Source organism: Paraburkholderia terricola (assembly GCF_003330825.1).
In the GTDB taxonomy this organism is placed as follows: Bacteria; Pseudomonadota; Gammaproteobacteria; order Burkholderiales; family Burkholderiaceae; genus Paraburkholderia; species Paraburkholderia terricola.
The window spans coordinates 3,886,343-4,000,393 of record NZ_CP024941.1; the positions used below are offsets into that span (position 1 = coordinate 3,886,343).

Sequence of the window (114,051 nt, forward strand, 5' to 3'; positions counted from 1 at the left end):
CCGAACACGACGAATAATCGGCCCGCGTCCACGAAGGTGGATGCGGACCGATTTCATTTTCAGGCCATCAGGCTATCAATTCGTCGTCGATCGAGAAGAGCTTGCGCAGATGGTGCGCAACGCCCGCTTCGAAGTTGTTGCCGATGCGCGGCACGTTCGGCAGGCGCGTGATGAGGTCGGGATTGGCATTGTTCATCATGAACGGATGACCGGCCGTCTCCAGCAGGTCGATATCGTTCATGTTGTCGCCGAATGCCACGCACAGCGACGCATCGACGCCGAGGCGCTCGAGCACGATCTGCAAGGCGCGGCCCTTCGACACGTTCGACGTCATCACTTCCAGACAGTCCGGCAGCGAGTAGGTGACATAGAGCGCGTCGCCAAACTCGCGCGCGAGATTCGCCGCCACCAGCGCGAGATCGGCAGGCTCGCCGATATAGAGCGCCTTTGCGATGTCGACGCCGTCGTGATTCGGCAGGTCCGTCACCTCGTAGGTGAAACCGGAGTCCTGGTGATATTTCAGCAGATGCGGCGCATGGCGGTCGATCAGCCACGCCTGGTCGGCGAACAGGTTGACGATCACACGGCCATGCGCGCCGGCGATTTCGGGCAGGACAAGCCGTTGCACAATTGCCGGCGGCAGATCGTCCGCGTGGAGGACCGTATTGTCGGGCGCGTGGATGCGCGCGCCATTCGAGGTGATCAGATACGGGCTGATGCCCAGTAAGTCGCGAATGCCCGCGACGTCGCAGTAATGGCGGCCCGTGGCAATCACGAACCGCACGCCGTCGCTTTCCAGCTTGCGCACGGTAGCGACGGTGAACGGGTCGAGCTGGTGGTCGGCGTTGAGTAGCGTGCCGTCGAGATCCGTGGCGATGACTTTATACATGTGCGGGCAGCCGGGCAGCGTCAAAGCATGCATTTTACCGTTGCCCGCCCGGTTCGCCGGCTCGCGCTCGCGATGCACCAACCCCATGCGCTCATTCTCACCCCGTGAGGCGAGCCGCTTCCCGCTGCGCGAGCCGCAAGCCGCCATGCGCGGAATCGGCCAAGGGTTCGCGCAAGCGCGCCTGGTAAATCTGCGGCACGTATTCGCGCAACGGTGCGCCCAGCCCGCCGCACAACGCAATCGGCAAGCTCGCCGACGGGTCGAGCGCCGCGATCATCTTCCCCACTTCAGCGCCCGCCTCGCCGAGCAGCCGCGCCGCGAACGGATGCGTGCGATGCGCGATGACGATCGGCGCGAGCCTCGCATACGCGGTCTGATTGGCCTCGCATAGCCAGACCACGAGGGCGTCGCGGTCGTGCGCGCCGGTATGGGCGAGCAGCGCTTGCGCCAGATCGTCGTTGGGTCCGCGACCGTCGAGCGCGTGCTGCGCGTGCACGATGGCGCGCACTCCGAGCCAGGCGCCGCTCGCCTCATCACCCGATGGGAAACCGTAGCCGCTGACAATCCGGCACTCGCCGTCAGCGCCGAGCGCGGCCGCGACACTGCCGGTGCCAAGCGCGACGATCACGCCTTGCGCGCCGCCGTGCGCACCCAGCAAGGTCGTGTAGGCATCGCTTTCAATGGCGAGCCCGGCTAGCGCGGGCGCCCGCGCCCGAAAGGCGCTCAACCAGTCGCGATTGTTGACTCCTGCCAAGCCGCAGCCGAGCACGCAGCGCGACCAGTCCAGCGTTGCGCCGACGCTTGCGAATGCGTCGGCGCAACCGGCCGTGATTGCCTCCCAAGCCCGTTCCACGCCGAGCCCCAAACCCGATGGTGCGCCCGCCGCCTGCGCCAGTTCACGGCCGCGCGCGTCGCCGAGCACGACTCGCGTACCGCTGCCGCCGCCGTCAATGCCGATCAGAAAAAAGTCGTTGTTCATCGAATCGAATGGGTTCGGGTGGGAATAACGCATAGCGTGGCAGGTCAGTTTCAATCCCGCAATCGGCCAAACGGCCAGCTTGCGGCGCGCCCGGCTTCCGCTATGCTGGCGGTCGCCATCACAACGCAGGAGCGCGACAGTGACTGAACGATGCAACTGGGTGTCGAGCGAAGCGCTCGCACACTACCACGACACCGAATGGGGCGTGCCCTCGCGCGACGACCGGCATCTGTTCGAGATGCTCGTACTGGAGGGCGCGCAGGCGGGTTTGTCCTGGTCCACGATTCTCAATAAGCGGGCCGGCTATCGCCGCGCTTTTGCCGATTTCGACATCGACAAGGTGGCGCGCTTTACGCCGAAACAGGTGGAAGCGCTGGTGCTGGACGAAGGAATCGTCCGCCACCGCGGCAAGATCGAAGCGGCCGTCAACAACGCTCGCGCCGTGCAGCAGATTCAGGCGGAACATGGGTCGCTCGCCAACTTCGTCTGGTCGTTCGTCGACCAGACGCCGATCCAGAACGAGTGGGCGTCGTATAAGCAGGCGCCTGCGTCGACGGAGGTGTCGGACGCGCTCAGCAAGGGGTTGAAGCGTTACGGCTGCAAGTTCGTCGGCTCGACTATCTGTTACGCGTTCATGCAGGCTGTCGGCATGGTGAACGACCATGAGGCGAACTGCATGTGCCGCGCGCGATGCGTGGCGCTCGCCAAGAAGGAACGCAACCGGAAAGCGGGTTGAGACGGTTGCGGTTCATCGCGGCTGGGAGGTCGACGCGCCATCGGGTAAAGCCCTGCTGCGCTTTCTGGCGCGATCGGTCGTTATATGGTTATGAGCGCGGCGCGGTCGAGGACCAGAAGCCGAATCCGTGAATTGAAGGTGTTTCGCGTTGTTAGTCCGAAGTTGGTAAATCGGCGCCAACGGGATACTTCAACTCATGCGCTGAATCAATGACCAACCGCTGTGCAAACGCGTGGGGACGACCATGAAGACGCTTAACTTCCTGACGCATCAGGACATTTTCGACCAGGCCGTGGGGCACCTGTTCGACCAGAAACGCGCTGCGCTGCTGCCCCGCGGCGGCGGCGCCTACCGCGGCTATTGCGGCGGCTGCCCGGTGGGCAACTTCATCAAGCCACGCGACTATATGACCGCGATGGAAGGCGTCCCGGTGCGCTATATCGGCAAAATGCCCGCTGAGGTGCCCGCCTATATGGACGTTGGCGTATCGGCACTGAAAAATGCGCTCTTGCGCGCGCGCATCAACGTGTACGACCAGGCCACCGTCGATCTGCTCAGTTGCCTGCAAAACGTGCACGACGTCTTCGGTACTTGGGAATGGCGTGAGCGTTTGACCTCGATCGCCCGCCAGTTCGGACTGTCCGCTGAGAGACTGAAGAGCGCCGCATAACACTCGGCAATAGCGCAACAAGACGCCCCGGCACGGCAACGGACGAACCAGCGTCAAAAAAAGCCGGCACTCGAAACGCGACACGCCCAAAAAGCAAAACGGCGATGTGGCTTCTTTCGAAGCTCACACCGCCGTTCGGCCGTGCGGAAAAAACGTGCTTAGTGCAGCTTTTTCGGCAGCATCTGGCTACGCAGACGCTTGTGCAGACGCTTCACAGCAGCTGCCTTCTTGCGCTTACGCGCCGTGGTCGGCTTTTCGTACGATTGGCGCTCACGCAGTTCTGCGATCAGGCCATTTTTTTCGATAGCACGACGAAAGCGGCGAATCGCCACTTCGAACGGCTCGTTTTCTTTCAGAAGAATCGTCGTCATGTAATTCCTAACTCAATCACTTGATATGGGTTGATTGCGTGGCGGGAGACCGCTCACGCGCCGGCCCTCCGGTCGCTCCGATTCATGGCCAGTAACAGGCAAACGCGGGAAGAACCCGGCCAAACCATGAATGAAACGAGAGGCAAAGCGGCCACGGAGGCCGGAAAAGAGAGGTGCGGAGCTCACCGCGGAACGCGGACAGACGTATTGCAAAATGCCGCGCCTGCTGCCGTTTCGCCTAGCTTTCACCAACGAAAAACATTGACGAAACCGGCAAAGATCTCAATTCACTCCCGATAATATCAGGAAACCGCCCATCGTACCAGGGGTTTAGGGATTCCGCCAGGTCCATCGAGCGATCATGCGCTCGCCTCGTCCAGTTCGCGGATATCGGCGCCGGTCAGCACCAGGTGGACGGCCGCCGCCAGGCTGTTGAGCTGCTCGACCGAAGTCGCGCTGGCGATCGGCGCGGTCACGCTCGGCCGCGCGATCAGCCACGCCAGCGCGACAGTAGCCGGCGTGCTGCCGTGCCGCTCGGCGACGCGGTCGAGCGCGCCCAGAATCCGCAGACCGCGCTCGTCGAGGTACCTCTCGACCCGGCTGCCGCGCGCCTTATTGACCAGATCCGCCGGCGAGCGGTACTTGCCGGACAGAAAGCCGCTTGCAAGGCTGTAGTACACCACCACGCCGAGTTGGCGGGCGAGCGCCACCGGTTCGATATCGCTTTCGTATTCGGCGCGGTCGTACAGGTTGTACTCCGGCTGCAACAATTGATATTCGGGCAGACCGTGCCGGCGGGACACGGCGAGCGCTTCCTCGATACGCGCGCCGCCGTAGTTCGAGGCGCCGATCACCCGCACCTTGCCCGCCTCGATCAGCTTCTGGTAGGCGCCCAGCGTTTCCGCGAGCGGCGTGTCGGCGTCGTCGTCGTGGGAAAAGTAGATGTCGACGTAATCGGTTTGCAAGCGTCGCAGCGAGTCCTCGAGCGCCGCCTGGATGTTGGCCGCCGACAGCCCCTTGCGCCGCGGATGCTTGGACACCTTGGTGGCGAGCACGATCCGGTCGCGCCGGCCACTCTTGCGCAACCACTTGCCGATGATGCTCTCCGACTCGCCGCCCTGGTTGCCGGGCACCCACGCCGAATAGACATCGGCGGTATCGATGAAGTCGAGACCGGCATCCACGAACGCATCCAGGATCGAAAACGAGGTCGCTTCGTCTGCGGTCCAGCCGAATACATTGCCGCCGAACATGAGCGGCGCCACCTCCAGTTCCGAACGTCCAATCCTGCGCTTTTGCATGATTTCTCCTGGCTTTTTCACGAGAGCAATCGAGAATACGCCGTCTCCCGGATGCCTGCAGCAAAGCGTGCCGGCCGGGCCGCAAGCCTTGCCTGGCGGCGCTCGGGGCGCCAGGCAAGGCAAACGTTTGGGCCCCCATTACAGAAAGTTCCTCAAGTTTTTTTTAGAGGGGCCGTCAACCTTCACTGAGGCGGCCAGCAATGAACGAGTGCTTCCGCCGATGCCAAACCTGGCGTACTGGGCTCAAGGCTTATTTAGGAGATTTTCCATGCTCGGAATCAATAGCAACATCAACTCGCTGGTTGCACAGCAAAACCTTAATGGCTCGCAAAGCGCCCTTTCGCAAGCCATCACCCGCCTGTCGTCGGGCAAGCGCATCAACAGCGCAGCCGACGATGCGGCAGGTCTCGCGATCTCGACGCGTATGCAAACGCAGATCAACGGCCTGAACCAGGGCGTGTCGAATGCGAACGACGGCGTGTCGATGATCCAGACCGCCTCGAGCGCACTGTCCTCGCTGACCTCGAGCCTGCAACGTATCCGCCAACTGGCCGTGCAGGCATCGACCGGTTCGCTGTCGTCGAGCGACCAGGCCGCGCTGCAGAAGGAAGTCGCCGCGCAAGTCTCGGAAGTGAACCGTATTGCGTCGCAAACGACGTACAACGGCACGAACATTCTGGACGGCTCGGCAGGCAGCGTGACGTTCCAGGTCGGCGCGAACGTCGGTCAAACGATCAGCCTGGATCTGAGCCAGTCGATGTCGGCTGCGAAGATCGGCGGCGGTCTGGTGCAAACGGGTCAAACCGTCGGCACGGTGTCGGTCAGCCTGGACGCTGCTGGCGCCTACACGGCTACCGGCGCGACGATCACCGCGGTCAACGTGCTGTCGGACGGCAAGGGCGGCTACACGTTCACGGACCAGAACAACCAGGCGATCAACTCGACCGTCGCCGGCGCGATCTTCAGCACGGGCACGCAGTCGGGCACCGGCACCGCCATCACGACCCTGGCGCTCAGCGCCGGTGCAACGACGACGGCAGGCGCGGGTTCCGCTGCTCAGGTCGCGGCAGTTGCGCAGATCAACGCGATCAACAGCCCGCCGACGGTTTCGGGCCTCGACATCAGCACGGTCACGGGCGCGAACCAGGCACTGGTCTCCATCGACAATGCACTGCAGACGGTGAACAACCTGCAAGCATCGCTCGGTGCCGCGCAAAACCGCTTCACCGCAATCGCAACCTCGCAGCAAGCTGAATCGACGGACCTGTCGTCGGCACAGTCGCAAATCACGGACGCCAACTTCGCACAGGAAACGGCGAATCTGAGCAAGGCGCAAGTGTTGCAGCAAGCGGGTATCTCGGTGTTGGCGCAAGCTAACTCCAACCCGCAGCAAGTTCTGAAGCTCCTGCAGTAAGAGCCGACGCGGCAACGGTGATGCGCCGCGCGAGAAGCGCGGCGCATCACCGGTTTCAAGCAACGGGAGGCATGCCTCCCGCTCTGCATTTGCATGACCCAGTGATGTAGTATCGCGCACCACCTAATACAGATTCCTAGACGCCGGAGCCTCTGCATGTCCACGATCTCAACCTCGTCTGCCACAGCAAGCGCCAACGCCGCGCTGCAGTCGGCCGCTCAGTCGATCATCAGTGGTTCGACGGGTAATTCGTCGATGGACGTGTCGTCGCTCGTCACGGCACTCGTCAACGCCAAGACCGCGGGACAAACCGCGACGCTGGCGGCGCAACAAAGCAAGGACAACACCACGCTGTCCGCTTACGGCGCACTGAGCTCCGCGCTCGCCGCACTGCAGTCGGGCGTCACGAACCTCGCCAACGGCACCACGCTGTCGTCCTTCGCGGCCACCGCGAGCGGCACCGGGCTGACCGCGACAGCCGGCGTCGGCGCCGTGGCCGGCACCTACTCGGTCGCGGTCACGCAGATCGCCAGCTCGCAGGCATTGTCCTCGGCGGCCTTCGGCACCAGCGCGCAACTGGGCACCGGCACGCTGTCGATCGCGCTCGGCGGCAAGTCGATGGACATCAGCATCGACAACACCAACAACACGCTCTCGGGCATCGCGTCGGCAATCAACGCCAGCAGCAACAACCCCGGCGTCACGGCGACCATCGTGACCGGCACGGACGGCGCCCACCTCGTGCTGCGCGCGGCGAACACCGGCGCGTCGAACGTGATCAACGTGTCGACCAGCAACGTCACGAGCGACAACGGACTTTCGAGCCTCGGCGTGACCTCGACCGCGAGCACCACCGGCGGCCAGTCGTCGATCGTCTCGGCGAATGCCGGCAGCGCCTGGACGCAAAGCGGCTACGCGCAGGACGCGCAGTTCACGGTTGGCGGGATCGCGGCCAGCAGCTCGAGCAACGCCGTGACCGGGGCCATTTCGGGTGTCTCGATAAACTTGGCCGCGGCATCCGCGGGGACCACGCAGACGCTGACCATTGCGCAGGACACCGCCTCGCAGAACACCGCGATCACCAATTTCGTGAGCCTCTACAACACTGTCATCGCGACGATGGCCACGCTCACCTCGTACAACGCCGGATCGTCGCAGCAAGGCGCGCTGCTGGGCGACTCCACACTGCAGACGATCAAGAACACGCTGGCGACGATCATTGGCGGCGCGGTCGGCTCGGGCAGCACCGGCGCCACGCTGGCGGCGATCGGCATCACGCTGAAGGACGACCCGGCGGACGGCACGCTGGTGGTCGACAACAACAAGCTGAACACCGCCCTCACGAGCAGCCCGGCTACCGTCGCCACGCTGTTCAACACGACCAACGGTATTGCCGAGCAGTTGAACACGAGCATTACCAACTTCACGAAGACCGGCGGCATTATCGACACGCGCAAGACCGCGCTGAACGCCGACCTCAAGAGCATCACCACGCAGCAAACCGCCCTCGCCGACTACACCACGCAGTTGACGGATCAGTACCAGGCGCAGTTCACCGCCCTGAACACGTTGATGGCGACCATGAACAACAACTCGGCCTACCTGACCGCGCTGTTCGGCGGCAAGGACAGCGCCGGCGCGATGGCCACCAACAAGAGCTAAGCCACATGGACGCGCACGACATGAATCAGACGGAACTGGCCGCACAGGTGCTGTCGATCACACGGGCAATCGGACAGGCCGCGTCGCTCGCCGACTGGCTGGAAGCGGCCCGCCTGACCGAAGCGCGCTCGCCATTGCTGATGCAGCTCACAGCGGACCAGGAACCGGCCGCGCTCGATATGATCCGCGAGGTTCAGGCCATCGACGCAGCGCTGCTCGCGGACGCGGCAACCACCCAGAACGAACTGCACATCGAGTTCGAAGCGGCGATCGGGCGCACCAGGGCCGCCGGCGAATACCAGCGGGTCGCGCAACTCTGACTCCGCTTGCTGCCCGGCAGCCGCTGCGGGCCGAAGCGATTCAACCGGCTCGCGGGATCGCCCCGCTGGACGACACCGCAACACCGAACCGCGGCACCGAACCGCGGCACCCGACAATAAGAACCAGGCGCCGAAGTGAGGCGCGCTCTTCCTCAGCCCGCCTCGTGCGGGCTTTTTTCTGCGTTTCGGGCTCCCGCCCACGTTCGCCATACGCCAAACAGGCGGTCTTTTTACCGTCATCTCCGCGCATCGGAAAGATGCGCCCGGTCGCACAATTTCCTTCATAGACCATTCCGTGCCGAGACCATGACTCTCCTGACCGAGCAGCCGACCGCTGAAACCCTGACGCCCGAGCAACAGCTCGAACATGACATCGCCTTGGTCTTGCAGGCCGCGCTCCAGCATCATCACAAGGGAGAGTTCGACGACGCCGAAGCGCTGTACAAGGCGATCCTCGAAGCCAAGCCCGCCCATGGCGACGTGCTGTACAACCTCGGCGTGCTTTGCGTGCAGTGCAAGCGTCCCGCCGACGGCCTGCCGTATCTCGAAGCCGCGCTCGGCGGCGCGCCGAATAACGGGCAATTCTGGGTGGCATATATCAACGCGTTGATCGACGCGGGACAGACCCAGGCCGCCTGGCTGGCGCTCGAAATGGGACAGCAACGGGGTTTGAAGGGACCGGCGGTCAACGGGCTGATTACGCGCATGGCCCATGACGGCGGCGGGTACGCCACCTCCGCGGTCGCTTCCGTGGCTGCCGCGCCCGCGCCGACCGTGCCTGCGGCCGCTGAAGCGGATCAGGAAACCGCGGCCGCGAAAGTCGGGGCGAGCGATACGCGCCGCCCCACCCCGCAAGAGATGAATCGCTTCAACACGCTCTTCAACAAGGGCCACATTTCCGACGCCATCAAACTCGGACGAAGCCTGGCGGAACGATTTCCGGCACATGGTCCGGCATGGCGTTCGCTCGGCATCGCGCTTCATCGCGGCGGCCAGTATGTCGAAGCCATTGCAGCCCTGAAAACCGGCATATCGCTGGGCAGCGACGACGCCGAGGCGCGCAAGGCCGTCGCCGACCTGCTGCGAGTGACCGGTCAGCATGCCGACGCCGAAGCCGAGTGCAGAAAGCTGCTTGCGCTCAATCCCGACTATTCGGAAGGCCATCGTGTACTCGGGCTCGTACTCTCCGCCCGGGGCGAGCACCGCGAAGCGATCGCCGAGTGCCGCCGCGCAGCCGAGCTGACCCCCGAGTACGGCGAGTCCCACGGCACCCTGGGCGTGGTGCTGCTCGACTACGGCGCCTCGCAAGAGGCGGAATCGAGCTTTCGCCGTGCGCTCGATCTCGAACCCAGGAACGCGATGACGCGCAGCAATTTGCTGTTCAGCATCGCGCACAACCCCGACATCGACACCGAGCAAATTTACGCGGAGCATCGCAAATACGCGCAGGTTCATGAAGCATCGCTGCGCCTGCCCAAGCCGCGCCACACCAACAGCCGCGCGGTGGATCGCACGCTGAAAGTGGGCATCGTCTCCGGCGACCTGTTCCGGCACGCCGTGTCGTCCTATTTGATGCCGGTCATGGAGCCGCTCGCACAAGACGAGGGCCTGGCGCTGCACGTCTACTACAACCATATCGTCGAGGACGACTACACCCAGCGCCTGCGCGGCTATGCGAAGCAATGGCGCAACGTCTCCAGCATGACGGATGAGGCGTTCATCGCCCAGGTTCGCGCCGACAAGATCGACATCCTGATCGACCTGAGCGGGCATACCGGTCGCAACCGGCTGCAGGCGTTCGCCCGCAAGCCCGCGCCGATCCAGGCAAGCTGGATCGGCTACCCGGCGACCACCGGCCTCGACGCCATGGACTACTATCTCAGCGACCGGTTCTTCACGCCGTTCGGCGACATCGAGCGTCAGTTCTCCGAGAAGCTCGTGCATCTCGCGGCGATCGGCCCATTCCAGCCTGAAAAGAACGCGCCGCCGGTCAACATCTTGCCGGCCATGCACAACGGCTACATCACTTTCGGCAGTTTCAACCGCTTGAACAAGCTGCGTCCCGACGTGATCGCCCTATGGGCGAAGCTGCTTCGCGAGCTGCCCACCGCGCGCATGGTCCTTGGTTCGATGTCCGGCGACGACGGCGACGAGAACCTCGTCAACTGGTTCGTCAACGAAGGCATTTCACGCGATCGCCTGAGTTTTCGTCCGCGCTCCACGATTGCGGTCTACCTGCAACAGCACTATCAGGTCGACATTTGTCTCGACACGTTCCCCTACACCGGTTCAACGACCGTTCTGAACTCGTTGTGGATGGGCGTGCCCACGCTGACGATGGCCGGCAAGACGATGGCGAGCCGGGCGGCCGCGGCATGGCTATCGCACTCGGGCCTGCAAGCGTTCGTCGCCGGTAACGCGGATGACTTCGTCGCAAAGGGCGTCGAGCTTGCCGCCGACATCCCGGCGCTCGCCAGCCTGCGCACGTCGTTGCGCGAGCGTTGCATGGCGTCGCCCGCGTTTCAGCCCGAGCGGGTTGCGAACAGCCTTTCGAGCGCGCTTCGCACGATGTGGCGACGCTGGTGCGACGGCCTCGCCCCCGCCGCGTTCAGCGCCGACGGCACTCAACCCGCCAGCAACAACCCGGTCCACGCCACGTCGCGGTAGTCACGCGTGACCCGGACTCAAACCAGCAGTGAGGAAATCATGGGCTCAAGCGCGCCTCTTCGTGCGATCGCGTCACTGGACGACGAACGCATCTATGTCACCCAGCCGCATCTGCCGCCGCTGGCCGAGTTCCTGCCGTACCTCGAAAAGATCTGGGACAGCAAGATCCTCACGAACGGCGGCCCGTTTCATCGGCAACTCGAAAAGGCGCTCTGCGATTACCTCGGCGTCGAGCATCTCGCGCTGTTCGCCAACGGTACGCTGGCCCTCGTGACCGCGCTGCAGGCGCTGCGCATCAACGGCGAAGTCATCACGACGCCCTATTCCTTCGCGGCGACCGCGCATTCGCTTCTGTGGAACGGCATCAAGCCGGTCTTCGTGGATGTCGACCCCGATACGCTCAACCTCGATCCCGTCAAAATCGAGGCTGCCATCACGCCTCAAACGACGGCCATCATGCCGGTGCACTGCTACGGCCATCCTTGCGATGTCGAGGCGATCCAGAAAATCGCCGACAACTACAACCTCAAGGTGATTTACGACGCCGCGCACGCGTTCGGCGTGCGCACCGAGAGCGGCAGCGTGCTCCGTCACGGCGATCTGTCGATCGTCAGTTTCCACGCCACCAAGGTCTTCAACACGTTCGAAGGCGGCGCGATCATTTGTCCGGACGCAAAGACCAAGCAGCGCATCGATCACCTGAAGAACTTCGGTTTCGTGGACGAAGTCACCGTCGTTGCAGCGGGCATCAACGGCAAGATGAGCGAAATCAATGCCGCCTTCGGGCTGCTGCAACTGCAACACGTCGACCAGGCCTTGGCGAAGCGCAAGGCCATCGACGCGCAGTACCGCGAGTTGCTCGCCGGCGTGCCGGGAATCCGCTGCCTGCCGGATACGGGCGAAAAGGTCGCGAACTATGCGTATTTTCCCGTTCAGGTGCTGGACGATTTTCCGATCAGCCGGGACGCGCTGTATGACCGCCTGAAGGAGCACGACATCTATGCGCGCCGCTATTTTTATCCGCTGATTTCCGAGTTTCCGATGTATCGAGGCTTGCCGTCAGCGCACAACGACAATCTGAGCGCGGCAAGCGCGGCTTCGAAACGGATCTTGTGCCTGCCGATCTATCCCGATCTGGATCAGGGGCAGGTCGCGCGAATCGTGAGCATCATTGCCGGCGTGAGATAAACGCGCTCAGTCGATAGCTGGACCTATCCCATGCAAGACATCGTGCTCGTCGGATCTTCAGGCCACGCCAAGGTCGTTATCGACATCGTCGAAAAGGCGGGGCGCTACCGCATCGCCGGCCTGATCGACGGCTTCCGCACGCCGGGTGAGGAGACGCTCGGCTATCCGGTACTCGGCGGCCCGTCCGATCTGCCCGCCCTGAATGCCCGGTTCGATCTCAAGGGCGCTCTCGTGGCGATCGGGGACAACAGCGTTCGCGCGCGCGTCGCCGCCGAAGTGGCCGCCCTATGCCCGCAATTGCCGTTCGTCACCGCGATTCACCCCGCCGCCAGCGTCGGGAACAACGTGGCCATCGGCGCGGGCACGGTCGTCATGGCAGGCGCCGTCGTCAATCCGTGTTGCCAGGTCGGGCGGTTCTGTATCGTGAACACGAATGCGTCGCTCGATCACGATTGCGTCATGGAAGACTACGCGAGCCTCGCGCCCGGCGTCACTACCGGCGGCAATTGCCGCATCGGCAGCCATGCCGCCGTGAGCATCGGCGCGGTCCTGCGCCATGGGATCACCATTGGCGAGCACAGCGTGGTGGGCGCCGGCTCACTCGTGCTCGGACCCGTGGATGCTTTCTCCATTGCGTACGGAACGCCCGCGAGGAAAATCCGCGATCGCCAGCCGGGCGACAAATATCTCTAGCCGCCCCCGTGTGCCCCGGCGGATTTCTCATGGCGAACCTGTTGCCTTGCGCCGCGCAATTGAAGTCAACCAATCAGGTTCGTTTGTCGATTTGAATCGGACGGGTTCCGGCCAGCTCCCGGCCTGAATGTATTTCGCGCGGCGCTCCCGCCTTGCGCTTCTGCCTTATTCCATTGGCATTTTTTCAGCTAAATAAATCTCGCCACCGGCTGCAATAACCGCTTTCCGCGATTAGACTGGCGCTCGCTCAAGATCCGATCACCGCTTTCCATGAGGTTTTCATGATTCGCACGATGCACCGGTATTGCGTGGCTTATTGCGTTGCTTTAACCGTTGTGGTCCTTTCAGGTTGCGCCGTCACGCCGCGTCAGAGTGCGAGCGAGTCGCCCGCCGGCGCATCGACGGCCGCCGCGCTCGCATCCTGGAACGACACCGGGACGAAACGCTCGCTCGTCGATTTCGTCACGCTGGTCACCACGCCCGAGTCCAAGGATTTCATCCCGCGCGCGGATCGCATCGCTGTGTTCGACAACGACGGCACGTTATGGCCGGAGCAGCCCGCGTCGGTGCAACTGGTGTTCGCGCTGCAGCGCGTGAAGACGGCGGCGGCGCGGCATCCCGAATGGAAGCGGCAGGAACCGTTCCGCTCGATCCTCAAAGGCAATCTGAAGAGTGTTGCGGCGAGCGGCGACGCCGGCTCGATGCGCGTACTGGCGGCGGCGCACGCGGGCATGAGCAGCGATCAATTCGCTGCGCTCGTGCATGAATGGCTCGACACCGCGAGCGATCCGCGCTTCGACCGGCCTTACGCCGAGCTCGCATTTCAACCCATGCTCGAGCTGCTCGCCTATCTGCGCGCCAACGGCTTCAAGACCTATCTGGTGACCGGCGGCGACGTCGAGTTTGCCCGCGAGATCGCACAGCGCATGTATGGCATTCCGCCGGAGCAGGTGATCGGCAGCACCGTCAAGTACAAGTACGGTCAGACCAACGGCGCGGTTTCGCTGACCCGGCTCGCGCAGGTCGACACGCTCGTGGACGGCGCGGCCAAGCCGCTTGCAATCGATCGCGTGATCGGCCGGCGTCCGGTGATTGCATTCGGCAACGCGGACGGCGACATACCGATGCTCGAATGGACCTCGACGGGCGACGGCCCGCGCCTCGCCGCGCTCGTCCATCACACGGACCCGGAGCGGGAATATGCCTATGACCGTGCATCGAAGAGCGGCAAGCTCGACAAGGGTCTCGAGGAAGCCGGCGCGAAAGGCTGGGTCGTCGTGGATATGAAGGATGACTGGAAGACGGTGTTCAGGAAGCAGCCCACGGCGGCCACCGCGAGCGCGGGCGCGCCGGTCAGGTAGGACGCAAGCGCAAAGGGCGCCCGCGCTCACCGGCCCGCAGCCATACTGCCGCGGCAAGCGTGATGACATGCCGGTCACCGCTTCGATGCGCGGCGTTCACGGCGTCCAGTGATCGGCGAAGGCTAACGGCGGGGGCCGCTTTCAACAACCTCGTCCTCGCGCTCGTCCAGCAGCTCCGCGATCGTGCCGAGCAGGTCGGCGGCGCCGCGCGAGCCGTCGAGCGGGAAGAAGAGCACGTAGTGCAACCGCTCCGACTCCGGATCGAGGCCTACCGCGCCGTCCCATGCGGTCGCGGCATGCAGGTTCGCTTCCAGGGCGAGGCGGTACACCTCTTCGCGCTCGGCCGCTTGCAACTCGCCTAGCTCCACCTGAACGCGGACATGCAGCGGGTCCGTGCGCTCGTCGTAGCGAAGCGATACGACGTGCCCGCTCACGGCGAGTTGTCCGCTTTCAATGAGGCGGGCCGGGTCGCCGAGCCCGGCGATCTTGCAGATGTCGCCGATCAGCGCTGTGTAGTGGGCGTGACTCATCGATTGTTGACTCGCTGCAAGGTTTCCGCTCGGGTGTCTTCGCCGAGTACCGCGATCTTGCCGGGCGCGGGGTCTTTGCCTTGAAGCTGCCGCACAAGGCCTTTTATCTTGCCGGCAAACGATGGCGGTCTCGTCTCGCGATCCAATGCGTGAAAGACTTTCAGCGCCGCGGGTTCGTCTTCGGACGCAAGCTTGTGATCGTTCTTGATTGTGAAGAGAAGCTTGTTCTGCTTCAGCATTTTCTCGGCCATCTCCTTTTCCGTGGCGCCAGCCCGGGGGCTCTTCAATAGCTGCACCGTGTCCCATGCCGCCCCGTTGATCGAGCGCTGCCTATATAGGCGATGCGACTCAGGGCTCTCGGGCGTGTGGCCCTTCAGCTTCGCCGACGCGCGCTGCGGCGCATGGACCGGCCGTGCGACCGGCGACTTCAAGGCATGGCTCTCGTCGTCGATCTCGCGCGCCTCGGCTTGCGGCACGAATTGCACGCGCCGGGTCCGGCTCGGCCCCGCTTTGTCCGGTGACGCGGCAGGCTGCCCGGGACTCGAATGCACCGACTGGATTTCGGGTTCGCGCTCGGGCGACATGTCGTCGTGCCCGATTTCGGATGCGGACTCCGATCCGGTTTCCGATTCGGTTTCCGACTCGGATTCGGGCTGCCACGGCACGTCGTCGTTCTCGACGGGTCCGTCCTCGCCGTTCGCCCATGCCTGCAATTGCGCTCGCAGCGTTTCGTCGTCGATGTGCGTATGGCCGAAGCGCTGCTCGGCCGACTTCGCTACCGCGGCGCCGACACGAGCCGTATGGGTTCTGAAAGCCTGTTCATAGGCCGCATCGGGCGGCAGCTTCTCCAGCCGCTGGCGTTCCAGCAGACCGAGCGGCCAGCCATAATCGCGCGGCACGTTCAGCGCGACCGGTGGCTTGGCAGCCTGTCTCGCTTGCTGCGAAGCCGGCCGCGCACGCATCGTGAGCCGCCTCGCGAAGCGCCGGACCGCCTTGCCCGCACTGCCGATCGAGTGGGCCAGCGCGGCGCCGTCCACGTTCAGCAACGTGACCGGACGGCGGTTGGATTGTCCGTGTATTGATGTCGCGATAGTGCGGCGTTGAGTGGCATTCGCGCCATTCGCGCTCGTCGGCGCTGACCCTTGGCCGCCTTTCGTCGCCTGGCGCTGGCTGGGATTGGACGCGGCGTGCGAGCCCTGCGTCGATGAGGCGGTCGGCAATTCGCCAGCACGCGGACGATGAGACGCCGCGCCGGACGGCCGCAATGCCGCGCTCAATCGGCTCAACGGCTGCAGGACTCCATTGCGCGAGCGCGTGCCGCTCGCTCCGGGCTGTTTCGTGTGCGTTTCGCTGGGGGATGTTTGAGACCGGTCGTCGACGGATGCGGGCGCGCGCACGTTGCTGCTCAGTCGGATATCCATGGTGTCCCTCGCTCAATGGTGTATTGGGCATAGTAGGGTGGTGGATGGGCGTCGATGGTTCGGAGACGGCGAAGTCGGTGCGCCGGTAGCGAAACGAGCAAGCGTATGCGTTCGGTGGATGTGGCGGTATGTTTTGGTGTGTTGCAGCCAGGATAGAGGCAGGTTTGGGGCGGCGGTCTATGTGTTGCGTGCTTTGCTGGCGAGCGGGGTCGCTCGTTTTCGGACTGGTGTGCGGGGTTCGATACAACGCGAGGCCGAGGGTGGTGATGGGCGGGGGAATGCGGATGCCGTAGGCAATAAAAAAGGGCTTCGCGCGAATCGCGTAAGCCCTTGATAAAACAATACTCGGTGGTGCGCCCGGCTGGGATCGAACCAGCAACCCCTGCCTTCGGAGTTTTACCGGCGCACCAAGTCCCTTTATAAATCAATGCCTTACGCAACTCGCAAGCCGCAAAACCAAGCCTAAACAAGGTCAATTGAGGCCAATCCGGATCGCTCAAGGTGCAATTTAGCTGCACAGCCTCAGACCTGTGTCCGTGGCCGCATGGCGCATCCGTCTAGCCCGGCAATGTGGGTAGGGCGAGGACGAGGGGACAATGGGCTCCATTGACCATCAACATCGCGCAGACAAGCGATCGGCGCACGAGAGCCACGATCAGCGTGACAACTGTATATTTATACAGTATTGTTCTACGTGCGGTGTGGCACCATGTGGCCTAGTGCATTACCGCGAGCAATAGTGTACATTCCGCGTGCACGTAGGTTTTAAGCATGAACATTGACTCATTTTGACGCGGGAGGACTGATATGAGCACAAGTGCGCTGTCTGTCGCTCGCTATATCTTGGAGCGACGCAAAGCGGCCGGCGATGCCCTCACCCCCATGCAGTTGATAAAGCTGGTCTACATTGCGCAGGGCTATATGCTCGGCCGTCATGGGCGGCCACTGTTCAACGAGCAAGTTGAGGCGTGGCAGTACGGGCCCGTGGTGCCGAGCGTGTATCACGCAGTGAAGCAATATAAGAGTGCGCCCGTCGACGCGATTCATTGCTCTGGCGACTATGACTTCACGCCTGCTGAGCGGGAAATTCTCGACTTCGTGGCTGACAGCTACGGGCCGTTTAATGGCGTTGTACTGTCTGCTGCCACGCACAAGCCCGATACTCCGTGGGCTCAAACGTGGCATACGTTCGGTCGGAACGCACCGATATCGAACGACATCATCGAGAATTTTTACACGAAGCTGCTAGCGCAGCGGACCCACTCCTCGCTTTGATGCCTCAAGAGCAACTTAAGCCTGTTGCCACAGATGACGGACCGGATGACCTCCGGTCCGTTTTTGCGCCTTCGTCTCAAGATGACAGCGACGAGATCGCAACAAAGGAAGCCTCATCGCTTGCGGCTGGTGTTGATTTGGAAGAAGACGGTGCTCAACAGGAACACCGTCGCCATCAGACCTTTCGAAATCACATCAACAAGGCCACGATCTGGCTTTTCTGGGTAATCGCGCTGAGCTTATTGATCGGCATCGTCGCCTACTCGTGGCACATGGTGACTCCGGATGCCTGGCATTTTTTGAGTGAGAAGCAGTTGGATAAGCTGCAAACAGTTCTGGGTTCCGCAGTGCTCTCCAGCGCCCTCACAGGCTACGTTAATAAGCGCATGGCCTAGCCAAGGCGTTTTGCGTCTGCTTTGAGCAACAACTAAATCGCTCCCCTCTGCAAACTGTCTCTTTGCGTTTGACTGCGGGTCCGCTGCCGGCGATACTTCCGCAAATGCGGTCACGTCGTGAACAAGCGACCGCGCTGCTCTCATAAAAATCCTTCGGCTTTTACTGTCTGAATCCGTTGGGGGGAAGACATGGCGGCAAAAGAGGCAGGCAGCAGTAGTAGACAGAAGAAACGTGCTGCGGGCGATTCGGCAACGGGCGAGCAAAAGGCGCCTGCCACAGACTCTACGCTTACCCCCCGACCGCAACCCGAACTAGTGTTCGGCCTAGTTGGTCCCGTCGGCGTGAACCTGGAACCAGTCATTTCTATCCTGACTAGGGAGTTAAAAACTTTCAGTTACTCCACTAAGACTGTCCGGCTAAGCAAACAGATCGAAAGCTTTTTTTCTTCCGATCACAGCAAAGAGCAGGAAGATAAACGAATCGTAAGCCTGATGGACGAAGGTACGCGATTGCGGACAGAAAGCGGCAGGGGTGATGCTGTTGCACTTCTCGGAATCGCCGAGATTATGCGCATCCGAGACGAAGAGTTTGATGGCATCTTCGAAAGGCACGCCTATATCCTGCGATCGTTAAAACACCCCCACGAAGTAGAGACTCTGCGCAATGTATATGGCAAAGGTTTTTTCTTGATTTCGGTTTACTCACCGAGAGAAGTACGTGTAAATGCGCTGTCGGAACGAATTAGTAAGTCACAATTCGGAAAGGGAAATAATGCACGCGCGAAAGCCGAGGAAATTGTAGAGCGAGATGAATTAGAGGAAAACACGCACCTAGGACAGGACGTCAAAGATGCATTTCCAATGGCCGACCTCTTCGTCGACAGTAGAAATAAAACCGCGCTCGACGGACAAATAAGCCGATTTCTACAATTGTTGTTTGGAAATATTTTTCTCACTCCGTCGCGAGACGAACACGGAATGTATTACGCTCGATCGGCCGCTTTACGGTCAGCTGATTTAGGCAGACAAGTTGGAGCCGCTATCCTTAGAGCAGAAGGTGATTTAATAGCCGTTGGATGCAATGATGTTCCAAAATTCGGCGGTGACTTATATTGGCCCGGAGATAAAGGTGATGCCCGCGATTTTCAGCAGGGCGTTGACGCGACGGCGGAAGAGCGCACTCAAGTCATAGGCGAGCTACTTGAGCGATTCAGTCGCCACGGGCTACTGTCCAATGACAATACCAAAATTGAGCTTAGCAGGTTGGTTCATGAACTCGTGTCCGGAGAAATGAAACAAGTTCTAAAAGGCACAAGGGTTATGAATTTGCTAGAGTTCGGCCGCAGCGTACACGCCGAAATGGCTGCTCTGATGTCAGCGGCTAGGTTAGGCATCTCGGTGCAAGGAGCAACGTTGTTTAGCACCACTTTTCCCTGCCATATGTGTGCCCGACATATTGTAGCGAGCGGAATCAAAAGAGTTGTCTACATAGAGCCATATCCCAAAAGCAAAGCAAAACAATTACATCAGGATTCAATTAGCGTGGACCCGGCAACGGAGTCGAATGATCACGTTAATTTTGAGCCGTTTGTCGGTGTTTCTCCAAAACAGTATCAAGAAATATTTAATGCAAGAGAATCGAGAAAAAACAACGACGGAAAAATAATTGACTGGAGAACAAAATATAGCAAGCCAAGATTTATGCGCTTTTTGAACACATATCATGATATTGAAGTCGCAATAGTGGCCACGGAAATACCCTTACTTGCAGAGAAGCTAAATATTAGCGTATCCTAATAGCATCAGCACTGGAGATTTGATATGAAAAAACCGAGCAGCTTAGGCCAACAGATTCAACAAGCGCAGCGCCTTCTCGCAAGCTGGCCAGATTCCAGAAAATCAAGCCTCCGTTTAGAAGGGTCGGACATTTTTTTAAACAAACGGTCACAACAGACGACGCTGCGGAACACTGCACAGACTAAAAGCAAGTGAGCGACCGCTGTTCCGAGCCCTTTTTCGATATCGGTTACCGGAAGGCAATACCGGCATAGAAAAAGGGCTTGGCGCAACCCCTTCATTGCCCTTGTACTTGCATCAAAGTGCATCACTTTCCGCTATCGATCTTTCCGCGCCCCGTGCTATCTACAGGCGCCGCTCCGAATTCCTCACGCGCATCTAAAACTTGCCTGCAAGGACGACCCGCAGGCGCGGGGGGGACTGCGTTTTATCGCAGTTCCTCTTGCCCGTCCGTTGTACGGCACCGCGGATACGCCGATGGGTCCGGGCAACTCGAGCGAGATAGCGTTCGGCCGACGGAGATGTGCGCTCGTAGGCACGGTGCGCCGATCGAACGGCGCTTTCGCCGTGGCAACGCGATCATCAAAGCATCGCCTTCTCGTACCCGCCCGATGGGGAGCTAACCGCGCCGCAAGTACTCGTTACCGCCGACCCGACCGTCGCGGTTGAATACCTTCACCTCGACGACGGCTCTGCAACCGGGCTAAAATTGCGCGCGTTAGGACGCTTGAACTCGCTGAGTCCGTGCTCGCGGCCATGCGCCCTGAATAGTTTGATACACCAAAAGGTTGCTTGACAATGAACTGCCACTTCAGAGAAGCCGGCGCGGCAGGTCTATGTGTTAGCGCGCGTGCCGCTGCTCCTAGGACTTGCAAGTGACTCTCGCACGCTCCATCCACCCCGACGACACGCCCGCTCTCCGCAAGGAGCGAGGCGCCTTCTTCACCCCCGACGAGATCACCCGGTTTCTGGCCAACTGGGCCATTCGCACGCCCCGCGACCTGGTGTTGGAACCATCCGCCGGCGATGCTGCCTTTCTCGTTGCCGCTGTTAACCGCCTTCGCGAACTGACACGAGGCAAGGACCCGCGTCCGACCGTCCACGGTGTCGAAATTCATGCCCACAGTGCGCGCGTCGCCAACCAACGCGTGCGGGAAGCTGGGGGTAAAGCCGAAATCCGGCATAGTGACTTTTTTTCGGTCGAACCCGAACCGGTCTACGACACCGTTATTGGAAACCCGCCCTACATCAGGTATCAGGATTTTTCTGGTGAGTCCCGCGCCCGATCCCGCGCGGCCGCCCTCCGAGGTGGTGTATCGCTGACCGGCCTCGCCTCCAGTTGGGCCGCATTTACCATCCACTCTGCGCTGTTCTTGAAGCCGGGTGGGCGGCTCGGGCTTGTTCTCCCAGCTGAGTTGCTTTCGGTGAACTATGCCGCCCCTGTGCGCCGATTTCTCTTCGACCGCTTCCGCGACGTGCAGCTCGTGCTTTTTGAGGAACAGGTGTTCCCCGAGGCCGAGGCCGACGTCGTGCTGTTACTAGCCGACGGATATCTTGAAGGCCCCGCGCAGCACGCGACCATCAGGCAATCGAAGAACGCCGCTGACCTTGCTTCGCTTGGTGCAGGGCTGATTTGGACGCCGACTGACCCGGCGGCGAAGTGGACCAGCAGCCTCATTGACCCGAAAGCGATCGAGCCGCTGCACGAGCAATTGCGGCGAGGACTGTTCACGAGCCTGGAGACGTGGGGCGACACCACCCTCGGCATCGTCACGGGCAACAACAAATACTTCACGCTCTCACCTCAGCGTGCGAAGGAACTTGGCCTGCGCCGCAATGAGCTGCTGCGCCTCTCGCCGCCTGGAAGTTCTCACCTGCGTGGTCTCTCGCTCTCCAACGCCATGCTTACAAAGCTGGGCCGGGACGGTCACGCTACCTACCTCTTTTATCCGAGCGATCCACCCTCGGCTGAAGCGGCGGCATACATCGAAGACGGCCACCGGACTGGTGTCGATACTGCATACAAGTGCCGCGTCCGCAAGACCTGGTACCAAGTGCCGCTCGTTCCCGCTGCGGACCTTTTGTTGACCTGCATGAACGCAGACACTCCCCGACTTACGGCGAATGAAGCAGGAGCCCGCCACCTGAACTCCGTGCACGGCGTCTACCTCGATGAAAAATACCGTGAACTCGGCCGCGAACTTTTGCCGCTTGCGAGCCTGAACTCGGTCACGCTGCTGCACGCAGAGATGGTGGGTCGCGCCTATGGTGGTGGGATTTTGAAGATCGAGCCGAAGGAAGCGGATGTTTGGGCGATGCCATCGCCCGCATTGATCTTAGATAGCGCTGATGCGCTTCGCACTGTCAAGCAGCAAGTTACTGAACTCTTAGGCGACGGCAGACTGCTTGACGCCGTAAATATCGTCGATAAAGTCGTCCTTGCGGGCTGCGGCAACTTGACGGCCAAACAGATCAAGCAAATCCGGCAGGCGCGAGCAGAACTTGCCCACCGCCGCACAATGAGGGCAGCCAGTGGCCGCTAAACCATCCGCGAAAGCAGAAGCTTGGGTCATTTTCGACCGAATCGTCGCCCTCGCCGCCCCCGGCGGTGTACACAGCAATCCTTGGATCAAGAACCCCGACGGCCAGTTGCGCTTCGAGCCGGACTACAACACGCTTGTCAAACTGCTGGGTGTTCCTCTTTACTTGAAGGCCGGAACCCAATCCGGAGTCCCCGCGTTGGCCCTCGATGTATGGCTGAGCTATGAGTTGCGAAGGGCGGGCTTCGACTCAGATGAGGCTTGGCCGCGCCCCGTCCACCCGCGCATCCTTCCTGCGGCTGTAGCGTCCCTCCTGAAGGCACTGCCCCGCAAGATCCGAGATGCTGTGGCGGATCGCGTGAACAACCAATCTTCGATCCCGGACGTTACGTCCTCCAGCGCGTCCATCCTGGGCAAGAATTACCTCAAGCAAGTTGACGTCATCATCACGGACTGGGCCACGGGGCCCGAGTTGCTGATTTCGACAAAGCGCATGGACTCCTCCTATGGCAAAAACGCACCGAATCGAATCGAGGAGTCATACGGCGACGCTAAGAATCTGCGATTGAGGCACCCCCTCGCTGCTCTCGGCTTCGTGTTTGGGCTTCGCTCCGACATCCTTCAAAAGGAGTCTAAAACTGCCGATTGGTTGTTCGATCTGCTCGCCAAGCTCGGACGTGAGGACGACGCATACCACGCCACCTGCCTCGTCTTAATGGAATATTCAGACGAAGCCGCAATACCCGACACTGGAGAAGAAAGACCCGCTGAAGGCGTGCCGGAACCCGGGCCTGAATTGGTCGGAGAAGAGGATGCACCGGCACCCGTTCCCGAGTCGGAAGTTGATCGTGAGATTGCGCAGCTTCCTAAAGTGACGATCGTCGAAGAAAAGATTCCCGAAGATCTCGCACCTGGCCGCTTCCTCGCCGCGATGGTCACGCGTGTCCTTGGCGCTACGCCGGTCAATATGCACGAAGAAGCGCGACGACGTCGTGCTTCGCCTGAGCTGCATTAGAGACTGTCGCTGTAGGGAGCGATCCGCGACGTTCGGCGGCATATCGTCGGGCGCACTTGCGCGCCCGATCCCCAGTCTCCTCTTCTTCTGAAAAATGCTAGGCCGTCTGCGCGGATGATTCCGATTGCTTGATCGTATACGCGTTGAAGCTCACCACCTCGTCGCCGATCCACTCGTTCAGCTGTTCAAAGCGCCGTTGCAAGGGTGCAATTTCATTCACGCCGAACACCTCAGCGGCCTTGTCCGACGCGCCAAATCCGCCGGTATTGCTCGGCACGATTCCCATTAGCTGAGGCGGGATGCGATGCGCCGCGAGCAAGTCGTCGCGCGTGACATTCTTGATGTTGAAAAACTCGTCTTTCGCCGTGACCTCTGAAACGGGAATGAGCTGGATACCGTCTTTCTTGCCGGCCGGCGCGTACATGAAAAGGTTTCGGAAATTGCCCGGCCCCTTGCTGTTCTTCAACGCCTCGCGCATCTTGTCGACATCGCTCTGACTCTGCGCCGCATCCGTCATATACAGGATGAAACCGGCGTGCGAACCATTCTCGTAATACTTGCGACGAAACAGCGTCGCCGACTCATTCAGCCATGCCGAGTGCAGCGCGCCGAGATATTCGGGCAGGCCATACACTTCCTGATTAATGTCCGGTTCCATCAAGTGATGCACCGAACCCGGCTCGAATTCATGTTCGACCTGTTGCCACCCGTTGAGCTGCACGAAGCGTTGCAAGTCGGTTCGGCGGCGCACATATTTCGACGGCGCACGTTTGAGCGCGAGCGTGTTGCCGAGCCGTGCCTTTCTCTGCTCGATGTACCCATTGCCGAACGTGAGGAAATCGAGCGCCCACTTGTCGAATTCCTCACGCGTGAGTAACTTGTGCGGGATGAACGTCGACGAGAGCACATTGCGTTTGAAGTAGATCGCCGAGCCGTGATGCACGCCGGCGCGAAACGTCTTTGCCAGTCCCGACCATGACACCGGTGGCTCATACCAATCGCCGATAGCGTATGCCTGTACATAGTCAAGAATCTCGGCCCGGTCCATCACCGGCACTGGATCGTCGAACGTGAAGGCCTCGGCTCTTGCCGGCGTCGACGTGGCCGCCTGCGTCGTGCTGCTCGATGCGTAAGTGCTGCGCTTGCGCTTGCTCATTAAGAGAACTCCATAAAGCCAGTATTGTTTGCCGTCACACCCTCTAGCGGCTCGTTATCGAGCGCGTGCAGGCACGCCCAGGCTAGATCGGCATGCCCTGTTTCTTCGCTGCGGCTCGCCTCATACGTGACTTTCCGGCCGCTTGCAGTCATGGTTTTGCGAATCGCCATAAACGACTGTGCTAGGTCTGTCCAACCCGCATCGAATTCGAGCCGGCCCTTACTGATGACCGACAAGCCTTTCAGTACGAGACGGCCCTTTACTTCCGGCGAATAGTTGAGTGCGACCGCCCCCGGATAGAACTGCCTCACGAGCTGATAAACGCCCTGGCCGATGCCAGTCGTATCGATCGACATATATTCGACGTTGTATTGCTTCGTGATCGCGTGGATCGCCTCGGCTTGCGCTTCGAAATCCATGCCTCGAAACTGCTGTTTGTGCAGCACGCGAAACTTGCCACCCGGAACCGCCGGCGGGGCGATGACGACAAGGCCGGCCGAGTCGCCGGAAAGCGCCGGGTCGTAGCCGACCCATACGGCACGAAAGCCGAAAGGGCGGGGCGCGAGCGGCTTGAAATCGTCGGCCCATTCTTCCCATGAGTCGACCATGCAGCGTTGCAGCTCGGCGAGCGGAAAGAGCGATGCCGTGTCGTCGATAAACTGACACATCAACAGATTCGCGTATTCCTGCGCGCTGTATTCAAGCCGCAGCTCGTCGATATCGAACAGGTCGCAACCGCCGGCGACAGCATCCTCGACCGTGACGATCTGGCGAAACTGCCGATCCTCACAGAGCCGGCCGCGAGCGAGCGCCGAGTGCGACGTATCGAGATGAATGTGATCGGCCTTTGCGCGCCCCCTGTTGTAGTGCTCGCCGGTCCAGAAGGTGTAAGCCTCGTGCGTGATACTCGACGGCGTTGAGAAATAGGTTTTGCGCCATTTCTTGTGCATCGCCATGCCCGACGCAACCTTGTTGAGCTGGCGAAATCCGCTCACCCAAAAGTATTCGTCGAAATAGAAATTGCCGTGATAGCTCTGCGCCGTGCGCGAATTCGTGCCGAGGAAAATCAGTTCGGCCATGTTCGGCAAGATGATCGGGTCGCCGGTCAACTCCACTTCGGCGGCCTCGGCGGCGAACTGGCGAATGTATGACTTGAAAACGTGCGCCTGCGCCTTGCTCGCCGATAGAAAAATCTGATTTCGTGCAGTCTGCAAGGCATCGTCTAACGCCTCGCGTGCGAAATAGAACGTCGCGCCGATCTGCCGCGACTTGAGAATGTTGCGCGTGCGCTTGTCGCCGTTGCGATACCACACCTTTTGATAGCCGAACTGGCAATCGAGAAACGCCTCGTGAAGCCGCGCGATCTGCTCGTCGCTGAAATCGTTGCGCACCCTCTCTTTGCGTGGCGCTTTGTTGCGTGCCTCGATGTTCGGGTTCAGGTCGCTCTCTTTCCCCGTTTCGCCGTATTTGCGCACGCGCGCAAGCCGCTCGACCTGACGACCGAGCAAGTCGATTTCCTTGAAGTCGCTACCCGTCTTTACCGACTTGGCAATGAGCACCGCGAGGCGTGTTTCAAGCGATGACTCGATGCGCTCGATCGGCTGCGCTTCGTCCCATTTATCCCGCTGTTTCCATGCCTCAACGGTCGCGCGTTTGAGCTGCAAGTGCTCGGCGACGGACGTGATCCGCCACCCCTGCCAGTAAAGCGCGCGCGCAAGCCGGCGAGGGTCCGCATTCGAATCAAGGGTAGGGGCGATATCGGCTGTTTCGATCATGGCCTCAAGTTTCCCGCGTCGCGCGCGCGCAAGCACGCCCGCCTATGTGTACCGAACGCACGAACAAACGCGAAACGTTGAGCGCTCGCGGCCGTGATCGCAAGATGTCAACTCACGCTGAACCTTCCCGAACCTGTTGGAGACCTCACAATGCAACTTCGCAAGCTGTCGCTCATGTCGTTCGCCGTCGCGGCGATCGCGCTCGCTGTCACGATGGACGCAAACGCGGCAACGCTCGCCGCAAACGCTGCTCTCAATCATCCCGATGTGCTCTCGTTTCTGAGCGGTCACGGCATGAGCATCACCGGCGCCGCCGGCCTCGGCGCAATGGCGATCGGCTCGACCGCATCGGCCGACGCGGCGAAGCTCGCTAAATCCAAGCTGTTCCGCATCGCCGTCGAAGGCGCGACGACTGACGGCCGCGTGATCGAGCGCGCATGGCTCGAACAGATTGCCGCGAACTACTCGCCGACGAAATACGGCGCACGCGTGAACCTCGAACACTATCGCGGCATCGTGCCCGATGGCCCGTTCAAGGCATACGGCGACGTGCTCGCGGTCGAAACGCGTGAACTCGACGGCGAATTCGCCGGCAAGCTCGGACTGTTCGCGCAAATCGATCCTACGGCCGAGCTGGTCGCGATGACGAAGGCGAAACAGAAGATTTACACCTCGTGCGAAATCGACCCGTCATTCGCTGACACGAAACAGGCCTATCTGATCGGCCTCGCCGTGACCGATAGCCCCGCGAGCCTCGGCACCGAGATTCTTTCTTTCGCAGCTCAGAACCCGAACGCCTCGCCGTTCGCCGGCCGCAAGGTATCGCCGACGAACCTTTTCACGGTCGCCGACGAAACCGTGATCGAGTTCGAAGAAGCGGCACAACCGGCCGTGCTGCCGGCGCTGCTGTCCCGCGTGAAAGAGCTGCTGTCCAGTTCGAAGAAGAAAGAAGCGACCGACGACAAGCATTTCGCCGAGCTGGCGCAATCGTGCGTCGAACTCGCAACCGTTGCCAAAGCACAAGGCGAGACGATCGAAGCACTCACGAAGCAAGTCGCCGAGCTAGACGATGCACGCAAGGCCGACCGCGAGGCATTCGACACGCTGCAAGTGCAGCTCTCGCAGACCGATAGCGGCACCAAGCGCCCCGCGTCGACCGGCTCGGCCGGCGGCACCGTCACGACCGATTGCTAAACGGCAATCACACCCTTTCACTGCCCCGGAGAAAACACCACATGCGTAAAGAAACCCGCTTCGCGTTCGATGCATTCCTCAACGCGATCGCCAAGCTCAACGGCATTCCGAACGCGACGCAGAAATTCGCCGTCGCGCCGAGCGTTCAGCAAAAGCTCGAAACCCACATTCAGGAATCGAGTGATTTCCTCAAGCGCATCAACATCATCGGCGTGACCGAGCAACAAGGCGCAAAGCTCGGCCTCGGCGTCGGCGGCCCAATCGCGAGCACGACCGACACGACGCAGAAGGATCGCGCAACGGCCGATGTGACTGACCTCGACGAGAACGGTTACAACTGCACGCAAACGAACTTCGATTCGCACCTGACGTATGCGAAGCTCGACGCGTGGGCGAAGTTTCCCGACTTCCAGACGCGTATTCGCGACGTGATCGTGCGCCGCCAAGCGCTCGACCGCATCGCGATCGGTTTCAATGGCAAGACGCGCGCAGCAACGTCCGATCGCGCGGCTAACCCGCTGTTGCAGGACGTCAATAAGGGCTGGTTGCAACGCATGCGCGAGCAAGCCCCGCAACGCGTGATGGATGAAGGCACGAAGGCGGCCGGCAAGATTGCCGTCGGCGCAAATGGTGATTATGCGAACCTCGATGCGCTCGTCGTCAATCTGGTCGCGGAAATGATCGACCCGTGGCACCAAGACGACACGGCGCTCGTGGTGATGTGCGGTCGCGGCCTGTTGATGGACAAGTATTTTCCGCTCATCAACAAGAGCCAGGCACCGAGCGAAATGCTCGCCGCTGACGTGATCCAGAGTCAGAAGCGCATCGGCAATCTGCCGGCCGTGACCGTTCCCTTCTTCCCGTCCAATGCCGTTCTCGTGACGAGTTTCGACAATCTGTCCCTGTACTTCCAAGACAGCGCACGGCGTCGCACGATCGTCGACAACGCAAAGCGCGATCGCGTCGAAAACTATGAATCGTCCAACGATGCATATGTCGTCGAAGACCTCGGCCGCGCTGCTGTCGCCGAAAACATCGAAATCGTGCCGGCGGCGGCGTAAAGGAGACACGACGCGATGACTAACCCCGCACGACGCCATTTTCAGCGCATATCAGCACGCCTCGCGTCGGCCTCGGCCGGCGCGGGCGAAACGATGGTCGGAAGCGCTTACGAGCTGATGCTCGCGAAACTCGCGATCGATCGCCGTCGACTCAAAGATATCAAGTCGATCGCGCGAAAGATCGAAGTGAAGCGCGCCGAGTTGCTGCCCGCTTACGTCGATTACGTTGCCGGCGCGCTGAGTGGCGGGCGGGGCGCACAAGACGATGTGCTTACGACCGTGATGATCTGGCGCGTCGACGTGGGCGACTTCGCTGGCGCGCTCGATATCGCACGCTATGCGATCGCGCACCGGATGACGCTGCCCGACCAATACGACCGCACGCTATCGACGGCGATCGCCGAGGAATTCGCCGAAGCCGCGCTTTCATCGTTCAAGAAAGACGCGAGCGGCGAGGGCGTGAGCGTCGCGCAGCTCGACGAAATTGCGCAGCTCACCGAGTCGCACGACATGCACGATCAGGTGCGCGCCAAGCTGCACAAGGCGATCGGATACACGTTTGAACGCGCCGGCAATCTGCCGCTCGCGCTCTACCACCTACGCGGCGCGCTCAAGCTCGACGAGCGCGCCGGCGTGAAACAGGACATTGCCCGCATTGAGAAAGCGGGCAATGCGGCCGGCACCGACGCCGGCCGCACGTAAAGAGCCCACCCCGGCCTGGGCGGCGCCGGCCGACGATCGCAACGCCTGACGGTAACGCGATCCGACGCCGGCCCACCGCCCACCTTTTCCGAGCTGATGCCATGACGACTTTTAACGCGATCGAAGAACCCACCATCACGCCCGAGCCGGCACCGCCGGCCGAGGCGCTGACGATCGAAAACGTCGCATGGTTTCCCTCTGTCGACCTCGCGCATATGCGCGAAGCCGTGCGCCTTACCGGCACCGTCACAACGGCGCGACTGCGCGATGCCGCGATCGCCGCGATCGACGAAGTAAATCGCGAGCTGGCGAGCTGGCGCGCTGCTCACGAAGCGGCCGGCGTCGCATCGCTCGCCGAGTTGCCGGCCGACAGGATCGGCGGGGAAAGCGTGCAGCTCGCGCGCTATCGCCGCGCCGTCTATTTCCTCGCACGCGCAGACCTCACCGAGAAGTATCGCGATTTCGATAGCACGAAGTCGGGCGCGAACGACGCTGACGAGCTGGTGACGACGATCGACGCCGATCGCCGCAACGCGCGACAAGCAATCAACGACATGCGCGACGTTCCGCGCTCAACGATCGAGCTGATCTGATGAAGAAAAACGCCCTTTACCGCATCCGGCAAATCGCCTTGCCCCGCAAAGCCGGCGACCGCTTCATCGGTCCCGGCTGGTTTCGCGTCGAATGTCGCATCGCTATGTTTTTCTGGCGCGAAGTAGGCGCATGCAGTTCGCTCGACGAGGCGCGATCATTCATCCGCGCCAATGCCATGCACCGACGCATCGCGCGCATTCCGCCCCGTCTGATTGATCGATTCGGACCTGACGGTAAGGAAATCTGATGCGCGTCCATGCACAACAGGGCGATACCGTCGACGCCCTCTGTTTCCGCTACCTCGGCCGCACGCAAGGCGTCGTCGAAACAACGCTCGAAATGAATGCCGGCCTTGCCGATTACGGCCCCGTGCTGCCCCTCGGCCTCGCTATCGATCTGCCCGACCCGCCGAGCGATCAAACAACGATCCAGCTCGTCAACCTTTTCGATTAACCGGAGTCGCCAACATGGCCGAACCTAGCACCACTACCGTCGCCGCTGTCTCGGCCGGCATTGGCTTTGCAAGCCTGTTTCCCGGCATCGACGGCAACGCGCTTATCGGCGCTTTCACGGGCGCGGCGCTCGTCGTCGTCACGTCGAAAGACCTGTCGCTTGCGAAGCGCTTCGCGTACCTCGTGATTTCGCTGATCGCCGGCTATCTGGCCGCGCCCGATGTGGTGAATCACACGCCGATCACGAGCACCGGCGTTGCTGCTTTCTTCGCCGCTGCACTGGCGATTACCGTGACCCTGCAATTGATCGAGCGCATCAAGTCTTTCGACCTGCTGTCGCTGTTTCGAAAGGGCTGACCCATGCACAACCCCCTCGCACTGATCGCATTGATCGCGTACAGCGTCGCGGCGCTGCGCATCCTGTTCTATCGCCGCGACGGCGCGCGGCACCGGCATCACGTTTCATGGTTGGCATGGCTGCTGCTCGTCGCGCTCGGCGGCTCGGCGATCGAGCTGGCCGTGCATGCGAAAGCGGTCGGCCTGTTCGAAGCGGCTCGCGCCGTTCTTTTCACTGTTCTCATTTTCGGCGCACGCGGCAACGTCGCGCGCCTGCTGCGGAGCGAATGACGATGATTCTGAGAAAGGGCGATATCGGCGACGAAGTGGCGTTGCTACAAAAGCGCCTCACGCGCGCCGGCTTTTCGGTCGCTGAATCGCACGTTTTCGACCATGAAACCGAATCCGCGGTTATGGCGTTGCAGAAGGCGCGCGGCCTCGTGATCGACGGCATCGCCGGCCCGAAAACGCTGATTGCCTTGCCCGGCGTCGCGCTGCCCCGGCACCTGTCCGACCCCGACCTCGTGAAAGCGGCCGACACGCTCGGCGTGAGCGTCGCGGCAATCCGCGCAGTCAACGAAGTCGAATCGCGCGGCGAGGGTTTCTTGACGGATGGCCGGCCGGCAATCCTGTTCGAGCGGCACGTTTTCTATGCGCGGCTCAAGGCGAAAGGCCTCGACGCCGATGCGCTCGCCGCGAGATATCCGAACATCGTATCGGCCGACGCCGGCGGTTATGCGGGCAAGGCGGCCGAGTACACGCGCCTCGCGACCGCCGAGCGCATCGACGCCGACACCGCGCACGAGTCGGCGAGCTGGGGCGCGTTTCAAATCATGGGCTATCACTGGAAAGCCCTCGAATATTCGAGCGTCGCCGATTGGGTCGCACGCATGCAGAGAAGCGAAGCCGATCACCTCGACGCGTTCGTGCGGTTTATCGCAGCCGACACGGCCTTGCTTTCCGCGCTGAAGGGTAGGAAGTGGGCGGCGTTCGCCAAGGGCTACAACGGCCCGAATTACGCGCGCAATCTGTACGACGCAAAGCTCGGCCAGGCATACGCGAAATATGCCGAGCGCGAGAAGGCGGCGGCATGAATGCAATCGCCGCACGCCTCGCACCGATCGCCCTGCGCGCTGCTGCGATCGCGCTCGTCGTACTCGCGATCGCGGCCGGCTGGTTTTATGTGAAGGCACTGCGCGCCGAACTGGTCGACGCGCAGAACACCGCGCGCACCGCGCAAGAGACGGTCGGCCGGCGCGATGCGACGATCGCCGACCTACAGAAGAAAGACCGCGAGCACGCGAAGGCGCTCGCGCAGCTCGACGCGAAGCGCGCCGGCATCGCCGCGAGCCTCGCGCAGTCCGAAACCGACTTTGAGGCGTTGAAACATGAAAACGAAGCGTTGCGCGCATGGGCTGATGGCGCTTTGCCTGACGATGTTGTACGCCTGTACGGCCGCCCCGCGCTCACCGGAGCCGACGACTACCTTGCAATGCGCGCCCGTCGCGCGCTGCACGCTGCCGGCGACGGCACCGCGCACTAACGACGAGCTGCGCCGCGCGCTCGATATCACCGAGGCGGCATGGGGCGAATGCGCGGCCCGTGTCGATCTGATTGTCGATTGCCAATCGAAAGCCCTTTCCCTTTCCGGCCCCGACCATGAATAAGGCGAACAGTCTGCGCAAGGCGCTCAATGCGGCCGTGCCGTCGCTCGTGAATGATCCCGACAAGCTGCTCGTATTCATCGACGCCGGCAACATCATCGCGACGGGTGCGGCATTCGGCTCATTCGATTACGCATATACCCTAAACGTGATGCTGCTCGATTTCGTCGGCGACGCCGATATCGTGTTCGCCGCGCTGATCGCATGGGTCAAGCGCAATCAATCCGACTTGCTCACGAATGACGATCTGCGCAAGACGGGCATTTCATTCGAAGCCGACCAACTGACGCAAACAACGGTCGATCTGTCGATCAAGCTCAAACTCACCGAAAGCATTGTCGTCGGCACCGATGACACCGGCGCGCAAACCATCACGCACGTCGACGAACCCGTGCCCGAGTGGGAAGTGAGCGGCCTTTACGATCCCTCTGCGCAATGGACGAACTAAGCGCGCTCGAATCATGGGCAGGCGCGCTGCTGTCGCAGCTCTCGCCGGCCGCTCGACGTGCAGCGCTGCGCGATATTGGTCGCGAGCTGACGCGTAGCCAACGCACGCGCATCGCGCAACAACGCAACCCGGACGGGAGCGCATACGAGAAGCGCAAGCCGCGCCCGAAACACCTGCGCGACAAGGCCGGCCGCATCAAGCGCGCGGCGATGTTCGCGAAGCTGCGGCAAGCGCGCTTTCTGCGCGCCGAGACTGACGCGCAAGGCCTAGCGATCGGGTTCGCCGGTCGCGTCGCACGCGTAGCGCGCATTCACCAGTTTGGCGAAAGCGATCGCATCGCACCGGGCGGCCCGCAATACACCTACCCGGCGCGCGTGCTGCTCGGCTTCACCGACGCCGATCGCGAAATGATCCGCGATCTGTTGCTCAAACACATCGCGCCTTAATCGTTCGGCTCACTGAGTCTGTACCCGACACGCTAACAAACGCAGCGTGTCGACTCGCGCGTGCGTGCTCGGCAACATGGAGCCATGAACGCAAACGAATCCTCACGCCAATTTCTAAACGGCATACGCAAAGGCACCGTTGAGTCGGTTGACGGCGCGTTATGCCGCGTAGAGAGCGGCGATTTACATACCGACTGGATTCAATGGTTCATCCCGTTCGCAGGCGAATCGATCGAGTGGCTTGCGCCCTCGATCGGCGAAGGGGTAATGCTGCTTTGTCCGAGCGGCGACCCTGCGCAAGCTGTCGCGATGCGCGGTTTCTATTCCGAAGATTTCCCCCCACCGAGCACTGACCCGGCGAAACACGTTCGCGTTTATCGCGATGGCGCAACCGTCGAATACGACATGGCCGCCCACTCTCTCAAAGCTACCCTGCCCGCCGGCGGCACCGCTGAAATCACCGTGCCCGGCTCTGTGATTGTGAAAACGCAAGACCTCACGCTAGACGCGACGACAACGACCGTCACGGGCGCAATGACCGTTAAAGGCGCATTCGCTTTCGAATCCGGCATGACCGGCAAGGGAAGCGGAGCCGGTTCGACCATGACGATCAACGGCGCGGCTGACTTCACAGGCGAAGTCAAGTCGCAAGGTATCAGTCTGCCGAAGCACAAGCACCGCGAACAGGGCGACGGCCAACTTGTGAGCGACCCGCAATGATTGGAATGAACGCAACGACCGGCCGCGCAACGGCCGGTATTAACCACCTGTATCAATCGATCGCGAAGATTCTGACGACGCCGATCGGCACGCGCATCGCTCGCCGCGATTTCGGCTCCGAGCTGCCCGAGCTGGTCGACGCGCCGAACAATGGTGCGACACGCGTTCGCCTGTATGCCGCGATCGCGACCGCGCTGATGCAATGGGAGCCGCGCTTGCGTCTGTCGCGCGTGCAGCTCTCGACCGAGCTGAGTGATACCGGCGCGGGCGTGCAAGTCGTCGACATTGAAGGCACCACGACCGAGACGGGCGAACCCGTGTCGACGCGCGTGCAGCTCAGTAACGGGGGTGCGGCATGAGCGCAACGCCGATCAATCTGTCGCGTCTTTCATCGCCCGATATTGTCGAAACGATCGACTATGAAACGCTGCTCGCCGAGCGCAAGGCGGCACTCGTCGCGCTCTATCCGGCCGATCAACAGGCCGAAGTCGCGGCGGCCCTCGCGCTCGAATCGGAGCCGATGAACATTCATTTGCAGGAAAACGCGTATCGCGAAGTCGTGTTGCGCCAACGCGTGAACGACGCCGCGCGCGCCGTGATGCTGGCCTATGCGAAGGGTAAAGACCTCGAACACCTTGCCGCGCTGTTCGAGATCGAACGCCTCGTGATTACGCCGGCCGACCCGGCGAACGATATCGATGCGGTTTATGAAGAGGACACCGACTTGCGCGCGCGCGTGCAGCTCGCGCCGCAAGGCTTTTCCGTTGCCGGCCCCGAAGGCGCGTATATCTCGCACGCTCGCAACGCTGACGGCCTCGTGCTCGATGCGTCTGCCGTAAGCCCCGCGCCGAAAGAAGTCGTGGTGACGGTTCTATCTCGCGCCGGCGACGGCACAGCCGACGCTGCGCTCGTCGAAAAGGTGCGCACCGCCCTTGCGGCCGACAACGTGCGCCCGCTCACCGACTTTGTGACCGTGCAGAGCGCGACGATCAAGCGCTATGCGGTACGGGCCACGCTCATTTTCTTCGCCGGCCCCGATCGCTCTGTCGCACTCGCCGAGGCAAACAGGAACGTCAAGAAATACACCGACGAAATGCACAAGCTCGGCATGGCGATCACGCTCGACGGCGTTTATGCCGCTGCGCGCGCGCCGGGGGTGCAGAAGGTATTGCTCGACGAGCCGGCCGCCGACATTCCGGCAACGAAACAGGAAGCGCCGTATTGCACGGCGATCGAGCTGGTCGACGGGGGCATTTACAACAATGAGTGATCTGCTCCCGCCTAACTCGACCACGCGCGAGCGCAACCTTGCGCGCGTCGGCGCACGCATTAGCGATATTCCGTCGCCGCTGGCCGTGCTGATGGACCCCGATGCGATCCCGCTGCCGCTGCTGCCGTGGCTCGCCTGGCACCTTGGCGTCGACGCATGGAAAGACTACTGGCCCGAACAGACCAAGCGCGCCCGCGTGAAGGCCGCCATTCCGATCGCGCGTAAGAACGGCACGGCCGCTGCGGTTCGCGAAGTCGTCGCCGCGTTCGGCGCAAACATCGCCCTGCGCGAATGGTTCGAGCTGACGCCTCGCGGCGTGCCCGGCACGTTCGACGTGGTGCTCACGGTTAGCGGCCGGGACGGGCAAGCGCCGACCGCTGCACTTGTCGCCGACATCATCGCGGAAATCGATCGCACGAAGCCCGTGAGCGCGCACTACTCATTCACGCAAGGCTTTTCCATGCAGGGCACGCAGCGCGTCGCGGCGGCCGTTCGACCCGCGCTGTATCGCCGTCTTTCTTTCTCGGATATCTGACCTATGGCCGGAACTCTCATCACCATCACCGACGCCGGGCGCGCTGCACTCGTCGCGCCCGGCAACACTGGCACGAACGCGCATCAAGTCGTAAAAATCGGCCTCGCCTCGGCTCCTTTCGTCGCCGACAAGGGCATGGTCGCCATGCCGAACGAGCGCAAGCGAATCACGACATTCGCCGGCGCGAACGTCGCGCCCGACACCGTGCATGTGACGTTGAAAGACGACACCGACGATCAATTCACGCTGTACGGTTTTGGCCTGTATCTCGAAAACGATGTGCTGCTCGCCGTCTATAGCCAACCGACGCCAATCATGGAGAAGTCGCCGGCGGCAATGCTGCTGCTGTCGGCCGACCTTCAATTCACGACGATCGACGCGACGGCCCTGACGTTCGGCGACGCGACGTTTCTGAATCCGCCGGCGACGACCGAGCGGCAAGGCGTGATCGAGCTGGCGACGCAAGACGAAGTAAACGCCGGCACCGACACCGTGCGCGCACTGACGCCCAAGACGGCCGCGAGCCGTTACGCGGCGCTCACCGGCGCGCTTTTCACCGGCCCCGTGCGTGCGCCGTCTGTCACCGTCGACGGCCCGGCGGTCATGGCCTCGGCTTCGCTCAAAGGCACCCGCCAGGCTGTTATGTCCGTTGAGAATTTCGACGGCCTCACGCTCGAAGCGATGGACCTAGGCAACACGACGAAAAAGCCGATCGCGCTCGCGCCGTATGGCGGCAAGGTACTCGTCGGCGGCCTCGTTGATGACGGCGTCGGCCTCGTGCAAGTCGCCGGCCTCATCACCGCGCAAACGCCGGCCGCCGGCGACGTATCGAAGCGCGTCGCGACGACTGAATGGGTAGTCGCGGCGATCGCATCGGATTCGATCGGCCGCATCGTTTTCGAGCCGCGTACAAGCGTTCGAGCCGGCTATCTCAAGCTGAACGGCGCCGTACTGAATCGCGCCGACTATCCCGCCCTTTGGGCCTATGCGCAATCGGTTGGCGCGATCGTTTCCGAGGCGGCATGGACCTCGAACAACTGGGGCTGTTTCTCGTCAGGCAACGGCGCAACGACCTTTCGCCTGCCCGAGCTGCGCGGCGAATTCATTCGCTGTTGGGATGACGCGCGCGGCGCTGATGCGAACCGCGCAATCGGCACCTTTCAAAGTTTCTCGAACGTTTCACACGCCCACGGCGCGAGCGCTGCCGCTGTCGGCGATCACGTTCATTCCGCATGGACCGATTCGCAAGGCTGGCACGGGCACCACGGCAGCACCTACGCGAGCGGCGATCACAGCCACCGCCTGGGCTACCCCGTACCGCAATCCGCCGGCGACACCGACCGGGGCGGCGCAAGTAGCAATTTCTCCATCGATAACCCCGTCAATCCGTACACGGATGGCGCGGGCGCGCACGCACACAGTTTCGACACGGATGGAGCCGGCACGCACGGGCACAACGTAGGCATCGGCGGCGCTGGCAATCACTCGCACACGATCACCGTCAACGCTGACGGCGGCAACGAAGCACGGCCGCGCAACGTCGCCATGCTCGCAATGATTCGCGCTTACTAAGGATCTGAACCATGCTGATTCATCAATACGACGCAGTGACCGGCCAATACATTTCCAGCCGCCTGGCCGACCTCGACCCCCTGAATGCCGACCGCTGGCTCGTGCCCGCATTCAGCACTGTCGACGAGCTGCCGGCCCGCCTGCCGCTGACGTGGCCTTTCTATCGCGACGGCGCGTGGAAGCTGCTGCCCGACTATCGCGGCCGCATGCTCTATCGCCAGTCGACCGGCGAGCCGGCCGAAATCCTCGTCGCTGGCATCACGCCGGCCGAGCAAGGCTTGACCGAAACGCCGCGCCCCTCGGATGACTACACGTTTCGCGATGGCGCATGGGCGATCGACCCGGCAATCGTCGCGCAACGCGTGCGCGCCGCTGCGATGGCCGACTTTGATGTGCGCATGGCGCATGCCCGAGCAATGAACGCGGGCAAGGCCGACGCGTATGCGGCCGGCCTGCTCTCGCGCGAGGAGGCGTATTACTTCCGCGCATGGTCCGCGTATCAGCTCGACCTTGTGCGTGCGATCCAGCGTGAAGGGTTCCCCGACGCCGTGAGCTGGCCAGCCGAGCCGGCATCGTTCGAAGTCGCGAGCGGCCCTGCGATGGCCGAGTTTGACGCCCGCATGGCGAAGGCGAAAGCGTTTACCGATGGGAAGGCCGACGCGGACGCGGCCGGCGAGCTGTCGGCCGAGGATCACTACAACTATCAGGCGTGGTCGCTCTATCAAATCGAGCTGACGGCCGCGATCAATCGCGAAACGTTCCCGGCCGCCGTTACATGGCCCGCCGAACCTGCGCCGTATACGCCCCCGCCGGCAATCCCGCCGATTGCTACGGAACCGGGCAACGAACCCGCGCCGGAAACCCCGGCCGACCCCGCGTAACGCCGAAAGCGTCGCGAGCTGCAACCCGCCCTTTCACTGCCCTTTTTAAACGGGAATTCATATGGCAACTGATTACCACCACGGCGTGCGCGTACTCGAAATTAACGAAGGCACGCGCCCGATTCGCACCGTGTCGACGGCCGTTGTCGGCCTCGTCGCAACCGGCCTCGATGCAGACGCAACAATGTTCCCGCTCGATACGCCCGTGCTGCTGACGAACATTCAATCGGCGATCGGCAAGGCCGGCGACAAGGGCACGCTTGCGCGCACGCTCGAAGCCATGTCGGCACAGGCGAAGCCCGTCACTGTCGTCGTGCGTGTTTCCGAAGGCGTCGACGATGCGGCGACGACGAGTAACGTGATCGGCACAACGGCGGTCGGCGGCGGTTACACCGGCATGCAGGCGCTACTCGCCGCGCAATCGAAACTCGGCATCAAGCCGCGGATTCTCGGCGCACCGGGCCTCGATACGCAACCCGTCGCGACGGCCCTCGGCGCGCTCGCACAGAAGCTGCGCGGCTTTGGCTACATCTCGGCGAATGGCGCGGAAACCAAGGAAGCGGCGACCACGTACCGCAAGCAATTCAGCCAACGCGAGCTGATGGTGTTGTGGCCTGACTTCCTCGGATGGGATACGACCGCGAACGCGTCGACCACGATCGACGCGACGGCGATCGCGCTCGGACTGCGCGCGAAGCTCGACGGAGAAAGGGGCTGGCAAAAGACGCTATCGAATGTCGGCATTAACGGCGTAACGGGCATTAGCCGCGATGTGTTTTGGGATTTGCAAGACCCCGCGACCGATGCCGGCTACCTGAACGAACAGGACGTGACGACGCTGATTAACTCGAACGGTTATCGCTTCTGGGGTTCGCGTACCTGTTCCGTTGATCCGCTGTTCGCATTCGAGAACTACACGCGCACCGCGCAAGTGCTCGCCGACACGATGGCCGAGGCCCACATGCTGTACGTCGACGTGGATTTGCACCCGTCGATCGTGCGCGACATTATCGAAAGCATCAACGCGAAATTCCGGGAGCTGGTTTCGAATGGTTATCTGATCGGCGGCTCGGCTTGGTATGACGATAGCGCGAACGACAAGGACACGCTCAAGGCCGGCAAGCTCGCGATTGATTACGACTACACGCCGGTTCCCCCGCTCGAAAACCTGATGCTGCGCCAACGCATCACCGACCGCTATCTGATGGACTTCGCCGCACGCGTCACGGCCTAACCAAGGAGCAAACAAACATGGCATTGCCGAAGAAACTCAAGAACTTCAACCTGTTCCAGAACGGCGAAAACTTCGCCGGTCAGGTTACGGAAATCACGCCCCCAAAGCTGACGCGAAAGATGGAGGCTTATCGCGGGGGCGGCATGAATGGCCCGATCGATATCGACCAGGGGCAAGAGGGCATCGTGCTCGAATGGACGGCGGGCGGGTTCATGCGATCGGTATGCGCGCAATACGGCATCACCAAGCATGACGGCGTGCAACTGCGCTTTGCCGGCGGATACCGCGCCGAGGACTCGACGAAGCACGACTCTATCGAGATCGTCGTGCGCGGCCGTCACAAGGAACTCGATTTCGGCAACGGAAAGCCGGGCGACGACACCGCTTTCAAAGTTTCGACGACTTGCAGCTATTACAAGCTGACGATCAACGGCGAAACCGTGATCGAAATCGACCTCATCAACATGGTCGAAAACGTCAACGGCGAAGACCTGCTGGCCGATCTGCGCAAGGCAATCAGCCTGTAACGCAAGCATGTCCCCTTCCCCGCCTGGTCACTCACCGGGCGGGCATCAAATACCCAATCTGAACAGAGAAAGAAATGACCGAACAAGCCAAGTCGAACACCATCACCCTCGATGCGCCGATCACGCGCGGCGAACAGGTAATCAACGAAATCACGTTGCGCAAGCCGGCCGCCGGCGAGCTGCGCGGCACGTCGCTCAATGCGCTCGTGAATCTGGACGTCGACGCACTCGGCAAGGTGTTGCCGCGTATCTCGTCGCCGACGCTCACCGAGTTTGATGTGCAGCAGCTCGACCCCGCCGACCTCGTGCAATTGGGGGTGGCGTTCGCATCTTTTTTGCTGCCGAAGCGGGCGAGCTAGAGAACGGCATACCCGACCGCGTTGAAGAAGCGATGGCCGATATCGCGACCGTGTTTCACTGGACACGGCGCGATATGGACGATCTGACATTGGCCGAGCTGGCCGACTGGCGCGAGCGAGCGCGCGTGCGTTCGCCGTATGGAAGCGAATAACGATGGCAAACGGTAACGACCTGAAATTGCGCGTGCTGTTCGATATGGTCGACGGCGCAACGAAGCCCCTGCGAAACATCCTCAACGGTAACAAGGGCCTCGCGAAGTCGCTCAAAGAGTCGCGCGAAGAACTCAACAAGCTGCAACGCACGCAAAAGGACGTGGCCGCGTTTCGCGAAATGCGCGTCGGCCTGAACGGCACCAAGCGCGACATGCAGGGCGCGCAATCGCGCGTCGCCGAGCTGGCCCGCACGATCGGCTCGACCGACTCGCCGACAAAACAGATGGTCGCGGAGTTTGAGCGAGCGAAGCGCACGGCCGCGCAGCTCACCGCCGAGCACGAGAAACAGGCCGACAAGGTGCGGGCGCTGCGCGATCGCCTCGCGGGCGCCGGCATCGACACGCGCAATCTGTCTCAGCATGAGCGCGACTTGCGTTCGAGCATGGCCGCGACAATCGGCGTGATGACGACGCAGCAAAACAAGCTCGCCGACCTCACCACTCGCACGAAGCGGCTCGCCGAGGCGCGCGAGAAAATGAACAAGACGAAGGAGCTGGCCGGCTCGATGGCGGGCACCGGCGCAAAGATGATGGCCGGCGGCGCTGTCGTCGGCGCTGCAACGTTCCTTCCGATCGCGGCCTATGCTCAGGCCGAGGAAGCGGCAACGCAGCTATCTAGCGCCATGATGCGCGCGGGCGGCGTAGTCCCCCCGGAATTCGAAAAGATCAATACGCTCGCGATGAAGCTCGGCGACCGCCTGCCCGGTACGACTGCCGATTTCCAGAACATGATGACGATGCTCGTGCGCCAGGGCATCCAGCCCGAAACGATCCTCGGCGGCATGGGCGAGGCGACCGCCTATCTCGCCGTGCAGCTCAAGAAAACGCCCGAGGCGGCGGCCGAATTCACGGCGAAGCTACAGGACGCCACGCGCACGACCGAGAAAGACATGCTGTCGCTGACTGACGTTATCCAGAAAACGTTCATGCTCGGCGTCGACGATAACAACATGCTCGAAGCGTTCTCCAAGCTCGGCCCGGCGATGGACACCATCAAGCAGAAGGGTCTCGAAGGTGCGAAAGTGCTCGCGCCCTTGCTGGTAATGGCGGACCAATCCAACCTGATCGGCGGCTCGGCCGGCAACGCATTCCGCAAGGTGTTCCAGCTTGGCATGGACGGCAAGAAGGTCGCGAAGGCTAACAAGACACTCGCGCCCGCTCGACGCCTCGACTTCACGAACGGCAAGGGCGAATTCGGCGGGCTTGACAAGATGTTCGCGGAGCTGGCAAAGCTCAAGGGACTCGATACGCAAAAGCTCCTGGCCGTGCAGAAGGAGATTTTCGGGGACGACTCCGAAACGCTCCAGGCTGTTTCGCTGATGATCGAGAAGGGCAAGGCCGGCTATGACGAAGTACGGGCAAAGATGGCCGCACAGGCCTCGATGCAGGAGCGGGTAAACAAGCAGCTCGGCACGCTTAAGAACCTGTGGGACGCGGCGACCGGCACCTTCACGAATGCCCTCGTCGCGTTCGGCGCATCGATCGCGCCTGAAATGAAAGGCGTTGTCAGATGGCTCGGCGACATGGCGCAAGGCCTGGGCGAATGGGCGCGCGACAATCCGAAGCTCGCTAACGGCCTGATGAAAGTCGCGGCCGGCGTCGCGCTGCTGTTGACGGCCGGCGGCGCTCTCGTCGTGATGCTCGCCGGCGTGCTCGGCCCGCTCGCTATCGTCAAATTCAGCATGACGGCGCTCGGCATGCAAGGCGGCATTCTCGCGCGCGTGCTCGGCCTCGGCGCGACGGCATGGCGCGTGTTCGCGTCGGCCGCGATGTTCGCCGGCCGCGCGATGCTGATGAACCCGATCGGCCTTGCGATCACCGCGATCGCGGCGGCGGCGCTCGCAATCTATGTCTACTGGGAACCCATCAAGGCATTCTTCGGCGGCCTGTGGGCGCAGATTCAACAGGCGTTCGCCGACGGCATTTCAGGCATCGGCGCGCTTATCGTGAACTGGTCCCCGCTCGGCCTGTTCTATCAGGCGTTCGCGGGCGTGCTGTCATGGTTCGGCATCGACATGCCGGCGAAGTTTTCCGAATTCGGCTCGAACCTGATCGCCGGCCTCGTGAACGGCATCACTAGCGGCCTCGGCGCGGTACAGGCCGCGATCACAAACGTCGCGAGTAGCACGGTCGGATGGTTCAAGGAAAAGCTCGGCATTCATAGCCCGTCGCGCGTGTTCGGCGAGCTAGGCGGCTTCATCACGCAAGGCGCGGCGCTCGGCATGGAAGGCGAGCAAGGCCGCATCGCGAAAGCCGCGGTCGGCCTCGCGACGCTCGCCGCGACCTCGTTCGCGGCGCACGGCGTACAGGCCGCCGGCACGTCCGCCGGCGGCCCCGGCGTGGCAATCGATACCCGCCCTGCCCTGCAAGCCCCGCCAGCGGCCGGAAAATCGGCCGGCGGCGCATCGGCGGCCGGCGGCGACACCTACATCTTTCAGATTTCCGCCGGCGGCGCTGACGAAATCGAGACGCGGATTCGCAAGGTGCTCGCCGATATCGAACGCAAGAAGGCCTCGCGCGTTAGCTCGCGCCTGTCTGATTAACGGAGAAAGAAACGATGATGATGTCGCTCGGTCAGTTCGTTTTCAGTCTGTCGACACTGGCCTATCAGGAGCTGCAACGGCGCACGAGCTGGAAGCACGCGAGCACGTCGCGCGTCGGCGGCCGAAACGCGCGGCAATTCACCGGCCCCGGCGATGACACGATCACGCTCACGGGCTGGTTTGCCCCCGATCAAGGTATCGGCAAGCTCTCGTCGCTTGACGAGCTGCGCACGATGGCCGACGAAGGCGACGCCTATGCGCTCGTCGACGGTACGGGCACGGTGTACGGCGCATTCGTGATCGAAGGCCTCGACGAAGGGCAATCGCTTCACCAGAAGGACGGCACGCCGAGGCGCGTCGAATTCACGCTGAACCTCACGCGCGTCGACGATGGCCTCGTGAAAACGAAAACCGAGCCGGCGAAGGACAAGGCGCAATGAAGCAGCCGACACCGATCTATCAAATCACGCTCAACGGCAAAGACCTCACGAGCAAGATATCGCCGCGCCTGAATCACCTGTCGCTCGACGAGTCGCGTTCGGACGAAGCCGATACGCTGATGCTCACGCTCGACGATGCCGATGGAAAGCTCGCACTCCCGAAGCGCGGCGAAGTCGTGCGCGTGGCGTTCGGATGGTCCGACACCGGCCTCGTCGACAAGGGCTCATTCACGATCAACGAAATCGAACACGCGGGCTCCCCGGACATGCTCACCATTCAGGCGCGATCGGCCTCGATGACGAAAGGCCTCGGCGAGCGAAAGGAAAGGAGCTGGCACGGCGAGACGATCGGCGCGATCGTGCGCAAGATCGCCGGCTCGCATGGACTCAAGCCGGCGATCGCCGACGCGCTCGCGAAAATCGTGATCGCGCACATCGATCAAACGCACGAGTCGGATATGTCGTTTCTCACGCGCCTCGCGAAGCGTTACGACGCCGTGATGAACGTGAAGGATACGCACCTGCTTTTCGTGCCAATCGGACATGGCACGAGCGTAAGCGGCAAGGCGCTCACGGCGATCGAGCTGACGCGCAAGGAAGGCGACCGGCATCGCTATCACGTATCGGAGCGCGAGAACTATGCGAGCGTGCGGGCGTTCTATCACGCGACCGGTCGCGCGAAACGCAAGTCGGTCGTCGTCGGCGGCGAAGATAATCACAATGCGAAGGTATTGCCGGAAACCTACCCGACCGAAGCCGAGGCACGCGCGGCGGCAACGGCCGAACTGAACCGCACGCAACGCAGCCAGGCGACGATGACCTATAACCTCGCGCTCGGCCGGCCCGACCTCTACCCCGAAGTGCCCGTTTATCTGAATGGATTCAAGCCCGATATCGATGCCGAATCATGGCTTGTGAAAAAGGTGCGGCACGAGATCGACGGCAACGGCGGTTATACGTGCGACCTCGAACTCGAGACGCGCGACGATCCGACGAGCGACCGGCACCGCGCACATTTCCGCAAGGGCGGGCAATGAAAAAGGGTTACGGTTTCGAAGCCCTGGCCCTTTCGCTTTAGAGGTCGCCGGAAGTCACTTCACCCGGCCGGCGGGGGCGGCAAGGATTGCCCGCTACGCATACCCATGTATGCGCCTCGATATATTTCTTCTCTGCGTCCATGTTCGCGCTCTTTCCAAGCTCGCCGCACTCCTTCCGGCCGCCCTGAAACGAATAGCCCTGTGCGCCGATATCGTTGCGCACCTCAATACTTGTGATGGATGCCGAACCCCAGCCCTTTTGCGCGTCGATCCATAGCGGATAGCACACGCCCATCTTTACGACAAACTGATATACGTCCTCGCGCTTCACGACTGGTTTGCGTATATTGATTTTCAGCACCCCATCATCGATCGTCGCTGAGACGATCGCGAACGGCTTCAGGCTCTTTTGTAGACCTGCAGGCAGCTCGGCCGCGTTGGCGTTGAGTACGAAACAGTACAGCGCGGCGGCAATCCACGCCCAGGTGGCCCGTGCTATTTGTGTCATTTGTCAGCTTTCTCTTATGGTTGTCTGTTGATAAATGCATATGGCATAACCTGCTTTTGCGCGCTCTTAGGACCGCCGGTTTATCTGATAATGTTCACTCCCGCGATTCTCCTTTGAATGAGAGAACGGCTTGTACAGTTGAAAAAAGGAACGCTTATGCCATGGTCGTATCAGCAAAGCACTGGGGACCTTTCGTTTAACGGCGAACTCGTCGAACGCGGTTACTCCGGAGCTGCAACAGGTAAAAATAATCCAGCTATGCAGACGGTTCCCAACATAGGGCCGATCCCACGCGGGAATTATCGGATCGGCGAACCCCACGCCTCCCCTCACACGGGAACCTATACTCTCAATCTAACCCCCGCTGCTGGCACCAATACGTTTGGGCGAAGCGCTTTCAGGATCCACGGCGATAGCCTGCGACATCCGGGTACAGCATCCGAAGGTTGCATCATCATGGGCGTTCAAACTCGCCATCGCATATGGGCGAGCGGCGATCGTCGGTTAGAGGTTGTTCAATGAAACACGCATCCGTTTTCATACTTGTGCTCTCCTTGGCGTGCTCGACGGCAAATGCAAGCGCACAAATAAGTCCTTCCGTTCTAGCTAAACAGATCGACGACAAAGGCGCAAAGGCAACAATCAGCACGATGTCGGAATCAGAATGGGACAACGTCCTTACCCATATCGACTCCGGTAGTGCAGCATGGATTGCACTTGTACCAAAGCTGGCCGAAGGAACGGACGGAGGAAATTCAGAGGATCTTGGAATCGGCCTGGCCTACGCGCTCCCTAAAAATGCCAAAGCTGTTCTGTCTGCCATCGACCCTGACAATGGGCCAGTGCTTGGCGTCAGTCGTGTTTGTTCTGTGCCGTTCATCGAAGATACGGTGAAAGACATTCCCGCCTACATCAGACGCGCCAAACTGGCCTTAACCAAGGTCCGCGACCCGTCGTTGCAGGGCGTTAAAAGGGCATGTCTGGCCGAATTGGCAAAGCCGTAAACGAATCGCTCAATCTGAGGGGGTGCATAGCGCCCCCTCTTTCGATTGAATTCGAAGTGTCAACGACAGACGCCCCCATCGAATCGGCCAGATGCTGCGGTTCCCGTTATTTGCCAGCAACGCGACGGCCTGCACCGAGTTTTTCCCAGGTGGCGGCGTTTTCGTCCGTGGTAACGCATTGCTGTCGCAAGCCTGCTTGCAACACGACACTACCGATTGAGTAGTGGTGACCGCCGTATTCGCATTCCGCCACAACCGGCGCAGCAGACGGCCGCGCGGATGCTGCCGATCGCACCACGACAATGTAGGTCACTGCTGCGACCGCCGCGACCGCCCCACACGCTACAACAACCGCTCGCCAGGGGGGCGTCGGTTTTTCCGGCGCCATTGTGCCTGTGAGCATTGGCCCAAGGGATTCCGGTTGGTGCGACAAGCTCGATCGGTCAGGTGCAGCAGCGGCGGTCACGTTTTCCGTAACATCATGCGTCCGCGTTTCAGTTGACTGCGCCGGTCTCTGTGTTTTCGCCTTGACTGACGGCTGATCGGTTGTGCCGTTGCGCAACCACGTGTTGAGGTAGGAGGTAGCACGCTCGTATAAGTCATGCGGCATCTCATCCATGCTCGAAAACTTGAACACGGCCATCAGTCGCCGATACACCATCAGCTTGTCCGTGCCCGTCTTGGCTTCGATTTGATAAACCTTGTGCGCAATCGCGCGGCGCTGACGATCACTGATGTATTTCGTTTTCGGTCCATTGTGAATATGGACGTTCACGCTTGACTGCGCGCTATTCGACTTGACATCGCGGCCAGCAACCTGCCCGATGTCTCCCGTAAATTTCTGTTCCATTGTTTTCTTATTCTCCAACGCGGCTGGCCCCGCCGCCCTACTTCCAACAGCTCAATCTTTCTGTTCGCTCCCGCGCTTCTTCCGCGCGTTACCCATGTTGATCGTGAACGGGGCGCCCACATCGCCGCTCACCTGCTGCCCGATATTTGCGCCCTCGAAGTTCTGCTGGTACTTCGTCGGTGCCGCGCCGGCCGTCAACGCGGCCAATCCGGCTGCGCGGACCGCCTCAGGCGCTTCGCGATATCGACGCACCAGGTCGCCCTCATCCGGCGAAAGCGTCGACGTATTGAGCTGCCCCGTCAGTATGTAAAGGATGTCGACGCCGATCGCCGCAATACGCGCCAAATAGTGTGCGTCAGGCACGCGCTCGCCCTTTTCGTACAGCACCTGTGTCTTTTCCGTCACTCCGCCGCTTTCCGCGAAGGCGCGCTGAGACAGCGCGGTGCGCTTGCGCTCTTCACGTAGTCGATCACCAATACTTTCCGTTTGGTTCATTTTCGTATTGCATACACACCGTTTGGTGTGTATTATCGGTTTTGTGCAAGGTTAATGACAGGGAGTATACCGCCATGCCTCTGAAGAAAGCGCCTACAACACGTTCGCCGCGCGGCGTGTTGTCCAGCAAGCCCGTCTATGTGCGCCTTATGCCCGACGAACGTCAGATGCTCGAGCAGCTCGCCGGGGTCCAGAACCGATCGATCTCCAGCGTCGCGCGTCTGATCTATCTTGAAGGCGTTGATCTGTACAGGGCCAAGGTTATCGGCTCTACTGCTCAACTGCACGCAAATACTGTTGCGGGTCATTGAGCCATGAGAACCCCGGCTCGCATCGAACCCGCCCTGCGCCAGGCGCTGAACGGCCCCAGGCGCCACGACGTACAACAGACGATCGGTTGGGACGACTCGCAGGTCAGCCGCTTCCTGAGCGGCGGGCAAGGTGTCGTGATCGACAAGATCGACACGCTCGTCGCGGCCGTCGGCTTCGTGCTCGTCACACGCAAGTACCTCGACGCCGTCGCCACGCTCGGCGAAGTCGGCGTCCACTGTGAGTGCGCACGCCAGGGCTACGGCGAATGCGGCAAACACTGACGCGGAGCCATTCATGCGCATCCTGAATCGCTGCCCCCACTGCCGGACACGCGCCACGGCGCGCAGTAGCCGGGATATGTCGCTCACATTCCGCGAAGTGACATTCATGTGCAATAACCCCGAGTGCGGTCACACGTATGTCGTGAATATGGAGTTTGCGCGCACGCTGTCGCCGTCGGCGATGCCGAACCTGTCGCTCAACCTGCCGCTATCGCCCCACGTGCGTGACCGGCTGGCCGAGCAGCTAGAACTGCCGGTCTAGCGCTCCTTCCCCGATCCCCGTTTTCCCTCGCATCGTGCCTGTCCGGCGCGAGGGACTTTTTTTGCCCGAAAAAAGGAGAACTGTATGGCAACCCTCGCTGCTGCCCCGCTCGTCCTGCCGTTTGATCCGGCCTCGCTGTCGATGGACAAGCGCCGCGCGTATCTGCGCGTCCTCTGGCACGCCGACATCGATCCGTTCGTGTTCGTCGGCATGGTCCACCGCCTCGGCTATGTGCTCGGCTGCCGTTGGGATTGCGAGGCCGGCATGCCCGTGCTCGCGCCGACACTGACCACGCTGCACTGATTGCGATGCGCGCGCCCATCACCGAAGCCGAACTGCGTGCGGCGTGGCAACGCCTGCGGATGGTCGGCGACTTCGAGTCGTCGATGCGTCACCGGGCTGTGCACCGCGTGGTGGAAAGCGCCGCGCGCGCCATGCAGGCCCGCGAACACGACCGCCGCCGCAATGACGCGAAGCGTCGCGCCGCAAACGATCGCGACGAATAACCCAACTCCCGCGCCGACCGCCGGCGCCCCCCAAGGACACCGCCATGAAAACCTACGTCTTCAGCCTCGGCATCTTGCTAATGCTGTCTTTCTCGCTCGCTGGCATGACCTGGACAGCGGCGCTCACACTGCGCCGCACGTCCGATCGGTTCGGCCCGCTCACAGCCATCGCGATCGGCTTCGCGTCGCTGATCGTCCTCATTGCCGCGCTCGCGTGGTCCGTTCCGGTACGGGAGGCTGCATGAATCGCAAGAATGCCCACCACCATACGACCACGCCTCACGACGCCGCGCTCATGGCGGCAATCGTTCGCGCGGCTGGCGTGCTGCGCTTCGATAGCCGGCCCGGCAGTCTGGAACGTCAATGCACCATCGGCCTTTTTGTCGCTGCATTGAGCGACCGCCTTGCCCTAGCGTTCCCGCACTCGTCGGACGCGCTGAAGGCTGTCGTATTCAGTCCGGCCACGGACAGCAATCCGGTCGAAACGTCTGTTCCCCAGTCACAGCAACGCGTATAACAATGGCCTCGATCGAAGAACTCAAGCAACGCATCGATCTGCACGACCTCGCCGATCGCCTCGGACTTAAGCGCGGGCGCGGCGGCGACAAGGCGCTCTATCACTCGCCCCAGCACGAGGACAAGAGCCCGTCGCTTTCGATCTACCAGAATCACCCGAAGCACGGCACCGGCTGGCGCGACCATAGCGCCGACCAGGGCGGCTCCTGCATCGATCTGGTGATCTTCGTGCGCGGCGGCACCGTCGCCGACGCAATCCGGTTCCTGCATGACGCCTACGGTATCCCGTTCGACCGGCCGGCCGCGCCCGCAGATCGCCGCGAGAAATCGACGGTGGAATTCATCGCTGACCGATGCCTCGCCGAACGCGCACGCGTGCGCGACTACCTGACCGGGCGCGGAATCTCCGACACAGCAATCGACGCCGCGATCGCGGCCAGAACGCTTGGCTTTAACGACTGGACCAGCCCGAAGGCGCAGCCCGGCGAAGTCGGCCACGGCGGGCCGGCCGCCGCATTCATCGTCCGCACACTGAATCCGGGGCACGTCGTGGCCGTCGACATGCGCTATCTCGATCCGACGATCAACGGCGGCGTCAAGACGCAGACGCAAGGCGAGAAGTCCGGCTACGGCTGGACAGCCGATGTGCGACGGCTCGACAAGGCGAAGCGGGTGATCGTCGTCGAAAGCGCGATCAATGCGCTGTCGATCGACTCGTGCAGCATTCCCGGCACGGCCGCGTTCGCGATGCGCGGCCTGGCGAACGTTGACGGCATCGATTTTTCGTTTCTGCGCGGCAAGCAGGTTGTGATCTGCCTAGACAATGATGAGCCATTCGCAGACGGCCATCCGCGCGCAGGACACCGCCCCGGCCCCGAGGCCGCGTGGACGCTGTACGAACGCCTTACGAGCCTGAATATCAGCGCCGTGATGGTCGACCAGTCCGGGTGGCTGGCCGACCTGGCGGACGGCGAAAAGATCCGCAAGCCGATCAACGACGCAAACGACTATCTGCAACTGCGCGGCGCTCGCGAACTGCAACGCGCGCTTGAGCAGTACGAGCCGTGGCTGATTGCCGGCATGGCTGGCGATGAGACCCGCAAGGGTCGCCCGCGCATTTACCTGCCTTCACACGACTTCGCGCAATACTGGCGCTTCCGCACCCGGCCCGACTTCACCAGCTACATTGCGAAGATGGAGCGCAACGAGGAAAGCGGCGTCGAGACACCCGTGACGACCGACCTGTGCGGCTTTCGTATCGCCTCCATGAGCCGTGTTTCAGTGGCGAGCGCGACGTCGACCATGACGGGCGACGCCGACCAGGCGCCGACCGTGTATTTCGCCGTGTCCGTACAGGCGCCGCGCCACGGTCCGACGCTCATTCGTCGCGTGATGATGGATGACCAGCTCCACAATACCGACCAGTGGGCCAAGTTCGGGCCGATCTGGGCACCGGCACCGTTCAAACGCATGGTGAACATCCTGGAGCGCGGCGCGGACCTTGGCGCACGGCACGCGGCGAACTTCGTGGGCCTCGCCTGGCGCGACGGCCAGCTCATTGTCAACGAGGGCCCGGATTGCTATTTCACTGAAGCCGACAAGCAGTGTCCGTATCACAACCTGTCGTTTCCAGCGGGTCCGGTCAGTGACGCGCGGCGTGTGCTCGCGGCATATCAGGAGACGTTCAGGCAGAACGCGGCGACGATCCCGCTCGTGTGGGCACTCGGCGGCCACCTGAAAGCGCTGCTCGGGTTCTGGCCGCACATGACGGTGCAGGCCGACAAGGGCGCCGGTAAGTCGACGCTCATCAAACGGCTCGAACGCACGATCGCCTTCACCATGTTTTCCGGACAAAGCCTACAGACCGAATTCCGGCTCCTGACGAGTATCAGCCACACGAGCCATCCAGTCGGTTGGGAAGAGCTGTCCGCACGTCGGCAGGATGTGATCGACAAGGCCGTTGGTCTGCTACAGGAGAACTACCAGTACACGGTCACGCGTCGCGGCACCGACATGACGGAATACCTGTTGTGCGCGCCCGTGATGCTGGCCGGCGAGGATGTGCCCGTAAAGAGCCTGCTCGGCAAGCTGATCCGCACGTCGCTCACCGGCAAGCGTGGGCCGATGCTGCCCGACGATCTGCCGCGCTTCCCGCTGCGCCAATGGCTCGAATTCCTGACCGGCCTGAACAGGCGCGACGTGCTCGACCAGTATCGGGCCATCCGCGAGCGTTGCCTCGCCGCCTGTCGCGCAAGCGGCGCCGACGACGGCGCGCTTCGCATGGCCGGTAACTATGCGGCCGTGGGTCTCGCATGGCGATACCTGTGCGAGTTCGCCGGCATGGATCCCAGTGAAGGCGACTTCCCGCGCGACCTCACGGCCGAAATGAACAGCCACATCGCCGAAACAAGCGCCGACCGCGAGCCGTGGGTCTGGATTCTCGAAACCGTGCTGTCCGAAATCGACGGCGGCAATTACAAGCACCCGTACACCTTCGATACGGTCGACGGCGAGTTCTGCATTCTGCTGCGCACCGGACACGTGATGGATCACATCGCGCACACGAGCGCGCTGCGCGACAAGTGGAACGGTCTGCCCGTGAAATCCGATCGCGTGTTCAAGCGCCAGCTCCATCACGCCGGCGTCGTGGTCGGCGAGAAGGAAGTCGAGCGGCGCATCTACACCCGCCGCGTGCCGTACCTCACGCCGGTTTCGCTCGATCGCCTCGCGGGCTTTGGTCTGCACGTGTCCGTGCGCGAAGACCTGGCGACTGATGCCGTCGAACACCGAGGCCGCGCATGACGAATTCTCAGCGCTCGCGCGCGCAGTCCCTCTCCTCTCCCGCCGCGCCGGCCGCGAGCCAGAACGGCCGTGCAATGGCGCGAACGGGGAAGGCGGAAGGCCGGGTGGGCGAAATTGGCCGATGGGTACGGGTAGGCAGTGCAGATAACTCGTGGTTTTCGGGGGGGTGCGCGCGTAAGTCATTGATTGTTGAGAGGACTGCCGCCACAAGTCGCCCCAGTTTTGCCACGAGTCACCCGAGTTTTGCCACGAGTCCGTTTTTTTCATTTTGCCGCGCCGCTCCTTCCTCTTCTCTCTCTAATTTATTGAAAGAAAAGAAGAAAGAAGGCTGTGAAGTGCGAGGAATCAGCCACGCACACGCGCCACGAGTTACCGCTGTTTTGCCACGAGTCAGACACGCTGCCTATTTTTTAGGCCACGAGTTAGACAACACGGAACCAGCTAACCCATGGCAATTGATGGCAGGCAATTCATTTGAAATCAAAAGGTTATGGACATGCCCCATGCCATCCACGTGTCCACGAGTTGCGCTGCGTGTACCCCCGTTGCGCGCCCGTCTGGAGACCCACCGATGAGTACCGTCGATCTCGTTCAAGCCGCCGCGATGCTCGGTGCGCATCCGGAGACAGTGAGGCTCAAGGTGAGGGCCGGCGAACTGCCCGGCCGGAAAGTGGGTAAGCGCTGGATGTTCTCGACGGTTGCCCTGGAGCGCTACCTCGCAGGAGAATGGACTCCGCGAGTTGTGCAGGGCGACCACGGTAAGGAAGAAGAAACATGTCGCTCTATAAGCGTAGTACGAGCCCAAACTGGCAATACAAGCTGTACCCCCCTGGCGGCGGTCCGCCAATACAGGGGAGCACTGGCACCAGCAACAAAGAACAAGCGCAGGAGCTTTACGATCGATTGAGAGTGGATCTCTGGAATCAGGCGCGGCTCGGCCACAAGCCGCGCTACACCTGGAATGATGCGGTGATCCGTTACATCAGCGATCGTGAAGGCCTCGCAAGTCTTGAGACTTCAAAGACGCATCTGCGCTGGCTTGATCAACATCTGTCGGGCATGCTGCTGACCGATATCGACCGGAACAAGATTGATGCGATCGCGCATGCGAAGCGGATGGAACCACGTGTGGTGCAAACACGCAAAGGCCCCAAGAAGCTTGGGCGTAATGTCAGCGCCGGCACAGTGAATCGCGTCGTCGGCGTCCTAAAAGCGGTGCTGAATGCGGCGGTCGAATGGGAGTGGCTCGATCGTGCTCCCGTCACGAAGCGCGCGAAGGTCGTATCAAAGCGGATTCGCTGGCTGACACCGGCGGAAGCCGAGAAGCTGCTTGCCGAGCTGCCGACGCACCTGGCCGACATGGCGCAGTTCAGTTTGGAAACCGGCCTTCGCCGTTCCAATGTGACCGGTTTGCAATGGTCACAGGTCGATCTGGTGCGGCGTGTCGCGTGGATTCATCCGGACCAGGCGAAGGCCCGCAAGGCGATCACGGTGCCGCTATCGGATACGGCGGTCGCGGTGCTGCGGCGGCAGCGCGCGAAGAAGCGCAAGCCCGAGCACGTCGAAAGCGTGTTCGTGTACCACGGCAAACCGGTCTATCAGACCGTCACTGCGGCGTGGAAAAAAGCGCTGAAGCGGGCCGGCATCCGTGACTGCCGATGGCACGATCTGCGCCATACCTGGGCAAGCTGGCACGTGCAACGCGGCACCCCCATCCAGGTGCTGAAGGAACTTGGAGGGTGGGAAACGATGGAAATGGTGCAGCGGTATGCGCACCTGTCGGCCGATCACCTGGCGCAGTGGGTGCAGCCGATGACGGCACTGCCGGCAAAACCGCAGCTAGCTGCAATTTAGCTGCAATGACGGTGAACGGTGAGGAAGGGAAACCGCTGAAAGCCTTGTGGCTATTGGCGCGCCCGGCTGGGATCGAACCAGCAACCCCTGCCTTCGGAGGGCAGTACTCTATCCATTGAGCTACGGGCGCTTCAACACTAAAGCGCGACAACCTGAACGGATGCGACGCCAAAGCGAGACCGAAAGAATACCCGGTTTCGGCCAAACCGTCCACCGGACGGCCCGTGAAGCGCTTTCCGGCGCCTTCGCGCCACTTCGTCCGATGCGGGTAAACGCCTGCTGAACACCTCGCCGCGGCCCTCGCCGTCGGCGAAAGCTTGCGTCTATAATCCTCCGTGGCCGATCAAGAAGAAGAAGTTGCCGTCGCGCTGTACCGCTCACATACCCACGGAGACGAGACAAGCATGAGCGAAGCACCACACGGAGCCCCGATCAAAACCCCAGGACAGCTCATCGCCGCGGTCATCGCCGGGTTTGCTGTGCCGATCGTCATCATCGTCCTGCTGGCTTACTACGTCGACAATTCGACCCGCACCGGCGCCGGCACCGACAGTCTCTCCGAAGCCGAAGTCGCCTCCCGCATCAAACCCATCGCCCAGGTCGACATTCGCGACGCCAACGCGCCGCGCGTCTACAAGTCCGGCGAGGAAGTCTACAAGGCCGTGTGCGCCGCGTGTCACGCGGCGGGTACGGCGGGCGCGCCGAAATTCACCAATACCGCCGACTGGGCGCCGCGCATCGCTCAAGGCTTCGACACGCTGTTGCACACGGCGCTCGCCGGCAAGGGCGCGATGCCCGCGCGCGGCGGCACCAGCCCGGACGACTACAGCGACTTCGAAATCGCCCGCGCGGTGGCTTACATGGCGAACAATTCCGGCGCGAGCTTCCCCGAACCGGCGCAACCGGCAGCGGGTGCGGCCGCAGCCTCCGGCGCGGCCGCCACCTCGGACGCCACCGCCGCGGCAGCGGCTCCGGCAGGCGCTTCGGACGCAGCCGCGACCCAGGCCGCCGCCGCAATGGCGGCGCTGGCCAGCGTGTCGCAAACCGCCGCGCCGGCTGCAAGCGGCGCGCAAAGCGCGGACGCCTCGCAAGCGGGCAAGGCGCTCTATCAGCAGGTTTGCCAGGCGTGTCACGCGGCCGGCGTGCTGAACGCGCCGAAGTTCGGCGACAAGGAAGCGTGGGCGCCGCGCTTGAAAGAGCCGATGGACACCGTCTACAACTACGCGCTGCACGGCAAGGGCGCCATGCCGCCCAAGGGCGGTTCGACCGCACCCGACGCCGACGTGAAAGCCGCCGTCGACTACATGGTCAGTGCGGTGAAATAAGCGCGCTTTCAGCGCATATCGCCGATCGAAAAATCCCTGCTCCGTGGCGACACGGGCAGGGATTTTTTTATCCGCGAGGCGTTGGGATTCAAGCGCCGATATGCAACGCAACTGCGGCGGGAACGCTGAACGCCTCGACGAAAGCCAGCGCCGGCGTGGAACGAGCCAGCGCCGTGAAACGCGCATGCAGTTCAGCAGGAGCGAGCCACGGATAGCTCAACCCTTCCTGCAACGCACCGAGCAGGGCGCCATCGGCATCCGGCACCACGTCCATGCGTGCAATGTGAATGTGAAAGCCCGTAGCAACCGGCGTCTGATCGAAGCGCCATCGATACACGCCATGACCGACACGCAACGCGCCGCTCGTCCGCTCGCGCATCACCACGAGCCACGGCAGCGCGTCGATCGCGCCGCCGTCCACCGTAAGCGCATCGCAGACGTAATAGGTGCGGCACCGCGCGTATTGCGCGCCGAAATCGCTGACGAGCGTTTGTGCAATCGCCTCCGCGCCGACGGTGCGCGCCGGAAACGCGATAGCTGAAGTGGCAAGCGAAATGGTGAGCACCGCCTCCGCGGCGAAAGCCTCGGCGATGCGCTGAGCACGCGTGTTGTCTTTCGCGTCGATGTAGGTTTCGAGTGCGCGGCGATAGGCTGCGAGCGGCGGCGTCATGCGAACGGTCTCCAGGTAACGGCCGTCAACGGTTCATTGACGAGCCGCGCCACTGTAGCGCGAGCGCCTGGCAAAACCGCCGAAGCACCTGCCACGCGCGGGGTCTTGCGAACGAAGCGAGCAAATCGAGCAAATCGAGCGCCGCGGCGTGCGCGCTCGCCGCCGCGCTCAAGGCTTCTGCAATAGCGCCTTCAAGCTCGCGAGCCGGTCTTTCGGCGACATCGGCGCTTCTTCCGCGGTGGGCGGCGGAGCATCGTCGAGCAGCATTTCGGGGATGAAGCGCGACGGCTCGCACACCACCGTCTCTCGCGCGCGCTTGCGCTTCTTGCACCAGTTCAGATGCAGGCTGCGCTGCGCCCGCGTGATCGCGACGTACATGAGGCGGCGTTCTTCCTCGATGCGGGCGTCGTCGATCGGTTCGTCCTCGGCGCCGCCACGGTGCGGCATGATGCCTTCCTCGACGCCGACCAGAAACACGTGCGGATACTCCAAACCCTTCGACGCGTGCACCGTCGACAGGCGCACCGCGTCGGGATCTTCCTCGCGGCCTTCGAGCATCGACATCAGCGCGACGGTCTGGATCAGGCCGAGCAGATTCTTGCCGGTGTCGCCGAGACCGTCGGCGGTGTCGTAGCCGGTGGCCTCGGCTTGCGCCGCGCCGTCCGGCTCGGCCTTGGTGCCCTTGCGCTTGAGCCATTCCATGAACTCCAGCACGTTCTGCCACTTGGACTGCGCCTGGCGTTCGTCGAAGGTGTCGTAGAGATACGCTTCGTAATGGATCGCGTCCATCAGTTCGTCGAGCAGCGGGCCGGCCGGATCTTTTTCCGCGCGATCGGTGAGGCGCTGCATGAAATCGCAGAACACGCGCATCGGCTCGATCTGGCGCGGCGACAGGCGCGCTTCGATCCCGCCCATGTAGACCGCTTCGAACAGCGACACCTTGGCCTGGCCCGCGAACGCGCCGAGCGCTTCGAGCGTCGTATTGCCGACGCCGCGCCGCGGCGTGGTGATCGCGCGGATGTACGCCGGGTCGTCGTTCGCGTTGGCGATCAGGCGCAGATACGCGCAGATGTCCTTGATCTCGGCTTTATCGAAGAACGACTGGCCGCCGGACAGCACATACGGAATGCGCTCGCGCCGCAGCACCTGTTCGAAGATGCGCGCCTGAAAATTGCCGCGATACAGGATCGCGTAGTCGCGGAAATTCGCGCGCCGCTCGAACTTGTGCGCCGACAGACGAAACACCACGGACTCGGCTTCGTGCTCTTCGTCGTTGCACGGCGTGACGGTGATCGAGTCGCCCATGCCGTGTTCGGACCACAGCTTCTTCTCGAACAGTTTCGGGTTGTTCGCGATCACGTTATTCGCGGCGGTGAGAATGCGCACCGTCGAGCGGTAATTCTGCTCGAGCTTCACCAGATGCAGCTTCGGGAAATCCTTGCCGAGCTGCGCGAGGTTTTCCAGCGTCGCGCCGCGCCAGCCGTAGATGGCCTGGTCGTCGTCGCCCACCGCCGTGAATGCCGCGCGCGGTCCGGCCAGTTGCTTGAGCAATTCGTACTGGCACGCGTTGGTGTCCTGATACTCGTCGATCAGCAGATAGCGCAGCTTGTTCTGCCAGCGATCGCGCACCGGCTCGTTGTTCGCGAAGAGCTCGGCGGGCAGGCGGATCAGGTCGTCGAAATCCACCGCCTGATACGCGTGCAGCGTCGCCACGTAGTTGCGATAGACGATCGCGGCCTGATGCTCGTCCTCGTTCGCGGCGATCGCGATCGCTTCTTCCGGCATGATCAAGCCGTTTTTCCACAGCGAGATGATCGACTGGATCTTGCGGATGAAGCCCTTGTCCGTGGAGCCGACCTGCTCCTGGATCATGCCGAAGCAGTCGTCCGAATCCATGATCGAGAACTGCGGCTTCAGGCCGACGTGTTCCGCTTCCTGCCGCAGAATCTGCACGCCGAGCGAGTGGAAGGTGCACACCGTCAACTGGTTGACCGGCACTTTGCGGCCTTCCTTGCCGGGCGTGGTGAGCGTCTTGCCTTCGAGCAGCTTGCCCACGCGCTCGCGCATTTCCGCCGCGGCCTTGTTCGTGAACGTGACGGCGGCGATGTGGCGCGGCTCGAAGCCCTTGGCTTCGATCAGGTGCGCGATTTTCTGCGTGATCACGCGCGTCTTGCCGCTGCCTGCGCCGGCGAGCACGAGACACGGACCGTCGAGATAACGGACCGCTTCATTTTGAGCGGGGTTCAGGCCTGCGGACATCGTCTGTGGATGGGTAATGCGGTTGAGCGCGGCGGTTTGGGAGCGCTTGGCTGCGGAGTCGCCAGGACCGAGGCCCGGGGGCATGCCGCAGCGGCTGGAACGGGCGCCTCGTGTGGGACAGAGGGGCATTCCGGCTGGCAGCGATTCGCGCGAGAGGAGCGATGTTAACACGGAAGTCTCCGGCGGCTGAGTGCGATAAAAACAGCGACCAGGCACCCCGACGCCCATGCGCTCAGCCGGTCTTCCACGCCCGCCGCCAACCGTCTCCCGGCAGCCCATGCCACAATTACGTCGTTGCGCGCCGCCGCCGCGGTGGCAAAGCGGCGCGCCGTTTTTTGCAGGAAGACACGCATGTCCGCATCGCTGAAGATTGGATTGATGGGTTACGGTTTTGCCGGCGCGACCTTTCATGCGCCGGTGATCGACCACTGCGGGCGCGCGAGCGTCGCGGCCATCGCCACGGGCCAGCCCGAGCGCGCGCTCGCCGATTATCCGCACGCCAAGGTGGTGGCCGATCTCGACGCGCTGCTGGCGCTCGACGAAATCGAGTGCGTCGTGATCGCGACGCCCAACGACACGCACTTCGACCTCGCTCGCCGCACGCTCGAAGCGGGCAAGCACGTGGTGGTCGACAAGCCGGTCACATTGAGCGCCGCCGACGCCCATACGCTCGCCAACATCGCACTCGCTCACTGCAAGCTGTTCGTGCCGTTTCACAACCGCCGCTGGGACGGTGATTTTCTGACCGTGCGAGACCTGCTCGCCAGCGGAAAGCTGGGCCGCGTCACGCAATACGAATCGCATTTCGACCGCTTCCGTCCGGAGGTGAGGCAGCGCTGGCGCGAGGAGGCTTCGCGCGGCGGCGGCCTGCTGCTCGACCTCGGCCCGCATCTGATCGACCAGGCGCTGGCGCTGTTCGGCCCGCCGCAAACCGTGTCGGCCACGGTGCGCACGCATCGCGACCAGGCGAGCGCGCCGGACTACGTGCACATTCAGTTGGGCTACGGCGGGTTCGAGGTGGTGCTGCATGCGAGCGCGTTGACCGCGCTGATCGCGCCGAGATTCGCGATCCACGGCACGCGCGGCAGCTATGTGAAATACGAGCTTGATACGCAGGAAGACCAGTTGAAGGCAGGCTTGCGGCCAGGCGACGACGGCTTCGGCGCGGGCAACGCGGCAGGCATCATGCGTGTGCTGGAAGGCGATCAGGAAGTCGAGCGCGAAGTGCCGACGCGCAATGGCGATTACGTCGGTTTCTATGTCGCGTTGGCCGACGCGATCCAGAACGGCGTGAAGTTCCCCGTCAGCCCTCAGGACGCGGTCGACGTGATGACGATCATCGAGCTTGCGGCGCGCAGTTCGGAAGAAGGCATCCGGTTGCCGTTCGAGCGCATTCGCTGAGCGGTTGCGTACGCAGCGCCGCGCGGACAGAAAACCTGACGGTCCCGAAAGGAACATAACGTTACAAATAACGCCGCGCGCCCGGTCAGCGCGAAGCTTCGGTGAGCCGTTGCTACTCCAGCAGTACGAGAAACGACAACGACTTCTGGAGAGCCCATGCCCCGTCTCATTCGCGCACTTGCCGCCTGCGCCTTGCTCAGTTCGCTCGCCGCCTGCGTGGTGGCGCCGCAACCCGCATCGGCGCCGCGTCCCAGCCCGCAGCAGATCGCGGACCAGCGTCTGCACCAGGTCGAAGGCCGCATCGACAACCTGGGCCGCCGCATCGACAACCGCGTGAATCAGGGCTACTACCCGCCACCGCAAGGCGGCGCGCTGCATCACCGGCTGGACGTGATCCGCCAGGAAGCGCGCGACATGGCCGCGCAACACGGCGGCGGCCTGTCCGGCGACGAACAGCGCGTGCTGAATCAGGAACTGGACAACGCGGCGCGCGCCATCGGCGAATAGTCGCGCGATCGGCGCCCGTCGCGCCGGTTCGGCTTCGAGCATGAAAACCAGCAGCAAGCGCGCGCGGCGCCACGTCCCGCGCGCTTTTTTTGACGCGCGGGATCCCGCCGCGTCAACCGCCACGCCCCTTGCGGGCCTTTATTTGACAAGCCCCCGGCCCTCGCGTACATTCGCCGCACGCGTCGGGAGAGCGCGCTGGCCGCTGAAAACCGCAGGCCGCGCCGCCGAAGGGGCACACCCGCAAACTCTCAGGCAAAAGGACCGACCGCGTCGAAAAACCCGCGTCCAGGCAACATCGAGGGCCAGGTTTTTCGCACTCTGGAGAGCGGCAGTAGCCGTCTGCATCGTCTAAAGCGTGCAGGCTCGGCAAGCTGCCCACCGAAGGGGCGCGCGTTCACCGTGATCCGGCAAGCCGGCCGCGGCAGCGCAATCTCTCAGGTATCGAGGACAGAGGGGTCATGCAGAACCACGCTCGCAGGCACACGCCGCGAGGCGTCGCGCCGCATGGCCTTTTTTGTTTCGCGAGATGCCAGAGGCCCCATGACCGAACTCAAACACACCCCGCTCAACGCCACCCATCGTGCGCTCAACGCCCGCATGGTCGATTTCGGCGGCTGGGACATGCCCGTCAACTACGGCTCGCAAATCGACGAACACCGCGCCGTGCGCACCGACGCCGGCATGTTCGACGTCTCGCACATGTGCGTCGTCGATTTCACCGGCGAGCGCGTGCGCGCCTTCTTCGAATATGCGCTGGCGAACAACGTCGGCAAGCTGCAAACGCCGGGCCGCGCGCTGTACTCCTGTCTGCTGAATCCGAATGGCGGCGTGATCGACGATCTGATCGTCTATTACTTCGGCGAGGACCACTTTCGCGTGGTCGTCAACGCGGGCACCGCCGAGAAGGACATCGCCTGGTTCGGCCAGCTCAACGCCGAAGGCAGCTATGGCCTCACCATCACGCCGCGCCGCGATTACGCGATCGTCGCCGTGCAAGGCCCGAACGCGCGCGAAAAAGCCTGGCAAACCGTGCCGGCCGCGCGCGCCGCCACCGAAGCGCTGAAGCCCTTCAACGCCGCGCGCATCATGGAAACGCCGTTCGGCGAGCTGACCGTCGCGCGCACCGGCTACACCGGCGAAGACGGCTTCGAAATCATCGTTCCGGCCGATCACGTGATCGCGCTGTGGAACGCGCTGCAAGCGCAAGGCGTGCGCCCGGCCGGTCTCGGCGCGCGCGACACGCTGCGCCTCGAAGCCGGCATGAACCTGTACGGCCAGGACATGGACGACAACGTCTCGCCGCTCGACGCCGGCCTCGCCTGGACGGTCGACCTGGCCTCGCCGCGCGACTTCGTCGGCAAGGGCAAGCTGGAAGCCGAGGGCTCGAAGGCGGCGTTCGTCGGCCTGATCCTGCAAAAGGACAACGGCAAGGCGGCGGGCGTGCTGCGTGCTCACCAAAAAGTCGTCACGCCGCAGGGCGTTGGCGAAATCACCAGCGGCACTTTTTCCCCGACCATGCAGGAATCGATCGCCTTCGCGCGCGTGCCGAAAGGCGTGCAGCCAGGCGACACCGTTCACGTGCAGATCCGCGACAAAGCCCTTCCCGCAAGCGTGGTAAAACTGCCGTTCGTGCGCAACGGCAAAGTGCTCGCGGTTTAAGCAGCCGGCGCGTGCGTCATATCTTTTAAGCCCATACCGAATCACACCGCATAGGAGCATCCGATGAGCATCCCGGCCGATCTGAAATACACCGAATCGCACGAATGGGTCCGTACCGAAGCGGACGGCACGCTGACGGTCGGCATCACCGACCACGCGCAGGAAGCGCTCGGCGACATCGTCTTCTTCGAAGTCCAGGAACTGGGCAAGACCGTGATCGCCGGCGACACCGTCGCGGTGATCGAATCGGTGAAGGCCGCTTCCGATATCTACGCGCCGGTCTCGGGCGAGATCATCGAGGCGAATACGGCCGTGGCCGACACGCCGGATTCGGTCAACACCGCGCCGTACGAAAGCTGGCTCTTCAAGATCAAGCCCGCTTCGGACGCCGCGCAAGATCGTCTGATCGACGCCGACGCGTACTCAAAGTCCATCGGCGCCTGATACACCTACTCGTTTAAACCGTCAGGTGCGGCGGCCACGAGGCGTGGCGCGCCGCACCGCCAGGAACACCATGAAGCTCGAACACCCGGATCGTCTGATGAACCGCACACCTCTCTCGCTCGCGGCGCTCGAAGTGCACGACGCCTTCGCCGAACGGCACATCGGCCCGGATTCGGCCGACCAGCAGTCGATGCTGGAAGCCCTCGGCTTCGCGTCGCGCGCCGCGCTGATCGACGCCGTCATTCCGAAGACGATCCGCCGCACCGAAACGCTGCCGCTCGGCCCCTTCGCGCAACCGAAGAGCGAAGCCGAAGCGCTCGCCGCGCTGCGCGAACTCGCGGACAGGAACCAGGTGTTCCGCTCGTACATCGGGCAGGGCTATTACAACGCGCACACGCCGACGGTGATCCTGCGCAACGTGCTCGAAAATCCGGCGTGGTACACGGCTTACACGCCGTATCAGCCGGAAATCTCGCAAGGCCGTCTGGAAGCGCTGTTGAACTTCCAGCAGATGATCGTCGACCTGACAGGTCTCGCGATCTCGAACGCGTCGCTGCTCGATGAAGCGACCGCCGCCGCCGAAGCGATGACGCTGCTGCAACGCATCGGCAAGCCGAAGTCGAACGTGTTCTTCGTCGCCGACGACGTACTGCCGCAAACCATCGAAGTGGTGAAGACGCGCGCCACGCCGGTCGGCATCGAAGTGAAAGTGGGCCCGGCCGCCGAAGCCGCGAACGCCAACGTGTTCGGCGTGCTGCTGCAATATCCGGGCGTGAACGGCGACGTGCGCGACTACCGCGCGCTCACCGAGGCGATCCACGCGGCAGGCGGCCATGTGGTGGTCGCCGCCGATCTGCTCGCGCTCACCATGCTCACGCCGCCGGGCGAATGGGGCGCGGACGTGGCCGTCGGCAATACGCAGCGCTTCGGCGTGCCGGTCGGCTTCGGCGGCCCGCATGCGGCTTACCTCGCGGTGCGCGATGAGTTCAAGCGTCAAATGCCGGGGCGTCTGGTCGGCGTGACGGTCGACGCGCAAGGCAATCCCGCGCTGCGTCTCGCGCTGCAAACGCGCGAGCAGCATATCCGCCGCGAGAAGGCGACCTCGAACGTCTGCACCGCGCAAGCGCTGCTCGCGATCATGGCCAGCATGTACGCGGTGTATCACGGGCCGCACGGTCTCAAGACGATCGCGCTGCGCGTGAACCGCATCGCCGCGGTGCTGGCTGAGGGCGCGAAGCAACTCGGCTACACGCTCGTCAACGAAACCTTCTTTGACACGCTGACGTTCGAAACCGGCGCACGCACGCAAGCGCTGCACGACGCCGCAACCGCGAGGCGCATCAATCTGCGCCGCGTGAGCGACACGCAAGTCGGCCTGTCGATCGACGAAACCACTTCGCGCCGCGATCTGGCCGACCTGCTCGCCGTGTTCGCGCAAGCGGCCTTCGTCAGCGACGTACCGCAAATCGACGCGCTCGATGCGGCCGTCGCCGCGTCGAACGCCGCCTCGGTGCCGGCCGCGCTGGAACGCACTAGCGCGTATCTCACGCATCACGTGTTCAATCGCCATCATTCGGAAACGGAAATGCTGCGCTATCTGCGCAGCCTGGCGGACAAGGACCTCGCGCTCGACCGCTCGATGATCCCGCTCGGCTCGTGCACGATGAAGCTGAACGCGACCTCCGAAATGCTGCCGGTCACGTGGCCCGAATTCGGTCAGATCCATCCGTTCGCGCCGGCCGAGCAAACCGTCGGCTACCGCGAGATGATCGATCAGCTCGAAGCGATGCTGGTCGCGGCCACCGGTTACGCCGCGGTGTCGCTGCAACCGAACGCGGGTTCGCAAGGCGAGTACGCCGGTCTGTTGATCATCCACGCTTATCACGCGTCGCGCGGCGAAGCGCATCGCAACGTGTGCCTGATTCCGGCTTCGGCGCACGGCACCAACCCGGCATCGGCGCAAATGGCCGGCATGCAGGTCGTGGTGGTCGCCTGCGACGCGCAAGGCAACGTCGATATCGAAGACCTGAAGAAGAAGGCCAATCAACACGCCGACAAGCTCGCGGCGATCATGATCACGTACCCGTCCACGCACGGCGTGTTCGAGCAGAACGTGCGTGAAATCTGCGAGATCGTGCACGCGCACGGCGGCCAGGTTTACGTGGATGGCGCGAACATGAACGCAATGGTCGGCTTGACCGCGCCGGGCCAGTTCGGCGGCGACGTCTCGCACCTGAACCTGCACAAGACTTTCTGCATTCCGCACGGCGGCGGCGGACCGGGCGTCGGTCCGGTCGCGGTCGGCGCGCATCTCGCGCAGTTTCTGCCGAACCAGATTTCGTCGGGCTATGAGCGCGCGCCGAACGGCATCGGCGCGGTGTCGGGCGCGCCGTATGGCTCCGCGTCGATTCTGCCGATCTCGTGGATGTACATCGCGATGATGGGCGCGAAGAATCTCACGGCCGCCACCGAAACCGCGATTCTCAACGCGAACTACGTTGCGAAGAAACTCGCGCCGCACTATCCGGTGCTGTATTCGGGCCCGGGTGGACTGGTCGCGCACGAGTGCATTCTCGATCTGCGTCCCATCAAGGAGACGAGCGGCATCACCGTCGACGACGTCGCCAAGCGCCTCGCCGACTACGGTTTCCACGCGCCGACCATGAGCTTCCCGGTGCCGGGCACGCTGATGGTCGAGCCGACCGAATCGGAGTCGAAGGAAGAACTCGACCGCTTCATCGAAGCGATGATCGCGATCCGCGAGGAAATCCTCGCGGTCGAAGACGGCCGCTCCGACCGCGAGGACAATCCGCTCAAGCACGCGCCGCATACGGCGGCGGTGGTCATCGCCAACGAATGGACGCATGCGTATGCGCGCGAAGCCGCCGCATATCCGCTGCCCACGCTGATCGCGAAGAAGTACTGGCCGCCGGTGGGCCGCGCGGACAACGTGTACGGCGACCGCAATCTGTTCTGTTCGTGCGTGCCGGTCGCGGACTACGAGTAAGGGCGAGTTGCCCGCGCACTGTCCGCGGGCCGTAGGCGGGCGGTGCGCGGCGCCGTCCGCGCTTCTGTCGTTCATGGCCGCAAACGGCTAACATCACACACCGAATCAGCCTAACGAGGAGTTTCGCATGGCGCGAAAGGTGCGATTGATGCAAAGCCGGGCCGAAGCAAGGCGAACCCACATGCGGCAGCAGGCGTGGGCGCTCTTGCTGGCTGGCGCAGCCGTGCTGCTGCCGCTCGGGCAAGCGCAGGCCGCGATGAATTTTTGTGCAGCGCCCGCGCTGCAAACCAGTGAACGCACGAACGCCGATCCTGGCGTGAAGGCGCTGGTGAGCAACGTGCTGGCGCATCTGAACGACCCGCCGCATGCGCAGGCCAGGCTGCACACCGAAGGTTCGCTGCCGCATGAAGGCATCTACGACCAAAGCGTCGAGGCGGAGAAAGATCTCGATCTTTTGCGCGACGCCGCGCTCGCGTGGCGCGCCACCAGCGACGACCGTTATCTCAAGCTCGTCGACCGCTTGCTGTTCGCGTGGGTCACGACGTATCAACCGGGTTTCAACCCGATCGACGAAACGCGTTTCGAAGGCCTGATCCTCGCCTACGACATGACCGCGAGCGCGCTGCCAGTGAAAACGCGCAACGCGTCGATGGCCTTTCTGACGAAACTCGCGAACGGCTACATCGAGCAGATCGACGCGCAGCCGCGTCCGTTGAAGGGCACCTACCGGAACAACTGGCAGAGCCACCGGATCAAGCTGATCGCAATGGCCGCGTTCACGCTCGACAACCGCAAGATGATCAACGCGGCCCAGCGTCTGTTCGTCGAGCATATCGGCGACAACATCGCGCCGGACGGATCGACCGTCGATTTCGGCGAACGCGACGCGCTGCACTACGTCACCTACGACTTGCAGCCGCTCGTCACGGCCGCGCTGTCCGCCCGCCGCCACAACCGCAACTGGCTGCCGGAGAAGGGGCTGAACGGCGCGTCGCTGCAAGCCGCGCTCAACTGGCTCACGCCGTATGCGGACGGCAGCAAGACGCATGAGGAATTCGTGCGTTCGAGCGTCCCGTTCGATGCGAAACGTCGCGAGGCCGGCTTGCCGGGCTATTCGGGCCAGTGGGATCCGAAGAACGCGACGGAACTGTTTCACCTGGCGGCGCGTCTCGACGGACGCTATACGCCGATCGCGCTACAGCTCGCACCGACGCCGCCCGCATGGCTCGCCGTGTGTTTGCCGCTGTCGGCGCGCTAACCCGATTTTTTATCATCAGGAGCAGTAATGGCAGTCAGTGTGTTCGACCTCTTCAAAATCGGCATTGGTCCGTCCAGCTCGCATACGGTCGGGCCGATGCGCGCGGCGCTGATGTTCGTTCAGGGGCTCGAACGCGATGGGCTGCTCGATGCGACCGCCTCGGTGAAAGTGGACTTGTATGGATCGCTCGGCGCGACCGGCAAGGGCCACGGCACGGATCGCGGCGTGATGCTCGGCCTGATGGGCGACGCGCCCGACACCGTCGACCCGGAGACGATCGCACAGCGGCTCGACGCGGTGCGAAGCTCGCGCAAGCTCGCCTTGCTCGGCATGCACGAAGTGCCGTTCGTGCAGAAAGACCATATTTCGTTTTATCGCCAGGCGCTGGCCGAGCATCCGAACGGCCTGACGCTGCGCGCGTTCGATGCGCAAGGCGAGACGTTGCGCGAGTCGACGTATCTGTCGGTGGGCGGCGGTTTCGTGGTGACGGCCGGCGCGCCGAATACCAAGGTGCTGAGCGCCGTCGACCAATTGCCGCATTCGTTTCGCAGCGGCAACGAGTTGCTCGCGCTGTGCGAGTCGACCGGCAAGAGCATCGCGCAATTGATGTGGGAAAACGAACGCGTGTGGCACACGGAAGAAGAGACGCGCGCGGGCCTGCTGAAGATCTGGGACGTGATGCAGTCGTGCGTGGCGCGCGGTTGCGGCATCAACAACCCGGACGCCGACGGCAATCTGCCCGGCCCGTTCCAGGTGAAGCGCCGCGCGCCGCAGTTGTATCGCGCGCTGTCCGGCAATCCCGAGCTTGCGCTGCGCGATCCGCTGTCGATGGTCGACTGGATCAATCTGTACGCGATCGCGGTGAACGAAGAAAACGCGGCGGGCGGGCGTGTCGTCACCGCGCCGACCAACGGCGCGGCCGGCATCATTCCGGCGGTGCTGCATTACTACACGCGCTTCATGCCAGGCTCGAATCAGCAGGGCGTGATCGACTTCCTGATGACGGCGGCGGCGATCGGCATTCTGTACAAGCTGAACGCGTCGATTTCGGGCGCGGAAGTGGGGTGCCAGGGCGAGGTCGGCGTCGCCTGTTCGATGGCGGCCGGCGCGCTCGCCGCCGTGATGGGCGGCACGCCCAGGCAGGTCGAGAACGCGGCGGAAATCGGCATGGAACACAACCTCGGGCTGACGTGCGATCCGGTCGGCGGCATGGTGCAGATTCCGTGTATCGAGCGCAATGCGATGGCCTCGGTGAAGGCGGTCAACGCGGCGCGCATGGCTTTGCGCGGCGACGGCAGTCATTACGTATCGCTCGATTCGGTGATCAAGACCATGCGCGAAACCGGCGCGGATATGAAGACCAAGTACAAGGAAACGTCGCGCGGCGGTTTGGCGGTGAATATCGTCGAGTGCTGAACGCGGCGTTTTAACGCGAAGGACGACGCGGGCCACGGCCCGCGTTTTTATTGCCGTGCCGCCGGCGCTTCGCCGCTCGCGCCGAATCGTGGCATCGCATGCGCGCTCGGCGTAAGCTGTCGGTTCGCGCATTTGGCTTGATCAAGCCGGATGCGGCAAACCCGATCGCACCCATCGCAATGCCTGGAGGCTTCATCGCAATGCCGCTCGCTTCTGACTCTTCCGCCGCCGCGCACGCCACCGGCGCGCGTCTCATCGTCGATGCCTTGCTGACGCACGGCGTCGAACGTGTTTTCTGCGTACCAGGTGAAAGCTTTCTCGCTGTTCTCGATTCGCTGCACGACGAAACCGAGCGCATTCAAACCATCGCCTGCCGTCACGAAGCGGCCGCGGCGAACATGGCCGAGGCCGTCGGCAAATTGACCGGCCGCCCAGGCGTAGCGATCGTCACGCGCGGGCCGGGGGCGACGCATGCGTCGATCGGCGTGCACACCGCGTTTCAGGATTCCACGCCGATGATTCTGCTGATCGGCCAGTGCGCGCGCGGGCATCTGGACCGCGAGGCCTTTCAGGAGATCGACTACCGGCGCATGTTCGGTCAGATGGCGAAGTGGGTCGCGCAAATCGACGATGCCACGCGCATTCCCGAATATCTCAGTCATGCGTTCCATGCCGCGACATCGGGACGGCCCGGGCCGGTCGTACTGTCGTTGCCGGAAGACGTATTGAGCGATGCCTGTGCGGTCGTCGCCGGCGCGCCGGCTTATCAACGCGTGGCGGCGTCGCCGTCGGCTGCGCAAATCGAGAAGCTGCGCGAGTTGCTCGAACGCGCGCAACGGCCGATGCTGATCGCGGGCGGCAGCGGCTGGACACCTGAGGCGTGCGTGGATCTGCAACGCTTCGTCGAGAACTGGCGGCTGCCGGTCGGTCTCGCGTTCCGCTTCCAGGACACGCTCGACAACGAGCACCCGAACTATGCCGGCGACGTCGGCCTCGGCATCAATCCGGCGCTGGCGCAGCGTATCCGCGATGCGGATTTGCTGCTCACGTTCGGTCCGCGTTTAGGCGAGGCAACGACGAACGGCTACACGCTGCTCGACATTCCCAAGACGAAGCAGACGCTCGTGCACGTACATCAAGGCGCGGAAGAGCTGGGGCGTGTGTACGCCGCCGACTTGCCGATCGTCTCGGGCATGCCAGAACTGGCGGCGATGCTGGCGGCGTTGCAGCCTTCATCGGCGGATGCGTTGCCGTGGAGCGGGGCGGCGGAAGAAGCGCATCGCGCGTATCTGGAGTGGCGCAAGCCGCGCCCGATTCCCGGCGACGTGCAAATGGGCGAAGTGATCGAGCAATTGCGCGCGCATCTGCCGGAAGACGCGATTCTCACCAACGGCGCGGGCAATTACGCGACGTGGCTGCATCGGCATTTTTCGTATCGCCACTATCGCTCGCAACTCGCGCCGACGAGCGGCGCGATGGGCTACGGCGTGCCGGCGGCGATCGCGGCCAAGTCGATGTATCCACAGCGTGCCGTGGTGGCGCTTGCGGGCGACGGGTGCTTCATGATGTCCGCGCAGGAGTTGGCCACCGCGATGCAGTACGACCTGCATGTGATTTTCATCGTCGTGAACAATGGTCACTTCGGCACGATCCGCATGCATCAGGAACGGCACTATCCGAATCGCGTGCACGGCACGGGGCTGACGAACCCGGATTTCGCGGCGTTCGCGCGCTCGTTCGGCGCGCATGGCGAAACGGTGACGCGCACCGACGAATTCATTCCGGCGCTGCATCGTGCAATGGAGGCGAAACGCGCGGCGTTGATCGAGATTCGGATGCCGCAGGAGGCGAGCACGCCGGGCGCGACGTTGGAGCAGATTCGGGAGCAGGGGAGGAAGCTGCGCGGCGAGTGAGGGGCTGGGGGCTTGTGGGGGATGCGCTGCGGCTCCACGTCCCGCTGGGCATTTCGCCCGGGCATACAGCACACGGGCTATGCGTATATCACCGACAACGCGCCCAGTTCCTTCATCAAGGCCGGCTTGTGGGATTCGATCACGTCGGCTTGAATTTGATAGATGACAGACTTGATGACTTCAGTCTGGCTCATGTCTGTGTCGTGCATCAACGTCTTCAAATCTTCGGCGATGCGAGGCGTCACTTTCATCGAAAGGCGCCGGCGTGCCGCGCCGCGGCGCTCCTTGAAACGTTCAGACGCCGACCGATGCGCCTTTATCAGCCTTGCGCGCGGATATTCGCCGGATGCAAACCGATGCAAATAAAGCGTCATGAGCACCTTGCGAAACTCGGTTGAACTCGCGCCGTCCACCATATAAGCGGCCAGGTCGAGAATGTCCAGATAGATGGCCGGCAATTGGGCCTCGATCGGTCTGACTTCCTTCTGCCGGGCTTCCCGAATAGCCGGCGTGGACTGCGCGGGAACCGCCACGACCCGGTCGCACACGTTGCACACCGCCGCGAGGATGTTCTTCACCTCGCCTTTGCCGTCGCTGAATGGCACGTCACGCCGGGCGAACGTCGTGCTCACGAGTTGCTTGCAATGGCTGCAGATCGCCCTGCTTTTGTCGCCTTCCTCGTACAGTTTCATCTTCATGGCTTAACTCACTGATGCACGCTGATAAACACGGTTTCCGGATCGCCCACGAAGTAAAACTTCACGTACCAGCCGCCGGATTCGATGATATGGACATCAATCGACGCAATGCTGTGGTGAGGTGACGAGCGATATTGCGTGCCGTCGCTACGGGTGATGAGAGCCTCGACGAACTGAGCGCTGATTTGTCCAGTCGACAAAAGGTTTTTCACATTGATGCCAGATCGGGCCTCATGCTGAAACCGCCCCGACCTGAGTGCCGCAATGACTGCCCGCTTCACTTGCCTGTATTTGCCTGGTATCGAAAACCGCACCTCCCATTATACGACGCCTCTCGTACGAAACGCGCGGTGTTGATTTCGCGCCTCCCAACGCATTGTCGATGAACTTTTTTTCGGGAGAAGGCGACCTACGGGAACTCAAGCCCGTCATGTGTCCGGCCACCATAAAAAAACCCCGCCGAAGCGGGGTTCCCATGAACGTCGAAACAAGCAGCAAAACCGTGCTTACTTCCCGCCCACGCTTTGCAGCGTCGTCCACTTGCCGTCGACAACCTTGTACAGCGTGATGCCGCCGTTCTTCAGGTCGCCCTTGCTGTCGTACGCAAGGTTCGCCGACGTCACCGCCGGCATCGAGGTCTTGGCGAGCACCGGCAGATACTTGGCCGGATCGGTCGAGTTCGCCTTCTTCATCGCGTCGAACATCGCCATTGCACCGTCGTAGGCGTACGGCGAATACGTTTGCACGTCTTCGTTGAAACGCTTCTTGTACTTCGCGACGTAGTCCTTGCCGCCCGGCATTTCTTCCAGCGGCAAGCCGGCGAGCGATGCCACCGTGCCGTTCGCCGCGTCGCCCGCGAGCTTGATGAACGTCGGCGTGTGGACCATTTCACCGCCCATCAGCGGCGCCTTGATGCCGAGCGCCTTCATCTGCTTGACCATCGGCGCCGCTTGCGAATCCGCGCCGCCGTAATAGATCAGGTCGGGGTTGGCCGACTTCAGCTTGGTCAGGATCGACTTGAAGTCCACGGCCTTGTCGTTCGTGAACTCACGATCGACGATCGTGCCGCCGGCGGCCTTCGCGGCCTTTTCGAACTGATCGGCGAGACCCTGGCCGTAGGCCGTGCGGTCGTCGACGATCACGATCTTCTTCATGCCGAGGGTCTTCACCGCGAACGTGCCGGCGACCGAACCTTGCTGCGTGTCGGACGTCATCATGCGGAAGGTGGTCTTGAAGCCTTGCTGCGTGTATTCCGGCGCCGTCGCCATGGCGATTTCGGGGATGCCCGCGTTCGCGTAAATGCGCGAAGCCGGAATCGTGGTGCCCGAATTGAAGTGGCCGAGCATGCCCTTGATGCCGTCGTCCACCAGCTTCTGCGCGACGGTCGTGCCGGTACGCGGGTCGGCCTGGTCGTCGGCCGAATCGAGCACGAAGCGAACCTGCTTGCCGCCGATCACCGGCTTGGTCGCGTTCATGTCTTCCACCGCCAGCGTGATGCCGTTCTGGAAGTCCTTGCCGTAGTGCGCCTGCGCGCCCGTCATCGGACCGGCGAAACCGATCTTCACGTCTTCCGTCGATTGAGCGTTGGCCGTCCCCGCCAGCGACATTGCCGCAACCAGCGCTGCGCCTGCCAGCTGTTTCATCTTGTGTTGCATAGCTTCTCCTTGGTACCAGGTGTGGATGGAGCGGTTTCGGGGTCGCCGTACCGCTTCCGTTTTATTGAGGGAATCGACGAGGTTCGCTCAGCCGATCGTCATCAAATTCGCATTACCGCCGGCTGCCGCCGTATTCACGCTGACCGAGCGTTCCGTCAACAGACGCTCGAGCGCGTAGTCCTCGTCGCCGCTTTCCAGCGCACCCGCCGCGACACCCTGCACCGAGACGATCGGCCCAGGACGCTTGGCGACTTCCTTCACCAGCGTCAGCAGTTCGTCGCTGTCGCCTTCGAACAGCACGGCGTCGAAAGGCGTATCGGCGCTTTTCTTCACGCTCGCATACGGCTTGAGCGACGCGGGCAGCCGCGACACCAATTGTTCACCAGCCGCGCCGTCGAACAAGGCGCGATTTCCCGTAGCCAGCGCCGCGGCGAACTGCACGCGCGCGCCGCTCGCCGTCGACGCGACACACAGCACCGTGCCGCGCGCGCCCAGCGTGTAGGTGTTGCGCTCGCCGGTGGGCCCCGACAATACCGCGGTCGCGCCCGCCGGCATATGCGACAGATAACCGTCGCAGCGTGCGGCCAGTTGCGGCTCGCGTTCGTCGATCAGCCAGTCGCGCAGCGCGGTCAACGCGGCGGACGGATTGTCGCTGTTTTCGGCAACCTTCGGTGCATCCGCGACCAGCGCCTGCGCGAGCGACTTCGGCAAGCCGGCCGGACGCGTCGCCAGCAAACGCTGCAAATACAGCGCGCCGCCCGCCTTCGGTCCCGTGCCGGACAAGCCCTCGCCGCCGAACGGCTGCACGCCGACCACCGCGCCGATCACGTTACGGTTCACGTAGATGTTGCCGACATGCGCACGGCCGATCACGTGAGCGATGGTTTCGTCGATGCGCGTATGAATGCCGAGCGTGAGGCCATAACCCGTCGCGCGGATCTGTTCGAGCAGCTTGTCCAGTTGGCTGCGGCGGTAACGCACCACGTGCAGCACCGGGCCGAACACTTCGCGCTTGAGTTCGTCGATGCTGTCGAGCTCGATCAGCGTCGGCGGCACGAAGGTGCCTTGCGCGCCGCCTTCCGGCATCGGCAGTTGCTCGACCTTGCGGCCTTTCTCGCGCATCGCCGCGATATGCGCGTCGATGCCGCGCTTGGCGTCGAGGTCGATTACGGGCCCCACGTCGATCGACAGGCGATCGGGATTGCCCACGGCCAGTTCGCGCATCGCGCCGGTCAGCATCTCGAGCGTGCGGTCCGCGACGTCGTCTTGCAGACAAAGAACGCGCAGCGCGGAACACCGTTGACCGGCGGAGTCGAACGACGATTGCAGCACGTCCGCCACCACCTGCTCGGCGAGCGCCGACGAGTCGACGATCATCGCATTCTGCCCGCCGGTTTCGGCGATCAGCGGAATCGGCCTGCCTTCGGGATCGAGGCGATTCGACAGCGTCTTGTTGATCAGCCGCGCGACTTCGGTCGAGCCGGTGAACATCACGGCGCGCGTGCGCGGATCGGCGACCAGTGCAGCGCCGACCGTTTCGCCATCGCCCGGCAGCAGTTGCACCGCGCCCGCCGGCACGCCGGCTTCGCGCAGAATGCGCACGGCTTGCGCGGCGATCAGCGGCGTTTGCTCGGCCGGTTTCGCGAGCACCGTGTTGCCGGCGGCGAGCGCCGCGGCCACCTGGCCCATGAAAATCGCCAGCGGGAAATTCCACGGGCTGATACAGACGACCGGACCGAGCGGACGATGCGTGTCGTTGGAAAATTCGCTGCGGATCTGCGTGGAGTAATAGCGCAGGAAGTCGATCGCTTCCCGGATTTCCGACACCGCGTTCGCCAGCGATTTGCCCGCTTCGCGCACGACCAGGCCCATCAGCGTGTGCATCTGCGCTTCGAGCAGGTCGGCCGCGCGCGCGAGGCAATCGGCGCGCGCGTCGACCGGCGTAGCCTGCCAGATCGGCGCGGCGGCAACCGCGTGCGCCAGGGCCGCGCTCACGTGTTCCGAGGTTGCTTCGATCACCGTGCCGACGAGATCGCGGTGATCCGCCGGATTGCGCACGTCGCGTGCGACACCGCGGGTAGCCACGGCAATTTCGTTGTCGTCGAGCATCGGCGCGGCGCGCCACGGATGATGCGCGCTCGCGAGCAACGCCGAGGACAACGACGCCAGCCGATGTTCGTTCGACAGATCGAGGCCCATCGAATTGAGCCGCTCCGAGCCGAACAGGTGGCGCGGCAGCGGAATCTTCGCGTGCGGCGCGCCGAGCGGCACGATCTTCGATGCTTCCTCGACGGGGTCGGCGATCAGGTCCTTGATCGCGACGTTTTCATCGGCGATGCGGTTCACGAACGACGTGTTCGCGCCATTTTCAAGCAGACGGCGCACGAGGTACGCGAGCAGCGTTTCGTGCGTGCCAACCGGCGCATACACGCGGCACGGACGGTTCAGCTTGTCGCGGCCGGTGACTTCCTCGTAGAGCGGCTCGCCCATGCCGTGCAGGCACTGGAACTCGTACTGGCCGGGATAGTAGTTGTTGCCCGCGAGATAATAGATCGCCGAAAGCGTATGCGCGTTGTGCGTGGCGAACTGCGGATAAACCGCGTCCGGTGCGCCGAGCAGCTTCTTCGCGCAGGCGAGATACGACACGTCCGTATAGATCTTGCGCGTGTAGACCGGATAGCCTTCCAGACCATCCACTTGCGCGCGCTTGATTTCGGTGTCCCAGTACGCGCCCTTCACGAGGCGCACCATGATCCGGTGACGGCTGCGGCGCGCCAGATCGACGATGTAGTCGATCACGAACGGGCAGCGCTTCTGATACGCCTGCACGACGAAACCGATGCCGTTCCAGCCGGCCAGTTCGGGATCGAAGCACAACGCCTCGAGCAGATCGAGCGAGATTTCGAGGCGGTCGGCTTCTTCGGCGTCGATGTTCAGGCCGATGTCGTAGCGGCGCGCGAGGATCGCCAGCGAGCGCACGCGCGGCAGCAGTTCGCTCATCGTGCGCTCCTGCTGCGAGCGCGAGTAGCGTGCGTGCAGCGCCGAGAGCTTGATCGAGATACCCGGGCCTTCGTAGATGCCGCGGCCGCCGGCGGCCTTGCCGATTGCGTGGATCGCCTGTTCGTACGACGCGTAGTAGCGTTGCGCGTCGGCTTCGGTGGTGGCGGCTTCGCCGAGCATGTCGTACGAGTAGCGAAAGCCGCGCGCTTCGTACTTGCGGCTGTTGGCGAGCGCCTCGGAAATGTTCTCGCCCGTGACGAATTGCTCGCCCATCAGACGCATCGCCATATCGACGCCCTTTCGGATCAACGGCTCGCCGCCCTTGCCGATCAAACGGGTGAGCGCCGACGAAAGGTTCGTTTCGCTATTGGTCGTCACCAGCTTGCCGGTGATCATCAAGCCCCAGGTGGCGGCGTTGACGAACAGCGACGGCGCCTGGCCGACGTGCGATTTCCAGTCGCCCTTGCTGATCTTGTCGCGGATCAGCGCGTCGCGCGTGGCGCGGTCGGGAATGCGCAGCAGCGCTTCGGCGAGACACATCAGCGCCACGCCTTCCTGGCTCGACAGCGAGAATTCGTGGATCAGCCCTTCGACGCCGCCGCCCTTGCTCTTGGTGCGCAGCGCCTCGACGAGCTTGCCGGCCATGGCTTGCACGTCGCCCGCGAGATTGGCCGGCACGCGCGCCTGACCGAGCAGGAAGGGCACGCACTCCGGCTCGGGACGGCGGTATGCGGCGGTGATCGCCGCGCGCAGCACCGATTGCGGCTGCACGTTTTGCGCGAACTCGAGGAACGGGTGCGAGGCACCGTCTTCGTCGTTTTCGACCGCAACGCCGTCGGCCAGGTCGGCCGAACCGGTTGCGCCCGACAGTTCGGGAGGCAACTGGCCGTGCTCGATCTTTTCGAGGTACGCGAAGATCGCCTGCTTGATCAGCCAGTGCGGAGTGCGTTCGAGGCGGGTGGCGGCATCTTTCAGCCGGGAACGCAGGAGGTCGTCGACCTTGACGCCAAGGGTGGTGCTAGCCATGTTTCCTTCTTCGGATACCAGACGAATCGCGCTGGCGAAAGACTAAAAGTTGAGCGAATCCTACGCTTCCCAAAAAAAAGGTGCAACCCTGCTCGACGGATGGTTGCACCTCTTTAAAAGCCCTGTACGGCGGGGGTTTCCGCGCGATGGGGCGGCGCGCGGCAACGGCGGTGGCGCTCAGTACTTTCCCTGGCGTGTTTCTTTTTGCATTTACCCTTATCAGAGTCACTGCGCGTGCCGTTATACAGGACACAGCGGAGGCGGGCCTCACGGCACGCACACAAAAACAGTACGGGGTTTCAGAGGACTCGGGAAATGGAAAAGTGGCTGGTGGTATTGGGCATCTGGATGATGTGCGCGACTTGCGCGGTGCTGTTCATTCGCGGCGCGACGGGCGGCTCGGGCAAGCGGGTCTCCAACGCACGCACGCGCCCGGCTTCGCGTGCATCGGCGGGCGATGCGCGGGCCGCGCTGAACGATTAAGAGCGAAGCCGCCCGGCGACTCGCGATCGACATAGCGGCGCCGGTCTTCCGACTGACAGCGAAGCGAGCATGGAACGCACCGCCGGGTTGGCGTTTGGCGGCGAACGGGTGTGCGCCCCTCAGTTGGGAAAGACCGGCTTGAACTAGGCGAGCGCGTCGCCGGCCGACACGGGCGGGTCATGCAGACGGCAACGCCGCCTGTCCTCCACGCTCGCGCGATCCGAACCCGAAACAGCGAGACCGGCATGCTCTGCTCGAGTGAATATCGATCTTCGGCGCGATACCGGCAGCTTGCGCAGCGGGGCGCACACGCTGCCTCGCGTGCGTCGGCGGTGCTGGCGAGGCGGACGGCCACGTCCGTTGCGAGCCCTGTCCCGAGCTATTCCAATACGGTGCGAACCCGTGCGCGAACCGCGCGCAGCCGCTGGCGATATTGACGACGACGCCTGCCGGCCGGTGTCAGATGTCGAGCGGGTCGACTTCGAGATTCCAGTGCAACACGCCTTTCATTCCGCGCAGCAGCGGCTGCCATGCGCGCAAGGTGGCCTGCAACGCGGCCCGCGATGCGCTTTCGATCAGCAACTGCGCGCGATGCACGTGCATCACCTTGACGATGGTGAGCGGCACGGCGTCATAAACCGTCACGCGTTCGGCCGCCGGAATCTCCGTGAGCGCCGCGGCGGCCTGTTGAAGAAACGCGAGCGCGGCTTCGAGCGTGCGCCCTTCGGCGCGCAGCAACGCCTGATAGACGAACGGCGGCAAGTGCGCGTCGCGCCGCTCGGCCAGCGTGGAATTGGCGAAGCCGACGTAGTCATGCCGCCCGAGCGCGTGGTACAGCGCGTGGCGCGGATAGCGCGTTTGCACCAGCACCTCGCCGGGCAAACCGGCGCGGCCAGCGCGGCCGCTCACCTGCATCAACTGCGCGAAGAGGCGTTCGCTCGCACGGAAGTCGTGTGAGAACAGCGCGGTGTCGGCGTTCAACACGCCGACCAGCGACACGCGCTGGAAGTCGTGACCCTTCGCGATCATTTGCGTGCCGACGAGGATGTCGACTTCGCCCGCATGTACGTCGGAGAACAGCGCTTGGGCGCTGCCTTTGCGGCGCGTGCTGTCGGCGTCGATACGCAGCACACGGGCGCCGGGGACCGCGCTCGCCAGCGTTTCCTCGACGCGTTGCGTGCCGCGCCCCATCGGCGCGATGTCGACGTTGCCGCAATCCGGACACGAGCGCGGAATGCGCGATTCCCAGCCGCAATGATGGCAGCGCAGTGCGCGTTCGGGCTTGTGCAACACCACGTAGGCGCTGCAACGCGGACAACCGGCGACCCAGCCGCAGGCGTCGCAGGCGAGTTGCGGTGCATAGCCGCGCCGGTTGAGAAACACGAGGCTTTGCTCGCCGCGCTCAAGCCGCGCCTTCAGGGCGGCGACCAGCGGCCCGGACAATCCCTCCACCGAGGCCCGCCCGCGGCGCCGCTCTTCTTCCAGATCGATCAGTTTGACGGTCGGCAGCACGGCGTCGGCGACCGCGCGGCACGACAACGTGAGGCGCTTGTAGCGGCCTTGATCGGCCTGCCACCAGCTCTCCAGCGACGGCGTGGCCGAACCGAGCACGACCGGCAAACCGAGTTGCTTGGCGCGATAGATCGCCAGATCGCGCGCCGAATAGCGCAAACCTTCCTGTTGTTTGTAGGCCGGATCGTGCTCCTCGTCGACGACGATGATTGCGAGCTTCGGCAACGACGCGAGCACCGCCAGCCGTGTGCCGAGCACGATGCGCGCGCGTCCGGTGTGCGCGGCGAACCAGTTGCGCGCGCGTTCGCCCTCGGCGAGACCGCTGTGCAGCGTGACGATCGACGTGCCTTCCAGGGCGGCGAAGCGCGCACGGAAAGCCGCCTCGAACTGCGGCGTCAGATTGATTTCGGGCACGAGGACGAGCGCCTGGGCGTCGGGCTTCGCGGCGAGAATCTCGGCGAGCGCACGCAGATACACCTCGGTCTTGCCGCTACCCGTCACGCCGTGCAGCAGGAAGGGCGCGAAACCGTTCGCGTCGCGGATCGCGTCCACGGCGGCCGACTGTTCGTCGGTGAGGGTAGGCAGCAGGGGCGCCGGCGCGTCGGCGGAAGACGGCGCAAGCACCGCGGCGGCTTCGATGACGTCCAGTGCGACCCAGCCTTCCGCTTGCCATGCGTTCAGCGTGGCGATGGCCTTGGGATGAAGCGCGCGGGCATCCGCGGCAAGCAGGGATTCGGCGTCGGCCAGCGCCTGGGCCAACTTTCTCAACGAGCTGGCGCGCGCGGGCAACGCATCGGGCAATGCGCGACGACCCTCGGGCGTCATTCGGTAACGTTCCTCGGGCGCGAACAGGCGCGCCCAGCGTGAGGCGTCGCGGAGCGCCTGCGGCAGCGCGGGCAGCGCCACTTCGCCGAGGCCGCGCTGGTAATAGTCGGCGGCGAAGGCGGCCAAACCCAGCCAGTGCGGCGACAACGGCGGGCAAGCGGTGCAGACGCCATGCAAATCCCGCAGACGGTCGGCCGGCACCTCGCTGTGAGTAGCCACTTCGCAAACGAGCCCCACCACATGACGCTTGCCGAACGGCACACTCACCAGCACGCCCGGCGCAACCGCCTCGGCTGTGTCGCAGCGATAGTCGAACAGGGTCGGCAGCGGATGATCCAGCGCGACGCGAACGAACACTTCGCTCACGCGGCTATGCAGAATGATTCAAGCGACGCGGCCGAATGCCGCACGGTCGTATCGCCTCGGCAGACAGCGAACTCTTCGAAGTTAAGGTAAAGCTTCAACTTCGCCGCTAAGTTTTGGATTCCGCAGAACAATTGCACCCGGCTCTCTGGCTGTGGATAACTTTGTTGAGAACTTTGCCCTGAAGGGCTGAAAGCCGCGTCGCAGCGGCCTTCTGTGGGATTCCGCACACTCCACGGCGGCCCCGCGAAACCCTTGCCAGATAAGGCTTGGATCAAATGCGCCCGCGATGTGCAAGGGCTGGCGGGCGACGAAAGCTTCTACCGCGCCGCAGCGCAATGAATGTGTATAAGTCAAGTCTTGACAACCGCGAGATCGCCAACTGACGGCCTCTTGCCCCCGAACTTTCCCTTAGACGGAGAGCCCAGTTCATTGCGCTGCAACAAAAATGGCAACGATTACGGCTTCATGCTGGTGCATGAGCGCCACTGCGAATTGCACGGCTATGACGGTGCACTTCGTCCACGAGTTCGGCGACGTTTTCCGGCGGCGTGAACTGCGAGATGCCGTGGCCGAGGTTGAAAACGTGGCCCGGATGGTTGCCGAAACTGTCGAGCACGGCGCGGGCTTCCATGCGGATCGAAGCCGGCGGCGCGAACAGCACCGATGGATCGATATTGCCCTGAAGCGCGACCTTGCTGCCCACGCGCTCGCGTGCCTTGCGCAGGTTGACGGTCCAATCGAGCCCGACCGCGTCCACGCCGGTATCCGCGATTTCGTCGAGCCACAGACCGCCGCCTTTCGTGAAGGTGATCACCGGCACTTTCTCGCCGTCGTGCTCGCGCTTCAACTGGGCCACCACCTGCTGGATGTAATGCAGCGAAAAACGTTGATACGCACCGTCAGCCAGCGCTCCGCCCCACGTGTCGAAAATCATCACCGCCTGCGCGCCGGCTTCGATCTGCGCATTCAGATACGCCGCAACAGATTTTGCGTTGATGTCGAGAATGCGATGCATCAGGTCCGGGCGCGCATATAGCATCGACTTGACGGTGCGGAAGTCCGCCGAGCCGCTACCTTCGACCATGTAACACGCGAGCGTCCACGGGCTGCCGGAAAAGCCGATCAGCGGCACGCGTTGACGGCCTTGCGCGTCGGTGAGCGCGGTGCGGATTTCGCGCACGGCGTCGGTCACGTAGCGCAACGTGGCGTCGATATCCGGCACCGCGAGGCGCGCCACGTCGGCTTCCGTGCGCACCGGCCGGGCGAATTGCGGCCCTTCGCCGGTCACGAATTCGAGGCCGAGGCCCATTGCGTCGGGCACCGTGAGGATGTCGGAGAAGAGAATCGCGGCGTCGAGCGGATAACGCTCGAGCGGCTGCAGCGTGACTTCCGTCGCGAACGCCGGGTTCTTGGCGAGAGCCAGGAAACTGCCCGCGCGGCCGCGCGTGGCGTTGTATTCCGGCAGGTAGCGACCGGCTTGCCGCATCAGCCAGACAGGGGTGTAGTCGGTCGGCTGGCGCAGCAGCGCGCGCAGGAAGGTGTCGTTCAGGAGGGTATGGGCCACGTTGCGTACGACTGAGAGCAAAGGGGCATTTTACCGGAGCCGGCTCGCCGCATCGTGCTCGATGCGGGCAATAACTGTCGCCCGGATCGGTCGCGGCCGCTTATCCCGCGGTTGGGGGCCTATCGTCCGCCGGGTCATGACCTGGCCGAACGGCCGATGTTCAAGGGAAAATTGCCTGGCTATCATCCGACGGTCTTATCAAACAACGACGAAACAACCAAGGAGACTCCATGAACAAGGCAGCAATCGCATTGCTCGGCGCTCTGGCCGGCGCTCTGATTTGCGCAGGCGCGGCCAACGCGCAGACCAGCGCCCCCGCCGCGGCCGCTTCGCGACTCGACGACATTCTCGCTCGCGGCACGTTGCGCGCCTGCACGACCGGCGACTACAAGCCTTACTCCTTCTATAAGCCGGATGGCCAGTTCGAAGGTATCGACGTCGACATGACGGAGGCGCTAGCTAAATCGCTCGGCGTGAAGGTGGAGTACGTCAAAACGTCGTGGCCGAACCTGATGAACGACTTCGTGGCGAAATGCGATATCGGCGTCGGCGGGGTCTCGCCCACGCTCGAGCGGCAAAAACGTGCGTTCTTCACGCAGGCGTATATGGTGGACGGCAAGACGCCGATCGTTCGGTGCGACGACGTCAGCAAATATCAAACGGTGGCGCAAATCGATCAACCGGCAACGCGCGTGATCGTCAATCCAGGTGGCACGAACGAGCGTTTCGCGAAGCAGTATTTCACGCACGCGGCCGTCACCGTCTATCCGGACAACGTGACGATCTTCAAGCAGATTCTCGCGGGCAAGGCGGACGTCATGGTGACAGATGCATCCGAGACCCTGCTGCAGCAAAAGCTCAATCCAGGCCTTTGCTCGGTGCATCCAGACAAGCCGTTCCAGTACGGCGAGAAGGCGTGGCTGTTGCCGCGTGGCGATGTCGCGCTCCAGCAGTACGTCGACCAGTGGTTGCACCTTGCCCGCGCAACTGGCGAATATCAGACGATTGCGGATAAGTGGCTGAAATAGAGCTTTGCGCTCGGCCGCCCTTTCAATTCCGACGGAAAAGGCGGGATTAGAAGGCGCTGATGGTTCGATGTTCGTCGCACAATCGTGTAACGGCCCTCAGCGCGCTTAACCGTACGCAGAACGGCGCGGACGCTTGTCTTCGCAGCGAACCGGCCCTCTGCACCGGCCCGCCGGCTGGGTTCGGTGCTGCGATGCAATGTCGTTGCCATCGCACATGGGACGATTTTCGAGCGGTTTCGAAAAGCACCTGTAACAAAGGCGATCGGCCGCAAAAAGGTGAGTGTGCAACGAGTTCATGCGGAATCGACTTAACAATTTACGCCGCAATATGCTTCGCGAATAGCATCAATCGGGCGTATGAAATTGCCGTCGAGTCATAGGTAAAATTTACGTTTTAAAGGTTTCGTTTTGGCAATAAATCCCGCAACGCCTTATCTGGCGGGCGTTACAACCTGAAACAATTTGTTACCGCGCTCAAAGGTTAATTCGCCCACAATGCCCTCAACGGTTTCAACACGGATGTGGCTGGGTGCGCGGTGTGAGCGGATACTTTGCACTTGCCGGTCGGCGTATGCCGAAGCCCTGTAAAGGGGCATCCCTGCTGGGGCCGTAGTCGACGCCGGGTCGTCGTCTCAGTCGGTTCCTACTTTGGTCTCCTCGCGCTAACCCCGTAGCGTGTGGTTTTTAGCGGGCTCCAGGCCCGCTTTTTTTTCGTCTTGCCAAACGTTTGCGAGTTGTTTTGCGAGCGTGGCGGCGGCTGGTCCACCCAGCACAACGCGAGATTTGTGCCCGCGCTGAGCCTCAAGCCGTTTTATCTTCCTTCACCTTCAATTCGCTAATCATGCGCTCCCGCATGACGAATTTCTGCACTTTGCCCGTCACCGTCATCGGCAGTTCGTCGACGAAGCGGATGTACTTCGGCACCTTGTAGTGCGCAATCTGGCCTTGGCAGAACTGCTGGATCTCTTCGGCGGTGGCCTGCTCGCCCGACCGCAATACGATCCACGCGCACACTTCCTCGCCGTATTTCGCATCGGGCACGCCGAACACCTGCACGCTTTGGATCTTCGGATGACGGAACAGAAATTCTTCGATTTCCCGCGGATAGATGTTCTCACCGCCACGGATCAGCATGTCCTTGAGGCGGCCGACGATGTTGCAATAGCCTTCCGCGTCGAGCGTCGCCAGATCGCCGGTATGCATCCAGCCGTCCACGATGCTTTCCCGCGTCTTCTCCTCATCCCCCCAGTAGCCTTGCATAACTGAATAGCCGCGAGTGCATAGCTCGCCGGTCTCGCCAACCGGCACGATCGCACCGAGCGGATCGATGATCTTCACTTCGAGATGCGGCTGAATGCGGCCAACGGTCGTCGTGCGTTTGTCGAGCGGGTCGGTGGTCGAACTCTGAAACGACACCGGGCTTGTTTCCGTCATGCCGTAGGCGATCGTGATTTCGCTCAGATGCATCTTCGAAACGACCTTCTTCATCGTCTCAATCGGGCATGGCGAGCCGGCCATGATGCCGGTGCGTAAATGCGAGAGGTCGTAATCGGCAAAGTTCGGATGATCGAGCTCAGCGATGAACATGGTAGGCACACCGTGCAGCGCGGTGCACTTTTCTTCCGCGACGGCGGCCAGCGTTGCGGCCGGATCGAAAGCCTCGCCCGGAAACACCATGTTCGCCCCGACCGACACGCACGCCAGCACCGCGAGCACCATGCCGAAACAGTGATAAAGCGGGACGGGGATGCACAGGCTATCCTGCTCGGTCAGCCGCATTGCCATCGCGATATAGCGCGCGTTGTTGACGACGTTGCTGTGCGTCAGCGTCGCGCCCTTCGGATTACCGGTCGTGCCGCTGGTGAACTGGATGTTGATCGGCTCGTGGCACGAAAGCGTGGCGCCGATTCCATCGAGCCTTGCGACGTCCAGCGTCGCGCGGCCCCGCTCGATCACATCCGAGAAGCTCAGCATGCCCGGCGTTTCCGTGTCGCACATGCGGATCACATAGCGCAAATCGGGCAGCCTCGCAGCATGCAGGTCGCCCGGCGCGTGTGTGGCCAACTCCGGGGCGAGCGCCTGCAGCATCTCCAGGTACATCGACGTCTTGAAACGCTCGGCCGCGATAATCGCCTTGCAGCCGACCTTGTTCAGCGCATATTCGAGTTCGGCGAGCCGATAGGCCGGGTTGATGTTGACGAGTACGGCGCCGATGCGCGCCGTCGCGAACTGCGTGAGCACCCATTCGACTCGATTCGGTGACCAGATACCGACGCGGTCGCCCTTCACGATGCCGAGCGCGAGCAATCCTGCGGCCAGCACGTCGACCTCTTCCGCAAACTCCTTCCACGTCCAGCGAATACCCTGCTCGCGAAACACCACGGCAGGACGGTCAGGAAAACGCGCTGCCGTGTCGCGCAGAAACTGACCGATCGTCGCATCGCTCAACGGAATATCGGTCGATCCACGGACGTACGACAACCCGTCTCTGGGTTCGATAAGTGCGCCCTCGCCTGACACATGCGTTGCCATGGTGCTGTCTCCGTGAGCGAAAGCTCGCCCTATTGAAATGGATTTGAAATCGATTGTGCCACCGGCGCATCTCCATACGGCATCAAGTCTTACCCGCAGCGCATTCGGGGACCAGCACGGCAAAGCATCAATCGATGCTATTGCGCAATTTTGATTACCCTTCCGTAAACGTCAAGTGACGATCAAAAAAAAGCAGCCGAGGAGGCTGCTTTCTCTCTGATACGTATTGCCTAGTTCTGACCGCGCAGCTTACGCAGGCGCTGGATTGCCGCGAGTTGAGCCGTTGCGTACGCCAGTTCCGCTTGCGCGGTAGCGTATTCGAGGTTCGAGCCCGTGTTCTGCAGCGCTTCTTCCGCACGCTTGCGTGCATCTTCAGCTTTGGCTTCGTCGAGATCCTTGCCGCGAATTGCAGTGTCGGCGAGAACCGTGACAGCGCCCGGCTGAACTTCGAGAATACCGCCGGCGACGAACACAAACTCTTCTTCGCCGTTTTCAGCTTCGATGCGCACCGCACCCGGACGAATCCGCGTGATGAGCGGCGTGTGGCCCGGCAGGATGCCGAGTTCACCCGCCTCGCCCGGCAGCGCGACGAACTTCGCCTGGCCCGAGAAGATCTGCTCTTCCGCGCTGACGACGTCTACCTTGATAGTTGCCATAAATGTCGACTCCTGGGTTGAGCGTAGTAAGAGGCGCCGGCTTTGCGTTGCGCCACCGCAAAGGCAGCGATACGCGCGAGGCCGGCGCCCGCTTGGTTACACCCGACCTTTACTGGATCTTCTTGGCCTTTTCGAAGGCTTCGTCGATCGTGCCGACCATGTAGAACGCTTGTTCCGGCAGGTGGTCGCACTCGCCGTCGACGATCATCTTGAAGCCACGGATCGTTTCCTTCAGCGGCACGTACTTGCCCGGCGAACCCGTGAACACTTCCGCAACGTGGAACGGCTGCGACAGGAAACGCTGGATCTTACGAGCGCGCGCGACGGCGAGCTTGTCTTCCGGCGCGAGTTCGTCCATGCCCAGAATCGCGATGATGTCGCGCAGTTCCTTGTAGCGCTGCAGCGTTTGCTGCACGCCGCGCGTGATCGAGTAATGCTCTTCGCCGATCACGTTCGGGTCGATCTGACGCGAGGTCGAATCGAGCGGGTCCACAGCCGGATAGATACCCAGCGATGCGATGTCACGCGACAACACGACCGTTGCGTCGAGGTGGCCGAAAGTCGTAGCCGGCGACGGGTCGGTCAAGTCATCCGCAGGGACGTACACGGCCTGAACGGACGTGATCGAGCCGGTCTTGGTCGACGTAATACGCTCTTGCAACTTACCCATTTCTTCAGCCAGCGTCGGCTGATAGCCCACGGCCGACGGCATACGGCCGAGCAGTGCCGATACTTCCGTGCCTGCCAGCGTGAAACGGTAAATGTTGTCGACGAAGAACAGCACGTCGAGGCCTTCGTCGCGGAAGTGCTCGGCCATCGTCAGACCGGTCAGCGCGACGCGCAGACGGTTGCCCGGCGGCTCGTTCATCTGGCCGTACACCAGCGCGACCTTGTCGAGAACGTTCGAGTCCTTCATTTCATGATAGAAGTCGTTCCCTTCGCGGGTACGCTCGCCAACGCCGGCGAACACGGAGTAACCACCGTGTTCCTTCGCGATGTTGTTGATCAGTTCCATCATGTTCACCGTCTTGCCCACGCCGGCGCCGCCGAACAGACCCACCTTGCCGCCCTTCGCGAACGGGCAGATCAGGTCGATAACCTTGATGCCGGTTTCGAGCAGTTCGGTCGACGGCGACAGTTCGTCGAACGCCGGAGCCTTCTGGTGAATGCCGCGAACCACGTCCGAATTGATCGGGCCGGCTTCGTCGATCGGGCGACCCAACACGTCCATGATCCGGCCGAGGGTCGGCTTGCCGACCGGCACGCTGATCGGCTTGCCGGTGTTCTTCACCGTCGTGCCACGGCGCAGACCGTCGGATGCACCCAGACAGATGGTACGGACGACGCCGTCGCCCAGCTGTTGCTGGACTTCGAGGGTCAGTTCCGAACCTTCGAGAATGAGCGCGTCGTAAATCTTCGGCATGTCCGAACGCGGGAATTCCACGTCGATCACCGCGCCGATGCACTGTACGATCTTGCCTTCTACCAAAGCAGTAGTACTCATCGCTTTTCCTTTAGATACTCAATTCTTCACTCGCGCAAAGGCGCAGTTTCGGGGTGCCGCTCAGTTGGGCCCGCCTCACGGCGTCGGCCTGCCTGTCGTCTTGACGATCAGACCGCAGCGGCGCCACCGACGATTTCCGACAGTTCTTTCGTGATTGCGGCCTGGCGGCTCTTGTTGTACACGAGCTGCAGTTCATTGATGACCGTCTTCGCGTTATCGGAAGCGGCCTTCATCGCCACCATTCGTGCCGACTGTTCCGATGCCATGTTTTCCGCGACGGCCTGATAGACCAGCGCTTCGACATAACGCACCAGCAGTTCGTCCACCACGGCCTGCGCATCCGGCTCGTAGATGTAGTCCCACTGCGTGCTCGGCGTCGCGCCGTCTTCTTCCTTGCGCTCGAACTGGTCTGCCGACAGCGGCAGCAGTTGCTCGATCACCGGCTCCTGCTTCATCGTATTGACGAAGCGCGTGTACGCCAGGTACACCGCCGAAACCTTGCCTTCCGAGTACAGGTCGAGCTGAACCTTCACCGCGCCGATCAGCTTTTCCAGATGCGGCGTGTCGCCCAGATGCACGACATTCGACACCACCTTCGCGCGCAGACGGTTCAGGAAACCGAGACCCTTGGTGCCAATCGCGGTTGCCTCGATCGTCTTGCCCTGGCCTTCCAGTTCCTTGAACTTCTGCAGCGACGCACGCAGCACGTTGGTGTTCATGCCGCCGCACAGACCCTTGTCGGTCGTGACGAGGATGATGCCGGCCGTCTTCGCGCCCTCGTTCGACACCATGAACGGGTGACGATACTCGGGATTCGCACGGCTCATGTGTGCAGCGATATCGCGGACCTTGTCGGCGTACGGGCGAGCAGCGCGCATGCGCTCCTGAGCGCGGCGCATCTTCGATGCGGCCACCATCTCCATCGCTTTCGTGATCTTGCGCGTGTTCTGCACGCTCTTGATCTTGCCGCGAATTTCCTTCATTCCAGCCATTGCTTGCTCCTTGATCGAAGCAGCGCGGGTTCAGTTGCCTGCGGCCCGCGCCGCTTCAAGGTCCGTTTATGCCTTGCGGGTCACTCGCGGATCAATAAGCGCCGGACTTCTTGAAGTCTTTGACGGCCGTGTGCAGCAGGCCTTCGTCGTCCTTCGAGAGTTCCTTGGTGTCTTCGACGCGCTTGATCAGGTCAGCGTGGCTCGACTTCAGGTATTCGCGCAGGCCCTTTTCGAACGGCAGCACCTGTGCGACTTCCAGATCGTCGAGGTAGCCGTTGTTCGCGGCAAACAGCGAGATCGCCAGTTCCCACACTTGCAGCGGTTGATACTGCGGCTGCTTGAGCAGTTCCGTCACGCGGCGGCCGCGCTCCAGTTGCTTACGGGTGGCTTCGTCGAGGTCCGAGGCGAACTGCGCGAACGCAGCCAGTTCACGATACTGCGCGAGGTCGGTACGGATACCGCCCGACAGCTTCTTCACGACCTTGGTTTGAGCTGCACCACCGACGCGCGACACCGACACGCCGGCGTTGATCGCCGGGCGGATACCTGCGTTGAAAAGATCGGTTTCCAGGAAGATCTGGCCGTCGGTAATCGAAATCACGTTCGTCGGAACGAACGCCGTCACGTCACCTGCTTGCGTTTCAATGACCGGCAACGCCGTCAGCGAACCGCTCTTGCCCTTCACTTCGCCGTTGGTGAACTTCTCGACATACTCTTCCGAGACGCGAGCAGCACGCTCCAGCAGACGCGAGTGCAGGTAGAACACGTCGCCCGGATAAGCTTCACGACCCGGCGGGCGGCGCAGCAACAGCGAGATCTGGCGGTATGCCCAAGCTTGCTTGGTCAAGTCGTCGTAGACGATCAGCGCGTCCTGGCCGCGATCGCGGAAGTACTCGCCCATCGTGCAGCCCGCGTAAGGCGCGAGGTATTGCATGGCAGCCGATTCCGAAGCCGAAGCTGCCACGACGATCGTGTATTCCAGCGCGCCGGTTTCTTCCAGCTTACGCACCACGTTCATGATCGACGAAGCCTTCTGACCGATCGCGACGTAGATACAGAAGAGATTCTTGCCCTTCTGGTTGATGATCGCATCGACTGCGACCGCGGTCTTGCCGCACTGGCGATCGCCGATGATCAGCTCGCGCTGGCCACGGCCAACCGGCACCATCGCGTCGATCGATTTCAGCCCGGTTTGGACCGGCTCGGAAACCGACTTACGCCAGATCACGCCCGGCGCGATCTTTTCGATTGCGTCGGTTTTCTTTGCATTGATCGGGCCCTTGCCGTCGATGGGATTGCCGAGTGCGTCGACCACGCGGCCGAGCAGTTCCGGACCCACCGGCACTTCCAGAATGCGGCCCGTCGTCTTGACGATGTCGCCTTCCGAAATGTGTTCGTATTCACCCAGAATCACGGCGCCGACCGAGTCGCGCTCGAGGTTCAGTGCGAGACCGAACGTGTTGCCCGGGAATTCGAGCATCTCGCCCTGCATCACTTCCGACAGGCCGTGAATACGCACGATGCCGTCGGTCACGGAGATCACAGTGCCCTGGTTGCGAACGTCCGCGCTCGCTTCAAGACCCTGGATCCGGCTCTTGATCAGCTCGCTGATCTCAGAGGGATTGAGTTGCATTATTCGCTCCTGATAGTCAATTCTGTTGCGTGCCAGCCGCTTCAGCGCAAGAGGCGCTTCAGGCCGTCAGAGCCGTTTGCATGCTGGCAAGCCGCGCGCGGACCGAGGTATCGAGCACTTCGTCGCCAACCGTCACGCGCACGCCGCCAATCAGCGACGAGTCGACCTCGACCGTCGGCTTCAGCTTGCGCTTGAACTTGCGTTCGAGACTTGCGACGAGGTCGTTCAACTGCGCGCCTTCGAGCGGGAATGCGCTGACGATCAGCACATCTGCCGCCCCTTCGCGGGCGTTCTTCAACTCTTCGAACTGCACGGCGATTTCCGGCAGCAATTGCAAGCGATGGTTATCGACCAGCATTTGCACCAGGTTCTTCGCTTGCGCGTTGTCCTTGAGCGGCGACTTGACCGCGGCCAGCAACAGTTCGCTGACCTGGGCGCGGCTCACTTTCGGGCTCGAGGCGATCGACAGCACTTCGGGCAGACGCGCAACCTGTGCCAGCTCCTGCACGAGCGTGGACCAGGCGGCGATGTCACCAGCTTCGGCCACGCCAAACAGCGCTTCTGCGTACGGACGGGCGATGGTTGCAAGTTCGGCCATGATCAGAGCTCGGCTTTCAGTTGATTCAGCAGGTCAGCGTGAGCTGCCTGGTCGACTTCACGCTTCAGGATCTGTTCAGCGCCCTTCACAGCCAATGCGGCGACTTCACCGCGCAGCGTTTCGCGCGCCTTGACGACTTGCTGTTCCGCGTCGGCCTTCGCTTGCGCGATGATGCGGGCCGCTTCGGCTTGTGCTTGCGTCTTGATTTCGTCAGCGACTGCCACAGCGCGCTTTTCTGCGTCAGCAATACGTTGCTGACCGTCGTTGCGTGCCTGAGCCAGTTCCTGGTCGACGCGCTTGTGAGCGGCTTCGAGTTCAGCCTTGCCCTTTTCAGCGGCAGACAAACCGTCAGCAATCTTCTTTGAGCGCTCGTCGAGGGCATTGATCAGCGGCGGCCACACGAACTTCATCGTGAACCACGCGAGGATCAGGAACACGACCATTTGCGCAAACAGGGTTGCGTTGAGATTCACGGTGTTTCCTTAAACGTTGCTAGTTCGGAAAAGTGAAACGGCAAGGCGCTCATCGATTCTGTCTTCGATCAGCGCCCAAGTGCCCGTTCCGCCCTGCGCCTTCACCAGTTATAGCTCAGGCGCAAACTTCCGAGGAACCTTAGCCTGCCAGCTTCGACAGCAGCGGGTTCGCGAACGCAAACAGCATTGCCACACCAACGCCAATCAGGAACGCCGCATCGATCAGACCAGCCAGCAGGAACATCTTGGTTTGCAGCGGGTTCATCAGTTCCGGCTGGCGTGCACATGCTTCGATGTACTTGCCGCCCATCAGGCCGATACCGATACAGGCGCCGATTGCACCCAGGCCGATGATGATGCCGATACCGATGGCGGTCAGACCCTGGATGTTGGCGATGAAAGCTTGCATGATCACTCCTTTGTGAAAAGTCTTTTAGAACTGGTTGGAACTGGATTTGAAAACTGCGATTCTTTGGTCGACAGCGCGGGTTAGTGCGTGTCGTGTGCCTGGCCGATGTACACCAGCGTCAGCATCATGAAAATGAACGCCTGCAGCAGCACGATCAGGATGTGGAAGATGGCCCACACGCTGCCGGCGATCACGTGGCCGATGAAGCCAAGCACCGTCGTGTCCGCGCCGAAGCTCCAGATGCTGCCGAGCAGGGCAATCAGCAGGAACAACAGTTCGCCCGCGTACATGTTGCCGAACAGCCGCATGCCGAGCGAGACCGTCTTCGCGACGAACTCGATGATGTTCAGTGCAAGGTTCGGGATCCACAGCAGCGGATGCGCGCCGAACGGAGCGGACAGCAGTTCGTGCACGAAGCCGCCGGCGCCCTTGATCTTGAAGTTGTAGTAAATCATCAGCGCGAAGACACCGAGGGCGATGCCGAGCGTACCGTTCAGATCGGCGGTCGGCACGATGCGGTGATGCGAGATGACGCCGGAGAGGCCCAGCCAGTCGATCACGTGGCCCGGCAGGTCGACAGGGATAAAGTCGAGGGCGTTCATCAGCGCGACCCACACGAACACGGTCAACGCCAGCGGCGCGATGAAGGTGCGCGTGCCGTGGATCATCGACTTCGATTGATCCTCGACCATTTCGACCAGCATTTCAACTGCGCACTGGAATCGGCCCGGCACGCCGGACGTCGCCTTGCGGGCAGCGAAATGCAGAATCAAGATGGTGGCCAGACCGCAAACGATCGACCAGAAAAGGGTGTCCAGATTCCACACGTGGATGTCGAAAATCGACGTCTGGTGTCCGGTGGAAAAGTTCTGCAAGTGGTGCGCGATGTACTCGGACGGATCCATTGCGCGCGTGCCTTCGCTAGCTGCCATATCGTTAAAGCCACCCAAATTGTCGAAAATCGTCTTAGGCCGTTCCCGCGGCGATGCTCTCTTGCGGAAACGCGCCGGGTGCGGATCGTACCGTATCCGCACGCCTTACCAGCGCTGCGCGCCGGCCTGAATTTTTTGCTGCTACCTTGTTGCCGCGAACTAGCGCCAGGCGAGGGCGATCCAGTACGTCTTGAGCGCGATGAGGTAGGTCACGAGCAGCGGCACCCAGCGTACGTCGTGATACCAGAAGGCGATGGCCACAAACATCGCGATCGTTGTCCCCATCTTGAGCGCTTCGCCGATCATCCAGCTCATCACTGTTTCCGCGCCGCTCAACGTTCTCAGTCGTGCCGCGAACAACGCGCCCGGCAACCAGCAGATCGCTCCTCCCAGGAACGCGGACAGCGCAGCAGCGCCCGGCGGCTTGTAAAACAGCCACCACACCAGCGTAGCAACCAGGGACAAAACCATTTGCGCTGCCACAACCTTAAACGGCGTAACGCGCGACGGACGACTCACATTAGGACCAAACAGCTTCTCAGCCTCGGCCCGCGTGAGCGGAACGATATTGTTATCTCGTTGCTCGACATCCCACGCGTCGTCAGGTGCAACGTGCGGACCGGTGGACGCATCGGAAGCGGCGCGTTCAGCGCGGTGTTCGTCGTGCCCATTCTTCGGCGCTTGATTCGACGCTTTGACCGCCATCGCAGTGTTCCGAAAGTCTTGTTCCAGCCCGCGAGCTTTCGCTGCGCTTACGGGGTTGCCGTGCAATTAAATCCGGGCGATTGTAAGCGATAGTTGCAGGCAATTCAAGACTTTAGGCCGTTCAATAACCGGTATGAAAACGCTGCTCACGATGCGGGAACCACCTTCCGATGCATGAAAATACGGTGAATGTAAGGAGGCTTGGGGGACAATCAAATATACGCATTGAATCCGGCGCGCCTGCACTCATCGACAGGCGGCGCAGGCGCGGCGACAGACGTCTCTGAAATGCAACAGACAGTGCTTTTCGTCGCCTTGGGTGGACATCTGAGAAGCCGTCGCGGTGGAGGCATAGACGCGCACATCTCTCACAGTTCAACGATTCCGAACATCGGGCGCCGAATCAATTAGGAATCCAGCCGATCCCGCAGTCGCACTCCAGATCCGGCAACATCGTTCGATACTCAGATTCAGCGCACGTCACCCTGCTTACGCCGTGGCATTACCACGCAAGCGGACAAGAATGCCTTCCAGTGCGTCAAGGTCACCGAAATCCACCAGCACCTGCCCTCGACCACGTCGGCCGAGCTTGATCTTTACCGTTGCCGCGAGCAGGTCCGACAGTTCCTCTTCGAGTCGCCGCGTATCGCGGCCGCCATCGGGATTAGCGCGCGCCTTGACCGCCGGCGCCGCTTTGGTGGTCGACGTCACCAGCTTTTCGGTTTCGCGCACCGACATGCGCTTATTGACGACCTGATTGGCAAGCGTGATCTGCGTCGCGGCGTCGACAGCCAGTAATGCGCGAGCATGCCCCATATCGAGGTCGCCGGCCAACAACATGGTCTGCACCGGCGTTGCGAGGTTGAGCAGGCGCAGCAGGTTTGACACCGCACTACGCGACCGACCGACCGACTCCGCCGCCTGCTCGTGCGTAAAGTTGAACTCATCGAGCAAGCGCTGAATGCCCTGCGCTTCTTCAAGCGGATTCAGATCCTCGCGCTGAATGTTCTCGATCAGCGCCATCGCCGCAGCGGCCTGGTCAGGCACGTCCTTCACCAGCACAGGCACTTCGTCGAGGCCCGCAAGGCGCGCCGCACGGAAACGACGCTCGCCGGCGATGATCTCGTACTTGTCCGCCGATACGGGGCGCACCAGGATCGGCTGCATCAGCCCCTGGGCACGGATGCTGGCCGCGAGCTCCTGCAATGCGCCCTCGTCCATGCGCGTGCGCGGCTGATACTTACCCGCCTGCAACTTGCTGAGCGGCAGCACGTGCGGCGCACCTTCGATCGTCACGGCCTCTGTAATGTCCGCACTGCCGCCAAGCAACGCTTCCAGCCCGCGGCCCAGCCCCTTCTTTCTTGCTACTGCATTCATCGTGCTTCCTCGATCCCTTAGGACGCCTGGGGCGCGTTATTCAGTGCGCGCACCCGCTCAATCATTTCCGCGCCGAACTGCACATACGCCTGCGCGCCGCGCGACGCCGTGTCGAATACGACGCCCGGCAATCCATAGCTGGGCGCCTCGGCGAGACGAACATTGCGCGGGATCACCACATCGAATACCTTGTCGCCGAAATGCTCTTTCAGTTGATCCGAAACCTGCTGTTGCAAAGTGATGCGCGGATCGAACATCACGCGCAGCAGGCCGATCACCTTCAGATCACGGTTCAGATTGGCGTGTACCTGCTTGATCGTGTTGACCAGATCCGACAAACCTTCGAGCGCGAAGTACTCGCATTGCATTGGAATGACGACGCCGTGTGCGGCGCACAAGCCATTGAGCGTGAGCAGCGACAAAGCCGGCGGGCAGTCGATCAGCACGAAATCATATTCGCCCTCGACCGCAGCCAGCGCGAGCTTCAGTTGACGCTCGCGGTTCTGGACGCTGACCAGCTCGACCTCCGCTCCGGCCAGTTCGCGGTTCGCGGGCAGTACGTCATAGTCGACAGCTTCCGGCCGCACTCGCGCGTCGCTCACCGCGACGCCATCCACGAGCACCTCGTAGACGGTGTTCGCACATGCGCCCTTGTCGATGCCGCTGCCCATCGTGGCGTTGCCTTGCGGGTCCAGATCGATGAGAAGGACTCGCTGTTCCTGCGCTGCCAGGCTCGCGGCCAGATTGACTGCGGTCGTCGTCTTGCCGACGCCGCCTTTCTGGTTCGCAACGCAGAAGATTTTTGCCATCGTTGGAGTGTCCCTTTTGCTGCCTGGATGAAATAAAAAGCGCTATTGGTATCGGACGCGTGAGGCTAGCGGCGGTCGTCAGTTCCCGGCGTCCACGACAACCTTGATCAGATGCCGTTCGGCGTCCAGCGCCGGCACGTTCAGCCGGATGATCTGTTCCACGTGGGCGCCCGCCGGCAAGCGTTCGATCTCATCGTCGGGACGCTGCCCTTTCATCGCCCAGATTGCACCGTGCTCGGCAACCAGATGACGGGCCAGTGTAACGAAATCCGTGAGCTCTGCGAATGCGCGCGAGACGATTACGTCGAACTTCGCCGGAACTTCGGCGCCCGGCCGCAGTGTTTCCACGCGGCCAGTCACCACCGAGAGATTCGCCAAGCCAAGTTCGGCCTTGGCCTGAGCCTGAAAAGCCGTCTTCTTATGAACGATGTCATTCACAGTGACGGTCCATTCAGGCAAAACTATCGCCAGCACGATACCCGGCAGACCGCCGCCGGAACCCACGTCGAGCGCCGAGGACGGACCGCGCGGCGCTAGGTGCGGCACGATCGAGAGCGAATCCAGAATGTGCTGAATCAGCATTTGCCGCGGATCACGAATCGCCGTCAGGTTGTAGACGGCGTTCCACTTCGACAGCAAGGCGACGTAATCGAGCAGCTTGCCGAGTTGGGCGTCGCTCAGATCGAGGCCGAGTTCGCGCGCACCATCCGTCAGCAACGGCGCCAACGCTTCCCTACCGCCTCCCTTCTGGCTCACGGTCATTGCGTCACCGGCGTAGCGTCGGTGTCAGGCGCAGCCGGTTTCGCCGGACGGCGTCCCAAACCGCGCTTCAAATGCACCATCAGCAACGAGATCGCCGCCGGCGTGATGCCCGAAATGCGCGACGCCTGTCCAATGGTCTCGGGGCGGAACTGCGTCAGCTTCTGGCGCGCCTCGAACGACAGCCCGCGGACTTCGGCGTAATCCAGGCCGTCCGGCAACCTCGTGCTTTCGTGCGCCTCATTGCGCTCGATTTCACCGGCCTGGCGGTCGATATAGCCCTGATACTTAATGCCGATCTCGATCTGTTCCTTGATCTGAGCGCGCAGCACGTCGTCTTCGGCCAATAGGTCGGGCGCTGCGCATGTGCCTGTGCGCAAAGCGCAAACGCCGTCGTAGCTGATCCCCGGGCGACGCAGTAGATCGGCCAAGCTGTACTCGTGATCGATCGGCTTGCCGAGCAATGCCGTCGCTTCCTCCGCAGGTAACGTCTTAGGATTGACCCACGTTGTGCGGAGCCGCTCTGTTTCACGTGAAACCGCGTCGCGCTTACGGCTGAATGCGTTCCACCGGATATCGTCGACGACGCCGAGCTCGCGCCCGATTTCAGTCAGGCGCATATCGGCGTTGTCTTCACGCAAACTCAGACGATATTCCGCGCGGCTCGTGAACATCCGGTACGGCTCGGAGACGCCACGGGTAACGAGATCGTCGACCAACACGCCGAGATACGCCTGGTCGCGGCGAGGACACCAGGCTTCCTTGCCCTGCACGTGCAATCCGGCGTTGATGCCCGCGAGCAAACCTTGCGCGGCAGCTTCCTCGTAGCCGGTCGTGCCGTTGATTTGACCCGCAAAGAACAACCCGTCGATCACTTTCGTTTCCAGCGAGGCCTTAAGTCCTCGCGGGTCGAAATAGTCATATTCGATCGCGTAGCCTGGCCGCAGGATATGCGCGTGCTCCAAACCGCGCATCGACCGCACCAGTTCCAGTTGTACGTCGAACGGAAGGCTCGTGGAAATGCCGTTCGGATAGAACTCGTTCGTCGTCAGCCCTTCTGGTTCAAGGAAAATCTGGTGCGATTCCTTCGTCGCGAAGCGATGGATCTTGTCCTCGATGGATGGGCAATAGCGCGGCCCCACTCCCTCGATGACGCCCGTGTACATGGGCGAGCGGTCGAGCCCGCCGCGGATGATGTCGTGCGTACGCTCATTGGTGTGCGTGACCCAGCACGGCACTTGCCGCGGATGCTGCTCAACGCGCCCGAGAAACGAGAACACGGGCACCGGATCCAGGTCGCCCGGCTGTTCTTCGAGCTTGGAAAAATCGATCGTGCGTCCGTCGATGCGCGGTGGCGTCCCGGTCTTGAGCCGGCCTTGCGGCAGCTTCAATTCCTTGAGTCGCGCGGACAAGGACACCGCAGCGGGGTCACCGGCACGGCCGCCGGTATAGTTGTTTAACCCGACATGAATCTTGCCGTCGAGGAACGTCCCAGCCGTCAAGACCACTGCGCGCGAGCGAAAACGAATGCCCACCTGCGTAACCGCACCGACTACTCGGTCACCCTCGACCATCAAATCGTCGACGGCTTGCTGGAATAGCCACAAGTTCGGCTGATTCTCCAGCCGATGCCGGATTGCCTGCTTATAAAGCAGACGGTCTGCCTGAGCGCGCGTCGCGCGAACGGCCGGCCCCTTCGACGAATTGAGGATGCGGAACTGGATGCCGCCCTCGTCCGTCGCGGCCGCCATTGCACCGCCTAGCGCATCGACTTCCTTCACGAGATGGCCCTTGCCGATGCCGCCAATCGACGGATTGCAACTCATCTGTCCGAGGGTCTCGATGTTGTGCGTCAGCAGCAGCGTCGTATTGCCCATGCGCGCCGAAGCCAATGCAGCCTCGGTGCCGGCATGACCACCTCCGACGACGATTACGTCAAATTCTGTGGGAAAAAGCATGGCGGATCTCACGCCAGATCGTCGCGTGAGCCTTTAAAGGAAATGTATCGACGAATTATAACGGGTTCGGTTTAGGCCCGAATTTCGTCCGAACGGCCAATCAATAAAAAAGCGGCGTGTTTCACGTGAAACACGCCGCTTCGAACAGCGAGAAAACGATGACGCGACCGACGCTAAGCCACTTTCTTAGCCAGCCCCAGATAGGTCTCGATCACCCGCGGATTTTGCGCAAGATCAGCCGCCGGACCTTCGAGCGCCAGTTCGCCCGTTTCAAGCACATAGCCATAATCGGAGATTTGCAGCGCTGCCCGGGCGTTCTGTTCGATCAACAGTGTGGCGACGCCCGTCTGGCGCAGCGCGCTAATGATGTGAAAAATCTCTTTCACGATCAACGGCGCGAGACCCAAACTCGGCTCGTCCAACATCAGTAGATCGGGCTTCCCCATCAGCGCTCGTCCTACCGCGAGCATTTGCCGCTCGCCCCCGGACAACGTCCCTGCCGCCTGCTTGCGGCGTTCCTTCAGCCGAGGAAACAGCGTAAAGACCGGCTCCAACTGGTCGAGGAAGTTACGCTCCCCCGCACGCTTGCGCCGATAAGCCCCGAGCACGAGGTTGTCCTCGACCGTCATCGACGCAAACAGCTCACGCTTTTCTGGCACGAGACACATGCCGCGCGCGACCCGCTTTTCAACCGGCACCGCGCTGACGTCTTCGCCCTGATACAGAATGGTGCCCTTCGCATGGCCCGTGGTCGGCAACGCTCCCATGATCGCATTCAGCAACGTAGACTTGCCCGCGCCGTTCGGCCCAATCACCGAGACGATCTGTCCAGCCCCCACTTTGATCGCCGCGCCGTGCAGTGCCTCAACCTTGCCATACCGGACCGACAAACCGGTCACGTCGAGAATCGGTGCAGCGGCATTCATCGTGTTCTCCATCATTCCACCCCGCCGAGATACGCTTCGAGCACCGCCGGGTCCTGCTGTACCTCCAGCGGCAAACCTTCCGCGATACGCGTGCCGAACTCCATCACCACCAGCCGATCGGTGAGATTCATCACGAAATCCATATCGTGTTCGACCAGCAGCACGCTCATGCCTTCAGCCTTGAGTCGGCGCAACAGATCAGCCAGTTGCAGCTTCTCCTGATATCGCAGACCTGCCGCCGGCTCATCCAGCAGCAGCAAGGTCGGATCGCAGCACAGCGCACGGGCGATTTCGAGAATCCGCTGCTGCCCTAGCGCCAGACTGCCGGCCTCATCGTACATGTGCTGCTCGAGCCCGACGCGGCGAATCTGGCGCGCGGCTTCAGCCATCAGCCGTGCCTCTTCCGCGCTGTTCAGGCGGGCGATGCTACGCCATATGCCGGCCTGTCCACGCAGATGCGCGCCAATCGCCACGTTCTCGAGCACGGTCATGCCCGGCAAAAGTTTGACGTGCTGAAACGTGCGGCCGATTCCGCGCTTGACGATTTCACGTGAATTCAGCGAATCAATGCGTTCGCCGCGGAAAGTAATCTCTCCACTGGTCGCTTGAAACACGCCGGTAACCAGATTGAACGTGGTCGACTTGCCCGCGCCGTTCGGACCGATCAGGCCGATGATCTGCCCTGCTTTCACCTCGAAGCTGACGTCGTTCACCGCCACGAGCCCGCCGAACTGCTTACGCGCCTTATTCACCGTCAGCAGACTTTCTCCCTCGACCGGCTTGCTGCGCTGCGGCAAGGGCTCAGCGTGATCCGGCAGATGCGCGCGTGGCCCGCGCGGGAAGAAACGTGCGACGAACGGCCATACGCCTTGGCGGGCGTATTGCAACAACAGCACCATCAAGATGCCGAATACGATTACTTCGAAGTTCCCGTTCTCCCCGAGCAACCTGGGCAGCAGCGTTTGAAGATAGTCCTGCAACACAGTCAGGATGGCCGCGCCGAGCACCGCGCCCCAAACATGCGACACGCCACCCACCACCGCCATGAACAGAAACTCGATGCCGTGATTCAAGCCGAACGGCGTGGGATTCACCGCACGTTGAAGGTGGGCGTAGAGAAAGCCCGAAATCGACGCCAGCACAGCGGCATAGACGAAAATCACCACGCGCATCCAGCCGGTATTCACGCCCATGGCTTCGGCCATCATGCCGCCGCCGCGCAGTGCACGGATCGCTCGCCCGGGCCGGCTATTAAGCAGATTTTGAACAGACACCACCGCGCCGAGCACGACCAGCCAGATCAGGTAATAAATATGGCGCCCCGATTCCAGGTTGATGCCAAAAACATTTAGCACCGGAATCCCGTTGATGCCGTCGTACTTGCCGAGCATTTCAAGATTGCCGAACAGATAGAACAGCGCGAGTCCCCATGCGATCGTGCCGAGCGGCAGAAAGTGACCGGAGAGGCGCATCGTCACGAGACCCAGCATCAGCGCGATCAAGGCGGTCACGACCACGCCGGCGATCAGCGCGAGCCACGGCGATACGCCGAACCGCGTCGTGAGATAGGCGGTCGCGTAGGCGCCGATACCGACGAACGCTGCCTGCCCGAAGCTCGTCATCCCACCAATGCCGGTCAGCAGGATAAGCCCGATCGCCACGATCGAGTACAAGCCGATGTAGTTGAGCAGCGTCACCCAATACTCGGGCACATGGATCGGCTGCGGCAACACCGGCAGCGAGAACAGCACGATCAGGAACAGCCAGAAGAACTTGTTTTGCATGATCCGTTTCATCGCGTCACTCCTCGTCTTCTTCGGCGTGCGGGCTGGCTAGACTGCGCCACAGCAGCACCGGGATGATCAGCGTGAACACGATCACTTCCTTGTACGCGCTCGCCCAGAACGACGAATACGACTCCAGCAGGCCGACCAGGATCGAGCCCGCCGCCGCCAGCGGATAGCTGACGAGGCCGCCGATAATCGCGCCCACGAAGCCCTTCAAACCGATCAGGAAGCCCGAGTCGTAATAAATGGTGGTCAGCGGTGCGACGAGAATGCCGCACAGCGCGCCGAGCCCTGCCGCGAGCGTGAACGCGAGGCGTCCCGCCTGCGTCGTGCCGATGCCGACGAGCCGCGCGCCGAGCCGGTTCACCGACGTGGCGCGCAACGCCTTGCCCGAGATCGAGCGGTCGAAATACAGGTATAGCGCGCCGATCAACACCACCGCCGTGCCCACCACCCACAGACTTTGCCCGGAGATCGAAAGGCTGCCGGCAGTGAAGGTCGCATCGGAAAACGCCGTGGTACGCGAGCCTTCGGCGCCGAACATCACGAGCCCCAGGCCGACCATCGCGAAGTGCACCGCCACCGCCACGATGAGCAGCAACAACGTGGTCGCCTCCGCGATCGGCTCATACGCGAGCCGGTAGACGAATGGGCCCATCGGAATCACGATCAGTAGCGTCAACGCAATCTGCACGATCATCGGCAGAGGCTGAAGGAAAACGCCGCGCGTGAGCGCGTATACCGCGATCGGAAACAGCAGGTATTTGCCGACCAGCATCACCAGCGTGCGTGCCGCATGCCGGCGCCGCTCGGGATGCCGCACCAACCCCGCCGTCTCGACGACGAAGCACGCAGCGCCCATCGCCATCAGCAGCCAGCAGGTGGCGGGAAATTTTTGTGTCTGCAAGGCGGCGAGCGTCAACGCGCCGTATGAAACAAACTCCCCCTGCGGGATGAAGATCACCCGCGTCACGGAGAACACCAGCACCAGCGCGAGCGCGAGCAGCGCGTAGATCGCGCCGGTGGTGATGCCGTCCTGCGCGAGGATCGCCGCAATTGATAGATCCATCTTCCTCGTCCTGAAGCGTCGAAATCGAAACCGGGAAACAATCGTGGCGGCAGCGGCAGAACTCGCAGCCGCGGCCGTCAGGCTGTCATGCCTGAAAAGGCGACCGCCGCGCCGGAACACGGCGCGGCGGTCGTTGCCATTGTCATCGAACAGAATGGCAATGCGGCGTCACAGGCCGCACATTGCGCGAGAGGCGCGTACCGTTTTGTCGTTAGTCGTTCTGCAGCTTCCACTTGCCGTCGACGATCTGCACGATCACGCGTGCGCGCTTGTCGAGGCCATTGTGGTCGGTCGTGGTCATGTTCATGATGCCGTGCGAGACCGGCAGCTCCTTGATGTTTTCGAGCGCGCCGCGCAGTGCCACGCGGAATGCCTCCGTGCCCGGTTGCGCGGTTTTCAGCGCTTCGGGAATCGCACGTTGCAGCATCTGGCCGGCGTCCCATGCGTGACCGCCGAAGGTCGCGACCGAGCCCGCGCCATAGGCCTTCTCGTACGCAGCCTTATAGGCCAGCGAGGACTTCTTCACCGCATTCGAGTCCGGCAGTTGATCGGCAACGAGGATCGGACCGGCCGGCAGGATTTCGCCTTCGCAGTCCTTGCCGCACACGCGCAGGAAGTCGTTGTTCGCGACGCCGTGTGTCTGATAAACCTTGCCCTTGTAGCCGCGCTCCTTGAGCGTCTTGGCCGGCAGCGCCGACGGCGTGCCCGAGCCCGCGATCAGCACCGCGTCGGGATTCGCGCCCATCGTCTTCAACACCTGGCCGGTGACTGAAGCGTCCGTGCGGTTGAATCGCTCGTTGGAAACGACCTTCAGATTGTGCGCGTTGGCCGCGGCGGTAAACACGTTGTTCCAGCTATCGCCGTAGGCATCCGCGAAGCCGATGAAACCCACCGTCTTCACGCCGTGATGCTCCATGTAATCGGCAATCGCATCGGCCATCAGGCTGTCGTTTTGCGGCGGCTTGAAGGCCCATGCGCGCTGCGCGTCCATCGGCGAAATGATCGCGGCCGAGGCCGCCAGCGAGATCATCGGCGTCTTGCCTTCAGCCACCGCGTCGAGCATGGCCAGCGAATTCGGCGTGACGGTCGAGCCGACGATCGCGTCGACGTGATCTTCGTCGATCAGCTTGCGCGTGTTCTGCACGGCCTTGCCGGTGTCCGATGCGTCATCGAGGATGATGTACTGCACGGTCTTGCCGCCGATCTCTTTCGGCAGCAGAGCGATCGTATTCTTTTCAGGAATTCCCAGCGACGCAGCCGGCCCCGTGGTGGACAGCGTCACGCCGATTTTCACCTGCGCGTAGGCCGCGCCCGCGCCGCACATCAATGCCATCGCGATGCTGGTGCATACCCACTGCTTTGTCTTTTTCATTGCAAGTCTCCGAACGCTTTGAAGCGCGTATCCGTAATCCGGCTCACCGGCCGGGTGTCTGAATCTAGTTATCGGGTCCAGGCATGCCAAGCATGGTTTTCCCTGCCGAGCATGAATGCCTTCGCCGCTCTCGTGCCACTCCCCTGCTGCGAACTGCTGCTGCGATTTCTATTCCGGGCAAACCACTAACATGCTAGTGATATTGCGTTCTGCATCGGTCACGGTCAATAGACTGCAGCCCGAATGCGGGTTTGTCCTGAAGCGGTGCGACCCCACCTTTCGCGTTGCGCGTGCAATAAAAAAGACGCGTCAACTGCACGCGTCTTTTTTAGGTGGGCTCCGTTTCGATTCGCCTTCGCTCAGTCGCCGGACAGCTTCCACTTGCCGCCGACGATCTCCACCATCACGCGCGCCCGCTGGTCGAGGCCGGCATGATCGTTCGCGCTCATGTTGAAGATGCCGTGCGCGGCGGGCGCGTCTTTCGTGCCTTCGAGCGCCGCGCGCAGCGCCTCGCGGAACGCGGGCGTGCCCGGCTGCCCCTTCTTCAACGCGAGAGGAATCGCGCGTTGCAAGAGCAAGCCAGCATCCCACGCGTGACCGCCGAATGTCGACACCGAGCCCGCGCCGTACGCGGCTTCATACGCGCGCTTGTAGGTGAGCGAGCTTTTCTTCACAGGGTTGGAGTCAGGCAATTGCTCGGCGACGAGCAGCGGGCCGGCGGGCAGATACGTGCCCTCGCAATCCTTGCCGCACACGCGCAGGAAGTCGTTATTGGCGACGCCATGCGTCTGATAATACTTGCCCTTGTAGCCACGCTCCCTGAGCGTTTTTTGCGGCAGCGCGGCCGGTGTGCCCGCGCCGGCGATCAGCACCGCATCCGGGTTCTGCGACATGATCTTCAGCACCTGGCCGGTCACCGACGCGTCGTTGCGCGCAAAGCGCTCGTTAGCGACGACCTTGATCTTCGCGAGATCCGCAGCCTTGCCGAATTCCCTGAACCAGCTCTCGCCATAGGCGTCCGCAAAGCCGATGAACGCGACCGTCTTCACACCGTGATTCGCCATGTGCTGCGCGATCGCGGTGGCCATCAGAATGTCGTTTTGCGGCGTCTTGAAGACCCACGCGCGCTTTGCATCCATCGGTTCGACGATGCTCGCCGCGGCGGCCATGGAAATCATCGGCGTGGCGCTTTCAGTGGCGACGTCGATCATCGCCAGCGAGTTCGGCACGACGGTCGAGCCGATCAGCGCATCCACGTGATCTTCGCTGGTGAGCCTGCGCGCGTTCTTGACGGCCTGGGTCGAATCCGTGGCGTCGTCGAGCACGATGTAGTCGATTTTCTGGCCCGCCACTTCCTTGGGCAGCAGCGCAACCGTGTTCTTTTCCGGAATACCGAGCGACGCGGCGGGCCCCGTTGCCGATACCGTTACGCCGATTTTCACGTCCGCGAACGCATGGCCGCTCCATGCCGCGCAAACTCCCGTGGCGACCCATGCCGCGCTGATCCAACGCAATGCCGACTTCATCCCGCTCCTCTGTCTACCCCGTTATTCATTCGAGTTTAAATCCGCGGATTTAAACCCCGACCCAGCGGTCGGCGAATCGCGAGTGTAGCGGAGCAAAGCCGCACGCTGCAAGCGTTTTACGGGTTTTACGCAGGCGAAACAGGAAGGGCTTCGGCGAATAAAAAAGATCGCCGAATGAGTGGACGATTCGAATCGCGCATAAACGAAAAGACAAATAAAAAGCGCTGTTGGATATCAATCCAACAGCGCTTTCGTCTGGGCACTGAGTGCCTCATTGTCTCCTCGTTCTCCACCTGCAAATTTCGTGGTGCGTCAGAACTGCATGAAGGTTAAACGAGCACCTGGCATGCAACAACTAGCAATTACCCTAGTGGTGCAGTGCGGCACCGATTTGGGGCGGGTATGAGCAAAGCTCGTCGCCAAATGCCTTACGACCATGCGAGACCGCAGCATTGCCGTCACCGCTTTCGACGGACGCGCCTATATCGGATCCCAAAGCAACGACGTGCTTTGCTTTGCCTCGCTTCAAGCCCGCAACGGCCGCACCCGCGCGATGATCTCGCCGACAATGCCGCGCCGGAACGCCAGCACGCAGGCGATAAAAATCACGCCGGTCACGATGGTCACCGACTCGCCCAGCGAGCGGAACCATTCGATGCCCGTCGTGGCAGCCAGCGTGCCGCCGATATCGCCGAGCCGGTCCTCGAGCGCGACGATCAGCGCCGCGCCGAGCAGCGGCCCGAACAGCGTGCCCATGCCGCCGACGAGCGTCATCAGCACGACGAGACCCGACATGGTCCAGTAGGCGTCGCTCAGCGTCTCGAAGCCTTGCACCAGCACCTTCAGGGACCCCGCGAGGCCCGCGAGCCCCGCCGACAGAATGAACGCGAGCAGCTTGAAGCGATCGGTGTCGTAGCCGAGCGATACCGCGCGCGGCTCGTTCTCCTTGATCGCCACCAGCACTTGCCCGAACGGCGAATGCACGATCCGCACGATCAGCAGGAACGCGAGCACCATCACGGTCAACACGACGAAATACAAGGTGCCGTCGGACGACAGATCGAGCAAGCCGAACAATTTGCCGCGCGGCACGCCTTGCAGTCCGTCCTCGCCGTGCGTGAACGGCGCTTGCAGGAACACGAAGTAGACCATCTGCGCGAGCGCCAGCGTCACCATTGCGAAGTAGATGCCCTGACGGCGAATCGCGAAGATACCGACGATGAGGCCGAGCAAGGTCGCCGCCGCGGTGCCGGCGAATACGCCCAGCTCCGGCGAGAAGCCGAGCGTCTGCATCGCATAGCCGGTGACGTAGCCCGCCGAGGCGAGAAACATCGCGTGGCCGAACGACAGCAGGCCGGTGTAGCCGATCAGCAGATTGAACGCCGCCGCGAACAGCGCGAAGCACATCACCTTCATCACGAAGAGCGGATAGATGCCGAGCACGGGCACCGCGAGGAGCGCGACCAGCAGCAGGCCGTAGAGCACTTTTCTCTGCATCATTTTTCCTTGCCGAAGAGACCCGCCGGACGCACCAGCAGCACGAGCGCCATGATCACGAAGACGACGGTCGCCGACGCCTCGGGGTAAAACACGCGCGTCAGCCCTTCGATCACGCCGAGCATCAGGCCGGTCAGAATCGAGCCCATGATCGAACCCATGCCGCCGATCACGACCACCGCGAACACGGTGATGATCATCGGCTGGCCCATTAGCGGCGAGACCTGGATCACGGGCGCCGCGAGCACGCCGGCGAACGCGGCCAGCGCGACGCCGAAGCCGTAGGTGAGCGTGATCATCAGCGGCACGTTGATGCCGAACGCCTCCACCAGTTTCGGGTTCTCGGTGCCCGCGCGCAAATAGGCGCCGAGGCGCGTCTTCTCGATCACGAACCACGTCGCGAAGCACACGATGAGCGAGGCCACCACCACCCAGGCACGATAGTTCGGCAGGAACATGAAGCCGAGATTGGTCGCGCCGGAGAGCGCCGAGGGCACATCGTAAGGCTGGCCCGACGAACCGTAGATCGAGCGGAACACGCCTTCCACGACGAGCGTGAGGCCGAACGTCAGCAGCAGGCCGTAAAGATGGTCGAGCTTGTAGAGCCAGCGCAGCATCGAGCGCTCGATCGCCACGCCGAACAGCCCGACGATCAGCGGCGCCAGCACCAGCATCAGCCAATATGGCAGGCCGAAATACGAAAAGCCCATCCACGCGAGCATCGCGCCGAGCATGAACAACGCGCCATGCGCGAAGTTGATCACATTGAGCAAGCCGAAGATCACCGCCAGGCCGAGGCTGAGAATCGCATAGAACGAGCCGTTCACGAGCCCCAGCAGCAGCTGGCTCAGCATCGCCGGTAGCGGAATGCCAAAGATGTCCATTGAAGCCTTAACCCATCGCCAAGGTGAGATCGGCTGACGCACGATCCGGCCGGCGCGCGATCGGCAAGCACATCGCCAAACGCGCGCGGCATGTGAAACGGTTTGCCGCCTGCCTGCTTGTCCGCACGGCGCTCGCCTCGCCGCTCGACGTCGACTAACGTGCGAGCGCGAGGCAAGACGCCGGGCAGGCCGCCTTCAGGCTTTCAGGCGCTCAGTCCGCGCTTATTTCCACAGCGCGCAGCGCGTTTCAGCCTTGGTGGTAAACGCCTGCTCGCCGGGGATCGTCGCGGCGATCTTGTAGTAGTCCCACGGCTCTTTCGATTCAGCCGGCGTCTTCACCTGCATCAGGTACATGTCGTGGATCATGCTGCCGTCCTGACGGATGTAGCCCTTCGCGTAGAAGTCGTCGACCTTCGCCTTCTTCAGTTGCGCCATGACCTTCTCGGAGTCGGTCGAGCCGACAGCCTGCACGGCCTTCAGGTAGGTCATGGCCGCCGAGTAGTCGGCGGCCTGCAGGCTCGACGGCATCTTCCGCATCTTGTCGAAGTAGCGCTGCGCCCACTTGCGCGTTGTCGCGTCCTTGTTCCAGTACCAGCTATCCGTCAGCACGAGGCCCTGGGTCGTTTCGAGCCCCAGGCTGTGGATGTCGTTGATGAACACCAGCAACGCGGCGAGCTTCATCGTCTTGGTGACGCCGAATTCCTTGGCGGCCTTGATCGAATTGATCGTGTCGCCGCCTGCGTTGGCGAGGCCCAGAATCTGCGCCTTCGACGATTGCGCCTGCAGCAGGAACGACGAGAAGTCCGACGCCGACAGCGGATGCCGCACTTCGCCCAGCACCTGACCGCCGTTTGCCTTCACCACGTCCGCGGTGTTCTTTTCGAGCGCCTTGCCGAACGCGTAGTCGGCGGTCAGGAAGTACCACGTCTTGCCGCCCTGCTTCGTCACCGCGGAGCCGGTGCCCTTGGCGAGCGCGGTGGTGTCGTACGCATAGTGGATCGTGTACGGCGTGCATTGCTCGTTGGTCAGCGTGTCGGCGCCCGCGCCGATGCTGATATAGACCTTGTGCTTCTCGTTGGCCACCGTGTTCATCGACAAGGCGGTTGCCGAGTTCGTGCCGCCGATCAGCAGATCGACGCCCTCGCGATCGAACCACTCGCGTGCGCGCGACGCCGCGATATCCGCCTTGTTCTGGTGATCGGCGTAGACCACCGTGATCGGCTTGCCGTTGACTTTGCCGCCGAAGTCCGCCACCGCCATGCGAATCGCCTCGAGGCCGCCCGGGCCGTCGATGTCCGCGTACAGGCCGGACATGTCGGTAACGAAACCGATCTTCACCGCATCATCAGCCGCTTGCGCGGTGCCCATCGTCAAAGCGGCGCCGGCGGCGACCGCGAAACAGAGTGTGGCAAGCCGCGCGAGTGGGTTCTTTTTCATTCCTGTCTCCTGGGTTCTTCGCTTGTGGTTATCAGAGGCAATCAGGCGTGTTTCTACACGCCTAGTAAGTCATGCAGCACCGGCATCTTGCTTTCGAGTTCACTCGCCCCGAAGTGCTCGACAATCGCGCCGTGCTCCATCACATAGAAGCGATCGGCAAGTGGTGCCGCAAAACGGAAATTCTGTTCGACCATCACGACCGTATAGCCGCGCGCCTTGAGCGTGATGATCATGCGCGCGAGCGCCTGCACGATGACAGGCGCGAGCCCTTCCGAGATTTCGTCGAGCAGCAGCAGGCTCGCGCCGGTGCGCAGAATGCGTGCGACCGCCAGCATCTGCTGTTCGCCGCCCGAGAGCCGCGTGCCCTGGCTCATGCGGCGTTCCTGCAGATTCGGGAACATCGAATAGATTTCCTCGAGCGACATCATGTGCGCCTTGTCGCCGACGGGCGGCGGCAACAGCAGATTCTCCTCGCACGAGAGACTCGAAAAAATACCGCGCTCTTCCGGGCAATAACCGATGCCGCAATGCGCGATGCGATGCGTGGGCAAGTTGATGGTTTCGCGTCCGCCGATGCGGATCGAACCCGTGCGCCGCCCGGTCAGCCCCATGATGGCGCGTAATGTCGTGGTGCGTCCCGCGCCATTGCGGCCAAGCAGCGTGACGACTTCGCCGCGGTTCACCGTCAGATCGACGCCGTGCAGGATATGGGATTCCCCGTACCACGCCTGCAAACCGGTGATCTCCAGCGCAGGCGCGGCGCCGCCCGTGTCGCTCACTTCGAGGCTTTCGCGCTCGGCAATCGTATTCATGCGTGGGCTCCGGCGAGCGCCGCGTCGGCGCTGCCCATGTAGGCTTGCATCACGAGCGGATTCTTGGACACTTCGGCGTAGCTGCCTTCGGCCAGCACTTCACCCCGTTGCAGCACGGTGATCGTGTCGGAGATGCCGGCGATCACGTTCATGTTGTGCTCGACCATCAGAATCGTGCGACCGCTCGATACTTTTTTGATCAGCGCCGTGACGCGATCGACGTCTTCGTGGCCCATGCCTTGCGTCGGTTCGTCGAGCAGCATCAGTTCAGGCTCCATCGCGAGGGTGGTGGCGATTTCCAGCGCGCGCTTGCGGCCGTATGAAAGTTCGACGGTCAACACATCGGCGAAATCGGTCAAGCCGACCTGGGTGAGCAGATCCATGGCGCGATCGTCGAGCTGGCGCAGCGTGCGCTCGCTCCTCCAGAAATGAAACGCGGTGCCGAGCGAGCGCTGCAAACCGATCCGCACATTCTGCAATGCCGTCAGATGCGGAAATACAGCGGAAATCTGGAATGACCGGATGATGCCGCGGCGCGCGATTTGCGCGGGACGCTCACCGGTAATGTCAATGCCGTTAAAGACGATCTGACCCGCGGTGGGTTCGAGAAACTTGGTGAGCAGATTGAAACAGGTGGTTTTGCCTGCCCCATTGGGCCCGATCAGCGCGTGGATCGAGCCGCGCCGAACGCGCAGGTTCACCCCATTCACGGCGATGAAGCCTTTGAACTCGCGGGTAAGCCCCCGCGTTTCGAGAATCGTATCGCCGAGAATCATGTTCCCTTCCGTGACGGAGTAAGGCGAAGCACTACGATCTTCCGCGCGAATCCTTGCGCGACTTTTTTATATGGCGGCACCCCATGCCGCTCATTGGCGTGCTGCACCAATCGGGACGGTAATCCAAAGGCGGCACGCAGCATGGCTGCCATTGTCGCGCCAATGATGCAGCGCATTCATTGGGATTTGCACTTAGTGGATGACGCCGTCTCGCGCACGGTCGGTGCGTGCACGTTGCTTGCTCAACCTTTCTTCATTGCACGACACGTCTGTCCGACACATACGGCGAGTCGCCTATGCGGCAAGCATTCTCGCCTGTCACAAAGCGGACATCGACGGCGTGGCGCTGATTTGCGCGGCCACGCTGCCGGCCACGCGCGCGCGGCGATCTTCGCGGATCATGTCGCTCGCACGCTCGGCGATCATCAACGTGGGCGAGTTGGTGTTGCCCGAAGTAATGGTGGGCATGACGGATCCATCGACGACGCGCAAGCCGTCAACACCGATAACTCGTAGCCGGTTATCGACCACCGCGCCCGGATCATCGCTCGTACCCATGCGGCAGGTGCCGACCGGATGAAAGATCGTGGTGCCGACCGCGCCTGCGGCCTGCTGCAGTTCTTCCTCGGTCTGATACTGGAGACCGGGCAAAATTTCCCGCGGCCGATAGCGCCCGAGCGCGGGCGCCGCGGCGATGCGGCGCGTGAGACGCAGCGCGTTCGCGGCGACGTGCCGGTCGTAATCGGTGGAGAGATAGTTGGGCGCGATCAACGGCGGCGCCGCCGCATCCGCCGATTCGATGTGAATGCTGCCGCGCGAAGTCGGCCGCAAATGACACACCGAGGCTGTGAACGCATTGAAGCGATGCAGCGGTTCGCCGAAGCGATCGAGCGAGAGCGGCTGCACGTGATATTCGAGGTCGGGGCGCGTAAGCGAGCGGTCATCCGGGTCGGACCTGGCGAACGCGCCGAGTTGCGACGGCGACATCGACATCGGCCCGCTTTGAAAGAGCGCGTATTGCACGCCGATCATCAGCTTGCCCCACCAGTGCGCGGACGCGGTATTGAGCGTGCGCACGCCGTCGACCTGATAAGCCATCCGCAATTGCAAATGGTCCTGCAAGTTTTCGCCGACGCCGCGCAGATCGTTCACGACCGCGATACCCAGATTTTGCAGACGCGCGCCGTTGCCGATGCCGGATAGTTCGAGCAGTTGCGGCGAGTTGACCGCGCCCGCGCTGAGGATCACTTCGCAGCGCGCCTTGGCGAGATAGTCGGTGTTGTCGCCGCGATATTCGACGCCGGTGCAGCGGCGTCCTTCGAACACGACGCGCTGCGTGTGCGCGCCGGTGATGATCGTGAGATTCGGCCGCTTGAGCGCGGGACGCAGAAACGCCTTCGATGCGTTCCAACGAATGCCGCGTTTCTGATTGACGTCAAAGTAGCCGACGCCGGTGTTGTCGCCGCGATTGAAGTCATCGGTAACGGGTATGCCGGTCTGTTGCGCGGCGTGCGAAAACTCCTCGAGGATTTTCCATTTGAGCCGTTGCTTTTCGACGCGCCACGGCCCACCCGCGCCATGCGATTCATTCGCGCCGGCGTGGTGGTCCTCGCTGCGCTTGAAGATGGGCAGGACCGCGTTCCAGGACCAGGAGGCGTCGTTGGTCACGCGCGCCCACTCGTCGTAGTCCTCCCGCTGACCACGCATGTAGATCATGCCGTTGATCGACGAACTGCCGCCGAGTACGCGCCCGCGTGGATAGGAAAGCGCGCGGCCGTTGAGGCCGGGCTCCGCCTGGGTTTTATAAAGCCAGTCCGTGCGCGGATTGCCGATGCAATAGAGGTAGCCGACCGGCACGTGAATCCAGTGGTAATCGTCCTTGCCGCCGGCTTCGAGCAGCAGCACCTGGATTTCCGGATCTTCAGTGAGGCGATTGGCGAGCACGCAACCCGCCGTCCCCGCGCCGACGATGATGTAATCGAATTCGCCTTCCAGGCGCCGGGCTGCCCAAGATGGGCTATCGGTGTCGCTCATTGTTTTGTCTCCTGGCTTTTTTCCGCAAGGCGTCTGGTTGCTGTTTGCCTGCATGCGCCCGTTCATTTCGTGCCTTCGGCGCGCCGCGAAACAGCGCAGCCGAAGGCAAACGTCTCAAACTATTTGGCGACAGGCATCGTGAACTCGGCACCTTTCGCGATGCTGTCGGGCCATCTCTGCATGATGCTCTTATAGCGCGTGTAGAACCGCACGCCTTCCTCGCCATAAGCGTGATGATCGCCGAATAGCGACTTCTTCCAGCCGCCAAAGGAATGCCACGCCATCGGCACCGGAATCGGCACGTTGATCCCCACCATGCCGATCTGGATCTGACGGGAGAAAGCCCGCGCGACACCGCCGTCGGAAGTGAACAGCGACACGCCGTTGGCGAACTCGTTGGCGTTGATGAGCTCCACCGCGGAAGCGAAATCCGGCACCCGCACCACGCACAGCACCGGTCCGAAAATCTCCTCGCGGTAAATCTTCATGTCGGTCGAGACATCGTCGAACAAGGTGCCGCCGAGAAAGAAGCCCTGCTCGTGCCCGGCCACCTGATGACCCCGTCCGTCGACCACCAGCTTCGCACCCGCCGCGACACCCGCTTCGATATAGCCCGTCACTTTCTCGCGATGCGCGGCTGTGACCAGCGGTCCCATTTCGGCGGCCGATTCCATGCCGTTGAGAATCTTCAGGCTCTTCACGCGCGGTGTGAGCCGCTCGATCAATTCGTCGGCGATATGCCCCACCGCGACGGCCACCGAAATCGCCATGCAGCGCTCGCCCGCCGAACCGTAGGCCGCGCCGATCAATGCGTCGACAGCCTGATCGAGATCCGCGTCCGGCATCACCACCAGGTGATTCTTTGCGCCGCCCAACGCCTGCACGCGCTTGCCGTGCTTCGTGCCTTCCGTATAGATGTATTCGGCGATCGGCGTCGAGCCCACGAACGACAACGCGCTCACTTCGGGATGCACGAGCAAGGCGTCGACCGCGACCTTGTCGCCATGCACGACGTTGAGCACGCCATCCGGCAAGCCGGCTTCCTTGAACAATTCGGCGAGACGGATCGACGCGGACGGATCACGCTCCGACGGCTTCAGCACGAACGTGTTGCCGCACGCGATCGCCACCGGGAACATCCAGCACGGCACCATCATCGGGAAATTGAACGGCGTGATTCCGGCGACCACGCCGAGCGGCTGCCGCAGATTCCAGTTGTCGATCCCGCCGCCGATCTGATCGGTGAAGTCGGTCTTCAGCAGATTGGGAATGCCGCACGCGAACTCGACGATCTCGATGCCGCGCATCACTTCGCCCTTCGCGTCCGAGAACACCTTGCCGTGTTCACGTGTGATCAATTCCGCCAGTTCGTCGTGGTGGCGATCGAGCAGTTCCTTGAATTTGAACAGCACGCGCGCTCGCTTGATCGGCGCGGTTTCGCTCCATGCGGGAAACGCGTCGCGGGCGGCGGCGACCGCCGCGTCCACTTCGGCGACGCTCGCCAGCGGCACGCGGGCGCTCACGGCGCCGAGCGCGGGATTGAAGACGTCGCCGAAACGATGGCTGGTGCCGTCGACCGTCTTGCCGTTGATGAAATGGGTCAGCGCGCGGGCGCTCGTTTCGCTGCGGACGGTCTCGTCCTGATGTGTCTCGCTCATCTCGTTCCTCTTGGTGTGAAGGTCTTCCGCCCGACGCGACCGGCGTGATGAACGCAAGCGTAAGGCGCTTCGGGCGCACAAATCCAATGAGTAATGCTCAATTGCGCTATAAGCCGCGCTAATATCAGGATATGGATCTGACTCTGCTCCGGGCTTTTGTCACCGTCGCACGCGAGGGCAACCTCACGCGTGCCGCCGTGCAACTGCACCTGACCCAACCCGCCGTCAGCCTGCAAATCAAACATTTGCAGGAGACGCTGGGCGTCACGCTGTTCACGCGGACCTCCCACGGGCTCTCGCTCACGCGCGATGGTCAGGCGCTTCTGCCGCACGCCGAGCGGGCGCTCGCCGCCGCGAGCGACGTGCAGCGGGCGGCGGAGTCGCTGCGTCACGAAGTGCGCGGACGCTTGCAGATCGGCACGATTCTCGACCCGACGTTTCTGCGCCTGGGCGGCTTTCTGAAGCAACTGGTGGAGACCTGGCCGCGCATCGAGACGGCCTTGCGGCATGGCATGTCGGGCTGGGTGCTGGAGCAGGTTCGCGCGGGCGAACTGGACGTGGGTTACTACATCGGCCTGCCCTCCGACGACGATCCACGCGACGGCGCGGCCTTCCACGCCGTCACGCTCACGCATTTCCAGTATCGCGTGCTGGCGCCGCCCGGCTGGAAGGACCGCGTGAAGGGCGCGCGCGACTGGCGCTCGCTCGCGGCGCTGCCGTGGATCTGGACGCCGCCCGCCTCCGCGCACAACCGGTTGTTGTCGCGCTGCTTCGGCGAAGCGGGCGTGAAACCGCTAAAGGTGGCGGAAGTGGACCAGGAGCCGTCGATGCTCGATCTCGTCAAGTCGGGCGTCGGCCTGACGCTGGCGCGCGACGCCACCGCGATCGCCGAAGCGCATGCGCACGCGCTGACCATCGTGGAAGGCGTCACCGTGCCGACCCAGCTCAGTTTTATTACGCTCGCGGCGCGCAAGGACGAGCCGGCGATCGCGGCGGCATTGAAGCTGATCGAACAGCAATGGGCGACATGAGGGTGGACGTGGACGCGACATGGACGCGGCTGGAAGCGGCGCGGAACCGATATGAGCCGTTCTCATGACAGCCGCACGTTCGATGCTCATGCTCGCTGCCAGTTCGTGTGCGATTGA

110 protein-coding genes, 1 tRNA gene and 2 riboswitches (1 of these 113 running past the window's edge) are annotated in these 114,051 nt (G+C 62.4%); of the genes, 65 read left to right on the forward strand and 46 right to left on the reverse strand.

Features of this window, described 5'->3' with window-relative positions; all coding sequences use genetic code 11:
- Positions 1-17, forward strand: partial view of a hypothetical protein gene (locus CUJ90_RS33600; RefSeq protein WP_268801984.1) — the 3' portion only. Its footprint begins 109 nt before the window's first position; only the last 17 of its 126 coding nucleotides appear in the window; its start codon lies beyond the left edge, outside the window; the stop codon is at positions 15-17.
- A gap of 50 nt (positions 18-67) precedes the next feature.
- Here CUJ90_RS33600 and CUJ90_RS17585 read toward each other — a convergent pair whose 3' ends face one another.
- Positions 68-889: a Cof-type HAD-IIB family hydrolase gene (locus tag CUJ90_RS17585; protein ID WP_114163590.1), complete on the reverse strand. Its 822-nt coding sequence runs from the start codon at positions 887-889 to the stop codon at positions 68-70.
- 97 nt (positions 890-986) lie between these two features.
- Positions 987-1,868, reverse strand: coding sequence for a glucosamine kinase nucleotide-binding domain-containing protein (locus tag CUJ90_RS17590; protein ID WP_114163591.1), 882 nt, complete (start codon positions 1,866-1,868; stop codon positions 987-989).
- A 139-nt stretch (positions 1,869-2,007) separates the two neighbouring features.
- On the opposite strand from CUJ90_RS17590, the gene CUJ90_RS17595 reads away from it, so the two are divergent.
- Positions 2,008-2,604 (forward strand): DNA-3-methyladenine glycosylase I, encoded by a 597-nt coding sequence (locus CUJ90_RS17595; protein WP_073427795.1) that lies wholly within the window; start codon positions 2,008-2,010, stop codon positions 2,602-2,604.
- 244 nt (positions 2,605-2,848) lie between these two features.
- Complete coding sequence (locus CUJ90_RS17600; RefSeq protein ID WP_114163296.1) at positions 2,849-3,274, forward strand: hypothetical protein; 426 nt, start codon at positions 2,849-2,851, stop codon at positions 3,272-3,274.
- Positions 3,275-3,432: 158 nt separating this feature from the next.
- Here CUJ90_RS17600 and rpsU read toward each other — a convergent pair whose 3' ends face one another.
- Positions 3,433-3,645, reverse strand: coding sequence for a 30S ribosomal protein S21 (gene rpsU, locus CUJ90_RS17605; RefSeq protein WP_006050883.1), 213 nt, complete (start codon positions 3,643-3,645; stop codon positions 3,433-3,435).
- Positions 3,646-4,004: 359 nt separating this feature from the next.
- A complete protein-coding gene (locus tag CUJ90_RS17610) occupies positions 4,005-4,946 on the reverse strand; it encodes an aldo/keto reductase (protein WP_114163297.1) in 942 nt (313 codons plus the stop codon).
- A 268-nt stretch (positions 4,947-5,214) separates the two neighbouring features.
- Between CUJ90_RS17610 and CUJ90_RS17615 the strand changes: the two genes are divergently transcribed.
- The 7 genes from CUJ90_RS17615 to CUJ90_RS17645 all read left to right on the forward strand — a co-directional run bounded on the left by CUJ90_RS17615 (position 5,215) and on the right by CUJ90_RS17645 (position 14,251).
- Positions 5,215-6,360, forward strand: a complete 1,146-nt coding sequence (locus CUJ90_RS17615; protein WP_073427797.1) for a flagellin — start codon at positions 5,215-5,217, stop codon at positions 6,358-6,360.
- Between the two features lie 156 nt (positions 6,361-6,516).
- Positions 6,517-8,022: a flagellar filament capping protein FliD gene (gene fliD, locus CUJ90_RS17620; RefSeq protein WP_114163298.1), complete on the forward strand. Its 1,506-nt coding sequence runs from the start codon at positions 6,517-6,519 to the stop codon at positions 8,020-8,022.
- 5 nt (positions 8,023-8,027) lie between these two features.
- Entirely contained in the window at positions 8,028-8,342 is a 315-nt protein-coding gene (locus CUJ90_RS17625; RefSeq protein ID WP_114163299.1) for a flagellar protein FliT, read from the forward strand.
- Positions 8,343-8,657: 315 nt separating this feature from the next.
- A complete protein-coding gene (locus CUJ90_RS17630) occupies positions 8,658-11,009 on the forward strand; it encodes a tetratricopeptide repeat protein (protein WP_167449673.1) in 2,352 nt (783 codons plus the stop codon).
- Positions 11,010-11,048: 39 nt separating this feature from the next.
- Positions 11,049-12,197: a dTDP-4-amino-4,6-dideoxy-D-glucose aminotransferase VioA gene (gene vioA / locus CUJ90_RS17635; RefSeq protein ID WP_114163301.1), complete on the forward strand. Its 1,149-nt coding sequence runs from the start codon at positions 11,049-11,051 to the stop codon at positions 12,195-12,197.
- Positions 12,198-12,227: 30 nt separating this feature from the next.
- A complete protein-coding gene (locus CUJ90_RS17640) occupies positions 12,228-12,890 on the forward strand; it encodes an acetyltransferase (protein ID WP_073427801.1) in 663 nt (220 codons plus the stop codon).
- Positions 12,891-13,171: 281 nt separating this feature from the next.
- Complete coding sequence (locus CUJ90_RS17645; RefSeq protein WP_114163302.1) at positions 13,172-14,251, forward strand: HAD family hydrolase; 1,080 nt, start codon at positions 13,172-13,174, stop codon at positions 14,249-14,251.
- 122 nt (positions 14,252-14,373) lie between these two features.
- Here the strand turns inward: CUJ90_RS17645 and CUJ90_RS32660 are convergent, their stop codons facing one another.
- Both CUJ90_RS32660 and CUJ90_RS32665 read right to left on the reverse strand, forming a co-directional pair.
- Entirely contained in the window at positions 14,374-14,781 is a 408-nt protein-coding gene (locus tag CUJ90_RS32660; RefSeq protein ID WP_161553699.1) for a CesT family type III secretion system chaperone, read from the reverse strand.
- Positions 14,778-16,202 carry a hypothetical protein gene (locus CUJ90_RS32665; RefSeq protein WP_161553700.1) on the reverse strand — a complete coding sequence of 475 codons (1,425 nt, stop codon included), beginning with the start codon at positions 16,200-16,202 and terminating at the stop codon, positions 14,778-14,780. Before CUJ90_RS32665 ends, CUJ90_RS32660 begins: the two co-directional genes overlap by 4 nt.
- A gap of 807 nt (positions 16,203-17,009) precedes the next feature.
- On the opposite strand from CUJ90_RS32665, the gene CUJ90_RS17665 reads away from it, so the two are divergent.
- The 5 genes from CUJ90_RS17665 to CUJ90_RS17685 all read left to right on the forward strand — a co-directional run bounded on the left by CUJ90_RS17665 (position 17,010) and on the right by CUJ90_RS17685 (position 23,224).
- On the forward strand, positions 17,010-17,477 hold the full coding sequence (locus CUJ90_RS17665; RefSeq protein ID WP_114163305.1) for a Panacea domain-containing protein: 468 nt from the start codon (positions 17,010-17,012) through the stop codon (positions 17,475-17,477).
- Positions 17,477-17,872 carry a hypothetical protein gene (locus tag CUJ90_RS17670; RefSeq protein WP_114163306.1) on the forward strand — a complete coding sequence of 132 codons (396 nt, stop codon included), beginning with the start codon at positions 17,477-17,479 and terminating at the stop codon, positions 17,870-17,872. Before CUJ90_RS17665 ends, CUJ90_RS17670 begins: the two co-directional genes overlap by 1 nt.
- A gap of 189 nt (positions 17,873-18,061) precedes the next feature.
- Positions 18,062-19,669 (forward strand): anti-phage dCTP deaminase, encoded by a 1,608-nt coding sequence (locus CUJ90_RS17675; RefSeq protein WP_114163307.1) that lies wholly within the window; start codon positions 18,062-18,064, stop codon positions 19,667-19,669.
- 875 nt (positions 19,670-20,544) lie between these two features.
- Positions 20,545-22,212, forward strand: coding sequence for an HsdM family class I SAM-dependent methyltransferase (locus CUJ90_RS17680; protein ID WP_114163308.1), 1,668 nt, complete (start codon positions 20,545-20,547; stop codon positions 22,210-22,212).
- Positions 22,202-23,224 (forward strand): hypothetical protein, encoded by a 1,023-nt coding sequence (locus CUJ90_RS17685; protein WP_114163309.1) that lies wholly within the window; start codon positions 22,202-22,204, stop codon positions 23,222-23,224. The genes CUJ90_RS17680 and CUJ90_RS17685 overlap by 11 nt, the downstream gene beginning before the upstream one ends.
- 97 nt (positions 23,225-23,321) lie before the next feature.
- Here the strand turns inward: CUJ90_RS17685 and CUJ90_RS17690 are convergent, their stop codons facing one another.
- Both CUJ90_RS17690 and CUJ90_RS17695 read right to left on the reverse strand, forming a co-directional pair.
- Positions 23,322-24,380, reverse strand: a complete 1,059-nt coding sequence (locus CUJ90_RS17690; protein WP_114163310.1) for a phage portal protein — start codon at positions 24,378-24,380, stop codon at positions 23,322-23,324.
- Positions 24,380-26,155: a terminase ATPase subunit family protein gene (locus CUJ90_RS17695; protein ID WP_114163311.1), complete on the reverse strand. Its 1,776-nt coding sequence runs from the start codon at positions 26,153-26,155 to the stop codon at positions 24,380-24,382. Before CUJ90_RS17695 ends, CUJ90_RS17690 begins: the two co-directional genes overlap by 1 nt.
- Before the next feature lie 150 nt (positions 26,156-26,305).
- Between CUJ90_RS17695 and CUJ90_RS17700 the strand changes: the two genes are divergently transcribed.
- From CUJ90_RS17700 to CUJ90_RS17820, 26 genes are all read left to right on the forward strand, one after another.
- Entirely contained in the window at positions 26,306-27,349 is a 1,044-nt protein-coding gene (locus tag CUJ90_RS17700) for a GPO family capsid scaffolding protein (protein WP_114163312.1), read from the forward strand.
- A gap of 41 nt (positions 27,350-27,390) precedes the next feature.
- Positions 27,391-28,410 (forward strand): phage major capsid protein, P2 family, encoded by a 1,020-nt coding sequence (locus tag CUJ90_RS17705; protein WP_114163313.1) that lies wholly within the window; start codon positions 27,391-27,393, stop codon positions 28,408-28,410.
- Positions 28,411-28,425: 15 nt separating this feature from the next.
- Positions 28,426-29,112, forward strand: coding sequence for a phage terminase small subunit (gene gpM, locus CUJ90_RS17710; protein WP_114163314.1), 687 nt, complete (start codon positions 28,426-28,428; stop codon positions 29,110-29,112).
- 101 nt (positions 29,113-29,213) lie between these two features.
- The gene (locus CUJ90_RS17715; protein WP_114163315.1) at positions 29,214-29,705 is read left to right on the forward strand and encodes a head completion/stabilization protein; all 492 of its coding nucleotides are present in this window, start codon (positions 29,214-29,216) and stop codon (positions 29,703-29,705) included.
- On the forward strand, positions 29,705-29,953 hold the full coding sequence (locus CUJ90_RS17720) for a hypothetical protein (RefSeq protein ID WP_114163316.1): 249 nt from the start codon (positions 29,705-29,707) through the stop codon (positions 29,951-29,953). Before CUJ90_RS17715 ends, CUJ90_RS17720 begins: the two co-directional genes overlap by 1 nt.
- Positions 29,953-30,159 (forward strand): tail protein X, encoded by a 207-nt coding sequence (locus CUJ90_RS17725; protein WP_114163317.1) that lies wholly within the window; start codon positions 29,953-29,955, stop codon positions 30,157-30,159. The genes CUJ90_RS17720 and CUJ90_RS17725 overlap by 1 nt, the downstream gene beginning before the upstream one ends.
- A gap of 14 nt (positions 30,160-30,173) precedes the next feature.
- Positions 30,174-30,515, forward strand: a complete 342-nt coding sequence (locus CUJ90_RS17730) for a putative holin (protein WP_114163318.1) — start codon at positions 30,174-30,176, stop codon at positions 30,513-30,515.
- 3 nt (positions 30,516-30,518) lie between these two features.
- The gene (locus tag CUJ90_RS17735) at positions 30,519-30,785 is read left to right on the forward strand and encodes a phage holin family protein (RefSeq protein WP_114163319.1); all 267 of its coding nucleotides are present in this window, start codon (positions 30,519-30,521) and stop codon (positions 30,783-30,785) included.
- Entirely contained in the window at positions 30,782-31,588 is an 807-nt protein-coding gene (locus tag CUJ90_RS17740; RefSeq protein WP_114163320.1) for an N-acetylmuramidase domain-containing protein, read from the forward strand. The genes CUJ90_RS17735 and CUJ90_RS17740 overlap by 4 nt, the downstream gene beginning before the upstream one ends.
- Positions 31,585-32,037, forward strand: coding sequence for an Rz-like lysis system protein LysB (gene lysB / locus CUJ90_RS17745; RefSeq protein WP_114163321.1), 453 nt, complete (start codon positions 31,585-31,587; stop codon positions 32,035-32,037). The genes CUJ90_RS17740 and lysB overlap by 4 nt, the downstream gene beginning before the upstream one ends.
- Entirely contained in the window at positions 31,931-32,161 is a 231-nt protein-coding gene (gene lysC / locus CUJ90_RS33255; protein ID WP_244219937.1) for an Rz1-like lysis system protein LysC, read from the forward strand. The genes lysB and lysC overlap by 107 nt, the downstream gene beginning before the upstream one ends.
- On the forward strand, positions 32,154-32,606 hold the full coding sequence (locus tag CUJ90_RS17750; protein WP_114163322.1) for a phage tail protein: 453 nt from the start codon (positions 32,154-32,156) through the stop codon (positions 32,604-32,606). Before lysC ends, CUJ90_RS17750 begins: the two co-directional genes overlap by 8 nt.
- Positions 32,594-33,052 carry a phage virion morphogenesis protein gene (locus CUJ90_RS17755; RefSeq protein ID WP_114163323.1) on the forward strand — a complete coding sequence of 153 codons (459 nt, stop codon included), beginning with the start codon at positions 32,594-32,596 and terminating at the stop codon, positions 33,050-33,052. Before CUJ90_RS17750 ends, CUJ90_RS17755 begins: the two co-directional genes overlap by 13 nt.
- A gap of 84 nt (positions 33,053-33,136) precedes the next feature.
- Positions 33,137-33,772, forward strand: a complete 636-nt coding sequence (locus tag CUJ90_RS17760) for a phage baseplate assembly protein V (protein WP_114163324.1) — start codon at positions 33,137-33,139, stop codon at positions 33,770-33,772.
- On the forward strand, positions 33,769-34,131 hold the full coding sequence (locus CUJ90_RS17765) for a GPW/gp25 family protein (RefSeq protein WP_114163325.1): 363 nt from the start codon (positions 33,769-33,771) through the stop codon (positions 34,129-34,131). Before CUJ90_RS17760 ends, CUJ90_RS17765 begins: the two co-directional genes overlap by 4 nt.
- A complete protein-coding gene (locus CUJ90_RS17770) occupies positions 34,128-35,042 on the forward strand; it encodes a baseplate J/gp47 family protein (RefSeq protein ID WP_114163326.1) in 915 nt (304 codons plus the stop codon). The genes CUJ90_RS17765 and CUJ90_RS17770 overlap by 4 nt, the downstream gene beginning before the upstream one ends.
- Positions 35,035-35,577, forward strand: a complete 543-nt coding sequence (locus tag CUJ90_RS17775) for a phage tail protein I (RefSeq protein WP_114163327.1) — start codon at positions 35,035-35,037, stop codon at positions 35,575-35,577. Before CUJ90_RS17770 ends, CUJ90_RS17775 begins: the two co-directional genes overlap by 8 nt.
- 3 nt (positions 35,578-35,580) lie before the next feature.
- Positions 35,581-37,149, forward strand: coding sequence for a phage tail protein (locus CUJ90_RS17780; RefSeq protein WP_114163328.1), 1,569 nt, complete (start codon positions 35,581-35,583; stop codon positions 37,147-37,149).
- An 11-nt stretch (positions 37,150-37,160) separates the two neighbouring features.
- Entirely contained in the window at positions 37,161-38,030 is an 870-nt protein-coding gene (locus CUJ90_RS17785) for a tail fiber assembly protein (RefSeq protein WP_114163329.1), read from the forward strand.
- 61 nt (positions 38,031-38,091) lie between these two features.
- The gene (locus CUJ90_RS17790) at positions 38,092-39,264 is read left to right on the forward strand and encodes a phage tail sheath protein (RefSeq protein WP_114163330.1); all 1,173 of its coding nucleotides are present in this window, start codon (positions 38,092-38,094) and stop codon (positions 39,262-39,264) included.
- Positions 39,265-39,281: 17 nt separating this feature from the next.
- Entirely contained in the window at positions 39,282-39,791 is a 510-nt protein-coding gene (locus tag CUJ90_RS17795; RefSeq protein ID WP_114163331.1) for a phage major tail tube protein, read from the forward strand.
- 74 nt (positions 39,792-39,865) lie between these two features.
- The gene (locus CUJ90_RS17800) at positions 39,866-40,150 is read left to right on the forward strand and encodes a phage tail assembly protein (RefSeq protein ID WP_114163332.1); all 285 of its coding nucleotides are present in this window, start codon (positions 39,866-39,868) and stop codon (positions 40,148-40,150) included.
- Positions 40,151-40,182: 32 nt separating this feature from the next.
- Positions 40,183-40,302, forward strand: coding sequence for a GpE family phage tail protein (locus CUJ90_RS17805; RefSeq protein WP_114163333.1), 120 nt, complete (start codon positions 40,183-40,185; stop codon positions 40,300-40,302).
- Positions 40,303-40,304: 2 nt separating this feature from the next.
- Positions 40,305-42,905, forward strand: a complete 2,601-nt coding sequence (locus CUJ90_RS17810; protein ID WP_208645228.1) for a phage tail tape measure protein — start codon at positions 40,305-40,307, stop codon at positions 42,903-42,905.
- 14 nt (positions 42,906-42,919) lie between these two features.
- Positions 42,920-43,345 (forward strand): phage tail protein, encoded by a 426-nt coding sequence (locus tag CUJ90_RS17815; RefSeq protein ID WP_114163335.1) that lies wholly within the window; start codon positions 42,920-42,922, stop codon positions 43,343-43,345.
- Positions 43,342-44,382, forward strand: coding sequence for a phage late control D family protein (locus tag CUJ90_RS17820; RefSeq protein ID WP_114163336.1), 1,041 nt, complete (start codon positions 43,342-43,344; stop codon positions 44,380-44,382). The genes CUJ90_RS17815 and CUJ90_RS17820 overlap by 4 nt, the downstream gene beginning before the upstream one ends.
- A gap of 37 nt (positions 44,383-44,419) precedes the next feature.
- Here CUJ90_RS17820 and CUJ90_RS17825 read toward each other — a convergent pair whose 3' ends face one another.
- Positions 44,420-44,890, reverse strand: a complete 471-nt coding sequence (locus CUJ90_RS17825) for a hypothetical protein (protein ID WP_114163337.1) — start codon at positions 44,888-44,890, stop codon at positions 44,420-44,422.
- A 258-nt stretch (positions 44,891-45,148) separates the two neighbouring features.
- Here CUJ90_RS17825 and CUJ90_RS17830 point away from each other — a divergent pair, with 258 nt between their 5' ends.
- Both CUJ90_RS17830 and CUJ90_RS32395 read left to right on the forward strand, forming a co-directional pair.
- The gene (locus CUJ90_RS17830; RefSeq protein ID WP_244220027.1) at positions 45,149-45,412 is read left to right on the forward strand and encodes a tlde1 domain-containing protein; all 264 of its coding nucleotides are present in this window, start codon (positions 45,149-45,151) and stop codon (positions 45,410-45,412) included.
- Positions 45,409-45,894, forward strand: coding sequence for a hypothetical protein (locus CUJ90_RS32395; protein ID WP_152035355.1), 486 nt, complete (start codon positions 45,409-45,411; stop codon positions 45,892-45,894). The genes CUJ90_RS17830 and CUJ90_RS32395 overlap by 4 nt, the downstream gene beginning before the upstream one ends.
- A gap of 106 nt (positions 45,895-46,000) precedes the next feature.
- On the opposite strand, the gene CUJ90_RS17835 is transcribed toward CUJ90_RS32395, so the two are convergent.
- Both CUJ90_RS17835 and CUJ90_RS17840 read right to left on the reverse strand, forming a co-directional pair.
- On the reverse strand, positions 46,001-46,744 hold the full coding sequence (locus tag CUJ90_RS17835; protein ID WP_114163339.1) for an alpha/beta hydrolase: 744 nt from the start codon (positions 46,742-46,744) through the stop codon (positions 46,001-46,003).
- A 51-nt stretch (positions 46,745-46,795) separates the two neighbouring features.
- Entirely contained in the window at positions 46,796-47,239 is a 444-nt protein-coding gene (locus tag CUJ90_RS17840) for a helix-turn-helix domain-containing protein (protein ID WP_114163340.1), read from the reverse strand.
- 74 nt (positions 47,240-47,313) lie between these two features.
- Here CUJ90_RS17840 and CUJ90_RS17845 point away from each other — a divergent pair, with 74 nt between their 5' ends.
- The 10 genes from CUJ90_RS17845 to CUJ90_RS17890 all read left to right on the forward strand — a co-directional run bounded on the left by CUJ90_RS17845 (position 47,314) and on the right by CUJ90_RS17890 (position 53,772).
- Complete coding sequence (locus CUJ90_RS17845) at positions 47,314-47,550, forward strand: hypothetical protein (protein ID WP_114163592.1); 237 nt, start codon at positions 47,314-47,316, stop codon at positions 47,548-47,550.
- 3 nt (positions 47,551-47,553) lie between these two features.
- The gene (locus tag CUJ90_RS17850; RefSeq protein WP_083085982.1) at positions 47,554-47,832 is read left to right on the forward strand and encodes a DNA-binding protein; all 279 of its coding nucleotides are present in this window, start codon (positions 47,554-47,556) and stop codon (positions 47,830-47,832) included.
- A gap of 13 nt (positions 47,833-47,845) precedes the next feature.
- Positions 47,846-48,094 (forward strand): Ogr/Delta-like zinc finger protein, encoded by a 249-nt coding sequence (locus CUJ90_RS17855; RefSeq protein ID WP_114163341.1) that lies wholly within the window; start codon positions 47,846-47,848, stop codon positions 48,092-48,094.
- A gap of 84 nt (positions 48,095-48,178) precedes the next feature.
- Positions 48,179-48,397 (forward strand): hypothetical protein, encoded by a 219-nt coding sequence (locus tag CUJ90_RS17860; protein ID WP_114163342.1) that lies wholly within the window; start codon positions 48,179-48,181, stop codon positions 48,395-48,397.
- Positions 48,398-48,402: 5 nt separating this feature from the next.
- The gene (locus tag CUJ90_RS17865) at positions 48,403-48,600 is read left to right on the forward strand and encodes a hypothetical protein (protein WP_114163343.1); all 198 of its coding nucleotides are present in this window, start codon (positions 48,403-48,405) and stop codon (positions 48,598-48,600) included.
- Positions 48,601-48,644: 44 nt separating this feature from the next.
- Positions 48,645-48,845 (forward strand): hypothetical protein, encoded by a 201-nt coding sequence (locus tag CUJ90_RS17870; RefSeq protein ID WP_114163344.1) that lies wholly within the window; start codon positions 48,645-48,647, stop codon positions 48,843-48,845.
- On the forward strand, positions 48,842-49,117 hold the full coding sequence (locus CUJ90_RS17875) for a hypothetical protein (RefSeq protein WP_114163345.1): 276 nt from the start codon (positions 48,842-48,844) through the stop codon (positions 49,115-49,117). Before CUJ90_RS17870 ends, CUJ90_RS17875 begins: the two co-directional genes overlap by 4 nt.
- Before the next feature lie 2 nt (positions 49,118-49,119).
- Entirely contained in the window at positions 49,120-51,918 is a 2,799-nt protein-coding gene (locus CUJ90_RS17880) for a toprim domain-containing protein (RefSeq protein WP_114163346.1), read from the forward strand.
- Between the two features lie 604 nt (positions 51,919-52,522).
- Positions 52,523-52,825, forward strand: coding sequence for a helix-turn-helix domain-containing protein (locus CUJ90_RS33260; RefSeq protein ID WP_244220028.1), 303 nt, complete (start codon positions 52,523-52,525; stop codon positions 52,823-52,825).
- Positions 52,738-53,772 carry a tyrosine-type recombinase/integrase gene (locus CUJ90_RS17890; RefSeq protein ID WP_244220029.1) on the forward strand — a complete coding sequence of 345 codons (1,035 nt, stop codon included), beginning with the start codon at positions 52,738-52,740 and terminating at the stop codon, positions 53,770-53,772. Before CUJ90_RS33260 ends, CUJ90_RS17890 begins: the two co-directional genes overlap by 88 nt.
- A 54-nt stretch (positions 53,773-53,826) precedes the next feature.
- Here the strand turns inward: CUJ90_RS17890 and CUJ90_RS17895 are convergent.
- A tRNA-Arg gene (locus CUJ90_RS17895) sits at positions 53,827-53,902 on the reverse strand.
- Between the two features lie 274 nt (positions 53,903-54,176).
- On the opposite strand from CUJ90_RS17895, the gene CUJ90_RS17900 reads away from it, so the two are divergent.
- Positions 54,177-55,097: a c-type cytochrome gene (locus tag CUJ90_RS17900; RefSeq protein ID WP_114163348.1), complete on the forward strand. Its 921-nt coding sequence runs from the start codon at positions 54,177-54,179 to the stop codon at positions 55,095-55,097.
- An 88-nt stretch (positions 55,098-55,185) separates the two neighbouring features.
- Here CUJ90_RS17900 and CUJ90_RS17905 read toward each other — a convergent pair whose 3' ends face one another.
- Positions 55,186-55,767: a hypothetical protein gene (locus CUJ90_RS17905; protein ID WP_114163349.1), complete on the reverse strand. Its 582-nt coding sequence runs from the start codon at positions 55,765-55,767 to the stop codon at positions 55,186-55,188.
- A gap of 168 nt (positions 55,768-55,935) precedes the next feature.
- Positions 55,936-58,026, reverse strand: a complete 2,091-nt coding sequence (locus CUJ90_RS17910) for a UvrD-helicase domain-containing protein (protein ID WP_114163350.1) — start codon at positions 58,024-58,026, stop codon at positions 55,936-55,938.
- 351 nt (positions 58,027-58,377) lie between these two features.
- Here CUJ90_RS17910 and CUJ90_RS17915 point away from each other — a divergent pair, with 351 nt between their 5' ends.
- From CUJ90_RS17915 to CUJ90_RS17950, 8 genes are all read left to right on the forward strand, one after another.
- The gene (locus tag CUJ90_RS17915; protein ID WP_114163351.1) at positions 58,378-59,427 is read left to right on the forward strand and encodes an oxidoreductase; all 1,050 of its coding nucleotides are present in this window, start codon (positions 58,378-58,380) and stop codon (positions 59,425-59,427) included.
- A 156-nt stretch (positions 59,428-59,583) separates the two neighbouring features.
- On the forward strand, positions 59,584-59,934 hold the full coding sequence (locus CUJ90_RS17920) for a hypothetical protein (RefSeq protein ID WP_114163352.1): 351 nt from the start codon (positions 59,584-59,586) through the stop codon (positions 59,932-59,934).
- Between the two features lie 181 nt (positions 59,935-60,115).
- Positions 60,116-60,200: riboswitch (glycine riboswitch) on the forward strand.
- 42 nt (positions 60,201-60,242) lie between these two features.
- Positions 60,243-60,395, forward strand: a riboswitch (glycine riboswitch).
- A 79-nt stretch (positions 60,396-60,474) separates the two neighbouring features.
- Entirely contained in the window at positions 60,475-61,593 is a 1,119-nt protein-coding gene (gene gcvT / locus CUJ90_RS17925) for a glycine cleavage system aminomethyltransferase GcvT (RefSeq protein WP_114163353.1), read from the forward strand.
- A gap of 63 nt (positions 61,594-61,656) precedes the next feature.
- Entirely contained in the window at positions 61,657-62,037 is a 381-nt protein-coding gene (gene gcvH, locus CUJ90_RS17930; protein WP_114163354.1) for a glycine cleavage system protein GcvH, read from the forward strand.
- Between the two features lie 70 nt (positions 62,038-62,107).
- A complete protein-coding gene (gene gcvP, locus CUJ90_RS17935) occupies positions 62,108-65,044 on the forward strand; it encodes an aminomethyl-transferring glycine dehydrogenase (RefSeq protein WP_114163355.1) in 2,937 nt (978 codons plus the stop codon).
- 127 nt (positions 65,045-65,171) lie between these two features.
- Complete coding sequence (locus tag CUJ90_RS17940) at positions 65,172-66,302, forward strand: alginate lyase family protein (RefSeq protein ID WP_114163356.1); 1,131 nt, start codon at positions 65,172-65,174, stop codon at positions 66,300-66,302.
- Positions 66,303-66,329: 27 nt separating this feature from the next.
- Entirely contained in the window at positions 66,330-67,718 is a 1,389-nt protein-coding gene (locus CUJ90_RS17945; protein ID WP_114163357.1) for an L-serine ammonia-lyase, read from the forward strand.
- Between the two features lie 200 nt (positions 67,719-67,918).
- Positions 67,919-69,631 carry a thiamine pyrophosphate-binding protein gene (locus CUJ90_RS17950; RefSeq protein ID WP_114163593.1) on the forward strand — a complete coding sequence of 571 codons (1,713 nt, stop codon included), beginning with the start codon at positions 67,919-67,921 and terminating at the stop codon, positions 69,629-69,631.
- 77 nt (positions 69,632-69,708) lie between these two features.
- Here CUJ90_RS17950 and CUJ90_RS17955 read toward each other — a convergent pair whose 3' ends face one another.
- The 4 genes from CUJ90_RS17955 to putA all read right to left on the reverse strand — a co-directional run bounded on the left by CUJ90_RS17955 (position 69,709) and on the right by putA (position 76,010).
- A complete protein-coding gene (locus CUJ90_RS17955) occupies positions 69,709-70,329 on the reverse strand; it encodes a hypothetical protein (protein WP_200799505.1) in 621 nt (206 codons plus the stop codon).
- Between the two features lie 8 nt (positions 70,330-70,337).
- Positions 70,338-70,541, reverse strand: a complete 204-nt coding sequence (locus CUJ90_RS17960; protein ID WP_227470911.1) for a hypothetical protein — start codon at positions 70,539-70,541, stop codon at positions 70,338-70,340.
- A gap of 294 nt (positions 70,542-70,835) precedes the next feature.
- A complete protein-coding gene (locus tag CUJ90_RS17965) occupies positions 70,836-71,984 on the reverse strand; it encodes a branched-chain amino acid ABC transporter substrate-binding protein (protein WP_073427832.1) in 1,149 nt (382 codons plus the stop codon).
- Positions 71,985-72,071: 87 nt separating this feature from the next.
- Positions 72,072-76,010, reverse strand: a complete 3,939-nt coding sequence (gene putA, locus CUJ90_RS17970; RefSeq protein ID WP_114163359.1) for a trifunctional transcriptional regulator/proline dehydrogenase/L-glutamate gamma-semialdehyde dehydrogenase — start codon at positions 76,008-76,010, stop codon at positions 72,072-72,074.
- Positions 76,011-76,325: 315 nt separating this feature from the next.
- Between putA and CUJ90_RS32855 the strand changes: the two genes are divergently transcribed.
- Positions 76,326-76,493, forward strand: coding sequence for a hypothetical protein (locus tag CUJ90_RS32855; RefSeq protein ID WP_167363269.1), 168 nt, complete (start codon positions 76,326-76,328; stop codon positions 76,491-76,493).
- Positions 76,494-76,952: 459 nt separating this feature from the next.
- On the opposite strand, the gene CUJ90_RS17980 is transcribed toward CUJ90_RS32855, so the two are convergent.
- Together CUJ90_RS17980 and hemE are read right to left on the reverse strand one after the other, a co-directional pair.
- The gene (locus CUJ90_RS17980) at positions 76,953-79,196 is read right to left on the reverse strand and encodes a primosomal protein N' (RefSeq protein ID WP_208645229.1); all 2,244 of its coding nucleotides are present in this window, start codon (positions 79,194-79,196) and stop codon (positions 76,953-76,955) included.
- Between the two features lie 463 nt (positions 79,197-79,659).
- Positions 79,660-80,760, reverse strand: coding sequence for a uroporphyrinogen decarboxylase (gene hemE / locus CUJ90_RS17985; protein ID WP_073427930.1), 1,101 nt, complete (start codon positions 80,758-80,760; stop codon positions 79,660-79,662).
- A gap of 230 nt (positions 80,761-80,990) precedes the next feature.
- Here hemE and CUJ90_RS17990 point away from each other — a divergent pair, with 230 nt between their 5' ends.
- Positions 80,991-81,788 (forward strand): transporter substrate-binding domain-containing protein, encoded by a 798-nt coding sequence (locus CUJ90_RS17990; RefSeq protein ID WP_073427834.1) that lies wholly within the window; start codon positions 80,991-80,993, stop codon positions 81,786-81,788.
- Between the two features lie 801 nt (positions 81,789-82,589).
- On the opposite strand, the gene CUJ90_RS18000 is transcribed toward CUJ90_RS17990, so the two are convergent.
- From CUJ90_RS18000 to CUJ90_RS18130, 26 genes are all read right to left on the reverse strand, one after another.
- Positions 82,590-84,320 (reverse strand): AMP-binding protein, encoded by a 1,731-nt coding sequence (locus tag CUJ90_RS18000; RefSeq protein ID WP_114163360.1) that lies wholly within the window; start codon positions 84,318-84,320, stop codon positions 82,590-82,592.
- Positions 84,321-84,550: 230 nt separating this feature from the next.
- Entirely contained in the window at positions 84,551-84,976 is a 426-nt protein-coding gene (locus CUJ90_RS18005; RefSeq protein ID WP_073427836.1) for a F0F1 ATP synthase subunit epsilon, read from the reverse strand.
- Between the two features lie 109 nt (positions 84,977-85,085).
- On the reverse strand, positions 85,086-86,480 hold the full coding sequence (gene atpD / locus CUJ90_RS18010) for a F0F1 ATP synthase subunit beta (RefSeq protein ID WP_073427837.1): 1,395 nt from the start codon (positions 86,478-86,480) through the stop codon (positions 85,086-85,088).
- A 107-nt stretch (positions 86,481-86,587) separates the two neighbouring features.
- A complete protein-coding gene (gene atpG / locus CUJ90_RS18015; protein WP_073427838.1) occupies positions 86,588-87,472 on the reverse strand; it encodes a F0F1 ATP synthase subunit gamma in 885 nt (294 codons plus the stop codon).
- Between the two features lie 91 nt (positions 87,473-87,563).
- Positions 87,564-89,105, reverse strand: coding sequence for a F0F1 ATP synthase subunit alpha (gene atpA / locus CUJ90_RS18020; RefSeq protein WP_073427839.1), 1,542 nt, complete (start codon positions 89,103-89,105; stop codon positions 87,564-87,566).
- Positions 89,106-89,163: 58 nt separating this feature from the next.
- Positions 89,164-89,703: a F0F1 ATP synthase subunit delta gene (locus CUJ90_RS18025; protein WP_073427840.1), complete on the reverse strand. Its 540-nt coding sequence runs from the start codon at positions 89,701-89,703 to the stop codon at positions 89,164-89,166.
- 2 nt (positions 89,704-89,705) lie between these two features.
- Positions 89,706-90,176, reverse strand: coding sequence for a F0F1 ATP synthase subunit B (locus CUJ90_RS18030; RefSeq protein WP_073427841.1), 471 nt, complete (start codon positions 90,174-90,176; stop codon positions 89,706-89,708).
- A 139-nt stretch (positions 90,177-90,315) separates the two neighbouring features.
- Positions 90,316-90,585 (reverse strand): F0F1 ATP synthase subunit C, encoded by a 270-nt coding sequence (gene atpE, locus CUJ90_RS18035; RefSeq protein ID WP_007180033.1) that lies wholly within the window; start codon positions 90,583-90,585, stop codon positions 90,316-90,318.
- Positions 90,586-90,665: 80 nt separating this feature from the next.
- Complete coding sequence (gene atpB / locus CUJ90_RS18040; protein WP_073427842.1) at positions 90,666-91,517, reverse strand: F0F1 ATP synthase subunit A; 852 nt, start codon at positions 91,515-91,517, stop codon at positions 90,666-90,668.
- Between the two features lie 159 nt (positions 91,518-91,676).
- A complete protein-coding gene (locus CUJ90_RS18045) occupies positions 91,677-92,222 on the reverse strand; it encodes an ATP synthase subunit I (RefSeq protein ID WP_114163361.1) in 546 nt (181 codons plus the stop codon).
- Positions 92,223-92,711: 489 nt separating this feature from the next.
- The gene (locus CUJ90_RS18050; protein WP_114163362.1) at positions 92,712-93,599 is read right to left on the reverse strand and encodes a ParB/RepB/Spo0J family partition protein; all 888 of its coding nucleotides are present in this window, start codon (positions 93,597-93,599) and stop codon (positions 92,712-92,714) included.
- Positions 93,600-93,616: 17 nt separating this feature from the next.
- Positions 93,617-94,408, reverse strand: a complete 792-nt coding sequence (locus CUJ90_RS18055; protein ID WP_114163363.1) for a ParA family protein — start codon at positions 94,406-94,408, stop codon at positions 93,617-93,619.
- 78 nt (positions 94,409-94,486) lie between these two features.
- Positions 94,487-95,170: a 16S rRNA (guanine(527)-N(7))-methyltransferase RsmG gene (gene rsmG, locus CUJ90_RS18060; RefSeq protein ID WP_073427846.1), complete on the reverse strand. Its 684-nt coding sequence runs from the start codon at positions 95,168-95,170 to the stop codon at positions 94,487-94,489.
- Positions 95,167-97,125, reverse strand: a complete 1,959-nt coding sequence (gene mnmG / locus CUJ90_RS18065) for a tRNA uridine-5-carboxymethylaminomethyl(34) synthesis enzyme MnmG (protein ID WP_114163364.1) — start codon at positions 97,123-97,125, stop codon at positions 95,167-95,169. The genes rsmG and mnmG overlap by 4 nt, the downstream gene beginning before the upstream one ends.
- Positions 97,126-97,298: 173 nt before the next feature.
- Positions 97,299-98,051 carry an ABC transporter ATP-binding protein gene (locus CUJ90_RS18070; RefSeq protein WP_176035758.1) on the reverse strand — a complete coding sequence of 251 codons (753 nt, stop codon included), beginning with the start codon at positions 98,049-98,051 and terminating at the stop codon, positions 97,299-97,301.
- A gap of 11 nt (positions 98,052-98,062) precedes the next feature.
- The gene (locus tag CUJ90_RS18075) at positions 98,063-99,847 is read right to left on the reverse strand and encodes a branched-chain amino acid ABC transporter ATP-binding protein/permease (RefSeq protein WP_114163366.1); all 1,785 of its coding nucleotides are present in this window, start codon (positions 99,845-99,847) and stop codon (positions 98,063-98,065) included.
- 4 nt (positions 99,848-99,851) lie between these two features.
- A complete protein-coding gene (locus tag CUJ90_RS18080) occupies positions 99,852-100,907 on the reverse strand; it encodes a branched-chain amino acid ABC transporter permease (RefSeq protein ID WP_114163367.1) in 1,056 nt (351 codons plus the stop codon).
- A gap of 211 nt (positions 100,908-101,118) precedes the next feature.
- A complete protein-coding gene (locus tag CUJ90_RS18090) occupies positions 101,119-102,279 on the reverse strand; it encodes an ABC transporter substrate-binding protein (RefSeq protein ID WP_114163369.1) in 1,161 nt (386 codons plus the stop codon).
- 359 nt (positions 102,280-102,638) lie between these two features.
- The gene (locus CUJ90_RS18095) at positions 102,639-103,805 is read right to left on the reverse strand and encodes an ABC transporter substrate-binding protein (protein WP_114163370.1); all 1,167 of its coding nucleotides are present in this window, start codon (positions 103,803-103,805) and stop codon (positions 102,639-102,641) included.
- A 525-nt stretch (positions 103,806-104,330) separates the two neighbouring features.
- A complete protein-coding gene (locus CUJ90_RS18100) occupies positions 104,331-105,302 on the reverse strand; it encodes a branched-chain amino acid ABC transporter permease (protein ID WP_073427853.1) in 972 nt (323 codons plus the stop codon).
- Positions 105,302-106,186, reverse strand: a complete 885-nt coding sequence (locus CUJ90_RS18105; RefSeq protein WP_073427854.1) for a branched-chain amino acid ABC transporter permease — start codon at positions 106,184-106,186, stop codon at positions 105,302-105,304. The genes CUJ90_RS18100 and CUJ90_RS18105 overlap by 1 nt, the downstream gene beginning before the upstream one ends.
- A 222-nt stretch (positions 106,187-106,408) precedes the next feature.
- A complete protein-coding gene (locus tag CUJ90_RS18110) occupies positions 106,409-107,623 on the reverse strand; it encodes an ABC transporter substrate-binding protein (RefSeq protein WP_083086031.1) in 1,215 nt (404 codons plus the stop codon).
- A 53-nt stretch (positions 107,624-107,676) separates the two neighbouring features.
- The gene (locus tag CUJ90_RS18115) at positions 107,677-108,435 is read right to left on the reverse strand and encodes an ABC transporter ATP-binding protein (protein WP_073427856.1); all 759 of its coding nucleotides are present in this window, start codon (positions 108,433-108,435) and stop codon (positions 107,677-107,679) included.
- Positions 108,432-109,211 (reverse strand): ABC transporter ATP-binding protein, encoded by a 780-nt coding sequence (locus CUJ90_RS18120; protein WP_073427857.1) that lies wholly within the window; start codon positions 109,209-109,211, stop codon positions 108,432-108,434. Before CUJ90_RS18120 ends, CUJ90_RS18115 begins: the two co-directional genes overlap by 4 nt.
- Before the next feature lie 318 nt (positions 109,212-109,529).
- A complete protein-coding gene (locus tag CUJ90_RS18125) occupies positions 109,530-111,245 on the reverse strand; it encodes a GMC family oxidoreductase (protein ID WP_114163371.1) in 1,716 nt (571 codons plus the stop codon).
- A 119-nt stretch (positions 111,246-111,364) separates the two neighbouring features.
- Positions 111,365-112,903 carry a CoA-acylating methylmalonate-semialdehyde dehydrogenase gene (locus CUJ90_RS18130; RefSeq protein ID WP_114163372.1) on the reverse strand — a complete coding sequence of 513 codons (1,539 nt, stop codon included), beginning with the start codon at positions 112,901-112,903 and terminating at the stop codon, positions 111,365-111,367.
- Between the two features lie 131 nt (positions 112,904-113,034).
- Between CUJ90_RS18130 and CUJ90_RS18135 the strand changes: the two genes are divergently transcribed.
- Positions 113,035-113,934 carry a LysR family transcriptional regulator gene (locus tag CUJ90_RS18135; RefSeq protein WP_083086036.1) on the forward strand — a complete coding sequence of 300 codons (900 nt, stop codon included), beginning with the start codon at positions 113,035-113,037 and terminating at the stop codon, positions 113,932-113,934.
- The last annotated feature ends 117 nt before the right edge of the window (positions 113,935-114,051 follow it).

Excerpts from the sequence above, each read along its gene's own strand:
- CUJ90_RS17585 (WP_114163590.1), bottom strand. The coding sequence starts at position 889 with ATGTATAAAGTCATCGCCACGGATCTCGACGGCACGCTACTCAACGCC.
- CUJ90_RS17590 (WP_114163591.1), bottom strand. The coding sequence starts at position 1,868 with ATGAACAACGACTTTTTTCTGATCGGCATTGACGGCGGCGGCAGCGGT.
- CUJ90_RS17600 (WP_114163296.1), top strand. The coding sequence starts at position 2,849 with ATGAAGACGCTTAACTTCCTGACGCATCAGGACATTTTCGACCAGGCC.
- rpsU (WP_006050883.1), bottom strand. The coding sequence starts at position 3,645 with ATGACGACGATTCTTCTGAAAGAAAACGAGCCGTTCGAAGTGGCGATT.
- CUJ90_RS17610 (WP_114163297.1), bottom strand. The coding sequence starts at position 4,946 with ATGCAAAAGCGCAGGATTGGACGTTCGGAACTGGAGGTGGCGCCGCTC.
- CUJ90_RS17615 (WP_073427797.1), top strand. The coding sequence starts at position 5,215 with ATGCTCGGAATCAATAGCAACATCAACTCGCTGGTTGCACAGCAAAAC.
- fliD (WP_114163298.1), top strand. The coding sequence starts at position 6,517 with ATGTCCACGATCTCAACCTCGTCTGCCACAGCAAGCGCCAACGCCGCG.
- CUJ90_RS17625 (WP_114163299.1), top strand. The coding sequence starts at position 8,028 with ATGGACGCGCACGACATGAATCAGACGGAACTGGCCGCACAGGTGCTG.
- vioA (WP_114163301.1), top strand. The coding sequence starts at position 11,049 with ATGGGCTCAAGCGCGCCTCTTCGTGCGATCGCGTCACTGGACGACGAA.
- CUJ90_RS17640 (WP_073427801.1), top strand. The coding sequence starts at position 12,228 with ATGCAAGACATCGTGCTCGTCGGATCTTCAGGCCACGCCAAGGTCGTT.
- CUJ90_RS17645 (WP_114163302.1), top strand. The coding sequence starts at position 13,172 with ATGATTCGCACGATGCACCGGTATTGCGTGGCTTATTGCGTTGCTTTA.
- CUJ90_RS32660 (WP_161553699.1), bottom strand. The coding sequence starts at position 14,781 with ATGAGTCACGCCCACTACACAGCGCTGATCGGCGACATCTGCAAGATC.
- CUJ90_RS32665 (WP_161553700.1), bottom strand. The coding sequence starts at position 16,202 with ATGGATATCCGACTGAGCAGCAACGTGCGCGCGCCCGCATCCGTCGAC.
- CUJ90_RS17665 (WP_114163305.1), top strand. The coding sequence starts at position 17,010 with ATGAGCACAAGTGCGCTGTCTGTCGCTCGCTATATCTTGGAGCGACGC.
- CUJ90_RS17670 (WP_114163306.1), top strand. The coding sequence starts at position 17,477 with ATGCCTCAAGAGCAACTTAAGCCTGTTGCCACAGATGACGGACCGGAT.
- CUJ90_RS17675 (WP_114163307.1), top strand. The coding sequence starts at position 18,062 with ATGGCGGCAAAAGAGGCAGGCAGCAGTAGTAGACAGAAGAAACGTGCT.
- CUJ90_RS17690 (WP_114163310.1), bottom strand. The coding sequence starts at position 24,380 with ATGAGCAAGCGCAAGCGCAGCACTTACGCATCGAGCAGCACGACGCAG.
- CUJ90_RS17695 (WP_114163311.1), bottom strand. The coding sequence starts at position 26,155 with ATGATCGAAACAGCCGATATCGCCCCTACCCTTGATTCGAATGCGGAC.
- CUJ90_RS17700 (WP_114163312.1), top strand. The coding sequence starts at position 26,306 with ATGCAACTTCGCAAGCTGTCGCTCATGTCGTTCGCCGTCGCGGCGATC.
- CUJ90_RS17705 (WP_114163313.1), top strand. The coding sequence starts at position 27,391 with ATGCGTAAAGAAACCCGCTTCGCGTTCGATGCATTCCTCAACGCGATC.
- gpM (WP_114163314.1), top strand. The coding sequence starts at position 28,426 with ATGACTAACCCCGCACGACGCCATTTTCAGCGCATATCAGCACGCCTC.
- CUJ90_RS17715 (WP_114163315.1), top strand. The coding sequence starts at position 29,214 with ATGACGACTTTTAACGCGATCGAAGAACCCACCATCACGCCCGAGCCG.
- CUJ90_RS17720 (WP_114163316.1), top strand. The coding sequence starts at position 29,705 with ATGAAGAAAAACGCCCTTTACCGCATCCGGCAAATCGCCTTGCCCCGC.
- CUJ90_RS17725 (WP_114163317.1), top strand. The coding sequence starts at position 29,953 with ATGCGCGTCCATGCACAACAGGGCGATACCGTCGACGCCCTCTGTTTC.
- CUJ90_RS17730 (WP_114163318.1), top strand. The coding sequence starts at position 30,174 with ATGGCCGAACCTAGCACCACTACCGTCGCCGCTGTCTCGGCCGGCATT.
- CUJ90_RS17735 (WP_114163319.1), top strand. The coding sequence starts at position 30,519 with ATGCACAACCCCCTCGCACTGATCGCATTGATCGCGTACAGCGTCGCG.
- CUJ90_RS17740 (WP_114163320.1), top strand. The coding sequence starts at position 30,782 with ATGACGATGATTCTGAGAAAGGGCGATATCGGCGACGAAGTGGCGTTG.
- lysB (WP_114163321.1), top strand. The coding sequence starts at position 31,585 with ATGAATGCAATCGCCGCACGCCTCGCACCGATCGCCCTGCGCGCTGCT.
- lysC (WP_244219937.1), top strand. The coding sequence starts at position 31,931 with ATGTTGTACGCCTGTACGGCCGCCCCGCGCTCACCGGAGCCGACGACT.
- CUJ90_RS17750 (WP_114163322.1), top strand. The coding sequence starts at position 32,154 with ATGAATAAGGCGAACAGTCTGCGCAAGGCGCTCAATGCGGCCGTGCCG.
- CUJ90_RS17755 (WP_114163323.1), top strand. The coding sequence starts at position 32,594 with ATGGACGAACTAAGCGCGCTCGAATCATGGGCAGGCGCGCTGCTGTCG.
- CUJ90_RS17760 (WP_114163324.1), top strand. The coding sequence starts at position 33,137 with ATGAACGCAAACGAATCCTCACGCCAATTTCTAAACGGCATACGCAAA.
- CUJ90_RS17765 (WP_114163325.1), top strand. The coding sequence starts at position 33,769 with ATGATTGGAATGAACGCAACGACCGGCCGCGCAACGGCCGGTATTAAC.
- CUJ90_RS17770 (WP_114163326.1), top strand. The coding sequence starts at position 34,128 with ATGAGCGCAACGCCGATCAATCTGTCGCGTCTTTCATCGCCCGATATT.
- CUJ90_RS17775 (WP_114163327.1), top strand. The coding sequence starts at position 35,035 with ATGAGTGATCTGCTCCCGCCTAACTCGACCACGCGCGAGCGCAACCTT.
- CUJ90_RS17780 (WP_114163328.1), top strand. The coding sequence starts at position 35,581 with ATGGCCGGAACTCTCATCACCATCACCGACGCCGGGCGCGCTGCACTC.
- CUJ90_RS17785 (WP_114163329.1), top strand. The coding sequence starts at position 37,161 with ATGCTGATTCATCAATACGACGCAGTGACCGGCCAATACATTTCCAGC.
- CUJ90_RS17790 (WP_114163330.1), top strand. The coding sequence starts at position 38,092 with ATGGCAACTGATTACCACCACGGCGTGCGCGTACTCGAAATTAACGAA.
- CUJ90_RS17795 (WP_114163331.1), top strand. The coding sequence starts at position 39,282 with ATGGCATTGCCGAAGAAACTCAAGAACTTCAACCTGTTCCAGAACGGC.
- CUJ90_RS17800 (WP_114163332.1), top strand. The coding sequence starts at position 39,866 with ATGACCGAACAAGCCAAGTCGAACACCATCACCCTCGATGCGCCGATC.
- CUJ90_RS17805 (WP_114163333.1), top strand. The coding sequence starts at position 40,183 with ATGGCCGATATCGCGACCGTGTTTCACTGGACACGGCGCGATATGGAC.
- CUJ90_RS17810 (WP_208645228.1), top strand. The coding sequence starts at position 40,305 with ATGGCAAACGGTAACGACCTGAAATTGCGCGTGCTGTTCGATATGGTC.
- CUJ90_RS17815 (WP_114163335.1), top strand. The coding sequence starts at position 42,920 with ATGATGATGTCGCTCGGTCAGTTCGTTTTCAGTCTGTCGACACTGGCC.
- CUJ90_RS17820 (WP_114163336.1), top strand. The coding sequence starts at position 43,342 with ATGAAGCAGCCGACACCGATCTATCAAATCACGCTCAACGGCAAAGAC.
- CUJ90_RS17825 (WP_114163337.1), bottom strand. The coding sequence starts at position 44,890 with ATGACACAAATAGCACGGGCCACCTGGGCGTGGATTGCCGCCGCGCTG.
- CUJ90_RS17830 (WP_244220027.1), top strand. The coding sequence starts at position 45,149 with ATGCAGACGGTTCCCAACATAGGGCCGATCCCACGCGGGAATTATCGG.
- CUJ90_RS32395 (WP_152035355.1), top strand. The coding sequence starts at position 45,409 with ATGAAACACGCATCCGTTTTCATACTTGTGCTCTCCTTGGCGTGCTCG.
- CUJ90_RS17835 (WP_114163339.1), bottom strand. The coding sequence starts at position 46,744 with ATGGAACAGAAATTTACGGGAGACATCGGGCAGGTTGCTGGCCGCGAT.
- CUJ90_RS17840 (WP_114163340.1), bottom strand. The coding sequence starts at position 47,239 with ATGAACCAAACGGAAAGTATTGGTGATCGACTACGTGAAGAGCGCAAG.
- CUJ90_RS17845 (WP_114163592.1), top strand. The coding sequence starts at position 47,314 with ATGCCTCTGAAGAAAGCGCCTACAACACGTTCGCCGCGCGGCGTGTTG.
- CUJ90_RS17850 (WP_083085982.1), top strand. The coding sequence starts at position 47,554 with ATGAGAACCCCGGCTCGCATCGAACCCGCCCTGCGCCAGGCGCTGAAC.
- CUJ90_RS17855 (WP_114163341.1), top strand. The coding sequence starts at position 47,846 with ATGCGCATCCTGAATCGCTGCCCCCACTGCCGGACACGCGCCACGGCG.
- CUJ90_RS17860 (WP_114163342.1), top strand. The coding sequence starts at position 48,179 with ATGGCAACCCTCGCTGCTGCCCCGCTCGTCCTGCCGTTTGATCCGGCC.
- CUJ90_RS17865 (WP_114163343.1), top strand. The coding sequence starts at position 48,403 with ATGCGCGCGCCCATCACCGAAGCCGAACTGCGTGCGGCGTGGCAACGC.
- CUJ90_RS17870 (WP_114163344.1), top strand. The coding sequence starts at position 48,645 with ATGAAAACCTACGTCTTCAGCCTCGGCATCTTGCTAATGCTGTCTTTC.
- CUJ90_RS17875 (WP_114163345.1), top strand. The coding sequence starts at position 48,842 with ATGAATCGCAAGAATGCCCACCACCATACGACCACGCCTCACGACGCC.
- CUJ90_RS17880 (WP_114163346.1), top strand. The coding sequence starts at position 49,120 with ATGGCCTCGATCGAAGAACTCAAGCAACGCATCGATCTGCACGACCTC.
- CUJ90_RS33260 (WP_244220028.1), top strand. The coding sequence starts at position 52,523 with ATGCTCGGTGCGCATCCGGAGACAGTGAGGCTCAAGGTGAGGGCCGGC.
- CUJ90_RS17900 (WP_114163348.1), top strand. The coding sequence starts at position 54,177 with ATGAGCGAAGCACCACACGGAGCCCCGATCAAAACCCCAGGACAGCTC.
- CUJ90_RS17905 (WP_114163349.1), bottom strand. The coding sequence starts at position 55,767 with ATGACGCCGCCGCTCGCAGCCTATCGCCGCGCACTCGAAACCTACATC.
- CUJ90_RS17910 (WP_114163350.1), bottom strand. The coding sequence starts at position 58,026 with ATGTCCGCAGGCCTGAACCCCGCTCAAAATGAAGCGGTCCGTTATCTC.
- CUJ90_RS17915 (WP_114163351.1), top strand. The coding sequence starts at position 58,378 with ATGTCCGCATCGCTGAAGATTGGATTGATGGGTTACGGTTTTGCCGGC.
- CUJ90_RS17920 (WP_114163352.1), top strand. The coding sequence starts at position 59,584 with ATGCCCCGTCTCATTCGCGCACTTGCCGCCTGCGCCTTGCTCAGTTCG.
- gcvT (WP_114163353.1), top strand. The coding sequence starts at position 60,475 with ATGACCGAACTCAAACACACCCCGCTCAACGCCACCCATCGTGCGCTC.
- gcvH (WP_114163354.1), top strand. The coding sequence starts at position 61,657 with ATGAGCATCCCGGCCGATCTGAAATACACCGAATCGCACGAATGGGTC.
- gcvP (WP_114163355.1), top strand. The coding sequence starts at position 62,108 with ATGAAGCTCGAACACCCGGATCGTCTGATGAACCGCACACCTCTCTCG.
- CUJ90_RS17940 (WP_114163356.1), top strand. The coding sequence starts at position 65,172 with ATGGCGCGAAAGGTGCGATTGATGCAAAGCCGGGCCGAAGCAAGGCGA.
- CUJ90_RS17945 (WP_114163357.1), top strand. The coding sequence starts at position 66,330 with ATGGCAGTCAGTGTGTTCGACCTCTTCAAAATCGGCATTGGTCCGTCC.
- CUJ90_RS17950 (WP_114163593.1), top strand. The coding sequence starts at position 67,919 with ATGCCGCTCGCTTCTGACTCTTCCGCCGCCGCGCACGCCACCGGCGCG.
- CUJ90_RS17955 (WP_200799505.1), bottom strand. The coding sequence starts at position 70,329 with ATGAAGATGAAACTGTACGAGGAAGGCGACAAAAGCAGGGCGATCTGC.
- CUJ90_RS17965 (WP_073427832.1), bottom strand. The coding sequence starts at position 71,984 with ATGCAACACAAGATGAAACAGCTGGCAGGCGCAGCGCTGGTTGCGGCA.
- putA (WP_114163359.1), bottom strand. The coding sequence starts at position 76,010 with ATGGCTAGCACCACCCTTGGCGTCAAGGTCGACGACCTCCTGCGTTCC.
- CUJ90_RS32855 (WP_167363269.1), top strand. The coding sequence starts at position 76,326 with ATGGAAAAGTGGCTGGTGGTATTGGGCATCTGGATGATGTGCGCGACT.
- CUJ90_RS17990 (WP_073427834.1), top strand. The coding sequence starts at position 80,991 with ATGAACAAGGCAGCAATCGCATTGCTCGGCGCTCTGGCCGGCGCTCTG.
- CUJ90_RS18000 (WP_114163360.1), bottom strand. The coding sequence starts at position 84,320 with ATGGCAACGCATGTGTCAGGCGAGGGCGCACTTATCGAACCCAGAGAC.
- CUJ90_RS18005 (WP_073427836.1), bottom strand. The coding sequence starts at position 84,976 with ATGGCAACTATCAAGGTAGACGTCGTCAGCGCGGAAGAGCAGATCTTC.
- atpD (WP_073427837.1), bottom strand. The coding sequence starts at position 86,480 with ATGAGTACTACTGCTTTGGTAGAAGGCAAGATCGTACAGTGCATCGGC.
- atpG (WP_073427838.1), bottom strand. The coding sequence starts at position 87,472 with ATGGCTGGAATGAAGGAAATTCGCGGCAAGATCAAGAGCGTGCAGAAC.
- atpA (WP_073427839.1), bottom strand. The coding sequence starts at position 89,105 with ATGCAACTCAATCCCTCTGAGATCAGCGAGCTGATCAAGAGCCGGATC.
- CUJ90_RS18025 (WP_073427840.1), bottom strand. The coding sequence starts at position 89,703 with ATGGCCGAACTTGCAACCATCGCCCGTCCGTACGCAGAAGCGCTGTTT.
- atpE (WP_007180033.1), bottom strand. The coding sequence starts at position 90,585 with ATGCAAGCTTTCATCGCCAACATCCAGGGTCTGACCGCCATCGGTATC.
- atpB (WP_073427842.1), bottom strand. The coding sequence starts at position 91,517 with ATGGCAGCTAGCGAAGGCACGCGCGCAATGGATCCGTCCGAGTACATC.
- CUJ90_RS18045 (WP_114163361.1), bottom strand. The coding sequence starts at position 92,222 with ATGGCGGTCAAAGCGTCGAATCAAGCGCCGAAGAATGGGCACGACGAA.
- CUJ90_RS18050 (WP_114163362.1), bottom strand. The coding sequence starts at position 93,599 with ATGAATGCAGTAGCAAGAAAGAAGGGGCTGGGCCGCGGGCTGGAAGCG.
- CUJ90_RS18055 (WP_114163363.1), bottom strand. The coding sequence starts at position 94,408 with ATGGCAAAAATCTTCTGCGTTGCGAACCAGAAAGGCGGCGTCGGCAAG.
- rsmG (WP_073427846.1), bottom strand. The coding sequence starts at position 95,170 with ATGACCGTGAGCCAGAAGGGAGGCGGTAGGGAAGCGTTGGCGCCGTTG.
- mnmG (WP_114163364.1), bottom strand. The coding sequence starts at position 97,125 with ATGCTTTTTCCCACAGAATTTGACGTAATCGTCGTCGGAGGTGGTCAT.
- CUJ90_RS18070 (WP_176035758.1), bottom strand. The coding sequence starts at position 98,051 with ATGAATGCCGCTGCACCGATTCTCGACGTGACCGGTTTGTCGGTCCGG.
- CUJ90_RS18075 (WP_114163366.1), bottom strand. The coding sequence starts at position 99,847 with ATGAAACGGATCATGCAAAACAAGTTCTTCTGGCTGTTCCTGATCGTG.
- CUJ90_RS18080 (WP_114163367.1), bottom strand. The coding sequence starts at position 100,907 with ATGGATCTATCAATTGCGGCGATCCTCGCGCAGGACGGCATCACCACC.
- CUJ90_RS18090 (WP_114163369.1), bottom strand. The coding sequence starts at position 102,279 with ATGAAAAAGACAAAGCAGTGGGTATGCACCAGCATCGCGATGGCATTG.
- CUJ90_RS18095 (WP_114163370.1), bottom strand. The coding sequence starts at position 103,805 with ATGAAGTCGGCATTGCGTTGGATCAGCGCGGCATGGGTCGCCACGGGA.
- CUJ90_RS18100 (WP_073427853.1), bottom strand. The coding sequence starts at position 105,302 with ATGCAGAGAAAAGTGCTCTACGGCCTGCTGCTGGTCGCGCTCCTCGCG.
- CUJ90_RS18105 (WP_073427854.1), bottom strand. The coding sequence starts at position 106,186 with ATGGACATCTTTGGCATTCCGCTACCGGCGATGCTGAGCCAGCTGCTG.
- CUJ90_RS18110 (WP_083086031.1), bottom strand. The coding sequence starts at position 107,623 with ATGAAAAAGAACCCACTCGCGCGGCTTGCCACACTCTGTTTCGCGGTC.
- CUJ90_RS18115 (WP_073427856.1), bottom strand. The coding sequence starts at position 108,435 with ATGAATACGATTGCCGAGCGCGAAAGCCTCGAAGTGAGCGACACGGGC.
- CUJ90_RS18120 (WP_073427857.1), bottom strand. The coding sequence starts at position 109,211 with ATGATTCTCGGCGATACGATTCTCGAAACGCGGGGGCTTACCCGCGAG.
- CUJ90_RS18125 (WP_114163371.1), bottom strand. The coding sequence starts at position 111,245 with ATGAGCGACACCGATAGCCCATCTTGGGCAGCCCGGCGCCTGGAAGGC.
- CUJ90_RS18130 (WP_114163372.1), bottom strand. The coding sequence starts at position 112,903 with ATGAGCGAGACACATCAGGACGAGACCGTCCGCAGCGAAACGAGCGCC.
- CUJ90_RS18135 (WP_083086036.1), top strand. The coding sequence starts at position 113,035 with ATGGATCTGACTCTGCTCCGGGCTTTTGTCACCGTCGCACGCGAGGGC.